A 115,343-nucleotide genomic window follows, 5' to 3' on the forward strand; every position below is an offset into this window, starting at 1 on the left:
CCAATCGGAAAGCACTGCTCAAGGTCGCACGCCTCGGCCAGCGCACCTTTGAGCAAGCTGCGGGCTTCCTCCGCATCACCGATGGCGACGAGCCGCTGGACGCCTCCGCCGTGCACCCGGAGGCCTATGGCGTCGCCCGTAAAATCGTCAAATCCTGTGGCCGCGATCTGCGCACGCTGCAAAACGATAAAACCGCGCTCGCCAACATCGACCCGCGCCAGTTCGTTGACGACCGTTTTGGTCTGCCGACGGTCAAGGACATCCTCGCCGAACTCGAAAAGCCCGGCCGCGACCCGCGCCCTGCCTTCAAAACCGCCACCTTCGCCGAAGGCATTGACGAGATCAAACATCTCGTCCCCGGCATGTTGCTCGAAGGTACCGTCACCAATGTCGCCGCCTTCGGCGCTTTCGTCGACATTGGCGTCCATCAGGACGGTCTTGTCCACGTCTCGGCCCTTGCCGACAAATTCGTCAAAGACCCGCATGAAGTGGTCAAGGCGGGTGATGTGGTAAAAGTGCGCGTGGTCGAAGTCGACGTCGCCCGTAAACGCATTGCGCTCTCTATGCGCAAGGACGACACCCCCATCCAGCGCGAGCGCGGCAATGAACGCCCGAATGAGCGTCCAAGCGGCAATGCTCGGCCGAACAATGCGCGCCCGCCCAACCAGCGCCCAGCCCAGTCCAACTCTGGTGGCGCCTTTGGCTCTCTCGGTGACCGTCTCAACGACGCCTTCAAAAAGCGCACATAACAGCAAAAAGTGGGGCGACACTGTCGCCCCACTTGTCTTTTGACACCGCCTTCAAGGCAGACGCACCGTATGGTTTGGCTCAAACTCGGCCTTGCCAAAAGTGGCGCGCAGATTGTTGTCGGTCCATTCAAACGGATAGCCCAGCTTGAGCGGCATAGCCTCGGTCAGCTGGCGCTGAATTTCATTCGGCAGGTTGAAATCGCCCGCATGGAGGTTCTCCTCCACCTGCTCCACCTTGCGCGCCCCAATGATCGCAGCGGTAACCTGATGATTACCGAGTAGCCAGCTTAAGGCCACTTGGCTTGGGGTTTTGCCGAGCTGCTTGGCCACCGCGACCAGCACATCAATGGCCTTGAGAGCATCGTCGAACCAATAGCGCGGCAGAGCAATCGACGCCTGAATGCCCATGCGCGTATCGGCGTCGGGCTTATCCTTGCCCTGGTATTTTCCCGAAAGCATCCCCGCCGCCAGCGGGCTCCAGCAGATCATCCCCACACCCGCATCCTCACATGCGGGCAGGATTTCGCGTTCCACATCGCGACGAATGAGATTGTAGAGATGCTGTGCCGATATCAGCTTCTCATAGCCCTTAGCCTCCGCCAGCGTATTCGCCTTGGAGATTTGCCAGCCGTAGAAATTGGAGCACCCAAGGTAACGCACCTTGCCTGAGCGCACCAAATCCTCCGCCGCCCGCATGCTTTCCTCAATCGGCGTATAGGGGTCTGGCCCGTGGAACTGGTAGAGATCGATATAGTCGAGCCCCATGCGTTTGAGGCTCTTCTCGCACGCCTCAATGATATGTTTTCGCGACAGCCCGCGCGAGGTCACGGCGCTATTGGTCGGAAACCAGCACTTCGTTGCCACGACCAGATCGTCGCGGACAAAATCCTTGAGCGCGACCCCGAGCATGCGCTCGCTATCTCCCCCCGAATAGCCGTCCGCCGTATCAATGAAATTGCCACCGCCCTCGACAAAGGCACGCACGATGGCCGTCGACCCCTCCTGGTCGCAGCCCCACTGTTTATTGCCAAAGGTCATAGTGCCGAGGCAGAGGCGTGAGACCAAAAGGCCCGACTGTCCCAAATAGCGATATTTCATAATCCCCTCCTCCTTGGACTAATCAAAGAAACCGGCGTCTTCCTCCGCGAGATATTTTTTGGCCCCTTCAGCATCAATGTCCAGCCCAAGGCCAGGCGCTTCGAGCAGATCGACATGGCTATTGGTGACGATCTTCTTGGGCAGGCCAATGACTATATCCGTCCACCATGGGTCAGAGGCGCTCGGATATTCAAAGGCGATGAAATTGGCGGGCAGCGTGGCGCAGACATTGATCAATGCGCCCAAGCCCAGCAGACCGTTGGCCGTGCCATGCGGGGCCATCATGATCGAGTGCATATAGGCGTGCTCCGCCACCCACTTCAGCTCGGCGATCCCGCCAATATCCGCCGGGTCCGGCCCGACGACGCGCACGGCCTGCGTTTCAATCAGCTCTTTGAAATTATGCCGGAGATAAATCTGCTCGCCCGTGTGGATCGGCGTTGAGGTAGACACGGTCAGCTCGCGATAGGCTTGCGGATTGACCCAGGGAACATAGTCCCCCGTCAGCATATCCTCGAGCCACATGAGGTCATATTTCTCTACCGCCCGCGCAAAGCGGATGGCATCGTTGAGAAACCACCCCGGCCCACAATCGAGCGCAAGGGATACCTTATCCCCCAGCACCTCCTTCATGGCCGAGACGCAATCGAGCATGTGATTGAACCCACGCTCAGAGATCTGCCCCTGATCCATCGCCCCATGATAGCCCGCCTTGGTCTGGCGCGGCCCATAGTGGAAGTCGTCTATGCTGTCCTTCATGTTGGAGTGGAAGCTGATCCCCTGCTTCACCATGAAGAAGTTCTCGTCGCGCTCCATCATCCATTTCACATCCGCCGCATAATCCTCAGGCCGATCGCCGGTGCGCTTCTGCCGGATGGAACCGTTGTAGACGCGCACACTATCGCGCACCTTCCCGCCCAGCAGCTTATAGGCGGGCACACCTGCCGCTTTACCGGCAATATCCCAGAGCGCGTGCTCAATGGCACTAACAGCCGCCCCATAAGGCTTGAACGACCCGCGCTGGCGGATTTTCATCATGCAGCGCTCGACGTCTGTCGGGTCCTCCCCAATCAGAGCCTCTTTGAAATGCAATACGAAGGGCTTGAGATAGGTCTTGGTGAATTCCACCTCACCTAAGCCATAAAGCCCTTCATCGGTCACAATGCGAACAATAGGGTGACGCCCGATAACGGCGCAGCGCAGATCAGTAATCTTCATGGGTCCCCTCCCGAAAAAAGATAAGACCTAGGCGCTTGCACTCCCTGGTGCTTTGAGACGCGCTAGGCGCATTTGCTCGATAATATGGCGCCCAGAACCCTCCACGTGCTGGGCAACAATAGCTGCGGCCTTCTCCGCGTCTTGCTTGCGGATCGCCTCAATCAGCTCTCTATGTTCCCGCACCACCGTCTGGCGACGGCTCAAGGATGTCGGGAATTTTCGCGCGATAGAGCGCAAAATCTCTCTGTGCCGCCACCAAAGGTCCGCCGCGTGGCGATTATAGTGCCGACCATAAATGACCATGTGAAATTGCGTATCGAGCTGGCCGTGCTTTTCCGGATCACCGAAGTTCAAACTCTCGATCTGATCCTGAATGCGTTCCAGTTCGGCGATATCCGGATCACTGGCAATCGTGCAAAACCACCGCGTCAGCGAGGGCTCAATGAGCATCTCGATCTCGCAAATGTCGCGCACGAAATCCTCGTCAATGCGCACCACCCGTGCCCCACGATTGGGCTCGATCGTCACCAGCCCTTCGCCACGCAAAACCTGTAACGCTTCGCGCACCGGATTGGTCGATGTGCCATAGGTCGCGGCCAGTTCGCCGATCTTCAATCGCGCCAATGGAGCCAGTCGGCCCGAGACAATATCGTCGCGGATCCTCTGGTAAATCGTGCTGTGTGAAACGTCGAAATCAGGCGCGGTCATGATGCTTTTTGCGCAACCAACATGCCCCATCTGTAGCGCCAGAACATCGACAAGCCAAGAGCGATCATCACATAATCAGATTCAGATAATGTACGATCTAATTGCCATTGACACACAGGTTAACGTCTGTAACGTTTTCGACAGCAACAAAACGTTCATCGAAAGAACGATTGCCAGCAAGCAGGCAGTACGTCCCGTCAGGCCCCGCATGGTCTGGACTGCCACCTAAGGAGGCGCAGCTGAGATTACTCGCTGCGGGGAGGACAAACCTCGGCCGAGGGGGCTGAGAGTTTCTCCCATGATGAGGAGGACTACCAATGACACATTCGCAAGGCCGCTTCACGCGGTCGGGCTGGGCTTGTGCACGGCGTGTTTCTGCTTACGCCCTAGCCACAGCCACCACCGCATCCATGCTTTCACTTCCTGCCATGGCGCAGACGGTCGACCTCAGCAAATGGTCGCCCGAATACGTCAAATCCATTGCGGGCACCCACACATTTGACACCAATGGCGATTGCGCCGCTGTCGTCCCCGCCGACTACAAGGGCAAGGTCAGCTATTGGTACACTGGCCCCTTTGAAGCCGATCCCGAAATCGCCCACAAGGTCGACAAAGACTTCTGGGAAGCCTTCAAAGCCGCCTACCCCAATATCGAAACCGACGTTCAGTCGATCACTTATAACGAGCTCCTCGACAAGTTCCGCACCTCCCTGCTCGGCAATGCCGCGCCAATGGTCGTGCGCTTGCAAATTCTCGGTGGCGTCGAGTTCTCCGCCAAGGGCTATTTGAACCCACTCAAGCCCGAAGATGTCGGCTATTCCAGCTCCGATTTCTGGCCAGGCGCGATGAAATCCGTCACCTATGACGGCGTCCCCTACGGCATTCCGACCAATAACGAGACCATGGCGCTCATATGGAACGCCAAGATCTTCAAGGACGCCGGTCTCGATCCTGAAAACCCACCGGCCACTTGGGACGATCTCGTCACTTACTCGAAAACCATCAAAGACAAGCTCGGCATCTCTGGCTATGGCCTCGTCGCTAAGCAAAACGCGGGCAACACCCCGTTCCGCTTCATGCCTCAGCTCTGGGCCTATGGTGGTGGCGCGCTCGACGAAGCCGCTGACAGCCCGTCCTACACCGATGTCTGGGTGAACAACGATGGCTCCAAGGCGGCGCTGCAAGCCGCTGTGCAGATGTATGTGACCGATAAATCGGCTCCGACATCGGCCCTGACCAATACTCAGGCCGAAAATCAGGCGCCGTTCATTGCTGGCCAACTGGCCATGATGATCGCACACCCGTCTGAATACGCCCGCATGGTCGATCTTTCGAGCAAAGCCACCGGCGCTGATAAAGCCGTGGCCGACGAAGTGATTGAGAACATGCGTTATGGCCTCATTCCAGAAGGCCCAGCCCGTCGTGCTGTGGTGTTCGGTGGCTCCAACATCCACGTGGTCAAACCCGAATATGTCAACGGCGGTGCCTATGACGAACAGGCCGTAAAGGCGCTCGTCTGCATGTGGACCAGCCCGGAATGGTCAACCAAGCTCGCTTGGACAGGCTCCAACCCGGGTCACCTTGGTGGCTTCACCACCGAATGGATGAAAGAGCGTCTCGACACCATCAAATTCCTCGACGTCACCACCTCCATGCTGCCCAACGGCATTCCCTTCCCGGTTCTGCCCGAAAGCCCGGAAATCATGAACATCGTCATTCCGGACATGATGCAGAACGCGCTGACCGGAGCCATGACGGTTGATGAGGCGGTCAATGACGCCGCGGCCAAGATCGAAGAGATCATCGGCGGCTTCTAACCCGGTTTTCGCTCCCGAAACGCTGATCGGCGGTCGCAGGCCACCCGCCACCGCCGGTCACTCTCAAGCCTATAGGGACGTCTCTAATGACCAATATTTCAGGGCAGCCCGCCATGCGTGGGCGGCAGTTAGACGAGGTTTATCGTAAACCCAATGTCGCCGAACGGGCCTGGCAGAGCCGTGCAGACTATCTCTACGTCATGCCAGCCATTGTGGTGATGTTGGTGGTGATCGCTTACCCGGTCTACTACACCATTGAACTGAGCTTTTTCAAAACGCCGCCGAGCCTCCAGCTCAAAGACAAGATTTTCATCGGCTTTGACAACTACACCACCATTCTGGGCCAGGCCTCGTTTTGGAAGGTCACCGTCAACACGCTGATCTGGACCTTCTTCTCCACGCTCTTCGCTTTTGTGCTCGGCTTGGGCGCAGCCCTCGCCCTCCACCGCGAATTCGTCGGCCGGGCATTCCTGCGCGCCATTTTGCTGATTCCGTGGGTCGTCAGCGCCGTTGCAGCCTCTTACGTCTGGAAGTGGATGTACCACTCCGACTTTGGCGCCATTGGCGCGCTCATGGTGCAACTGGGCGTCACCGATCAGCCCATAAACTTCATCGACAACACCACCACCGCGCTGCCCTCGCTCATTGTCATCAACGTCTGGAAGGAATTTTCCTTCGCCATGATCATGCTCATGGCTGGCCTGCAGACCGTGCCCGAGCAATTGCTGCGCGCCGCCAAGGTCGATGGCGCCAATGCCTGGCAGCGCTTCTGGCATGTGACCTTCCCGCATTTGGCGGGCGTCTCCACCGTCACCATTCTTCTCTTGCTGGTGACAAACTTCAATTCCTTCATCATCCCTTGGCTCACCACCGGCGGCGGACCCGCTGGCGCGACCGACATCTGGATCACCCAGATTTATCAGCTCGCCTTTGGCCGCCAACGCTGGGGCGTGGCAGCGGCCTACTCGGTCCTGCTGTTCCTCATCATGATGACGCTAGGCTATTTCTATGTCCGCGCGCTCTCTCGCGGCGATGACAAGAGGGAAGTCGCATGAGCACTCTCACCGCATCGCAAGACCGCGCCGTTGCCAGAACCAGCTTTGACGGCTGGCGCTGGGGTGGCCGCTTGTTCTTGGTCTTTCTCGTCGGCTTCACCGTCATGCCTATGGCGTGGATGCTGATCACATCGCTCAAGACCGGCTTTGCCGCCATGCAATATCCACCGCAATGGTGGCCGACCGAGCCAACCCTCGACAATTACTGGCGGCTCCTCGATCCACGCGGGCAAGTGGGGCAGGATTTCCTGCGCTACTTCGGCAATAGCGTCTGGGTTTCCGTCGCCACCACAGTTCTCGCCGTGGTCGTCGCCGTCCCCGCGGCTTATGCCTTCTCCCGCTTCCGCTTTCCGGGCCGGACATTCCTCTTTTTCGCGGTTCTGCTGCGCAACATGTTCCCGGCGGTCATCTTCCTCGTCCCACTGTTCATCCTGATGCGCTGGCTGGGGCTGGTGAACACCCACGGATCGCTGATCCTCACCTATCTCACCTTCGGCCTCCCGCTCGCCATTTGGCTGCTCAAAGGCTTTTACGACAATATCCCGATCCAGCTGGAGCAAGCCGCCCGTATCGATGGCGCCACCCGCTTCCAAGCCTTCTTCTACATTGTCATGCCCCTCTCAACGCCGGGGATCATTGCCACCTCGATCTATTCCTTCATCGGCGCATGGAACGAATACATCTACGCCTACACCTTCCTGACCCGTCACGATCAGATGACGCTTCCGGTCGGCATTCAGCGCTTCTTCTCTGAAAACGCCACCGACTGGCCCGGCCTCATGGCCGCGACCTTCCTCATGAGCGTGCCCGTCGTGGTGCTGTTCCTTGTCCTTCAACGCTATTTCGTGCGGGCCCTCGCTGAGGGCGCCGTCAAGCACTAGGGAGCACTCCCATGGCTGAAGTCGTCCTCCAAAACATCATGAAGCGCTACGGCGATCTCTATGCCGTCAATGATGTGTCCTTCACCGTCAACGATGGCGAGTTCGTCGCCCTCGTTGGCCCCTCGGGTTGCGGCAAAACCACGACCCTAAACCTCATCGCCGGGCTCCTCCCTATCACGTCAGGGAACATCTCCATCGGTGATCGTAACGTTACCCGTCTTGATCCCAAAGACCGCGACATTGCCATGGTTTTTCAAAACTATGCGCTCTACCCGCAAAAGACGGTCTTTCAAAATCTGGCCTTTCCTTTGCAGATGCGAAAGCTGCCCAAGGACCAGATTGAGACCAAGGTGAAAGAGGCCGCCCGCGTCCTCGACATCACCCACCTGTTGGAGCGTCGCCCCCGCGAACTCTCAGGCGGTCAGCAACAGCGCGTTGCCTTGGGCCGGGCTCTGGTGCGCGATCCGCTGGTCTTTCTCATGGACGAGCCGCTCTCCAATCTCGACGCCAAGCTGCGCGTGCAGATGCGCTCCGAGATCAAACGCTTCCACCACAACCTCAACGCCACCATTGTCTACGTCACCCATGACCAGCTTGAAGCTGTCACCATGTCCGACAAAATGGCGGTGATGAACGGCGGCCTGCTCCAGCAATACGACGCTCCAGAGAAAGTCTTCGCCGATCCGGTGAACATGTTTGTCGCCAGCTTCGTCGGCTCTCCGGCCATGAGCCTTATTCCGCTCGAAGCCGTCACCCAAGGCGCCGATACTGTTCTGCGCTCTCCCGAAGGCTGGGACTTTACCCTGTCTCCGGAGAACGCCCGTAAAGCGCAACGCTCGACAACCGTCAAAGTCGTCCTCGGCGCGCGCCACTCAACCCTGAAACTGCACCACAGCGCCCAACCGGGCACCGTCCCCGGCAAAGTCTATACCGTTGAACCTACAGGCGACATCACCTTCGCCCAGGTCTTCATCTCCGGCGCAGTGGTCAACATCAGCCTCGATCCATCGGTCCACATCCGGCCCGACGACTTGGTCCATATCGAGTTCGACCAATCCCGCATCCATCTCTTCGACGAAAACACCACTATGGCCCTCAAGGCCGATTGAACCGAGTTTTGCCATGAACCTGCACGACGCTGCACTCAATCACGTCAATACAAACTCCCGTCCATCGGAACTGCGCATCACCGACATGCGGGTCGCCGAAATCCAGGGTGCCCCCTTCTATTCGGCCATTCTCAAGATCTACACCAACCAAGGCATTGTCGGCCTTGGCGAGGTCCGCGACGGCGCCAGCGCCACTTTCGCGCTCATGCTCAAAAGCCGACTCTTGGGCGAAAACCCCTGCGATGTGGATCGCCTCTTCCGCCGCATCAAACAGTTCGGTGGCCATGGCCGCCAGGGCGGCGGTGTCTCCGCCATTGAAATCGCCCTGTGGGACATCGCCGGCAAAGCCTACGGCGTGCCGATCTACCAGATGCTCGGCGGCAAATTCCGCGACAAGGTCCGCATGTATTGCGATACCGACGCCACCGTCCCAAGCGGCACCGAAACTGGCAAGCGCCTCAAAGAACGCATGGATCTGGGCTTTACCTTCCTCAAGATGGATCTGGGCCTCATGCAGATCGTCGACACGCCCGGAGCCGTCGTCTCACCCTCCGGCTCGCTGGAAGGATTTAAAACCCACCCGTCGCGCGGTGCTGTTCGCTCGATGGAAGATCGGCGCGCCCGCAATGCAGTCTACGACGTCCACAATGTTCGCCACCCCTTCACCGGCCTCAACTTCACCGAACGGGGTCTCGAGCTGCTCGAGCAATATATCTACGAGGTGCGCGAGGTCATCGGCTACGAAATCCCGCTCGCCATCGACCATGTTGGTCACATCTCGCTGCAGTCGGGCATTCGCCTTGCCAAGCGCATTGAAAAATACGCCCCGGCATGGCTCGAAGACGTGATCCCTTGGCAATACGCCGACCAATATCGCACGCTGCAACAGGCGACCACGGTGCCAATCTGCACGGGCGAAGACATCTACCTCAGGGAAGGCTTTGAGCCGCTCCTCAATTCCGGCATCGCCATTATCCACCCCGATCTTCTGACTTCGGGCGGCATTCTCGAAACCAAGAAAATCGGCGATGCGGCGCAGGAAAAGGGCATCGCTATGGCCATCCATATGGCCGAAAGCCCGGTCGCGTGTATGGCCGCCGCCCACATGGCAATCGCCACCGAGAACTTCATGGCCCTCGAATACCACTCGGTCGACGTCGACTGGTGGGACGACATCGCCGTCGGCATTGATGGCCCCATTGTCAAAGACGGCTTCATCACCGTCTCCGACAAACCCGGTCTCGGCATTGATGACATCAACGACGAAGTCATCAGCCAACACATGGGCCCCGGCGTCACCGGCATCTGGCAGCCGACCGATCAGTGGGACGATGAATACAGCTGGGATCGCACTTGGAGCTAAGGCGGCCACAGGGGGAATGTACCGATGAAAATCACAGCAATCATTCCCTACCCCGCCTGGGCTGGGATCAGAAACCAACTCATCGTCAAAGTGGAAACCGATGAGGGCATCTACGGCTGGGGAGAGTCAGGTCTCTCCGGCCGCGAGAAGGCCGTCATCGGGGCCATCGAGCATTTTCGCGAGTTCCTGCTGGGCAAAAACCCAATGGCCATTGGTGCGATCTGGCAGGAAATCTATCGCTCGCAATATTTCGAGGGTGGACGCGTGCTCACAGCCGCCATGTCTGCCATCGACATCGCCCTGCATGATCTAAAAGGCAAAGCCCTCGGCGTGCCGGTCTATGAATTGCTCGGCGGCAAGCAGCGCGACTTCATCCCCACCTTCGCCACCGTTCGGGGCCCCTGTGGCGAGATCATGGTGCGGCAAGCCGAAGAACTGGTTGAGCTGGGCTGGCGCGCCATTCGCCTCTTTCCGCACGGCCATGAAAACCCTCGGATTTTCGAGCCCCGCGAAAGCCTCGCCGAGACGGCAAACTGGTGCACAAAAACGCGGGATGCCGTGGGCCATGAGATCGTTCTCGGCATCGATTATCACCATCGCCTCTCGGTCGCCGAAGCGGCCAGCTTTTGCCAGAAAATGCCCCCGGGAACCCTCGACTTCCTCGAAGAACCCATCCGCGATGAAACGCCCGAGGCCTATGAGGCCCTGCGCCGTCTCACTGACATTCCCTTTGCCATTGGCGAGGAGTTCGCCAGCAAATGGCAATTCCTGCCCTACATCGAACGGGACATTCATCAGTTCAATCGCATCGACGTCTGCAATGTCGGTGGGCTGACTGAGGCGATGAAAGTGGCCGGATGGAGCGAGGCTCACTACGTCGATGTCATGCCCCACAATCCCCTGGGGCCCATCTGCACCGCCGCCACCGTCCATTTCGGCGCGGCCGTACCCAATTTCTCGTGGCTCGAAACCCGCGCATCGCCGGGCGAGCTGTACCACGGCTTCGACAACCCTGAGTTGTTCCCAAGCCAGATCAGCCTCAACGGCACCGTCTATGACGTGCCCGATACACCCGGCCTTGGCGTCGAGGTGGATGAAGAGCGCCTCAAAGCCCAAAGCTTCAAATTCTGGGAAGCGCCTCATCTCATCCGCCGCGACGGCTCTGTCACCAATTGGTAATTTTGGATTTTTCAACGATGACCCATACGCCTGATATTACCCGCCCTTCCCAGACCCTTGTTGACGCCGTCCTACACATTGGTGCTGCCGCTGCCTCGTCAACCTTGGCCAAACTCGGCGTCCGCAATTGTCATATTCGTGGCCCGGTCGCGCAGCAGTCGGGCAAGGCCATTGCGGGTCCTGCTTTGACGCTCCAATTCATGCCCAAGCGTGAAGACATTTACGGCGAGGACGAATATTCCGACCCAGAAAAGCAGCTCCACCGCCACGTGCTCTACCATGTGCAAGCGGGCGATATTGTCGTGGTAGATGCGCGGGGCGACATGAGTTCCGGCGTGTTCGGGGATATGATGTCGACCTACTTCAAGGGCCGTGGCGGCGCGGGCATGGTCATTGACGGCGTCTTGCGCGACCGTCCCAATCTTTCCAAGCTCGACATCCCACTGTGGATCAAAGGCTGGACGCCGAACTTCCACACCCAGACCGACCTGATGCCCTTTGCCGTCAACGTTCCCATCGCCTGCGGCGGCGTCACCGTCATGCCGGGCGACATGATCGTTGCCGATGACGACGGCGCGGTCTGCGTCCCCGTCGCCTTGGCTGCGCAAGTGGTTGAATTCGCCAACAATCATCACGAGTGGGAGGACTATTCCCGCATGATGCTCAAGCGCGGCGAACCGCTTCAGCGCTATTATCCCCTGCACAACGATGCGCGTGAAGAATACGAAGCTTGGCGCAAGCTTAACCCGCTACAGCTCTAGCGTCCCTAAAGGGTCTCCCTCCCGGAGGAAGGGTGGCATGCGGATGCCACCCTTCTTTTTAGCTGATCCTTTGGGGGCCTTCGTCGGACCCGGCTTCCCAGCGCCGCAGCGCATCGCGACCGCGCGACAAGCGAGACATGACCGTCCCCGGGCGAACACCGAGCACCCTGCCCGCCTCGTCGTAACTCAGCCCTTCCATCGCCACCAGGCGCACAGCGTCCTGCTGCTCAGGCGGCAAAAGGTCAAACGCCCGCCGCAGCTGGCTCAGCCGAACGCTGTCTAATTGATTGGGCGCCAGCATATGGCTGTTCTGCTCAACGAAATCCCGCTCGCGCGCTCTGCCACTATGGCCCGAACGCAGCTGGTCGATGTGTAGATTATGGAGGATGGCGAGCAGCCACTGTTTTAGATTGCGCGAAGGGTCGTAGGTGGCGCGTCGCTCGATGGCACGGAGCAAAGTATCATGCACCAGATCGTCAGCATCAATCGGATGTCGCGTGAGCCTCAGCGCATAGCGCCTCAAAATCGGCACAGCACTTAATATCTCAAAATCGCTTGTGTCTAACCGCCCCATCAGCCCCCCAGCTTATCCAAGCGCATAGTCTAAGCTGGAGACGGACAACTAGGCAAACGCCTTTTCGCGGCACTCGCCTCCGCTAGACCTGCAGAGACTCCAGACGTAGCGGCGCATTGTCGAGAAATTCTTGGACAAGCGCTTGGCGCGGCAACACAAAATCTATGATCTTCTGTTGCCGCGCTTTTCTATATAGGTCTAGAACTTAGACAACTTTGGAGATGTCCGGCACCGCATCGAGCAGCATCTTGGTATAGTCCGCCTGCGGGCTATCAAAGATCGCGTCGGTCGGCCCCTTCTCCACCAACACACCATTGTGTAATACGCCAACGGCGGTCGACATCTGCCGCACAACAGCAAGGTTGTGGCTGATGAGCAGATAGGTCAGCCCAAATTCGGCTTGCAATTCGCTCATCAAATCCAAGACTTGCGCTTGCACAGAAACGTCCAGCGCCGAAGTCGGCTCATCGCACACGATAAATTCCGGCTGGCTGGAAAGCGCACGCGCTATGGCGATGCGCTGCCGCTGACCACCCGAAAACTCATGCGGGAATTTCCGCATAACCGACGGATCAAGACGCACCTTGGTGAGGAGATCAGCAACGCGTTGCTCGACTTCGCTGCCATTGCGCGCAATGCCCAGCGTCCGCATGGGTTCAGCGATAATGTCCTTCACCCGCCAGCGCGGATTAAGGCTCGCATAGGGGTCTTGGAAAATCATCTGAACGCGCTTGCGCCGCTCTTGATGCCCCGCGCCACCAGCCCAAATGTCGTGACCGGCCACAGTGATGTGGCCCGAAGTTGGGCGCAGCAACCCGACAATCATCTTGGCGCACGTGGATTTACCCGAACCGGATTCCCCCACAAGGCCAAAGGTCGTGCCCTTCTCGATCGAGAAGCTGACATCGTTGACCGCGCGGAATTTTTCCACTTTGCCCGGCAACAGCTTGAAGAAGCCGCCACCGCCAATTTCAAAGTCACGGTGAAGGTTTTTCACCTGCACATAGGCTTTGTCGTCAGCGACAGTGGGCGCAATCGCCGCTGCCCCGTCCTTGCGTTCAATCGTCGGAATCGAGTTGATCAGCTTGATCGTATAGGGCTCGCGCGGACGACGAATAATGTCCCCGACCGTCCCAGTCTCCACCACCGTACCCTGATGCATCACCACCATGCGGTCAGCGGTTTGCGCAATCACGCCCATGTCGTGGGTGATCAGCATCACCGCAGCACCACGGCTCGAACAGAGCTTTTTCAGCACCTTGATGATCTGGGCCTGCACGGACACGTCAAGCGCCGAAGTCGGCTCGTCCGCAATGATCAGCTCCGGCTCAGCCGCGATAGCCAGCGCGATAACCACACGCTGGCGCATCCCGCCCGAAAACTGATGCGGATAGGAGTCGATGCGTTCCGCAGCGCGCGGAATGCCCGCTTCCGTCAGCAGATCAATTGCCTTCTGCCGCGCTTCCGCTTCGGAAAGCGGCAAGTGCGTGCGGATGGTTTCGATCAGCTGCTGACCCACCGTGTAGAGCGGGTTGAGGCTCGTCAGCGGGTCTTGGAAGACCATGCCGATACGCTTGCCACGCAGCGCATCACGCTGTTCGGTCGGCAGATTGTCGATGCGCTCACCATTGAGGAGGATTTGGCCTCCCGCAATATGCCCAGGACGATCGATGAGCCCAATAACGGCGGAGCCGGTCATCGACTTGCCCGCACCGGACTCCCCGACGACGCCGACAATTTCGCCCGGCATGATATCAAACGACACGCCGTTTACGGCACGGAACACGTCGTCGCGGAATGGAAACTCAACAACGAGGTCGCGAATAGAAAGAACGGGTTCAGGCATTAGCGCAACTTCGGATTGAGAGCATCACGCAGCCAGTCACCAAGGAGGTTGACCGACAGAGCGAGAAGGATGAGCGTCAGTGCGGGGAACGCAAGAATCCACCATTCGCCAGAGAACAGGAACTGCTGGCCGATACGGATCAGCGTCCCAAGCGAAGGCTGGGTCGGAGGCACGCCCACACCGAGGTAAGACAATGTCGCCTCTTCGATGATGGCGAGTGCCAGCCCGATCGTGCCGATCACCAAAACCGGACCAACCACATTGGGCAGCACATGGCGGAAGATGATGAAAATCGGATGCACGCCAAGAATGCGCGCCGCCGAAACATAATCCTTCTGCCGCTCAACCAAGGTTGCCCCACGCACCGTGCGCGCGAACTGCGCCCAGTTGGCCAGACCAATGGCAATAATAAGCACCCAGACCGCTGCGCCTTCCTGCTGATTGGGCGGAATAACGCCGCGCGCAATGCCGAAGATCAGCAGCGCAATGAGAATGGCCGGGAAGCTGAGCTGCACGTCGCAGACACGCATGATGATCGCATCCACCACGCCGCCGACATAGCCTGACACAAGGCCGAGGCCGACACCCATCACCATAGCGAACAACGTCGCCATAATGCCCACGAACAGCGACACGCGCGATCCGTACATAATGGTCGAGAGCACATCGCGCCCCTGACTATCCGTACCCAGCGAGAAATACTTGCCGGACATCGAGGTCGAATTGGGCGGCGTAAAGCCGTCCATCAAATTCAGCGTCGCTGGATTGAACGGATTATAAGGCGCAAGCAATGGCGCAAAAACCGCCATCAGAATAAGCGCCAGCGCGATAATCGAGGCAACGATCGCCACGGGTGAATGGCGATAGGACCAAACAACGTCTGACTTGATAAAGCTCTGCCAACGCGACGGCGCGGCCGCTGGTGCGTCTGGTGTTTGAGGGAGGTCTGTCACGAGTTACTTCCCCGTTCTTGCGCCGTCGCGCAGGCGCGGATCGACGATAAAGTAAAGAATATCAACGATGAGGTTGATAATAACGAACACCAGCGCCACGAAGACGAGGTATGCAGCCATGACCGGCACGTCGACGGCGGCGACCGAATTGACGAAGAGCGAACCCACGCCCGGCCACTGGAACACCGTCTCGGTGATAATTGCGAAAGCGATCACCGAACCCAGCTGAAGCCCCGTGATGGTAATCACCGGCACCATGGTGTTTTTGAGCGCATGGCCAAAGTTGATGGCACGCTTGGAAAGGCCCCGAGCGCGCGCAAACCGGATGTAGTCCGTGCGCATCACTTCCAGCATTTCCGCGCGTACAAGGCGCATGATCAGCGTCAATTGGAACAGCGACAGCGTAATCGCCGGCAGAATAATTGAGCGCAGGCCCGATTGGGTCAGCAGCCCGGTTTTCCACCAACCGAGCTCGACAACTTCGCCACGACCGAACGAAGGCAGCCATTTGAGCTCGACCGCGAACACATAGATCAGGCCAATACCAATAAGGAAGGTCGGCAAGGATACGCCCACCAGCGACAGCGTCATGATCACGCCGGTCGAAAACGCCTTTTGGCGCAGGGCGGTGTAGATGCCGAGCACAACACCACCCACCAGAGCGATGATGGACGAGGCGAAAGCCAATTCGATGGTTGCGGGCAAGCGATCGAGGATGAGCTGGCTGACCGGCTGCTGCAGCCGATAGGAAATGCCAAACTGCCCCTGAAGTGCGTTCACCACGAAATGGAAAAACTGGACATAGAAGGGCTCGTTTAGACCAAGCCGTTCACGAGCCGCGTCATAATCCGCTTGTTTTGCGTCCTGGCTCAGCAAAGCTGCGAGCGGGTCGCCGACGTAACGGAAGACGAGGAAGGCAATAAACGCCACGACGAGCATGACGAGGACGGATTGCAGAAGTCGTCGGGCAATAAAGGCGAGCATGTGGCTCCCTCAAAATACGAACCGCCGCGGAAGAACTCTCTTCACGCGGCGGCCTTGGATTGCAGGAAGTTAGTCGAAGGTGACCGTAGTCATGTTCGGCTGGTTTTCCGGCTGAACAGCCAGGGTCACGCCATCACGCATTGCGTATGCGAGCACCTGGTTGTGGATCGGCATGAGCACGCGATCTTCCTTCACGACCTTCCAGATTTCGGCAATGGTCGCATCGCGCTGTTCGATGTTGTCCATGGTGCCGAGCGCGATGATCTTCTCATCGAGTTCTGGGTTGGTGTAGAGGCCGACGTTATAGGTGCCGTGCAGATCAGTCTTGGAGTGGACGAGGTCGTTGAAGACATAGGCCGAGTCAAATGTCGGAACGCCCCAACCGAGCAGGTAGAAGTCCGACTTGTTCGCCAAGATGATCGGGCTGTGTTCAGCCACTGGACGCGATGCCAGCGTCACCTTGATGCCGATCTGGCCGAGCATGCCTACATAAGCGGTCGAGATCGCTTCGTCGTTCACGTAACGGTTGTTTGGCGTATCGAGCGTCACGGTAAAGCCGTTCGGGTAGCCAGCTTCAGCCATAAGGGCCTTCGCCTTTTCCACGTCTGGCTTCGGATAAGCGTCGAGTTCTGGCGTCCAACCGTTCACGAACGGAGGGTTCGGGATACCGGTCGGGATCGACTGGCCGCGCATCACAACCTGCTTGATCGCATCACGATCGAGCGCAAGCTCCATCGCTTCACGAACCTTCGGATTGTTGAAGGGGTTGCTGTCCTTGATGTCGGACGAAGCCAGTGGCTCTTCACCAAAGCGATAGCCGAAATAGATGAAGCGGTTTTCTGGGCCGATTTCGACCTTAAAACCTTCGGTATTGCTCAGACGATCGATGTCTTGTGGCGGAACGTCCTGAACGATATCGACTTCACCCGAGAGCAGTGCCGAAACGCGGGTCTGCGCGTCAGCGATCACCAGATATTCGATCTTGTCGACCGCAGACTTTTCGCCCCACCAGCCGGCGTTGTAATCAAGCACGGTCTTCACGTCGACTTCGCGCGAAGCGAGCGTGTATGGACCGGTACCATTGGTGTTGAGCACCGAGTAGTTGCTCGCGCCAGCGGCAAAGTCCTGCACCACAGCCAGATCATGTTCATCGGACCAGGTCTTGTCCATGATGAAGGTGTTGGTGAGGTTGTTTGGGTAGATCAGGGCTGGGCCCTTCATCTGGAATTCGACGGTGTAATCGTCGACCGCAGCAACCGAAACCACTTCGGCATGCAGCTGCTTCATGTTCGAGAACTCGCTCTTGGCGCGTTCAATCGAGTAGATCACGTCTTCAGCGGTGAAGTCGTTGCCGTTGTGGAATTTGACGCCTTCACGCAGCTTGAACACCCAAACTGTTGGGTCGCCTTCCTTGAGGGCCCACTCTGTCGCCAAACGTGGCGTCAGAGCGCCGTCATTGGCGCGGCCGAGCAGCGTTTCATAGATGTGGTGGGAAAGAGTGTGGGTATTCCCTTGGTTCTGCGAGTGCGGATCCATAGTCAGCGAGTCCGAGGAACGCGCCCAGCGAATGGTTTCCGCGCTGGCCACACTAACGAGCATAGTGGATGCAGCGAGCACCGCAGCAATGCGGGTGAGTGAAGTGTTCATTAAGTCCTCTCCATTTCCTGAATACTTGCTCTCTCTCGAATGAACTGGAGAGCTTTGAAGACAGCAAAGCCGAAAACAAACGCCAGTGCAATTGCAGGCAATGGGCAACAATATTCAGGAATGTCGGGAAAACTAACCCACATAACCCCATTCGCCCGGATTCGGGAGGGTTATCTTTCGATAGCAGGCCCTAAGATGAAACACATACAAAGCTTGCAACGCATGCTTTGTATACGGAGCCAAGTCCGCTTTTCTTCCAATCGTCCTCAAAAAATAATCATTCGTCTGATTTCGCCGCTTTGAGACCAGTTCAACACAGCACGACCGCAGAGAATCTTTAAATTTTTCAAGTGTGACGCCAGTTCAGCCCCTCTGTCCTGCCTCTTCCATCTGCCCAAATCTCTGTCATGATCAGAAGAAGAGATTGAGGATTCCGGAGGAGACACGAATGACAGAACAAGGCCTCTACACTGTCGTAGATACGCGCTTCTCAGGGCTAATTTTGGGCAATGCCAAGCTCGAAACAATCTACACCGGCTGCCGCTGGGCCGAAGGCCCGGTCTGGTTCAAAGATGGCAATTATCTCCTGTGGAGCGACATCCCAAACCATCGGATGCTGCGCTACATCCCCGATGTCGGCACCCATGTGTTCCGCGCCGATAGCCACTACTCCAACGGCAACACCAGAGATCGCTCTGGCCGCCTGCTCTCCTGCCACCACGGTACCCGCAGCGTCACCCGTACGGAGCATGACGGCACCATCACCACGCTGGCCGACAGTTTTGAAGGCAAGCGCCTCAACTCGCCCAATGACCTTGTCGTCCATTCCAATGGCAGCGTCTGGTTCACCGACCCGACCTACGGCATTCTCTCGGACTATGAAGGTTTCATGGCCACCCCGGAGCAGGCCAAACACAATGTCTTCCGCCTTGATCCGTCAGGCGAATTACAATCTGTTTCCGGCGACTTCACCCAGCCCAATGGCCTCGCCTTCTCGCCCGACGAAAAGCTGCTTTATGTCGCCGATAGCGGCTCCAGCCACGATGAAAACGTGCCGCGCCGCATCACCATCTTTGACGTCATCGACGGCCGCCTCTTGGCCAATGGCCGCAAATTCTGTGATTTGAAATTCGGCATTCCCGACGGCCTGCGCACCGACACTTTTGGCAATGTCTGGACCAGCGGCGGCAACGCCGTGCACTGCTACTCCCCCGACGGCACGCTCCTGGGGCGCATCAACATCCCCGAGACCGTGTCCAACCTCACCTTCGGCGGCCCGCGCGGCAATCAGCTCTTCATCACGGCCACGACCTCGGTCTACGCAATCTTCGTCAACGCCAAAGGCGCACAGGTGCCTTAAGCTCCGCGCCCCACCACACCGTCAGTGCTCGTCCTGATGGGGCAATCCAGCCCAACGCCGCCACGCTCTGGATCACCCGGACAAGCCGGGTGATGACGACGGGAGAGAGTGTGCTCAGAAGAGCAACGGCCGTTGTCTGAGCAATAGCTCGCCACACCACAGGGCCAACTCCTCCCCCTTTCCAGGGGGAAGCTGGGTGGAGGTACTCCTCGCCAGCCAGCCTGTCACCCTCGCCAAAGCGAGGGCCTCTGTTTCGCTTCCGCATACACCAGCGCAACGAACGAACACCACTGCCCCGTCATTGCCCGACTTGATCGGGCAATCCAGCCCAACGCTGGCCATACTCTGGATCACCCGGACAAGCCGGGTGATGACGCTGCGAAGAGCCAACACTCAAAAGGCCCCGGCTTCCATTGCCGCACAGCCCCTTCGCCTCCCTCCCCCTTGCGGGGAGGGACTGAGGGTGGGGGTCGGCGTGCGCCACACCCCGGCACCCTCGGGCCCGACCCGAGGTCTCAACACTTTGCCCCACCACCAGCCTGTCACCCTCGCGAAAGCGAGGGCCTCTGCGTCCCCTCAGCAATCACCGGCCCAGCCCCTCCCCCCCAACAGGGGGACGTTGGGTGGGGTAACACTCCGCAAAAACAGGCCCACCGCCTGCGCCCCGTCATTGCCCGACTTGATCGGGCAATCCAGCCCAACGCCGCCACGCTCTGGATTACCCGGTCAAGCCGGGTGATCGGGCGAAGAAATTACGCCTAGAACAGCCATCTTGCGCTAGCCCCCCTTTCTCGGCCAAACCAGCGGCCTACGCTGGTACCGGGCGAACTCCTCGACACCCAATAGGGACGCCGCATCCTTGGCGTCGCGACGTGCCTTGATGGCTCGGTATTCGCCGAGGAACGCGCCCACCAAGCGAGCCATTCTGTCATCTACTCGATCAAAAAGGGCATCATCGTTACAGAAGCGATAGTGCTTGCCCCATCCGCGAATTATGCTGTCGGTTCTGCTGATAGTTGCAATTAGGGAATATTTTCGCGGAATAGCTTCGCCTTTTTTCGTCTCCCGCATCACCTTCGCGCTTTCGTTAAAGCGTTTCTGCACATTTTGCTCAAGCCTCGTGATTGCCTTCGCTGACGGGCGTATGAATCCGTTGTTGAACTCGATTCCGAGCCATTCAAACTTGTCTGAAACTCGAAGAGGCTCCTTTGAAGACTTTTCCTCAGAAAGGGTCATCCCGAAATCGTGCAAGATGCCGATGGCCAGCCGCATACGGGCATTTGCTGCGGCGGCTGAAGGCGCGAGAATAATAAAGTCGTCGATATATCGGACGCATACACAGTCACCCTCGTTCATGCGCCGATCAAAGTCATGAAGCAGGATATTGCCGAGCAAAGGTGACAAAGAATTGCCCTGAGCAACCCCGATGGACTCAATTGGGAAGGCTTGCGCTTTTTCCTTGAGATCTGCCATGTTTGAGAGTTCGAGCCTAATCGCATCCTCAAACAGAACAACGAACTCAGGATCTTCCGTGACCTTCGAAATGATGTCCGTCACGTGGGGTTTGGGTATCTTTGTGAAGAAGGCACGTATGTCAGCAAATGCCACATGGGTAGCACCATTGCCTATGGCCATTAGCACTGCCTGAACGGCGGCGGGGACTGCTGCGAGTCCATCCTTCTGCTTCTTTATTCCGCCGAAGCTGTTGGGATTTTGAAAATAACAACTGAGTCCAGGCACTGTTTCCAATGCCTCGAGTACCGCTCTCTGGACAATACGCGAACGTAGCGGCGCTAACACAAGCGGACGGAACTTGGCACTTTTACTTCCGTCTGCATTTGTGGCGCGGCGGGACCGCCCGGCCCGTGAAATAAATGGGTCCAGCCGCCAAACAGGAACCTGAAACTGAAAGGGTTACGGCTAACTTCATCTCATCGGAACGGTCGGGCCTGACCACTGCAGAGGTACGTTGCCGCCCATTCTGCGCGGATGAGACCGTGACCTGCGCCACCGCCTCGCCGCCGCACTCCAAATCGAACGCACTGGATAAACCAGCCGCAGAAATGAAGGCGAATGCTCAGAATCAAAGTATCTCACAAGTCACAGATGCTCTTCAAGTATTCTTGTGAAAACATATCATTATCTACAAACTCAAGAGAACTTAGCCTGAATTTGCTTTGGTCTATACCTACCCACCGCTAACATGACCGAAACTAGATCGTAAACCACCGCAACAAACAAAGCGCGGCAGCCCTCGAACTAATGCCTCACGCACGCGCGTTCCAGTACGCAAATGCTACGCCTCCCCCTCGTCGTTATACCCCTCACCCAATCCGCAAAATCTCCACCTCACCACCCGCCACGCTCACCACATCGCCTTCCCCCTTCCCCATCAGCGCCCGCGCGACGGGTGAGCTGAACGAGATCGTGCCCGCCTTTGGGTCCGCCTCGTCCTCGCCAACAATGCGATAGGTCTGCACGCGGCCGTCTTCGCGCTCAAAGGTCACTGTCGTACCGAAGGCCACGACAGAGCAATCTACGGAATATTCCACCACCTGCGCCGTGCGAATGCGTTCTGAATAATAGCGAATGTCCCGATAAGGCGACGCCGCTTGCCGACGACGCTCATTGATATCCTCGATCACCATCGCCGTGTCATAAGCGTGTTTGGCCGCCAGCAGCTGCGCCTCCAGCGCCTCCAGCCCCGCTGCCGTCACCAGATTGGGACCATCCGGGATCGGACGATCCGGCAGCATGGTTTCCGATGCCGTTTCAGCACTGTCTTCTTTTGTAAAAGCCACGCTCATCGCGGAAACCTCAGTGAAATATCAGGAACTTCGCACGCCCTAAGGCCCCGCCGCGCCCATACGGCGCCAAGCCAGAGGCCAAACAATGCCAGCCATATGCCCATAATTGGCCAAAAAAAAGCGGACCGAAGCCCGCCCTTTCTCTCTGCTGTATGAGCAGGTCTTAAAATTCCCAGTCTTCGTCTTCGGTGGCGACAGCCTTGCCGATGACATAGCTCGAACCCGAGCCCGAGAAGAAGTCGTGGTTCTCGTCAGCGTTCGGCGATAGCGCCGACAGGATCGCCGCGTTGACCTGGCACGCTTCGGGCGGGAACAAAGCCTCGTAGCCGAGGTTCATCAGCGCCTTGTTCGCGTTGTAGTGGAGGAACTTCTTGACGTCTTCCGAAAGGCCAACGTCGTCATAGAGTTCTTCGGTGTAGCGGATTTCGTTGTCGTAAAGCTCGAGCAGAAGATCGTAGGCGAAATCCTTGATTTCCTGCTTCTTTTCAGCCGACAGCGTTTCGATTTCGCGCTGGAATTTGTAGCCGATATAATAGCCATGCACCGCTTCGTCGCGGATGATGAGGCGGATCAAATCGGCTGTATTGGTGAGCTTGGCGCGGCTCGACCAGAACATCGGCAGATAAAAGCCCGAGTAGAACAGGAAGCTTTCGAGGAAGACCGAGGCGACCTTCTTCTTGAGGCTATCCCCGCTCTCATACTGATCAAGGATCAGCTTGGCCTTGTGCTGCAGGAACTGGTTTTCTTCCGACCAGCGATAGGCATCGTCCACGTCTGGCGTCGAGCAGAGCGTTGAAAAGATTGACGAATACGAACGTGCGTGCACCGCCTCCATGAAGGAGATGTTCGACAGAACAGCCTCTTCGTGCTGGGTCTGCGCATCGCCCATCAGGCGGATCGAGCCGACACCATTCTGGATGGTGTCGAGCAGGGTCAGGCCCGTGAACACGCGGATCGTCAGCTTCTGCTCATGTGGGGTCAGCGTCGCCCAAGACGGTATGTCATTGGAAAGCGGCACTTTTTCCGGGAGCCAGAAGTTCGACGTCAGGCGGTTCCAGACCTCAAGGTCCTTCTCGTCCTGAATACGGTTCCAGTTGATCGCACGGGCAGCAACGATGGGGCGGAATGGTACGTTCATTGTTCTAAAATCCCGGTCAGAGCGCGCAGGAGACGCAACCCTGCACCTCCGTGCCTTCTAGCGCCAGCTGACGCAGGCGGATGTAATAGATTGTTTTAATGCCCTTTTTCCACGCATAGATCTGCGCCTTGTTGATATCGCGAGTGGTCGCGGTATCGCGGAAGAAGAGTGTCAACGACAGGCCCTGATCGACGTGCTGCGTTGCGGCAGCATAGGTGTCGATGATCTTTTCAGGGCCGATTTCATAGGCGTCCTGATAGTACTCAAGGTTGTCGTTCGTCATGAACGCAGCCGGGTAGTACACGCGACCAATCTTACCTTCCTTACGGATTTCAATCTTGGACACGATCGGGTGGATCGAGGAGGTCGAGTGATTGATGTAAGAGATTGATCCCGTTGGCGGAACGGCCTGCAGGTTCTGGTTGTAAAGGCCGGTCAGACGCACCTTAGCTTCCAGATCCTTCCAGTCTTCCTGGGTCGGAATGTGAATGCCAGCGTCTTCAAAGAGCTTTGCCACACGTTCGGTCGCAGGCGTCCATTCCTGGGTCGTGTACTTGGTAAAGTACTCGCCCGAAGCATATTTCGAGTTCTCAAAACCCTTGAAGGTTTCGTTCCGCTCAGTCGCAATCTGGTTAGACGCGCGAATGGCGTGATAGGTCACGGTGTAGAAGTAGATATTGGTGAAATCCACACCCTCTTCCGAACCGTAGAAAATGCGTTCACGAGCCAGATAGCCGTGCAGGTTCATCTGGCCAAGGCCGATGGCATGGCTTTCAGCATTGCCCTTGGCAACCGATGGAACCGAGCTGATATTGCTCATGTCAGACACAGCCGAGAGGCCACGGATCGCGGTTTCAATCGTCGTGCCAAAGTCCGGAGAATCCATTGCCGCAGCAATGTTTAGCGAACCGAGGTTGCACGAAATGTCCTTGCCCATGTGCTCATAGGACAGGTCTTCGTTGAACACCGAAGCGTCGCTCACCTGCAGAATTTCCGAGCACAGGTTCGACATGGTGATGCGACCGGCAATCGGGTTCGCCTTGTTCACCGTGTCTTCGTACATGATGTACGGATAGCCGGATTCAAATTGAATTTCGGCGATCACCTGGAAGAATTCACGAGCCTTGATCTTCTTCTTGCGAATGCGCTTGTCGGCCACCATTTCGCGGTACTTTTCAGTGACCGAGATTTCGGTGAACGGCACGCCATAGACGCGTTCCACGTCATAAGGCGAGAAGAGATACATATCTTCGTTGTCGCGCGCGAGCTCGAAGGTAATATCGGGAATAACCACGCCCAGCGACAGCGTCTTGATACGGACCTTTTCGTCCGCATTTTCGCGCTTGGTGTCGAGGAAGCGCATGATGTCTGGGTGGTGGGCATGCAGATACACTGCGCCCGCGCCCTGACGCGCACCGAGCTGGTTTGCATAGGAGAAGCTGTCTTCGAGCAGCTTCATCACGGGCAGCACGCCCGAAGACTGGTTTTCGATATGCTTGATCGGCGCGCCCATCTCACGAATGTTCGTGAGGCTCAGCGCCACGCCGCCGCCGCGCTTCGAGAGCTGCAGCGCCGAATTGATCGAGCGACCGATGGATTCCATATTGTCTTCAACGCGTAGCAGGAAGCACGACACGAGTTCGCCGCGCTGCTTCTTGCCAGCATTGAGGAAAGTTGGGGTTGCTGGCTGGAAACGGCCGGAGATGATTTCATCAACCAGCGACGTCGCCAGCTTTTCATCGCCGCGCGCCAGGGCCAGCGCCACCATGCAAACGCGATCTTCGTAGCGCTCGAGATAGCGCTTACCGTCGAAGGTCTTGAGCGTATAGCTGGTGTAATATTTGAACGCGCCGAGGAAGGTCGGGAAACGGAACTTCTTGTCGAAGGCGTGGTCAAACAGATCGCGCACGAAGTTGAACGCGTACTGATCGAGCACTTCCTGCTCGTAGTAGCCCTCTTCGCACAGATAGGTCAGCTTCTCGCGCAGATTGTGGAAGAACACTGTGTTCTGGTTCACATGCTGCAAGAAGAATTGATGCGCCGCTTGACGGTCCTTATCGAACTGAATGTGGCCCTCTTCGTCATAGAGGTTCAGCATGGCGTTCAGCGCATGGTAATCCAGCGACTGATCTTGCGCCTGCGACGGACGTTCTAGTGTGAGCTGGTCCAAAACCGTTCGAGTCCCTGTATGACGTTGGCGACATCCTCATCCGTTCCGAGCAATTCGAAACGATAGAGGAGCGGTACGGAGCATTTCTGCGAGACGATATCGCCCGCCAAACAATAACCCGTACCAAAGTTCGTATTCCCCGCGCCGATCACGCCACGGATAAGGCCACGATTACTGGCCACATTGAGAAACCGGATAACCGGTTTCGGCACAGCCCCCTTCCCGTCCCCGCTGCCATATGTCGGCAGCACCAGTACGAAGGGCTCGCTCACCACGGGTGGGTCGCTCGCGGCATCCACCGGCAATCGTACGCTTGGTAAACCGAGCTTGACGACGAAGCGGTGAGTGTTTTCCGAAGTACTGGAATAGTAGACGAGAGAAGCCATGCCCGGGGCGCGGCTTAAGCGAGAGCGCCGATCATATCCGGACGGAAACCAGCCCAGTGCTGATCACCAGCCACCACCACTGGAACCTGACGGTAGCCCATCTGTTCAACGCGAGCGTAGGCATCTGCATCTTCAGAGATGTCGACGATAGTGTAATCAAGACCCTTACGGTCCAACGCACGCGTGGTCGCGGTGCACTGTACACATGCTGGCTTGCTGTAAACTGTAATGCTCATCGATAAACCTCGACAGGTTGTATGACGGGTAGTGAGCAGTTCGGCGAGATCGTCATCGCCCTATTCCGCCCCAGCCCCCGCCGGTGGACAATTGGCGCCTAAGCGATCTCAACCGGCATCCAAATTTGCGCCCGAATTTGTCCTCCCCAACCTCACGGCTCGGTGACAAACGCGACGCAAACTCAACGCTTACAGTTGCGGAATTTCGGTAGGTCTGAATAGTCAGCTTACCGTCCTTCCCTCACTCCAACTCTAGGCGAGCAGGAGTGTCTCAGACGCTATATATAGTATGCCGATACGCTGGCGCTTCAACCGTTCTTCGCACACGACAAGGGCTAATTCGGGCTTGACGGCATTTCGTGATCGGACCCGTTCGAATCGCGGTTCCGTGAAACACCCGGAAGCCCTCGGCTCTTGCCACCGTGAAGCAAAAACATCGCTCTTGATGTATACCAAAACTGTCTCGATAACCTGCCGTATAGCGATACATTTTGAGGGGATGAACTATGGGGAATACGCGCAAACTTCGCTGGGGGATTCTCTCCACAGCCAACATCGGCATGCAAAAAGTCACCCCCGCGATTATGAAATCGGCGCATTCCGAAGTCGTCGCCATTGGATCGCGAAATCTGGACCAAGCGCAGCGCGCGGCCAATAAACTGGGCATTCCTAAGGCTTTTGGGTCCTATGAAGAGCTCATAAGCTCCCCAGATATCGACGCAATTTACAATCCGCTGCCCAATCACCTGCATGTCGAGATGACGCTCGCCGCCAACGCAGCGGGCAAGCATGTGCTCTGCGAAAAGCCGGTTGCGATCACTGCTGAAGACGCAAAGCGCCTGCGTACGGCGCGTCCAGACCGACTCATCTTGGAAGCCTTCATGGTGCGCTTCCATAAGCAATGGCTCCGCGCCCGCGAAATCATGCGCTCGGGCGAATTGGGCGAAGTGCGCGCCGTTCGCTCGGTCTTCACCTATTACAATGCCGACCCAAACAACGTCCGCAACAAGGCCGACATCGGTGGCGGAGGCCTACTAGATATAGGGTGCTACCCCATCACGGGCGGTCGCTTCTTCTTCGAGAGCGAACCACTACAGGTAGTATCCCTCGTGGATCGCGACGCCAATTTCGGCACAGACCGTCAGGCGTCCGTCATTGCCGATTTCGGCAATGGTCGTCAGCTTACCTTCCTCGTTTCAACCCAGTTGGCGCCCAATCAATCGCTTGAACTTCTGGGCACTAAGGGCCGCGTCGAACTGATCATTCCGTTCAATGCGCCAGCCGATACGCCAACAGCTGTATTGGTTGATGAAGGCAAGGCTCTTGATGGATCGATGGCCCGCCGCGAGATCATGTCGGCCTGTGACCAGTATACGGAAATGGCCGAGGCCTTCGCCTTGGCGGCTTTGGGAGAAGGCACCCTGCCCTATGGCGTTGAGGACGCGATCCGCTCGATGCACATCCTCGACGCTATCTTCGAAAGTGAAAAGACCGGTGCCTGGGCACCGGTCAAGAAAGACTAATTAGCGCTTTGGTGGACGGGGTTGGCTTGGGCCGCCCCGTCGATCTGCCCCCGGACGAGCCGCTGGCTTGCCCGGGGTCGGGCGGCCAGACGTTGGGCGACCCGCAGTGGGCTTGCCCCCGACCGGCTTACCTGCTGCACCACGCCCTGCACTGGGCTTGCCCGCTGGCTTCCCTGCACCCTTAAAGCCAAGCTTGCCACCGCCCTTGCCGACTTTGCCTGCCGCAAGGCGCTCGGCGCGACGCGAGCCTTCGGCCCGGCGTTCTGCCAAACGTGTTGGCGAATTGCGCTTGTCCTGCAAAGCACGCGCACCACCAGTTGGGCGCTTCGCCTCACCATCGTCAAAACGCGCGCCGCCAGCGCGAGCCGGTTTCTTGCCTTCAAACTTACGGCCTTCCGGGCGCTTGAAGCCGCCCCCTGCCGGACGACCGGCGCCTTCCGTCCGTGGCGCACGCTCGCGCTCAACAAAACCTTCGGGCATCGGCGCATCGCGCCATTCGCCCGGCGCCAGTCCGTCCACCGTCCAATCGCCAATAGCCCAGCGCACCAAACGCAGGGTTGGGAAGCCGATAGCTGCCGTCATGCGACGGACCTGACGGTTGCGTCCCTCGGTAATGGTCAGCTTCAACCAAGTATCGGGCACACTTTTACGGAAACGAACGGGCGGATTGCGCTCCCAAAGCTCTGGCGGATCAATCCGCTCGACCTTGGCCGGACGGGTCTTGCCGTCATTGAGTTCAACCCCGCGCGCCAGCTTACGCAGCACGTCGTCACTCGGGTTGCCCTCGACCTGCACCAGATAGGTCTTTTCTTTTTTGAACTTCGGCGAGGAGATTTGGGCATGCATCGTGCCGCTGTCGGTCAAGATCAGCAGCCCTTCGCTATCCTTATCGAGGCGACCAGCCGCATAGACATCGGGCACGTCCACGAAGTCGGATAGGGTCTGCTCCCCGTCGCCATTGGTGAATTGGGTAAGCACCCCATAGGGCTTGTTGAGGAGTATAAGACGCGCCATCGACCTGACCAATAATGAATTGCCCCCTTAGTGCGGGTCCTGCGCCACAAATGGAAGCAAAATTCTTCTCATTCACACGCTAGACAGGTCCAAATAACGAGCGCTTGATCGCCACCGGCGCCAGAAAGCTTTTGGGAGGGGCAAAAATGGAACGTCATTACGGTTGGGTCATCGTTGCGGCGGGGGCCGTAATTACCTGCCTCGCAATGGGTGCCATGTTCGCCCTGCCCGTATATCTCCAACCTATGGCAGACGAAACCGGCTGGTCTCGAGCGGGGATTTCCGGCGCCATGACTGTTGGCTTTATCGTCATGGGTATCGCTGGCTTTGTCTGGGGCACCATCACCGATCGCATTGGCGCTCGACCCGTTATCGTCACCGCTGCGGTCATTCTCGGACTAGGCCTCTTCATCGCCAGCCTCACAGAAAATCTACTCGTCTTTCAATTCGCTTACGGCGGACTTGTCGGCGCCGCAGGTGGCGCTTTCTTTGCGCCCTTGATCGCCACCACATTGGGCTGGTTCGACAAAAACCGCAGCCTTGCTGTGTCGCTCGTCACCCTGGGCGCAGGGGTCGCGCCCATGACCATGACGCCGCTCGCCACCATATTGATAGAAGCAATTGGCTGGCGGCAGTCGATGGCCGTCATCGGTCTGACCGCCGTGGCCGTCATCATTCCCTTAGGATTTCTCATCCGCAGCGCACCGCACGTGCAGTTGCAACCATCGAGCAGCGACATTGCTCCGGCTGCAAAAGAACCCAGCCGTATTGGCGAAATCTTCCGCACACCGCAGTTCATCATTCTCGCAGGCGTGTTCTTTCTCTGCTGCGCCGCTCATTCTGGCCCGATCTTTCACACGGTCAGCTACGCCATATTGTGCGGGGCGACGCCTTTAGCGGCGGCAAGCATCTATAGTGTTGAGGGCCTGGCCGGGCTCGGCGGGCGCGTTCTCTTTGGCCTTATGGGAGACAAGCTCGGCGTGCGTCGCGTTATCGTCGGCGGCCTAGCGCTACAAGCGATCGGCATCTATTGCTATATTTACGTCACCGAGCTGCAGCACTTCTACATGCTGGCCGTCGTTCTCGGCCTCGTCTACGGCGGCGTGATGCCGCTCTATTCCGTTCTGGCGCGCGACTATTTCGGCCCCAAAGTTATGGGCACCGTGCTAGGCGGCATAACCATGACCTCCTCTATAGGCATGGCTTTCGGCCCGGTCGGCGGCGGGTATCTCTACGACACCTATGGCAGCTACCACTGGCTCTATATCGCCTCGGCTGCTGTTGGTGTTGGCGCAGCTCTGCTGGCTCTGGTGTTCCCGCCTAAATCAACCAATGACGATTTGGCAACGCCGCAACCGGCCTGATCACCAGCTCGGCGGCCAATAGACATTGTCGGCAAAATCACTCGGAATGGGCGACATGCGCGAAAGTGCATTCGCCGCGAGATCGATCTCCTTGCACTGCCGCTGCACCCGCATGGGCATCGGATTGCCCGAGACATATTCTTCCATCTGCCATTGCTCGATATTCAGTACCGCTTTGCGACGCCGCGCTTCGGCAAAAACCTCTTCTATGCCGATAAGCCGATTAGCAGCGACAAATTGGCCGTTCTCGGTCCACTCGCGCCTATTCACGAAGTCAGTATAACGCATAACAAACACCCCAGTACGAAGGTGATTTCACGCCGAAAGTCTTACTGAATACCAAACGATCCTTGCTTCGTGATCACAACTGCGCTTAGGCAAGGGCATGACTATTCTCTATCTCATGGCCGCGCCTGCAGAATATGGCCCACACCTGCAAAAGCGTATTTCACCTGTCATGATCGGCATTGGTCCGGTCGAGGCGGCCGTGGGCACCATGCGTGCTCTCGCCGAACGCGCGACCAATCTTCCGACGCTGGTCGTTTCTTTGGGCTCTGCCGGGTCGCAGCGCCTTAATCAATGTGAAGTGTATCAAGCGACCTCGGTCGCTTATCGCGATATGGACGCCACAGCGCTAGGCTTTGAAAAGGGCCTAACACCCCTCGCCGATATCCCGATCACCATGCCCTTGGCACCACACGTGCCGGGCCTGAAGCCCGCCACGCTTTCGACAGGGGCAAATGTTGTGTCGGGTGCCGCTTATGACCGCGTAGCTGAAGATATGGTCGATATGGAGACCTTCGCCGTCCTGCGAGCTTGCCAGAGTTTTAGCGTGCCGCTGATCGCCTTGCGCGGCATCTCAGATGGCAAGTCAGACGTCACCGAACTCGCTCACTGGACGCAATATCTCCATATCGTAGACGAGAAACTGGCCGAGGCCGTCGATATCATCCAGGCCTATTGGGCCAACCGCGCCTAGACCTCTGGATCTTGGTCTTTCTCGCGCTCCGCCTTTTTATCGCGGCGCGAGCGGCTCCAGTTGTTGTACCAGCGATTACCGCGCAAAACCGTGTAGTTCACCGGCTTCTGCAGGAAGATCAGATCAAGCGCCAGCAGCAGCAACCCGAGCGGCAACATCCACACGCCGAGCACCGGCAGGAAACTAAAAATCCCGCCGAAGACGAGGAGAATGCCCAAGGGGACGCGGATAATCCGCGCCTCTGGGCGACGCACGCGCGCCAACCATCGCGCCGCGAACGGCGGTATGCTCCGCTCCAGCCTATCAAACAGACGGTTCAGTCGCTGCGCACTCTTGTTCATTTGAGCACCTCTCATCTTCTTCTAAATGGCGCTGCACTGTGTTCGTTCAAGGGCAAGTCGGAACCTGCAGCCATTCTATCTCGTTGATTGGCAAAACGAGGATGACCATGACCATTGACGACATCTTACTCCGCCTCGGCGTTCGCCCAAAGAAGCGTGGACTTGAAGCCCAGCTCGAAAACCTGCGCCGCGACATCCGCAAACTGAGCCATAGTGCGACAAATCACGCCGGGCATTTGGCCGGTTCGGTTTCTCACAGGGCATCCCATGTCAGCGATGAATGGGGCGACAGCCTTGCCGATCTCACCAGAGAAGCCGCACGCTATGGCACCCAAATCGCTGAGACCGCAGGAGAACAATCGCGTCGCGCCGTACGCGCCGTCAAAAACGATCCGCTACCGGTTATCGCTGTCATCGGCACGATCGTATTGCTGAGCACCCTGCTTCGCAGCAAGTAATTGGATTTTAACCACATCTCTGAGGCTTTTCTTAAGCGTAACCGGGCAATTTCTGCCCAAGAGCTGCTTATGCACTAGTCTCGGAGATGGTCCATGCCCCGCCTGTCCAGCGCCCTATTGCGCCTCACCGCTGTCGCTATCACAGCGTCGACCCTTGGCGGGTGTTCTTTCCTCGGCATGAATTTCGCTTGGAACCAGATGAGCGAAAAAGAATGCATGATGCGCGCGATGTATTTCGAATCCAATCGCTCCAGCGCCGAGGGCATGCTTGCGGTCGGTACTGTTGTGGCCAATCGCGTAAACGATCCGCGCTATCCTAAATCCGTATGCGGCGTTGTCGGGCAGAAGAACCAGTTCGCTCAGGGCGTACTCACCAAGCCGATGACGGACAGCGGCGCTGTGCTCGCCTCACAGGTTGCAGACTCGGTGATGCGCGGCGATCGTCACCCCGGCGTGCAAAATGCCCAGCACTTCCACACCGCAGGGCTCAGCTTCCCGTACAACAACATGCACTACGTGCTCGAAGCGGGCGGCAACGCCTTCTATGAGAAGCGCTCGACCCGCTAAAACCCTTTGCTCTGGCGCAGCACGTAGCCAATGACCACGGCCATGGCCTCATAAAGCTCAACGGGAATTTCCTCGTCGAGGTCGACCCCGCTCAGCGCCTCTGCCAGTATCGGGTTGGTTTCCACGAGCACGCCGTGCTCTTCGGCCAGCTCGATAATCTTCTCAGCGACAAAGCCACGGCCCTTAGCAACAACGCGCGGGGCCTCGAGTGCCCCCTCCTCATATTGCAGAGCGACCGCGATCCGCGGCTTGGTGGGCATTGCGTCATCGCTCATGTCGTCGCATCCACATAGCTATGGCCGGCAGCGCGTTCCGGGCTGGCTGGAGCCCCGACACGCACAATCACCGCGCCCGGTTGTAGTCCGACGCTCTCAAGCCCCGTTTGCAGCTGTTCAATGTGCTCTTTAAGCGCCTGCCCCGTCGCTTCTTGATCGGCCCAGATCAATACGTTGGTCCGCTTGCCACGCAGAGACAACTGCGCGCCGACTTCGCCCTGCTCGGCCAAATGGATTGCGAAACGAACCTGCCATCCGCGGTCGGCGGTTGGTGTCTCCTCTTCGGGCGCTTCCCCCTGAATTTGAAGGCTCAGCACCGTGTGGTGCCCGGCGTATTGCACCGGGATATCAAGGCTCCACGATTGATCCTGCCGCCCCACAGTTTGGCTTTGGTCCGGCATGGAAGCCCCTTGATGCAAGCGCAAGCGCGCCAGACTGGCCTCAGTCCGATCGAAAAGGATCTTGCCGATCTCGGTCGGATCGCGCGGTAGGCCATTGGCATCCTCACGATGCTGCCGCACCCGTGGATTGAGCCCCTTGAGCGGCGGAGGCAATTGCGACAATTGCTGCACCATCTCCGCATTACTCCCGAGCCATGCGCCGAGGGCGCGCTGCAGGCCCAGAAGTGATCCTTTGAGGTCGCCATTTGCGCTTTGCGCCTGACCAGCCCCTAGGAGTGTCTCATGGAAAATGCCCGATTGTTTGACGGCATTTTTGAGCACGAGCGGATCGATTGCGCCACCATCCAGATTCATCTGCTGGCCGAACACGCCCTGCGCCGCTTTCAGCACATCAGGCGGCAGAGGCACGCGGCCAGCGACCGCCGAAATGACCGAATTCAACGCCGCAACACTGTTCTGCTTTGGCAACGCTTGCGACACCATTTGCGCCACTGCCGCTTGCGCATTGGCAGTGGCCTGTGCGCTCGCGCTCAGCGGCGTCGCTGCGGAGGCCGCAGGATTGGCCGGCACCCCATCAGCACGCGCTGGCGAGCCTAGATTCGCCTGCCCAAACGGCTGCCCCGACGACGACATCCCATAAGGCGGGCGGTCACCCAGTTGTGCCGCCCCACCAGCATCAACCGCTGCGATAACGGGCATCGGCGCAGGCTGGTAGGCCACCGTCCCCTTCACAAAGGGCGGAACGGCAGTGGCAATAGGCAGCTGTGGCGGCGCATCAGAGCGCGCTCCTGCCTGGGGATTGGAATATTGCTGGTGCGTCGGTGCGTAAGTCTGTGCTGGCGGCGTCGGCGGCGGCAGCGGAGCACCCGGGGGCAAGGCCTGCGGCGTCACCGGAGCGCCACCATTGCTCGGCCCTGGCGGCGGCAAGGTCACATGCTGCGCCAAGGGCGAAAGCTGCACCTGCGTCGCGGGCGGATTAACCGGCAAAATGGGGGAGCCTGCTGGCGAACTGGTCGGCGGCGCCAGCGTATTTGTCACGGCCGGGGTGACCGAGAGCAGCGAAACCCGAACCTGCCCTTCAACTTGCTGAACCGCTAAAGTGAGCGTCGTACCAACCGGCTGGGCCGCGGGCAGTTGCAGTGTCATGGTCTGCCGCCCGACCTGAACTTCCGTCGAGCCATTGGGCAGCTGGCCAACCACGCGCGCTTCCACAGTCTGCCCCTGTTGACGGGCCAGAGCCTGAACGGCTGCTACACTTGGAAGATCAGTAGTGACACTCATAGATGGACTGCCTCCAACCGCGCCTGCGGTTGCATCAGTCTAACCTATCATTATCAGATTGAGAGTCCGCGAATTTTAATCGCGGATATCTTTATATTCCTTAGTGACAGGCTTGCCGCGGAACGTCACCCAAAAGAAATTTAGCGTGTAAGTTCCAGCAGTTGCGAAGACGCCTTCCTTCTCCAGACGACGACCCGAGGTCTTCATCCGCAGCTTATAGGTCCACTTAACATTGCCAACACGCGACAGGCGCACCGCCACGTCGGTGTCTTCACCGAAGAATTCGATTTCGCGATTATAACCGCCGACATCGGCCCAAGCCTGACGCTTGAACACGAAATTGCCGCCCTGCACCACAGAACCGACGCGCAGGATGTAGCGGTTGAGGATATAAATCAGCTTGGTCAGCAGATAAAAACCGCCAATCATCGCACGGTTGTGCCACGCCATATCGTAATAGATATAGGGGCCGGAAACGCACACCAGCTTTGGATCTGCCGCGTATTCGCGCATCACCACATCCAGCCAGCCTTCGGGCACGATGGTATCGCTGTCGATATTGGCGACGAGATCATAGCCCTCGCTCGCGGCAAAGCCCGCGTCGCGCGCATTGACCAGCCCCTTCTTGGGCTCATCAACCACGGTGACACCATCGAAACTGCGCGCAATCTCGCCGGTCCGGTCGGTCGAAGCGTTATTGACCACAATCACGTCGGCAGGAATGCCAGCGCGCTTAATTTCAGCCAGCACAGATTGGAGGCACTGACCAATCAGCACTTCTTCATTGTAGGCCGGAATAACAAAAGCAAGCTTCATAAGGCACCCTTGCCGCAGACAGTGCGGCGTTTATTAGGTTAACGCACATACAGTGATGCGCCCGTATCGGCAACACCGAGCATGTCATCAAATGGCGCTTTTGGAACCGATATTGCGTTGAGGCTTTTGCAAGTGGTGGCGTGATACGCCGAGAATGCAACAAAACCCGCCGGGGACCATGGCACATAGCGACGACACTTCACCGCGGGAAAAGCGTGTCCCGGCCCACCCATTTACCCGGTTCCGATCTCTCCTGCGCATCCTCTACCACGGCCAGTCGCCTCTGGCCGTGCGGTTTCAGGCAACGATTCTGGTCGTCGACCTTGCCATCATCGGCTTCTTTATCGCCACTCCATTCCTGCGCGAATCCAGCACCTATATCTGGCTCGACTATTCCATCGCGGCGCTTTTGGGTCTCGATCTCGTCGCGCGAGGCCTCGCGTCAACGCATCCATTGCGTTGGGCGCGGCAGCTGCCGGTTGTGATCGACATCTTTATTCTGATCACCCTTTTGGCGCCAACCTGGCTCTTCAACTTCGGCTTCTTGCGCATACTGCGCCTATGGACCCTCTCGAAGTCCAACTTCTTCTGGCGTGATTTGGAAAAGCACGGGCTTTCGGACTATCGCGAGACCATTCAGGCGATCATCAACCTTCTGGTCTTCATCTTCGTGGTCACGGGGTTCGTCTATACCGCCTTCGCCAAGCGCGATTCCGACATCAATGGCTATATCGACGCGCTCTACTTCACCGTCACCACCATGACGACGACAGGATTTGGCGACATTACCTTGCCCGGCCCCTTCGGAAAGCTGGTGTCGATCGTCATTATGATCATCGGCATTTCGCTGTTCGTGCGCCTCGCGCAGCTGGTGTTCCGCCCGCACAAGGTCGCCTTCCCCTGCCCGCAATGCGGCTTGCGTCGGCACGAGCCCGACGCCATCCACTGCAAGGCCTGCGGCCACATCCTCGCCATTCCCGACGACGGCCACGACTGAGCTATTTGATCACCGGCAGGCGAATGCGGAAACTTGCGCCGGGTAACACGCCCGGCACAAGCTCCAATGTGCCGTTCATCCGCGTCACGATCTGGCGGCTAATGGCAAGCCCCAGACCCGCGCCACCTTGATCCCCGCTTCCCTCCACACCGCGCCAGAATTTCTGGAACACGAGCTTGCGGTTATGCTTGGAGATCCCCGGGCCGTTGTCAGAGATTTCGACCACATATTTGCCCGCGCGCACCGAAGAGGAAATCCGCACCAGCGGCTCCTCCGCATCGTTGTATTTCACGGCGTTGGAAATGAGATTGATGAACACCTGACACAGACGGTCAGCGTCCCCCTCGATCATGGTCACATGTGCGCGCTCACCCAGTTCGAGCCGCATCCCCCGCTGCCGCAACAGCGCATCGCAAACAGTGATGGCACGATCGAGCGCAATTTCCGCATCAACGGGCTGGTTTTGCCAACTCCGCTCCCCACGCTCCAGCGCACTCAAATCCAAGATTTCATCCAGCAATCGCGTTAAGCGCAGGCTCTCTTGATGGATGGTGGTGGTGAACTTGCGCCTTTGCCCATCGTCCAAATCGCCCGCTTCCAGCAGGATTTCAGAGAACGAACGGATGGAGGTCATCGGCGTGCGCACCTCATGGCTCACCTGGCTTAGGAACTCGTCCTTCTGACTATCCAGCTCGCGCAACTGCGCATTGGCATCCTCCAGCTTGCGCGCCGTCACCCGCAACTCCGCCGAGGTTTTCTCCAATTGCTGCGAATATTCAATGACTTGCTGCGTTTCATCAGCCATCTGCATCATCTCTTCGAGCGACACGTCACCACCGGCCACAACCTTAGACAGCATAACGTGGGCCGACGATGCGCCAATCGAACCCGCCAGTTCGCGCTCAAGTCGCCCGATAAACTCCGGCGTTGGCTCAAGCAGCGCTGGCTCCACCCCACTCTCGCGCGCCGCGCTTTCAAAAAGTGCCGCAGCCCGCCGATCCCCCAGCACCCGCTCTGCCACAAAGTAGAGATCATTTGCGGTCGCCGACCCGCGCATAAAATTATGCTGCAGGAGATTGCCGCGCTTGAACACATCGACAAACGCCGTCGCCTGAATGCGCTCCAAGGTTGAAGGGGTCGTGATCAGAGACCCAATGATCAGCACAGCGATGTTGACCGACAGGCTCCAGAAGGTGGCATGAGCAAGGGAGTCCCAGCCTTCAAGCCCAAACATGGCTTCCGGTCGCAACCAGCTTATGCCCCAAGGCCCAGCCTGCAACAGCGCCGAAACCGAAGGCGAGACGCTCTCAAAAGAGGGCAGGAAGCAGCACCATGCCCAAACAATAAAGCCAGTGAGAATGGCCGTCGTCACCGCCTTAAGCGATGCGTCCTTCCAAAAGATCGCCGCCAGAAGCGACGGGAAAAACTGCGCAATTGCGGCGAATGAAATCAGCCCAATCGGCGCCAGCGCATCGCTGTCCCGCGTGAAGAAATAATAGAAGAAACCGAGCGACAGGATCAGAACGATTGACAATCGACGGGCTGGCAGCAGCACATGGCTCACCCCTTGCCCGTCTGAGTTTTGCCCCGCCGCAGTGAAGCGGAGCACCAGCGGCATAATGATATGGTTCGAGACCATGATCGAGAGCGCGATCGACTCCAGAATGATCATCGACGTCGCCGACGAGAACCCGCCGATAAAGGCAAACAGCGCCAAACCTGTCTGCCCCGATTGCAGCGGAATAGTCAGCGCGAACATATCCGGATTTGCGCCCGGCTCCGACACCGTCAGCCCATAGATTGCGATGGGCAGAATAAAGACGCTCATCAGCATCATATAGGCCGGGAACACCCAGCCAGCGACGCGCAGATGATCCTCATTGGAGTTCTCAACCACCGTTACCTGAAACTGTCGCGGCAGGCAGACAATCGCTGCCACCGACAAGATCATGGTCGTGATCCAACGACTATCAAAGCTGTGCCGCGTATCGAGCACGATGCCACTCTCAGCAGCGCGGGTGAAAATACCCTCAAAGCCGCCCCCGATGTAGACCACAAAGAGCCCCACCGCGACCAAGGCGACGAGTTTGACAACCGCTTCAAAGGCAATAGCGGCAACAACCCCGTGGTGCTGCTCCTTGGCGTCGACATGCCGTGTGCCAAAGAGAATTGTGAACAGCGCCATCCCGGCGGCAATGCCGAAGGCGAGGCCTATGTCGTCAATCCCCTTCAAACTGCCTTGACCGAATTCAGACGCGCCAGCAACGGCCTGAATAGACGATGTCACCGCCTTCAATTGCAGCGCGATGTAAGGCGCAATCCCCACCACGGCGATGCAAGTGACCAAAACGCCCAAGCGGCTCGACTTGCCGAAGCGCGACGACAAAAGGTCGGCGACCGAGGTGATGCGATGGATATGACCAATCCGCACCAATCGCCTCAAAAGGAAATACCAGCCGACGAACACCAGCGTTGGCCCGAGGTAAATCGTCAGGAATTCCAATCCACTACGGGCCGCGTTTCCCACCGCACCATAAAAGGTCCAACTGGTGCAATAGACCGAAATGGAGAGCGTGTAGACCAGCGAGGAGTTAAGCCAGGATTTTTGCCCCTGCCGCGCGCGCCGATCCCCGACATAGGCCAAAAGGAAAAGCAGGCCGACATACGCTATAGCTGTCGCGATGACGAAATCAGCTGACAGCATTGCCCTACCCGCCTTCGCCCTTGCGCCCGCGCTTGCGGCCCACAGCTGCGTTCAAAACAGCCGTCGCAGCTATCATCAGCGCCCATACCGCAAAGAGATAGGCGACAATGTTGGGAATGCCGAAGATATGGGCTGGATGATTGAACAGATGCACAAACGGTGGCAGCACCAGCAGCGCTGAGCCAATCGTCAGCACAAAAAGACCCGCAACCAGTTTGCGGCGTCCCTCAACCATCTTCGCCCAACAATTGCCGAACCACGCCCACCACCTCAGCATTGGCATAGGGCTTGGTTACAAAGGCATCTGCGCCCAGATCTTCGGCAATGCGTCGATCCTGCTGCTGGCCTTTTGCAGTCAAAATGAGCACGGGCAGGTCCCGCGTACTCGCTTCGCTGCGCAGCTGTTTGAGCACATCAAAGCCACTGCGCTTCGGCAGCATAACGTCGAGCACCAAAATGCGAGGGCGATTGAATCGCACTCTTTCCAAGACGGCGTCGCCATCGGTCACTGATTCAATATTCCACCCCGCACGGCGCAGAATAAAGTCGAGCGAATCCAATATGCTTGGCTCATCTTCGGCAATCAAAACATCGATAGCCAATTTCCCCCCTTGCCCGCAGTCTCCCCTCCGCAGGCAGGACTAGTTACGCATAATCAAGGCGCGGAGCCAAGGGTAAATCCATCAGGCACCAGCGCGGTCCGCATGGCTGGCACACTCCCAGAGGGGCCCATCGCTTCCTCTTGGCGGCTGGTGCAATCGGCCCGCGTACACAATCGGCAGCTTGGCCCAACTGGCACGTCGGCCGCGCTATCGGCCAAATTCATACCCCTGCCATAAACGGTGCGATCCACATGCAGCACGTCACACGCCAGCATCACCGAGGCCATGACCGGCACTTCATGAAACGCCGCAGACCGCCGCTGCACAGTGCGCGCCAGAAACAAATATCGCCCTCCGTCCGAGAACTGCACCAACTGCCGCACCGGCACGTCGGGCGTACGGAAAGCCCCATAGATCGCCCAAAGCGGACACGCATGTCCCGAATATGGCAGCAGCAAGCCCGGCAATGGAAAGTGCTTGGTGAGCCGCCCTGCAGGATCGGACCGCAAAAAGCCGAAGGGTATGCCTTCCTCACCGTGCCGTCTCAACGTCACGAGGCGATGCGCCACCTGCTCATAGCTGGCGTTAAAATGCTGGCGCAGCGCGTCAATATCATAGGCCGCCGCTTCCGCCGCCGCCAGAAACTGAGAATAGGGAAACACGATCGCCCCGGCGAGATAGGACCCAAGCGCCCGACGCGCGAGACGCAACGCCTCTTCTGTCGTTAGCTTGAAACTGGCCATCTCGCGATCGATCACATCCGCGGCTGTCATTTCCCCAAAGAGCCGCGCCAGCTGAAACTGCCGCGTCGCAAGCGTGCTCGCCCCTTGCAGCCAGAGAATGTTGCTCGGCGGATCAAACCGATACTGCCCGGGGAAATCCGTCCCGCGCCCCGGCGCTTTCCCGCCCACGACAACGCGCACCCCGAATTTATCTTCCAGCAGCCGCGTCAGCGTGGTCATGCCAAAGCCCCCGCCCGCCTCGATCTGCAAGCGCAAACCCATCGCCGCGTCTTCCAGCGACTGGAAATAATTCTCTCGCTCGATAAGAAGATCGTCGATCTCGCGCGCCGGCGAAACACTGCGCCGCGCATCGCTGGCGTTTTCAAAGTGACCGATGAGATTGCGCGCCAGATCGCTTAAACTGCGGGTTTCACGCCCAATTGCATCAACAAACCGCCTGCGCTCCGCTTCTCCCAAATCTGGCACATCTTCGAGAATTTCCGCCCCAGAGCGCACAGCGGTAATGCTCGACAACACTTGGTGCAGCAATTGCGCCAGCAAGGGGTCGGATCGCAAACGGTCTGCATAGCTGTCAGCGTGCTCAAGGGCCTGCGCATAGGCTCGATGAACCCGTGCGATTGCCATAGCGCTGGCCGGATATTGCGCGACAAGATTGCGTTGCTCATCCGGCTGGAACGGCAGTGAATCAAGCAGCGGATCGGCGTAAATTTCTTCGAGGTCTGAGAGCAGTTTGCTTTCCGCCTCGCCGGTCAGATCATCAATATTGATGTTCAGCTCATGGGCAATGCGCTGCAGGAGCGCCCCCGCAACGTCGCGCTTATTGTTCTCGATCAAATTCAGATAGCTGGGTGAGATCCCAATTTTACGCGCCAGATCCGCCTGAGAAATCTTCAAAGATTTCCGCGCATTACTGACCCTAAACCCAATCGGCGCACGCATTTTCCGCCCCCATCACAACAGCGATCAGTAAATGAATTTACAAATACCAGGCACCACAAGGTCAAGTCTTTACAAAATATTCGAGCTTTTACAATGACCTATTGTCGAGATTTTCTAATCGCGTGAATACTGCGGTGTGCGGTGAGCCATTGGCAAAGTATCAATTGCCCCGCGCGCAAAGGAGGAGATCAATGACACTACTCACGCGTGGATTGAACCGACGCAGGGTTTTGCAGACTGGCATGGCGGGCATCATCGGTACCGGTGTTGCTCCTATGGTGTTCACCCAGGGGGCTTGGGCTCAAGAGTTCTGCAACAACCCGACTGGTGACACTGTTACCATCGGCCTCAACCTGCCCCTGACCGGCGCTTACGCCGAAGAAGGTGCTGACGAACAGAAAGCTTATGAGCTGGCAATTGCGCACCTGAACGGTGAAGGCGATGGCGGTCTGCTCAATGTGCTCACCCCGACTGCCCTCAAGGGCAACGGCATCCTCGGCAAGAAGGTCGGCTATGTGTCGTCCGACAGCCAGACCAAATCCGACGTGGCGCGTGCTGGTGCCACCCGCATGATCGAACGCGACGGCGCAATCATGATCACCGGCGGTTCGTCCTCTGGTGAAGCGATTGCGGTGCAGAGCCTGTGTCAGGAACTCGGCATCATCTTCATGGCCGGTCTAACGCACTCCAACGACACCACCGGCAAGGACAAGCGTCGTTATGGCTTCCGCCATTTCTTCAACGCTTACCAGTCCGGTATCGCTCTTGGTCCAGTTCTTGGCGAGCAGTATGGCAAGGCCCGTCGCGCCTACCACCTCACCGCCGACTACACTTGGGGCTGGACCCAGGAAGAATCGATCAAGGCTGCTACCGAAGCACTCGGTTGGGAAACCGTTGCCGCCGTTCGCACCCCGCTCGGCTCGTCCGACTACTCTCAGTACCTCACCCCAATTCTGAACTCGGGCGCGGACGTACTGATCCTCAACCACTACGGCCTCGACATGGTGAACTCGCTGCCACAGGCAGTTCAGTTCGGCTTGCGTGACCGTCAGGCAAACGGTCACCAGTTCGAAATCGTCACTCCGCTCATCTCCGAGTTGATGGCGAAGGGCGCTGGCGAAGCTGTTCGTGGCGTCTTCGGCACCTCGAACTGGCACTGGAACCTGCAAGACCCAGGCTCTATCGCCTTCACCAAGTCGTTCGGCGCTGCATACGGCTCGCCGCCGTCACAGGCCGCGCATACGGCCTATGTGCAGATGCTGCTTTACGCAGATGCCGTTGAACGTGCTGGCACCTTCTATCCGCCAGAAGTCATCAAGGCCCTCGAAGGCCATGAGTTCGACGGCATGGGTAACGGCAAGACGCTCTACCGCGCTGAAGACCACCAGTGCATGAAGTCCGTTCTTGTGGTGCAGGGTAACGCCGCTCCGACCAGCGAATTCGACGTTCTCAACGTCGTTCAGGAAGTCGATCGCGAAACCTCGACCTACGACGCCTCGATCTTTGGCGGCGAACTCGGCCCGGCAGAACCCGCGCCTATGTGCGCGTAAGAGGCCTCTGGCCTCTTCTGACACACCGGTCAGCACTGTGATCAGCCCTCTCCCTTCGCGGGGAGAGGGCAAGCTCTCAATGACCACACGGCGCATCGGTCAAAGCGTAGGACGCTCCTCATGTTCGAAGTTATCTTTCTGCAATTTCTCAATGGGCTTGATAAGGGCGCGGCATACGCGCTGATCGCCCTTGGGCTCACCCTGGTGTTCGGCACCCTCGGCGTGGTCAATTTCGCCCACGGCGCCCTGTTCATGCTCGGCGCATTCATCGCCGTCACCGTGCGCATGTTCCTCACCCTGGAAACAGTCACGCTTGATCCAGAAAAACTCTCCCCCTGGGGTGCGCCGCTGGAAATCCGTGAGCCGCTGGTACAGGCCTGGCTTGGCGATTTCGGTGCCGTGCTGGTGAACTATTCCGTGCCAGTTTCCATCATCGTTGCCATCCCGATCATGCTGGTCATTGGCATCGCGCTCGAACGCGGCATCATCAAGCATTTTTACAAGCGTCCTCATGCCGAACAGATCCTTGTCACCTTCGGCCTCGCCATTGTGGCGCAGGAAGTGATCAAGTCGATCTTCGGCCCCAATCCAATGCCACAGCCCATGCCTATCGAGCTGCGTGGTGCCGCCGATATCGGCGCTTGGCTTGGCATGCAGGCCAATATCATCACCTACCCCATCTGGCGTTTGGTCTACTTCCTCTTCGCCGCAGTGATCATCGGTGGCGTGTTCGCCTTCCTCCAGTTCACCACCTTCGGCATGGTCGTTCGTGCTGGCATGGCTGATCGCGAAACCGTTGGCCTTCTGGGCATCAACATCGACCGTCGCTTCACCATCATGTTCGGGCTCGCCGCCGTCGTCGCGGGCCTGGCAGGTGTCATGTATACGCCGCTGCTGCCGCCCAACTATCACATCGGCATGGACTTCCTCGTCCTCTCCTTCGTGGTCGTGGTTGTGGGTGGCATGGGGTCTCTGCCTGGCGCGGTTGCCGCTGGCTTTATGCTCGGCATCCTCCAGTCCTTCGCTTCCATGAACCAGGTGAAGGCCGTCTTCCCCGGCATCGACCAGATCATCATCTATCTGATTGCCGTTGTTATTCTACTCGTGCGTCCACGTGGTCTGATGGGCCGCCGCGGCGTCATGGAGAGCTAAGATGAACCTATCCATGTCCCGTCAGGACCTCACCCTCTTCCTCGGTTTTACCGCCGTCGTCCTGCTCATGCCGATCTGGCTGGCGCCCTTCGGCGCGTCCTACCCGGATTTGATGCAGCGCTTCATGATCTTCGGCATCATGGCCGTTGGTTTCAACATCCTCTTCGGCCTCACCGGCTACCTCAGCTTTGGCCACGCCGCCTTCTTTGGCGTGGGCTCCTACACTGCCGTCTGGTCTTTCAAATTGCTCACGCTCGACGTGATCCCGGCGATTATCTTTGCCATCATCGTCTCGGGCCTGTTTGCTCTGGTCATCGGCTTCCTCTGCCTCCGTCGTTCGGGGATCTATTTCTCGATCCTGACCCTCGCTTTTGCGCAGATGAGCTACAACCTCGCCTATTCGGTACTGACCCCGATCACCAATGGTGAAACCGGGCTGCAACTCACCCTTGGCGACACCCGTGTCGTCGACGCAATGGTTGGCCATACCTATGTCGGCCAGCCGGTTCCGACCTTCCTCGGTTCGCAAATGGGCGGCCTCGGCGGCTTTTACTTCTGCGCCGTCTTCCTGATCGTCGCTTTCTTCATCGCCCAGCGCATTGCTGGCTCGCCATTTGGCATGATGCTGAAATCGATCAAGTCCAACCAGACGCGCATGCAGTTCACCGGCTTTAACACCCGCCCCTATGCGCTATCGGCTTTCGTCATCTCGGGCATGTATGCCGGTCTCGCCGGTGCACTCCTCGCCGTAACCGACCCACTGGCAGGCGCTGAACGCATGCAGTGGACCGCATCGGGCGAAATCGTGCTCATGACCATCCTTGGTGGTGTTGGCACGCTCGTTGGCCCAGTCATCGGCGCTTGGGTGATCAAGTATTTTGAAAACATCTTGTCGGCACTCAACGACAACGTTCTCAAAGCCTTCTGGAGCTTCTTGCCCGATGGTGTGGCCGATGTGGTCGTCACCATCACCAGCAAGTTCGTTGGCGACGGTTGGCACCTCACCTTGGGCCTTGTCTTCGTGATCATCGTGATCTTCCTGCCTGGTGGCATCATGGAAGGCGCTCGCCGCGTCAACAATGCCATCACGAAACGCCGTGGCGGTCAGCGCCGCGCCGCACCACAAGCTGCTGAATAGGAGAACGTATAATGAGCACTCCAAACGTCGTTCTCCACGTTGCCGACGTCCACAAGCGCTTCGGTGGCCTGCACGCTCTGGCCGACATCGACCTTGCGGTTGAGGAAGGCAAGACCCACGCGATTATCGGCCCCAATGGGGCCGGTAAATCCACCCTGCTCAACGTCATCATCGGCAAGCTCGCCCCCACATCCGGGCAAGTGGTCTTCGATGGTGCCAATCTCACCGGCAGAAAACCCTATGAGATCAATCAGCTGGGCATCGCCCGCGTGTTTCAGACGCCCGAAATCTTCGCCGATTTGAGTGTTCTGCATAACGTCATGATCCCGGCCTTCGCCAAGCGCGATGGCCAGTTCACCCTCAACATGCTGCGTTCACTCGATAGCGAAACCATCATTCGCCAAGAGGCCGAGCACATGCTGGAGGATGTGGGCATGCTCAATCGCCAGCATATGCAGGCGGGCAGTCTCAGCCGTGGCGACAAGCGTCGTATGGAATTGGCCATGTGCCTTATCCAGCACCCACGCCTGCTGCTGCTCGATGAGCCAACCGCTGGCATGAGCCGCCACGATACCAACACCACGATCGAGCTCCTCAAGAAGATCAAAAGCCGTGGCATGACCAAGGTGATCATCGAGCACGACATGCATGTGGTGTTCTCGCTAGCCGACAAGATCTCCGTGCTCGCGCAGGGGCGTATCATCGCTGATGGCACCCCTGACGAAGTGCGCGGCAATCCCAAGGTGCAAGAAGCCTATCTCGGAGGAACCCACTGATGAGCGCGGTTGCAATGCAAATGGACACAACAACCTCACACGCCGCGGCCATGGAAACGTCCCGCCCGTTTTTCTCCGTGCGCGACATCCACGCCTACTACGGTGAAAGCTACATCGTTCAGGGCGTTAGCCTCGACATCCGCAAGGGCGAAATCCTCGCCCTGCTCGGACGCAACGGCGCTGGCAAATCTTCAACACTGCGCACCATCGCCCGCACCGCCAATCCGCACATGCGACAAGGGGAAATCTGGCTCGACGGTGAACCCGTCCATGCCATGAAAAACTTTGAGGCGGCGCGCGCGGGCATTCAGCTGGTGCAGGAAGATCGCCGCATCATCCAGGGACTCACCGTCGAAGAAAACATCAAGCTGGCTAAGGTCGCGCCCGGCAACGGCTGGAGCCTTGAACAGATCTATGAGAGTTTTCCGCGCCTTGCTGAGCGTCGCATGCAGGAAGGCGTCACGCTTTCCGGTGGCGAACAGCAGATGCTGGCCATTGCCCGCGCTCTGGCCCGCAATCTCAAGCTGCTGCTCCTTGACGAGCCCTACGAAGGCTTGGCCCCGGTGATCGTCCACGAAATCGAGCGCATTCTGCATTCGATCAAGCCTTTGGGCATCACCACCATCATCGTTGAACAAAACGCCGTTGCAGCGCTCAAGCTGGCCGACCGCGCCGTCATTCTCGACACGGGTGAAGTGGCGTTCGCCGGCACCGCCAAGGAAGTCCTCGATAACACCGAACTCCGCCACGAATATCTGGCGATCTGATCTTTCTCTCTCGGCCTTCGCGTCGAGAGAGAAGCGAGCTACCCTGGGTCTTTCGGGTTCAAAGGCATAATGCCGATATCACCCTCTCCCAACCCGTGGTCCCAGGGTAATTCCACTTCCGGCTGTGATGCCGCAATCGTAATCCCCTCACCCTCCAGCGCGTCACGAACCTCCCGTGCCAGATCAACGGCTCCGGGGGTGTCTCCGTGTAGACAAATCGAACGCGCTTTCGACTTCAGAACGCTGCCATCAATGGCGACAATCTCTCCCGCTTGCGCCAGCCGCAAACAACGGGCGATGACGGCATCAACATCATGAATAACCGCACCGTCTTGGCTGCGCGGCACCAATAGTCCCTCAGCTGTGTAAGCCCGGTCGGCATAGGCTTCTCGAATGAGCGGCAGACCCACGGCCATGGCCGCCCGCACCTGTTCGCTATTGTCGAGCGCCAACACCGCCATTTTCTTATCCATGGCCTGAATGCTGGCGAACACGCCGATAGCAAAGGTCAGCTCTTCCGCCGTTTGGTTCGCCAAAGCGCCGTGCAGTTTGACATAGGACAGTGGATAGTCGACCTCATCGGCAATATGCCGAACCAGAAACATCTGCTCGCGAATTTGCGAGAGCAATTGGTCCAGCGGCATAACCAAGCGAAAACGACCGAACCGCACCGGATCGGCGTAACCGGGATGAGCGCCCGCACGCACGCCGCGAAGCTTACAAATCTTGAGCACACGCCGGATGGTGCCCGCATCTCCCGCATGACCACCACAGGCAATGGACGCGCTCGACACAATTTCGAGCAGATCATCGTCTGTGCCCATGCCCTCACCGAGGTCGGCATTGAGGTCAATACTGGTCATTTTTGTCGGCTCCGCCACAAGGCCTGCGCATGCTCAACTGTTACGGACGTGAACGCAAGCTCGGTTCCGGGTCGCATTTGTGCCAAACGATCAAGATCGGCGCGAATGACTGTCGCGATACGAGGGTAGCCGCCCGTCGGCTGATGATCCCGCATCAACACAATCGGCGTGCCATCGCCAAGGATCTGCACATCACCGGGCAGAACCGGCTCAGACACCAGCGACAGCGAACTTTTCCCCTCAAAAACATTGCCCGCGTCTTTGAGACGAAACCCCATCCTATCCATCGCCGCAGTGACAAAAAACGATGAATTTACAAAGCGCTGCCGCACGTCCTTCGTAAATTGCTCAGCGTGAATACCCCAGATGAACCGAACCGGCGACAGATCTTGGTCGACTGCATCGACCGTCTGCCGCTCCAGCCCGGCGCCAACAATGGTCAGCTCATCCTCTTGTCTCAAAGCCCGCCCGTCGAGCCCACCGATACGCGCCCGCATACTGGTCGCGCGACTGCCCATAAGAGCCGGTACATCAATCTCGCCAGAAAAGCGCAGATAGCCAAAATTGCCCCAAGCCCCCGCCGCGATCTCCAAAACGCTCCCGGGCTGTAAATCCGCACCGGAAGACCACGGCACAGCCACACCATCGACGGCTGCGCGGAAATCGCCCCCACTCCAGCCGATGCGCACCGTGCCCTCGACACTTTTCAGCGCTATACCCCCGGTGGTGAATTCGATCCCCGTCGTCCCAGATGTGCCCGCCAAAATCCCGGCCCGTGCAAAGGCTCCGGCATCCATCGGCCCTGAAGCGCTGACGCCGTGGCGCAGGCCATTGTAGCGACCAGCGTCCTGAATGGTCGTCAGCGGCCCGCAGCGCAGCAACTTTAACCGCGCGCTCATAGGGCCGAAAACACCAGGTTATCGCCCGCGCTCAACACAGTGGGCGGATTGGCAAAAGCGTTGAAATTACAAAACTCTGTGCGCCCGATCACATGCCAACCCGTCGGTACTTCGGTAGCCGTAATGGCCGTCTGCCCCGCAGCAAACAAAACACTGCCCACCGGAACCCGTGCCCGCACGCTGGAGCGGCGCGGCACTGTCATTTCTTGGCTATGAAAGCCGCAATAGACGAACCCCGGCGCGAAGCCAGTCGTCAGAACACGCAGAGGTTGCGCGTTATGCTGGGCTATAAATTCGCTCGGTGTCAGCCCCGATTGCGCGGCGACCTCCAAGAGATCGGGGCCATCCTCCCCGCCAAAACGCACAGCAATATCGTGGATCTTTGCGGCGCTCGGTGCAGCCTCACTGCTCAGCCGAAGCCCGATCTCGCCAGAAAGGCGCACCAAATCAATGACGTCGCTGTCATATCGGACCAGTACCGATACGAGACTGGGGGCGATTTCGAGCACACCGGTAATCGGGCTTCTTTCAAGTGCATCGGCCAAAGCCAGAGCTGCGCGGTTCGCCTGATCGTCTAGCCGATCCGCAAAGCGAACCAGCGCGGCGGCGTCGCCGAGAGGCACAATACAAGCCCGCTGCACATCTGCGGCAGAAGTGCCAATCATGGACCGCTCCATGTTGTCAAAAGAGAACGCGAGAGTGCATGTCCCGCGCCCTCCAATTTTGTCAGTCTAAATTGAAAATTCTGTATGAGACGCTGGTTTCACTGTCAGTTTGGGTCGCGCCCCTCCTGTTCAATCACCGCCTCGAACAAAAGCTTGGTTTGTTCCGTCCCAATCGTCTCAACCGCTACTTCCACAATAGCTGCGAAAAGCTCAGCGATTTCTTGGGGATCGGTGATTTCGGCATCGTCGTCTTCGGCATCGGCGTTGATCAAAGAATACATGGAACGCGCCTCCTGTCGGTGAGCCTACCGTTCCAGTGTGGTTGATTCCGCCGCGCCGTGAAACTGCACTTTCGCCTCGCCTTGGGCAGAGAGAGTCTTGCCCAACTTAGCCAGCCGTCTTATTCTTCGCCCGCTTCCAGATTTTCGATATAGGCTTCAACTTCGTCGAACGTCGCCGAAAATGGCTTCGGCACGTCGCCAAAGATGATCTTGTAGCTTTCGTCTTCGCGGATCTGGTGGCCGCCGTGACCGCCCAAAATCTTCATCTTTTCAGCCGTCATAATGGTCAAACCATAGCGGGCAGCAATGCGCTTCATGCGGCGCATACGCGAAGCGTCAAATTCCTTGCGGCTCATCAAGACCACTCCAAAGTCAATTCCGCCCCTTTTGCCTACAGTCAGCGCATCTGTCCAGCCTTGTGCCCTAAAGGGGCGATCAAGCCCCCTGCCGTGCTGACGCATATGCGCCCCAGCTCAGCAGACAGTCACATTCGCCGCCAGCCCCGCAAGGCTCGTTTCCTTGTAGCGTTCGCTCATATCCAAGCCCGTCTGCCGCATGGTTTCAACGCAAGCATCGAGGGACACAACGTGCTCGCCGTCCCCCCGCAACGCCAGCGACGCGGCCGTAATCGCCTTCACCGCGCCAAACGCATTGCGCTCAATGCACGGAATCTGCACCAGACCTTTGACCGGGTCGCAGGTCATGCCGAGGTGGTGTTCGAGCGCGATCTCGGCCGCATTCTCAACCTGCCGGGGCGTGCCGCCCATTACGGCGCATATCGCCGCCGCCGCCATAGCAGAGGCCGAACCCACCTCACCTTGGCACCCGACCTCCGCGCCTGAAATCGAAGCATTGTGCTTGATCAGCCCGCCAACAGCGGCAGCGGTAAGAAGGAAGTCATGGATTTGGCTCCGCCCCATGCCGGGCAGGAACTGCTCGGTATACTTCAACACGGCCGGAACCACGCCCGCCGCGCCATTGGTCGGGGCAGTCACCACCCGCCCTTCAGCCGCATTCTCTTCATTCACCGCCATGGCATAGAGGCAAAGCCAATCATTGGCGGCCGTTGGTGAGGGCATGTTTTGGCGCTGCGACGCCTGCAATTGCTCATGGAGCTTTTTCGCCCGCCGATGGACTTTAAGTCCGCCGGGTAAGGTCCCATCCTGCTCCATCCCGCGCAGAATACAGCCGTTCATCGCCGCCCAAATCGCGTCGAGCCCTCGGTCCAATTCCAACCGGCTCATCTGCCGCTCTTCATTCGCCCGCTTCATCTGCGCGATGGATAGGCCCGATTGCTCCGCCATAGACAGCATGGTCTGCGCATTTTCGAACGGAAACGGCACATCAACCAGCCGGGGGTCGGCGCTTGGCCCAGCAGCCAGCTCATCGGCGCTCAGCACAAAGCCGCCCCCGACAGAGAAATAGCGTTGCCGATAGACCACCTGCCCGCCCTGATCGCGCGCCACAAACTCCATGCCATTGGGATGCCCGGGCAAGGGCGTTTTCATATCAAAAATCAGATCGACCGCCGGCCTAAAGCGATACGCCGGATGCCCCTCGGGCCGCACTTCGCCAGTCGCCTCGACCTCGGCAATCATGGCGTCCATCTGGTCCGGGTCGACACTCGCTGGCAACTGACCACAAAGGCCCAGAATAACCGCGCGCCCGGTGCCGTGCCCGACGCCCGTAAATGCGAGAGAGCCATGCATCGTCGCCACTATCGAAGCGGGACGCGCACCCACCGCTCGCGGACGATCGAGACGCTTGAGTTCTGCAAGGAACCGTCCAGCCGCCGACATAGGTCCCATCGTATGGGAGCTTGAGGGGCCAACACCAATTTTGAAAACGTCAAAAACCGACAGAAACATGCGCAAATCTAAGCATGTTCTGCGCCGAATTCAAAACGCAGCAGAACTGCTTCTCACGCCACGATATTCGGGCCGGACGGCCAATAAAAAAGCGGCGCGATTGTGTCGCGCCGCTCCAAATCGATCATCAGTGAAAAGCGATTACGCTTCCTGAATAGCCGACAACTGCCAGGTGCCACCGACTGGACGAACGAAGGTCCAGAGTTCGGTGCTTTCGCTTGGCTCGTTCTCGTCGCCCTCAACAACGCGACCGCTCGAACGTTCACGCACGAAGTCGATAGCCGAATAGCGCATCGCAACGGTTGCGTATTCAGTCTGGCCTTCGCGCCAGCTTTCGGCCATGTCACCCTGCAGCAGGGTCACATCGGTCACTTCGTTCTTCACGCCGTTGGTGGCGTTGGTCGCGAGTTCTTCCGAAAGATAACCCATGATTTCTGGCGTGGTGAGCGCGCGCAGAGCAGCATAGTTTTCGTTCGAGAACGCCGCCTGAACGCGGGTCAGCATGCTTTCGAAGATTTCGAGGTCTTCCATGCCAATGCCGAGCTCGTTCGGATCAGCCGGGGCCTTTGCCGAACCACCGCGACCGAAGTTGCCCAAAAGGCCTTCGAGACGGTTTTCGCCCTGACGTGCAGTGGTGTGCTGCTGCGCTTCTGGCTGTGGAACCTCATACTGTGGTGCTGCATAGCCGTTTGCCGCGGCAGCCTGTGGCTGACGACGACGACCGAAAATACGCATAGCCAGCCAGATCACGCCACCGATAACGGCGATCTGCACGATCATGGCCATGATGCCACCCATCCCGCCGAGACCGCCGCCCATGAGCAAGCCGATCAGACCGCCGAGCATGAGACCGCGCATAAGCGAGCCACCGAAACCGCTCATAAAGCCGCCCGGACGCGCTGCGCTCTGGGCCGCGCCAGCGGCAGGGTTATTCGCCTGCTGGTTCGGGGTCATCGAGCGCTGAACGGGAGCCGCAGCATTTGGCGCGGTCTGCGTTACAGCAGGCTGTTGGAAGGTGCGGCCACCACGGCTACCAAAACTGCCACCCTTACGGGCCTCAGCTTCGCCAACGGCTACCATGGAGAACGCCATAACCAATACGGCGAAGACACTAGCGAACCGGAAGCTCCGGGAAGCGAACATAGGTTTGATCCAGATTAAATATAGTTGAGTGGGAATATAGGGAACCACAACGCTGATTTGAAGGATCACACACCATAAAATCGGCAAAAATACCTAAGTGCGTGTCGCCGGACCGACAACCGACCTAAAAATCGCCCGGAGATCGGCCTTACCGATAAATCATACAAATCAACTTGCCCACCAACCATACAAGAAGTACAACCGGATTAGCTGATACAAATCAGATAACCGGTATCTTTGGGAGGAAGCGGTGAAGGCCAGTGTTGTGGCGAATAAGGATTACACGATCTCCAAAATTGATGATCGTGTCTATGGCGCATTTTTGGAGCATTTGGGCCGCGCGATCTACGAAGGCATTTACGAGCCCGATCATCCAACCGCTGACAAAGATGGCATGCGCGGCGACGTGGCCGATCTGGTCAAAAAGCTCGACGTCCCCTTCGTTCGCTACCCAGGTGGCAATTTCGTCTCTGCCTATAACTGGGAAGACGGCATTGGCCCGCGCGAAAACCGCCCTACCCGCCTCGACCTTGCTTGGCACACCTCCGAGAGCAATGCTGTCGGCATTCACGAATTCGCTGATTGGTGCGCCACGGTAAACACCGAAATGATGCTGGCGGTGAACCTGGGTTCACGCGGCGTCGATGAAGCTCGCAACTTCCTAGAATACGTCAACCATCCGGGCGGCTCCTATTGGAGCGATCTGCGTATCAAGAACGGCCGTAAAGAGCCGTGGAACGTAAAGCTCTGGTGCCTCGGCAACGAAATGGACGGCCCTTGGCAGGTCGGCCACAAGGATGCCGATGAATATGGCAAACTCGCCGCCAACACGGCCCGCGCCATGCGCATGTTCGACAAGAACCTTGAGCTGATCGTCTGCGGTTCGTCCAATGCTGATATGCCGAGCTATCCCGATTGGGAACGCATTGTGCTCGAACATACCTATGAGCATGTCGATCACATCAGCCTGCACATGTACTTCGCCAACCGCGACGACAACACGCCGAACTTCCTCGGCCTCGCGGAAAAGCTCGACACCTATATCGAGACCGTCGCGGCGACCATTCGCCAAGTCAAATCCAAGAAGCGCTCGAAGAAAGATGTCACCATCTCCTTCGACGAATGGAACGTTTGGTACCACTCCAACAAGAAGGATCGCGAGATCCTCGAGGGCAATGGCGGCTGGCCACACGCGCCGGGCCTGTTGGAGGACATGTACAATTTTGAAGACGTGCTGATGGTGGGCCTGATCCTCAACACCTTCATTCGCCGTTCCGATGTCGTCAAAATCGCCTGCATCGCGCAGCTGGTGAACGTCATTGCCCCGATCATGACCGAAAAGGGCGGCCCCGCTTGGGCCCAGACCATCTATTATCCTTATTACTTCGCCTCGGTTTACGGTCGCGGCACCGCGCTTCAGCTGGTCACCACTTCGCCGACCTACGAAACCCCACACTCGGCTGAAACCAAGTTTGTCGACGTATCGGGCGTGCACAACGAAGACGAAGGCGTTCTGACCTTCTTCCTCGTCAACCGCAATCCGAGCGAAACCGTCGATACCTCGGTTAGCCTCCAGGGCTTCAATGGGGTTGAAGTCATCGACCATCAGGTCATGACACATCAGAACCTTAAGGCGATCAACACCAGCGCCAAGCAGAACGAAGTCGCCCCCCGTAAGGGCGAAGGCGCCAAGCTTGCCAATGGCAATATCTCGGTCAGCCTGCCGCCATACTCTTATCAGATGGTGCGCGTCCGCCTCGGCTAATCACCCCCATGCGCGCCCGGGCTCTGGTTCGGACGCGCTTCTGTCATCTCTTGCATAACCCTGCACGCCGTCTACAAAAGAGCCAGCCGTTCTCTTTTCCGGTAGTGTTGTGAAACCTGTCGATCCACAAGCGCCGCCACCGAAGGGGCACAAAAAACTGTCCAGCACCGGTCGTCGGGTCACCATGACAGATATTGCGCGAGCGGCAGGCTGCTCGCAGGCCACCGTGTCCTTTGTGCTGAACAATACAGCAGGCATGAAGCTCTCCGCCGAAACGCGCCAGCGCGTATTCGAAACCGCTTCCGCACTTGGCTATGCCATTCCCGAAGCCGCCACCGCACCAATAGCCGCCGAAATGCCCAACCGCATCGGCATTATCGTCGATCAGATCGCCACCAGCCCCGAAGCCGTTCAGGCCATTGATGGGCTCAGCGCCGCCATCCAAGAGCGCGGCGGCCTCGTCTACGTTGGTCAAAGCCGTGGCGACAGCGATGTCGAAGCCCGGCTCATCGACGATTTTCTCCAGCAGGGAATTTCGGCGCTCGTCTATCTGACCATCTTCACGCGCGAAGTGACGCCGACCACCGCCCTGCGCAATGCGCCAGTGCCGGTCTACCTTCTCAATTGCTACACCGCCAATCAGGCGACGCCGTCTGCCGTTCCCAGTGAAATCGCGGGCGGTCAGCGCTCCACCCATCACCTCATCACCCAGGGCCACCGCCGTATCGCCACCATCACCGGCGAAATCTGGATGGAAGCCGCGCAAGACCGCCTAAAAGGCTACCGCCGCGCCCTTGCCACCGCCGACATCCCCTTCGAGCAATATCTGGTTTTTGAGGGCGATTGGTCGACCAGCGCTGGCTATGAAGCCACCCGCAAAATCCTCGCCCTCCCCGACCGACCCACCGCGGTCTTCTGTCAAAATGATCGCATGGCGGTCGGCTGTTATCAGGCACTCAAAGAGGCAGGCCTGTCCATTCCGCAGGATATGTCGGTGGTGGGCTATGACGACGAAGAGATCGCGCGCCATTTACACCCACAGCTCACAACTTCGGTTCTCCCCCACCGTGCAATGGGTCAGTGGGCTGCCGAGCAAATCCTCGGTGGCACTGAAGCGCGTGCCTCCGGCATGACCAAGGTCGAATGCCCGCTTATTATCCGCGCTTCCGTTGCCCCACCACGCCCTTAGAGTTTTGGCGTACCCACCGATTGCCGCTCAACAAGCTCACACTCGATCTTGAGCTTTTGCAGCCGCTCGTCGTCGTCTACGCCCTCAAAACTCTCGAGCAATTGCCCCACCGCCCAGCGCGCCATTTCATTGTGCGGCAGCACCAGCGTTGTGAGGGGCGGCAAGAGGTTTGCGGCAATGTCCTCATCATCAAACCCAATGATGGAAATGTCCTCTGGGATCGAAAGCCCCAGGATACGCGCCGCATCATAACAGCCGACCGCCATCCGATCACAGAAGCAAAATATGGCCGTGGGTCGATCCGGCCGCGACAGCAGCGCCATCGCCCGCTCCCGCCCCTCGCGCACATTCCAGCCACCCTGCGTTACGAGGCTTTCCTCAATGCCAACACCATATTTCTCCATCGCCATCCGGAACCCCTGATAGCGATCGGTCGACGCTGCGATAATGTCCTCACCGGCCAAATGCGCGATCCGGCGATGCCCCGCCTTGATCAGCGCTTCCGTCGCAACATAGCCGCCAACCACGTCGCCCGGCACAACGGAGGGGTATCGCAACTCGCCCTCGTAGCAATTGAGCAGAACCAGCGGCAGCTGCGCAAAATGCTCTGGCACCACCACCTCGCGCGTAATCAGCGTCGTATACACCGCGCCAATCGCGTTCTGCGCCACCAGCATGTCTATGGCCGTCTTCTCCAGCAGCGGATCGCCCCCGGTAAAAAACACTGCCACAGCGACGTCCTGTAAGGCCCCTTCTTCCATCGCTCCTTCGAGAAACGGTCCAAGCATGGGCGTCGTCGTCACTTCGTCGACAAACAAGCCGATGACCTTAGCGCGTCCTGCGGGCACCGGACGCTGCGGCCCCCGTCGATACCCCAGCTCATCGGCGGCATCTTGCACACGCCGCCGCGTTGCTGCGGACACGCGCGCATTCGCAACGCCATTGAGCACGAGCGACACTGTCGCCTGCGAAACGCCTGCCTTTTCAGCCACATCCTGCATGGTCGCGCGCTTATCCATACTCATTCAATCCTTTGGCGAGCGCCCTGCTCCCATGCGCGCTGAAACTGTTTTCCTATCCAGCACACTTCGCTCTTGTATGTAAGTTGGATTCGATCCTATGCTGATAAAAATATAACTAATATTGCCTACGGAGGGATTATGAACTTGGGCCGCGCTGTTGACGCCGACCACCACAACGCGACGCGACAGACTGTGTCGCTCGATGGTGTCTGGCAGTTCCGCTTTGAAGATGGGGATTGGCGCGAGGCGCACGTCCCCCAGCCTTGGCAGGCTGAGTTCGATGATCTCTTCGATAGTTTCGGCCACGCCGTTTATAAGCGCAGCTTCACTGTCCCAGCCAATTTCGCTGGCAAGGATCTCGCTCTGCGCTTTGCCGCTGTTGCCTATGCCTGCGAGGTTTACCTCAACGGCACCAAGATCGGCGATCACGAGGGGGCCTATCTCCCCTTTGAATGCGCCATTGATCCGGCTCTGCTCCGCGCGGAAAACGAAGTTGAAGTGCGCGTCACCACGCCTTCTGCCGATCAGCATGCCTTCCCCGAATACCCCTTCAGCGAAGTGCCCCATGGCAAGATGAGCTGGTATGGGCGCATGGGCGGCCTTTGGCAGTCTGTGTCGCTGGAAGCGCGCAACAAGAAGCGCCTGACCAGCCTCACCATCACCGCCAATATGCACGGCACCCTCGTCGCCAACCTTGGCTTCACCCCTGCCGCGTCTGGCCTTGAGGCCAAGATTGTCGTGCGCGATGATGCAGGCAAAGCCGTCGCCGAAAGCGCCGCCGCAGCCTCCGAGGCGGTTGATGTCGCCCTGGCTGTGGCTAATGCCAAGCTCTGGGATGTCTTCCAGCCCAATCTCTATACGCTCACCGTCACCTTGGGGAACGGCGAGGACGAAGTCACCGAGACTTTCGGCTTCCGCACCGTCACCACAGAAAACGGCTCTATCCTCCTGAACGGCAAGCCCGTTTACATGCGCGGCGCGCTCGATCAGGACTATTACCCTGAAGGCATCTACACCGCCCCTTCGTTGGAATTCCTCGAAGACCAAGCGCAAAAAGCCATTGAGCTTGGCCTCAATACCCTCCGCTGCCACATCAAAATCCCAGATCCGCGCTATTATGATGTCGCCGACCGCTTCGGCCTCCTCGTCTGGACCGAAGTCCCCAACGTTGCGATCTTCACCACGGATTCCGCGCGCCGCATGCGCGAAACCATGGAAGGCATTCTCCAGCGCGACCGCAATCACCCCTCCATTATCGCTTGGACCCTCATCAATGAAGATTGGGGCACGCGTCTGGTCGAAAACGCCGAACACCGTCAGTGGCTCAAAGACAGCTATGAATGGCTCAAGGCCGAAGACCCAACCCGTCTCGTCGTCGACAACTCGGCTTGCTTCCCGAACTGGCACGTCAAAACCGACCTCAACGATTTCCACTACTACCGCTCCGTTCCAGAACGCCGTCAGGAATGGGATGATCTCACCGCCCAGTTCGCAGCCGGTGCCGATTGGACCTATTCGCCACTCGGCGACGCCGAACGCCGTGGCGACGAACCGCTGATCGTTTCCGAGTTTGGTGTTTGGGGCCTCCCCAATCCAAAACTGCTCCGGGGCGAAAACGGCAAAGAACCAACATGGTTTGAAACCGGCTCACTCTGGGGCGATGGTGTTGGCCTGCCACACGGCATCGAGCAGCGCTTTGCCGCCCTCGACCTTTACCGCACCTTTGGTGATTTCGATCAGTTCATCGACAAGGTGCAGTGGTACCAGTTCATGAACCTGCGCTACGAAATCGAAGAAATGCGCCGCTATTCTTCGATCCAGGGCTATGTCATCACCGAGCTGACCGACGTTCACTGGGAGGCCAACGGCCTCTTGGATATTGAGCGCAATCCGCGCGTCTTCCATGATGTGTTCGGAACCATCAACGCCGACATCGTCATCGTTCCGCGCCCAGAACGCTACTCGGCCTATTCCGGCCAGCAGCTCGCACTTGAACTGCGTGTCGCCACCGGCGGCCTCTCCATCCCAGCGGGCGCAGTCCTTCACTGGAGCGGCGACATCTCCGACTCGATCAACGTACCAGCCACTGGCCCGGTCTCAGTTGCTGACCTTGGCAACACCATGCTGACCATGCCGAAGGTTTCGACCAATAAGGAGCTGACCCTCTCCTTCTCGCTGGAAGCTGGCGGCTCAGTTCTGGCCACCAACACCTGCACCATCGCGCTCTATGCCGAGCGCAAAACCGCCGATCGCCCAACCATCGCAGTCAATGACGCGGCTCTGGGTGATTATGCCCGCGGCCTAGGCTATGAGGTTGTCGACAAGAAAAAGGCCGATATCGTGCTCGTCCACGCCGTCAATGGCGAAGACGTCGACGCCATGAAGGCTGGTGCGAAATACCTGATCCTGGCCGACGGCTCGGTCAAGACCAACCACAATCTGCGCACCGACATGCCCGATGGCGAGCTGCCCCACCGTTCCATCGTCGCCGATGGCAAGCAGTTCAAGCCCGCCTATGACCACCACCTGCCCAACATCAATCTGGTTGAGCGTGACGGCACCATCTGGCGCGGCGATTGGATCGCTGGCTTCTCTTGGCTCCGCCGCGATGGTGTCTTCGCCGATATTCCGGGTGGCCCGATCTTTGATCTCAGCTTCTCCGGCGTGGTCCCGCTCAGCCTTCTGACCGGCTTCAAGCCTTGGGAATTCGGCAACAATGTCCAGTCTGGCATCGTCTGCGGATGGGTTCACAAGCCCGCTGCCATCATCGGCAAAAAGCAGATTGGCCGGGGTGGCGTCGTCGCCACGACCTTCCGCCTGACTCGTGAAGCACCCGGCGCGGACCCTGTTGCAGCAGCCCTTCTCGACCGTCTGATCTCGGCAACTGCCGGGCTCAGCCAAGACGTCTAAGGCAAACCGCTTGGGTAGTGAGAAAATCGCGCTCAAATCACGACTTAGGGATTGACGCGACAGACGTTTCGAGACTGAATAGTATGATAAATAGAGCGGCGAATGAGGAGATTTTCCGCTCTACAAAAATAGGCCGGAACGCAGTTCTGGCGCGGGAGGAAATATGGCCGATATCGTTCTCAAGGACGTCAGCAAGTCCTATGGTGTGGTGAGCGTTCTTGACCACGTGTCGATGCACATCCACTCAGGCGAGTTCATCGTCTTTCTCGGCCCGTCCGGCTGCGGAAAGTCGACCCTACTGCGCATGATCGCCGGACTTGAAGAGGTCAACGGCGGCGAGATCTATATCGGCAATGAACGCGTCGATCAGAAGCCGCCAAACCAGCGCGGCGTCGCCATGGTTTTCCAGAACTACGCGCTCTATCCGCACATGACCGTGCGGGACAACATGTCCTTCGGCCTCCAAAACATCGGCACCCCAAAGGCAGAAATCACCCGCCTCGTTGATGATGCCGCTCGCATGCTGGAAATCACCCAGCTCTTGGATCGCAAGCCCGCGCAGCTCTCTGGCGGTCAACGCCAGCGCGTCGCCATTGGCCGGGCCATTGTGCGCGACCCAAAGGCTTTCCTGCTCGACGAACCGCTGTCCAACCTCGACGCTGGCCTGCGCGTGCGCACCCGTCTCGAGCTGGCGCAGCTGCACAATCGCATCAAGGCGACGATGATTTTCGTGACCCACGATCAGACCGAAGCCATGACCTTAGCCTCGCGTATCGTCGTCATGAACAATCGCAAGATTGAGCAGATCGGCACGCCTATGGAGATCTACACCCGCCCAGCGACCCGTTTCGTTGCCGGGTTCGTCGGCTCGCCGGGCATGAACTTCCTGCCTGTCACGGGTTCAGTCGACAGCGTCGGCACAGCCAAAGTCACCATCGGCTCGGGCGACGTGATTGCCACCGCAGTACCAAGTGCAGGCCTAGCCCAAAGCGGGCTCACCCTGGGCATCCGTGCCGAAGCCGTTCGCGTCAGCAAGAGTGATGAGGGCGTAACCGGTACGGTGGATGTCGTGGAACGCCTCGGCGAACGCACCCTCGTTTACACGCGCCTCACCGATGGCTCGATTGTTGTTGCTGAAGACGCTGGCCTCAGCACGGTCAGCGCGGGCGACACGATCAAGCTCACCTTTGATGGCGCCACTGCCATCCTGTTCGACGAAGCAGGAAAAGCCTACCACGCTGTCCAATAAGGCAGCGCCATAGACGCAGGGAGCCAGCGCACAGCGCCCGTCACGAAGACACCCCTGTGAACAGAGTTCAGGATCGCGAGGAGCGTTCTGAAGTTAGGCGCGGACCGTTTCGCCAGCGGTTCGTATGCCGGAGGAAAGGCGACGGGGCTCTGCCCCATGGGAGGAATAGTCGTGAAGAAATTCATCAAGATTGCCCTGCTTACAACCACAGCAGCCATGCTGTCGTTCGGCGCACAAGCAAAAGAAACTGTCGTCTGGTGGGACTTCCTCAGCGGCGGCGACGGCGTCCGCATGAAGGCGCTGATCGAAAAGTTCAACGCTGAACACGCAGACACCATCGAAATCCAGCCAACCACTCTCGAGTGGGGCGTGCCCTTCTACTCCAAGGCGCAGACCTCTGCTGCCATTGGCGAAGGCCCAGATGTGATGACCTATCACCTCTCGCGCATGCCGCTCGGCATTTCGACCGGCACCTTGGCTGAAATCACCGCCGACGATCTGGCTGGTGTTGGCCTCTCGGGCGACAACTTCGCTGCTTCGAACTGGCAGGCTGCTCAGGCCGATGGCAAGCAGTATGCTGTTCCATTCGATATCCACTCTGTCATTCTGTACTACAACAAGGACAAGCTGGCCGAAGCTGGTCTGATCGGCGACAACGGCCTGCCAACCGGTCTCGATGGCGTCGACAACTTCAACGCTGCACTTGAAAAGCTCCAGGCTGCCGGCACTCAGTACGGCGTCTCGATCCACTCTGCAGCGGCCGATAGCCAGTGGCGTATCTTCCTCGGCCTGCTGGCTCAGCAGGGCGGCGAGTTCATGGACGCGAACGGCGAGTTCCTCTCCGGCGACAACCTCGACAAGGCCGTCAACGTAACCGAACTGGTTGCCTCTTGGGTTGCCAATGGCCAGGCTCCAGAGCAGACCGACTACGCAGCGTCCATCGCGCTCTTCACCTCGGGCGAAGCCGCAATGCACATCAACGGCGTGTGGGAAGTTCCTACCATGACCGACCTGCATGCCAAGGGCGAACTGTTCGAATGGGGCGCTATCCAGCTCCCAACCTTCTACGACAAGCCAGGCACTTGGGCTGACTCCCACTCCTTCGTCATCCCGAACAACGTTGGCAAGGAACAGACCGCTGAGAAGCGTAAGGCTGTGATGGAAGTCATCGCTTGGATGAACAAGAACTCGATCTCTTGGGCCAATGCTGGCCACATCCCAGCTTACACCGCCGTCCGTGAAAGCGAAGAATTCAAGAACATGCAGCCAAACGCTGTGTATTCGACCCTCGCTGACACTGCAGTCTTTGATCCACAGTCCAAGCTCGCTGGCGTTGCCTCCCCAGTCTATGACGCGGTTGGCAACTACATGGTCCCCGCCATCAACGGCGAAATGGAAGCCCGTCAGGCTATCGAAGAAATGCGCGACGATCTGAACGATCAGCGCGACTAATCCCAAACCTCTCGCCGGCCGGGGCAACCCGGCCGGTCCTATTGTCTAGCAAGCGCGCGCAAAGACCGCGCTCTATCGGGGAGCCTTGGGATGATTAGAAGCAGACGTTCCGAGATCACGTGGGCCTTGATACTGGTCGCGCCATTTGTCGCCGCCTACCTTGTGCTCTTCATCTGGCCAACCATCCAAATGGTGTTGCTCAGCTTCACCGACGCGCCGCTCATCGGCCCCGGAAACTGGATCGGTTTGGACAATTATTTCGAAATGTTCGAAGATCGCCGCTTCAAAACGGCAGTGGTCAATACCGGCTATTTCGTTCTGCTCACCGTCATTCCCAACACGCTCGTGGGCCTGCTCATCGCCATTGGCGTCAATCGTCTCAAAGGCTGGCAGCAGTCTCTCGTCCTCGCGCTGTTCTTCCTGCCCTATATCCTGCCCGTGTCCGTGGTCTATCTGATGTGGAATTGGATGTTCGACACCCAGTTCGGCATCATGCAGGGCCCGCTGACCATGATCTTCGGCAAGCCCACCCACGTCTTCCGTACCACTTGGCTGTTCATGCCTGCGGTGGCGCTCGTCACCATCTGGTGGACCTGCGGCTTCAATATCCTGCTGTTCTTGGCTGGCCTGCGCTCGATCTCCCCCGAGATCTATGAAGCCGCCTCCCTCGACAATGCTGGCCGCTTCAAGCAGTTCTTCCGCATCACTTGGCCGCTGATCTGGCCGGTGACGGCGCTGGTCCTCACCATCCAGCTCATCCTGCAGCTCAAAATCTTCGATCAGGTCTATCTCTTCGTCCAGGGCGGACGCGCTGACCCCTCGATGGTTCTGGTGCAGTACATCTACAATCAGGCCTTCCAGAAGAGCGAAGGCGGATACGCCGCCACGATCTCTGTCGCGCTCTTCGTCATCATCATCACCGTTTCGGTTCTGCAATACACGGCGCTGCGCGCACGAGGTGCAAAATGACCGCTATGACCTCGAGCCTTCCTGAAAAGACCGTTTCGACGCGAAAACTCAACATCATCAAGACCGTCGACAAAGTGGGTCTGGTGATTTCGCTGCTGACCATCATCTGCGCCGTGGTTTGGGCCTTCCCGCTCTATTGGGCGATCATCACCAGCCTCAAGCCCGAAAGCCAGGTGGTTGAGCCCGGCTTCGCCCCATGGCCCCGCACGTTCACGCTGGATGCCTATACGGCGGTGCTCTTCAACACCAAGATTGGCCTTTGGTATTTCAACTCCATCGCCATAGCACTGCTGACCACGGTCATCGTGGTGCTGATGTCGGCCTGCTGCGGCTATGCCATCAGCCAGCTGAACTTCCCCGGCCGTAAGGTCCTGTGGTTCGTCATTCTCGCCAGCTTCATGGTGCCTATTCAGGCCCTGATCGTGAACCACTACATTCTCGCCGCGCAGTTCAAGCTTATCAACACTTGGGCAGGCATCATCATGCCTTCGCTGATCGCGCCAATGTCCACCATGATCTACAAGCAGTTCTTCGATGGCGTTCCCAAGGAATTCCGCGAAGCCGCGATCATGGACAACACCAATGAATTCCGCATGTTGTTCCGCATCTTCCTGCCGATGAACTGGGGTGTCACCACCGCGCTCGCCATCATCACCTTCATCGGCGCATGGAACTCCTTCCTCTGGCCATTCTTGGCCGTCACCAAGGAAGAAGCCATGACCGTCGCTGTCGGGATCACGCAGGTCAACGATGCCTTCGGCGTTGCCTATGCCCGCGAGCTCGCCTCTGCGGTCATGACCGGCCTGCCCGTCGCCATCGTCTACCTCATCTTCCAGCGCCGCGTGACCCAGGCGATCATGCTCTCGGCTGGCGTGAAGGGCTAACACCCCCAAAAAACTCCGCCTCCAAAACCCCGCTCCGGCGGGGTTTTTCTTTGCCAATTCATCACGTCAAAACAAAAGACCGGCAACAGTTTCGTTGCCGGTCTTGATGTGTGAGGTGAAGAGTTTTCTTAGGCGTTGCGCATCCAGACCAACATTTCGCCCGGCGCGCGATTGTCCCATAGATGATAGGGCACGAGCCTTGCGCTGACAGCTTCGGTCGCGGCTTCAGCTTCCGCGTAAAGCGCATTCCCCCAGGCCCCAGCGCTCTCCTTGAGCACCGGCAGATCGATGGCAATGGCCCCGCGCAGATCGGGAATAACGGCAGTCTGCGCCTTGCCCAAGCCATTCCCCAACAGAACGGAATTGAGCCCCACGCCATTGTCAGCGCCTTCCATGCAATAGACCAGTGGCCCGCGCATAATCGCCACCCTGCCCGCATTCTGGCGCACATAGGGATGGGCCCGGACCGCACGCGGCTCCAGCGGCAACGTCAGCTGGATCACATCGCCCTTCGCCCATTCGCGCTCAATGCGCACATAGCCATCGGCACCCAAGTCAAACAGCACAATAGGCTGCCCGTTGACGCAGAGCTTTGCGGCCCGCGCCCACTGAGGGATACGCAGCGACACCGCGAAAGTTGCGCTTTGCTCTGGCGCAATCTCAATGGCGATATCGCCCGACCACGGATAGTCCGTCTTCTGCGTCAGCGTGAACTTTGCGCCATTGGCCAGCTCCACCCGCGCTTCGCTCTGCGCATAAAGGTGAACGGCGATTTCATCATCCGCCACCTGATAGACGTACGAGCCCAGCGACGTCACTAGCCGCGCAATGTTCGGCGGGCAGCATGGGCACGGATGCCAAATCCAGCGGTGGTGCTTGCCGGTCGACTCGAGCGGGTTGTCATAAAAGAACGTCTTGCCATCCATCGATAGGCCAGTGATCGCCCCGTTATAAAGCGCCTGCTCCATCGTATCCGCATAGAGCCGCTTCGGCCCACGCCCCAACATGCGCGACGCCCAGAACACCAGCCCAACCGATGCGCAAGTCTCCGCATAGGCCGTGTCATTGGGCAGGTCGTAATAGTCAGTAAAACCTTCATTGGAATGCGCCGGGCCGATACCGCCGGTCACATACATCTGCTTTTGCGTCAGGTCCGCCCACAGCGTTTCCAGCGTCGCTGTCAGGCTGTCATCATTATACTCGGTCGCAAGGTCCGCCATGGCCGAATAGAGATACATCGCTCGAACGGCGTGCCCCACCACCTTGCTCTGCTCCCGCACAGGAACATGCGACTGCGAATACTCCAGAATATTCTTCTGCCAGCCCTTCGGGTCGCGACCGAACGCCTTCGCTTCTTCCATAAAGAAGTTCGGCGCTTGCCCGCGCTCATCCACGAAGAATTTGGCTAGATCCATGTAGGATTGGTTACCGGTCTCGCGTGCGAGGCGCACCAGCGCCAGCTCGATCTCCTCGTGCCCACAATAGCCGCGCATCTGCCCCGGCCCATAGCCAAACTTGGCGACGCAATAATCCGCCATCCGGCTCATGACATCCATGAACTTGCGCTTGCCGGTTGCCTGATAATAGGCCACCGCCGCCTCAATCATATGCCCGGCACAATAGAGCTCATGGAAGTCGCGCAGATTGCTCCACTTCCACTCCGGCTTAATCCGCTGGAAGAAGGAGTTGAGATACCCGTCCTCGTCCTGGAGCTTGGCGTACATGTCGATAATCTCATCGGCCCGCCGTTCCAGCTCTGCATTCGGCTTGTGATAAAGCGAATAGGCAATGGTCTCGATCGACTTTGCCATGTCGCTATCCCAGAACATCTGGGTGGTCCCGCCCCAATTCATAATGGGAAGAACAACGCCCGGGCTCGGAACATCCGGGTTAATCTGCTCCAGCATCCGCGCCGAGACACAGCGATCCAAAAGCGTCTTGGCAGTCTCGTCACAAACAGCGTCCTGCCAATCCCCCCAATACCCACCAATCGAGACGGATGGCACAGGCAATGGCCTGAACTGACGGTTCTCAGACATAGTCATTTTCGTTCCCATAGATAGTCAGCGCGCCAGCCCCTCGGCCGCGCCCTCCTCTTGACTAGTCTATAGAGATTCACCCCTCTGCCATACATGATTTCCACTCATGCAGCAGCTCGTAACGCAAGGCGCGAAAACAAAAAAGGCAGGCCAAAGCCTGCCCTCTCGCACTGTGTCCGCACGCCTAGCCGCCGGCGACCATCAGCATCACCCGACGGCCATCTTCGGCCTTGAGTTCCAGCCCTTCAGGCGAGGTCTCTGCGTATGACACCTGCTCCAGCGCATTCAACAGCGCGATGGTGTTTTTATACGCCGGACAGCTGTCCTCATAAAAACCCTCTACCTCGCTGAAACTCAACTTCGGCAGTGCAATCTCAACTTTCGCAGTCCAATCGGTTTCACAACCCGTTTGCCCGCCCACATGACCGAACTCTCTATCTGAAACGACAAGAGTGGTTGGCGCCAGATCAACGCCTTCGATCTTGCCTTCATATTCGATAGCGACCCAATGGAGGTCAAAGAGCTCGTCGGTCAGCGGCACCGCCTCTTGCGCCGACACGGCGCCACAGGCGCCCACCAGGCCCAAAGCGAGTACGATATTGCGAAGCCCAGCAGCGTTAAATGACATCTATGAAAATCACCTTCTTTGAATAGCTTAGTATCTTAGTCCTGCGCACTGCATACCAAGATCAAGCAAACAATGGTGCTTTTATGGTGACGCCATCATTCAACAGGGCCAATTGCCCTGCGAATGCGCGTCCCGCTCGGAAAAGAGCACGCCACAAGGCCCCGGCAAAACCGGTTTTCTCTCAGCTACAATTTTGGAGATTTATGGCGGGCAGGGAGGGATTCGAATTCACTCAATAAACACTGTTTTTTCAGTAGGTTAGAAACACATACCGCACAGTAGGTAACACAGTTTGTTACACAGTAAGGCCGAATATGCTGGTAGGACCGCCTGACCATTTGGGGCAAGCTGTGACTGCAAAACGGACTGCAGGGCCTGTTCGACTTGTGGTTTGGGGGCCTGCAGCACTAAGTGCAAGCTGCTCACGGCCGCTACCAGAGTTTCTTCGCTTGTGGCGGTTGGCAAGTTAAGAGCCGGCACATCGTTTGCGTGGGTTTCATCGATCACCAGCCGACCAACCGCCATCGAATTGGCAATGAGTTCGGCGGCGTCATTGACCCGATAAGGTCCGCGCCCGTCATTGGTGAGAATTTCGCCGACTGGCAAAAGGTGCACCCACTCGGGCGCGCCGGGTTCGGCGGTGCTAAAATCCAGCGCCGAACATAAAGCGACCTCGCCACCTTGATCGGCGGCGTGTCGGGAAATCTGGTGAGAGTTGACGCGGTTTTTCATGCAAGGCAGTCTGCACTTGCGACCCGCGTTTAGTGCCCCCGACAGATGTCGGGGGCTGATAGATACGCTATTCGGGCAACAACGTTGTCAAACGTCCGGCAGTGTTTATAAGTGCACCATAAATGCTCGGGCTTAGCGTTTTCACGCCACTCTGCTGTTCCTTCAACGCGCACTTGCGTGACCACTCCGCGAGTTCCGTTTCCTCCCCACGTGGCTGGCCTAAATTTTCCTGCCTTATATCCAAGTGTGCCCTGAGAGTGACGAATATTTGAGAGGTACTTGCCGTCTGATCTGGAACAGTGGATCGGATGATGCTTCCGGTGTATTCGTGTCGAGATATCCCGGCAAATTTCATAATTGAAGGCATATTTCTTCGCCCACTCTCTTCAAATGACTTTGCAAAAGTGGGCGTAAACTCAACCGTTTCGCCGCGTTGATGAGCGATTATCATCGGCATTAAAACTTGTAGCAGAAGGGGGTAAGGACGATCCCACATTGTCATGATGGTTTCGAGTAGGTCGATACATTGCTCAATTGACCTTAATCCGACCTCTGCCCTTTCAAAGATGTAGGTGAGATAGCTCACTTCATCCAGGTTCGGCATCAGTCCCAAATTGCGCTGATGATTAGTATCCCAGCGATTTTGGATAAATTGGCGTATGGAAGGGGCCGGTAACCGATACGTGCGGTCGAAGAACCTATCGAGATATCGTTTTCCGTCGAACTGTGGCCCATAGACGGCTTGAACAGCTTTTGAGAGTTCGTTGGTGTTCGTTCCGAAAATGAAAACAACATTATTTACCGCGAACAAATGCTTCACGCGCTCCAAAAGTGCGATAGCATAACTCGGTCGACAGCGATCCAGCTCATCCACGATCACGAACAGCGGCGCAAACGTGTCTTTCTTCTTTACAGATTGCTCCACCAGCTTCTCGATAGACCGACCAAAGCTCTCGATTGCCGAGCGTGATGCGCGAAAATCGTTGACTTGCTGATTGACGGTTCTTGAAAAGAGCGAATGAAGTTCAGGGCTGGCGTCGGATAATGCCTCGCTCGCGATTTCTGCGATATCGTCGCCGAGTGCGTCATTTTTGGTTGCTGTATCGATCACCTCATTTAGGCCCAAACCTGTTACTTTGTTTAGGCCCTTGGTAACTGCGCCAAGGGCAACCCGGCTTACCAGTTTGCCCCCATTGCGCTTCATGTCCCCGAAAAATTCTTTGGCCTTTTGGGGCGAAAGGAATGCGCGGGTCGCGTCTTCAATTGCGGCCATAAAGGCAACTAGCGGATCGGCGGTAAAATCATCTCTCCACGCATTCACAAACGCGACTGGATGGCCTTCACTCTTGAGATAGCGTTCCATTCCCTCAAGAAAAAAAGACTTACCGCTTCCCCAGTCGCCATCGACATTCAAGACGTACGAACGCTTTTTCTTCTGCAATTCACGTTGCCACAACCTGCCTTTTATGAAGGCTAGGATGAACTCGCCATCTTCGTGTCGTTCGAAATCATCGTTCCCCCACGATGAGTTTGGTTTTTCTGCCGTATCTTGTTCGCTCAATGCAGCCCCCTAGCACCAATTCTCCCTACGCCCGGCCCATGGGCGGGCGATGCCCTCTGAAATCATGATTTCGCCGATGTCTTCACCGGCACTATTTTGGATGGTCGCCAACGTACGCCCGAAGGCTTCGCTTTTCGCTTGGCGCGTAATGTTGAATGCCCCTTGGTTGAGCAATTTCATCAGCCGTTGCGTTGCGCGAACACCGATGCCCAGTTCTGCGACACAGGTTGCGCTGGCAATTTCCGGCGTGTCGATATTGGCGATGCGGTATTTCTCGCCTTCAAACCAGAAGGTGTCGCCGTCAACGACACAAGTCGTGCGCTTTTCGCGCCCGCATAGATCGAAGCTTCCTTCTTCGGCTTGAACGCCTATGCAGCCGCTCCCAAGGGCCAAAATCACGCCCAAGGCAGCCAAAATGCGAACGGCCATCCTCCCCCCATTCTTCGAAGCCATTTCGAAGCCCCTCAAAGGGGGCTTCAGAGCCTTTTTCATGGTCAAGCCTAGAGTCGCCAATGTGCCAGAGCAAATCGCGTCACAGCGCGGCATCGCTCATGCCGCTTTTGGCGTTGGCAACTGAACCTTAATCGCTTCGACCACGGGGTGGGGTTTCGTTTCCTGCATAATTCGCAGCACCCAGTCTTTAAAGCTCGATAGGGTTGTGTCCCGCGCTAATGCTGCAACAGACAATACGCCCTTGTTGTCATACCAACGCAGCAGCGCGGCCGCGTCACCTGCGGTGACCGCGTTTGCCATTTGGGTTTCGGCTTCCGCGATCAAAGCGCGTACGTCTATTTTGGCGACTTCAGACTCAAAGGATGAGACAATCTCATCAGCAGATTTTCCAGCCGAGAGATCGACGAGTTTCAAATGCCGATCTATCCGACGACGACAGTACTCGAGTGCACAATCTCTTCGGTTAGTTTCGGTAGCATGGTCGACTAATTTGCGCGTCACCGCATGAACTTTCTTATCGAGTTCATCGCCTTTGAAATGATTATCTTCAGCCATTGCGCGCACTACCGTGGGTAATAGCAGCAGGTTTTCGATTTCTGAGACAGGCAAAACCTCAATTCCATGACCCTGCAATTCTGCAATTTGGCTCTGATTGCGCCCGTCGGCGTCAACTATTCCAGCACATGTAATGCGTGTGAACGACGAATTTGCCCGCATCGTTTTGACGGCGTGAATAACATTCTCGCAAGAACCGCGTGGGATAACGAGCCAATCTGGATAGCACGCCCTATAGAATTGGAGGTCAAAGCTCGATTGCTCGCCTTCAACAAACAAAACAGGTCGGCGACTGCCTAGGATCTGCGTTGCGAGTTCTTCGCTGAAACCGCTACCTTCGGGTACCGCCTCGATATCCCACTTATCTGGATGCTCATAACTTTTGACCACCCATTTGGGGCCGTTACGACTGGCCACAAAGTCCAAATCATGGGAGATCATAACGAATGGACAATCGGGCCTAGCCGCTTCTAGTTGGTCCCATAGTCTCGCTAGTATGGCCTTATGGATATGCAGCTCAGGCTCATCGAAAATCAGGACGGTTCCGGGCTTAGCCGCGAGAACCTGACCGATTAGATAAAAAACTGATCGCTCACCGTCGCTCATAGCGGATGCCGCGTAAGGCACCCCGGTCGAAGCAGCGACAGTTATCTTGTCAGCAGAAAAAAACAACTTTCTGTCAGGTAAGACCTTATCCCATACTCTTATGACGCCATCGATGATGGTTCCCGGCTTTTCTTTCTCTCGAAAATTCTTATCGCTGAGGAATTGCTGATTTTTGTTATTCTGTTCAGCAAACATCAATTGAACGAGGTATTGAAAATCGCTGGACATTGCCGTCGCCCAACTGATGTCATCATAACCCCAGCGACTGTGCTTACCGTGGTTCGGATTTTCCTGCCCGGATATCAGGTGTGCCCGCGCTCGGTCTTCCCCCCAAAGGTCAACAACTTCATTTAGGCCGATAGAGCGATGGGCTGATATCCGATGACAATCGAATTGCAGTTGGCGCTCGATATACACGGCTAACCGGGTTTTGCCGCCACCGTTTGCACCGACGATGTAATTGGTTACACCATCCTCAAGTACTAAATCAAAGGTGCCAGAGCCTTCAAAGCTAGCATTGCCTCGAACAACCTGTATTGTAATATTTCGTGTCATGCGGCGCTCTAGAATCTGTCATACGAAGCCAGTTCGACAGATAATCTCCAGTAACGCAAGTTAGTTAAGTTGCCTGCAACTTCGCCCAAGCCATGCCAACATTATTATCAAAACCCGCGTCGGGCGGAATGCGCAAGCGTTTGTCGTCGTCGGGGGTGATCGTCCATTTGTAGCGGGCAAGCGTTACCCGCGAAACGATCTGCGGAAGGCATCGGCAATTGAAGCCGTTCGGGGGAAAGTGCGTGAGCCAAAACGGGTGATCGACCGGCAAAATCACGCCATGCCATTGCGCATGGTTATGGCGCACCCGATCATCGCCTGCCGTCACATAGCGGAAGCAATAGCCCATCTGCGGGGCTTCCCGATGCAATTTCATGGCTTGTTCCCAACGCCCCGCAGCGCGCGCGCCGAAAACTTCCATTCGCCAGATCAGTTCGGAATGCCAACCGGCCATTTCAGGGCTGGTGCCTTTCCAGCCCGTGCGCCGGGCAATGGCTTCGTATTGGTCTTGGAAGTCGCGCAGGGTGCCGCCCGCTTCAAAGATGCCCGTTAAAGCTGACAGCAGATCGCCGCGCATCTTGTCGGCCGTGTCGTCGACAATCTCTTCGGCGCGCTGATCGGCTGCGGTCAGTATCTGCAGCCAATCGGTTTGCGAAAGGGTCAGACGGCCGCGCAAATATTCGATGGCTTCGACAAAGGCGTCCCCGAGCAGATCAGACATTGAGGCGACCTGTTAGTTGCGCGACCACCAGTGCCCGCGCGATCAGCGCTTTAAGCGGTCCGGTCGGTAGGTTTGGCCATGCCTCTTCGATGGCTGCCAGCCGCGCTTCGTCGCTGTCGTGCGCCGCGATGATTTCGGCAAGTCTATCGATCAGCGCCGCTTCTGCAGCCGCTGCCACGGCTGCGCGTTCGTCGATCAACTGGTTAAAGTCGGGCGCAGCCTGCGCTTGATGGCGGCTTGGTTGGCGCACAGGTTCGACTTGGGCCGGCTCAATTGGCGCATTTGGGCCGGGTCACCGTCTGCGGTCGTCTTGGGGGCAACCAAGATTGCGTGGCCTTCGGCCGGATCGGCAGCGCCGATCAGATCGCGCATTTCAGATGCCGAAACACGCAGTCAGCTCGCATCCTTCGTGTCGTACTCATTGTACTGAGCACTTAGTGAATTCATCCTCGCACCCCATTGACCATTAATCGGCGATCAGACATGAGAAATTATGTCCAAACCAATTAAAGCCTCGGCACTGCGTCTGAGTAGCCCTCTGCTCGCTGCGACGGCAGGCGTTCTAATTGGCGTCTCGATCGCGGTATTTACCCTGCTGCCATACCTGACAGCACTTAACCAAGGCCTGTCCTGCACTACGACAGATTGCGATCCAGATCTACTTGCCCAGCGCAGCATGGCGTTGGCTGCTTGGGCGATGTTTGCGGCAACACTCGCCTCGATCGCTATCGGGGGAATTAGCGTCTATCTCATTTGGCGTACGCTGCATTCCACCAACAAAACCGTCGAGCTTGCACAGGAAAGCACCGACCAAGCCCGGGCCGCTGCGCGTACGGCCGAACAGGCCCTTGCCCATCAGCAAGAATTGGGGCGCAGCCAGGTCAAATGTTACCCTATTGTGACAAATATCGATTTTGACTATAGAAAAGAACACCCCTTTCTTAAAGTAAGTGTGACGAACTCTGGTCAAACTCCTGCCCGAACGCCTTACATCTCGGTAAATGTAAACTTTTTCTTCTTGCGCGGCGATGGGTACCCACAGGGGCGAGCGAGTGCCATTACTCCAGCGCCAGACTTGGCAGCAGGTGGCACTGCTACTGTATTGGTGCCGCTTAACTATGAGTTCGATAGAGTTGTAAGAGCCTACATCACCACGAACCACTTGGCAGTTGATGTTTACGGCGAGCTAATGCACACTAGCATCTTCGGCACGGAAACGCCGTACAAGTTTCGGTATGAATGCGTCCCAATTGACACACACCACCGTGTGCCAATGACCCGTGAACTGGGCCATATCGTTTAGGGGGAAAATATTAGGTCCCCAACAAGTGATGAACTGCACCGTGCGCATGTTTGTAGCGCACGAGCACTAGCCCCCCAGCACCAAGCCACCACTACTAGAACGCACCATCATCCCTTCATGGTAGCGGTAACCTTTCCCAGGCGCATGCGGCATTGGATTGACAGCGATTTGCCGAAGACAGGCCAGCTTTTGATCTAACGCCGCGCCTAGCCCGTATTTTGGTCCTTTTCCAGAATGTCCCATGAGCGCGTCGATTAGCGCTGCATTCGCGCCAGTGTACTGAAGCCGATCTTTGAAGGTATGCCTCAAACCATAGACGGAATGCCGGTCACTCTCCATCAGCCCATTGTCGCGTAGATATTTATTGATCGTCGCAGAAAGAGTATCGGCTTTATGGCGATAGCGAGGGAAGCCCCTAGGAAACCGCATGCATGCCTCAAGAGCAATTCCCACAAGCGGTATCTCTCGCTGCGTAGTTCGAACCTTGAGCTGCCGATCTTCCGCGATGACTTTGACATGCGGGATAGGGTGATCGAGCACAATTGAGTTTTCTGTCAGATTTGTAGCCTCGCTAAGGCGCAGACCTGTTTCGCTAATGATGTGAAGTAATGCTCGTTGTTCCCCATTCATATTATCCAGCGCCCCTGGCGCCAGGATTACTCTTTCGAGGTGCATGGGTGAAAACGCTGGTCGCTGCCTCTTCTCCTCGCCCTTCAACTTCAAGTGCGCAACTAGGTGCTCGAGATCGAGCTGCTGCTCCCTGCAATAGGTCGCAAACATCACCATTATATGGCTGATATTCTTGTTTGCAGTGCCGATCTCCAACTCCTCTTCGATCACACGGTCAATCCACCAGTTACGGAAGGACAGCAGGTCCTCTCGACTTGTTTCGGTAAGCTGCTTGTCTCCAATCAGATCCACGAAATTGGAAATCGCCAACCTGCGGGGATTGAGCCACTTACGAACCTGATCCGGAGCCTTCGTCGAAAGATGAATTTTGTTCACCCTTTCGATCTCCGGAAGCAAATTACTCCAAGTTACGCTCGCCCGGGGTACGACACCAAGGACGGCCGCAACTTCGTCCATGTCGCGGACCGTTTTTCTCTGCTCGAGGACGTTAAAGCGCTCAATCATAGCAGCCAAACCCTGCGCCATCAGCTCGTCAGAGGTGTGGTACGCAAGGCCGAGCTTCCGCACCCTCTCTCGCGCCTGCGCGTACTTCTCTGCAGCCGTTAGATCTCCTTTGGCTAGCATTTCCCAGTACCCGTGCAGCTCCTTATCGAGCGCAACGACCCGCTGGGTCGCCAGGACTGCGCGAGGGTCAGAGGCCACCGCGATATTGGTACTAATGCGAACCAATCCACGCGCGTCGAGCAGCCTGAATCGCTTCGGCACTCTCCGCACGAGGTACCAAACACCGTCTCTATTTAGAGGTTTTGCAGGTTGTGATCGGCGCATTATCCAGCCCTCAAATACCTTGAGAAATCAGGTTGGTTACACAGTAAGTTACACAGTAAGTTACACAAGTAATCTCCCGATGTCCAAAAGAACGCAGGAAGCCTAGAAAATACAGTATGTTATGATTTTGACTTTGGCGGGCAGGGAGGGATTCGAACCCCCGGAAGGCTTGCACCTTCGCCGGTTTTCAAGACCGGAGCAATCAACCACTCTACCACCTGCCCGACGACAATGCGTTTAACGAGGGGGAGCGCACCTGTCCAGTAGCCCCCCTCGTTTTTTCGCTATGGCTTGAGGATAACTGATCCCGTCGTGCCCCGAGACTCAAGGGCGGAATGGGCTTTCGCAGCCTCCTCCAGCGCAAAGCGCTGGCTGATCTCGACTTTGATCGCCCCGCTAGCTATCGCGCCAAACAACGCCTCCGCCCCTTCGAGCAGTGCTGAGCGTTCCGCGAAATAATGCGCCCCCGTTGGCCGGGTCACATACAACGATCCCTTGCGCGCCAAAACGCCAAGGTCCGGGATAGCAACAACGCCCGAGGCATTGCCAAAGCTCACCATCAGTCCACGCGGACGCAGACAATCGAGCGAGGCGTCAAACGTCGCTTTGCCGACGCCGTCATAAACGACATCAACGCCCCTGCCCCCGGTCAACGCCTTCACGCGTGGCGCGAAGTCCTCCGCCTTATAGTCGATAACATGGTCACAAAACCGCTGCGCGCTCGCGACCTTTTCTGCTCCCCCGGCCGTGGCGATGACCGTTGCGCCTAGGGCCTTGGCCCATTGCGTCCCGATCATCCCCGTACCGCCCGCCGCCGCATGCCAGAGGATGGTCTCCCCCTCTGCCACCGGCCAGGTCTTGAACAGAAGATAGTAGGCCGTCAGCCCCTTGAGCAAAGCTGCCGCCGCCGTCTCATCATCGACCCCATCGGGGATCGGCACCACCCGATTGGCGGCGATAATCCGCTCCTCGGCATAGGCACCGACCGTACCCTGATAGGCGACGCGATCCCCTTCACGGAGTTCGCTGACGCCCTCGCCCACCGCTGTCACCACGCCGGCAGCTTCATTGCCCGCCACAAAGGGCCGCGGCACCGGGTACAACCCCGAGCGTTGATAGGTGTCGATGAAGTTGAGCCCGATGGCCGTCTGCCGGATTTTGACCTCTCCGGCTTTGGGCGCGCCGATGTCCCAATCTTCGACCTTCAGGACTTCAGTACCACCAGTTTCATGGACGACGACGACTTTACTCATTTAGGAGCCTTTGGCTTGCGGGGCGCTGATTTCGGGCGCGATTGTGCCCGCGAAATCGGCGTCGAACGCGGTAGAGATTTATCACTCACTGGCGCTGGGCGCGCCGGCATCACGCTGTGGGACTGTCCCATAGATGACAGAGCGTCATCGGTAGAAACACCGCCCACATTGCCGGTAAAGGGCGAAAACTTATGCCCGCCACTGCGCTTGGTTTTGCGCTGCTTGGCGAACACATTGAACGCCTCGACCAGCACCGAGAAGGCCATGGCCGAATAGATGTAACCCTTTGGAATATGGAAGCCCAAGCCGTCAGCCACCAGCGTCACACCGATCAACAGCAGGAAGGCCAGCGCCAGCATTTTCGTCGTCGGGTGATCGGCCACAAACTTGGCGATCGGGCCGGAGGCAAAAAACATGACCGCGACGGCCACCAGAACTGCCGCCACCATAACCGCCACCTGATCTGCCGGAACCATGCCGACCGCGGTGATGATCGAGTCGATCGAGAACACCATGTCGATGATCACGATCTGAACCAGAATGGCCTGCAGCGTAGCCGTTCCCGCACTCGCAGCGCTCACCTCATGGTCGCCCTCGATGGCGGCATGCATTTCGTGCGTCGCCTTGTAGATCAGGAACGCACCACCGGCGAGCAGGATGATATCCTTCCAGCTGAACGGCTGCCCGAAGGCTTCAAACACCGGATCTTTGAGCTGCACGATCCAAGAAATCAGGAACAGCAGGATGATGCGAAACACCAGGGCCAGCCCGATCCCGAGCTTTCGCGCAAATTCCGCCTGTTCGCGCGGTAGGCGCGAAACCAGCACAGAGATGAAAACGATATTGTCGATACCAAGCACGATCTCCATGACCGTGAGCGTACCAAATGCGATCCACACATTGGGATCGGAGAGGAGTTCCATCATGGCAGTGTCTCCCAAAGCCGACTCGGGCTCAATTGTCAGTGTATGGTGTGGGCAGCGAGTGGTGAAGCACCCGCCTCCGAACCGCGAAAATGGCCACGCTTGGGCTACCGCTCAGCCCCAAGCACTGCTATGGCCGGAACAGCAAACGCCCTGCGGCGGTTCCACCGTCGCAAAAGGCTTTTCGACCGACACCCAAGAGGATGCGCCATGAATAAGGATGCTGATGTCATCGTGGTGGGAGGCGGGCTTGCGGGCTCCGCCGCTGCTGTCGCCGTGGCGCGGCTCGGGTTTGACGTCATCCATCTGGCCCCTGCTGCCCCGCCAGACCGGCGCACCTCGGCCCTGATGATGCCAAGCGTCGAATTCCTCGTTGAAAGCGGCCTCGTCTCCGAACCAGCGACCCTAGGCCATCCGCTCACCGCCATTCGCATCATCGATGCCACGCCCCGCCTCTTCCGCGCGCCAGAAACCCTCTTTGAAGCGGTCGAAATCGGTCTTCCCGCTTTCGGGTGGAACTTTGGCAATGCGCGACTTCTTGAGCACTTTCAAAGCACTGCCCCAAAAACCGGATTCACTATCCGAACCGAAAGCGTGTCGGCCTATCGCCATGATGGCAAGCTGGGCACAGTCACACTGGCCGATGGTTCGACCCTCTGTGCGCCCCTCGTAGTCGGTGCCGATGGCAAAAAGTCTCTGCTGCGCAACGCCGTTGGCATTACCACGCGCGAGCATCAGTTCACCGAGGGTGCCCTCGTCTGTGATCTAGACTTGACCCGTAGCGTTGGTGGCACTTCCATCGAGTTCCACTACCCGCGTGGGCCCTTCACGCTGGTGCCGGCCGGTGAGAACCGCGCCAATCTCGTTTGGATCGATGATGAGGCCAAGTTGCGTGCTCTTCAGGCTGCCGGGCCAGAGGCCCTCCGAAACGCCATCCTAGAGACCTCACAGCGCCTGTTCGGCGATCTCAAGATTGTCTCCCCCAGCTTCGTCTTCCCACTCTCGACACTAACCGTTGATAAGGCCGGAGCATCTGGGGTGGCCTTGGTCGGCGAGTCTGCTCACGCCTTCCCACCCATTGGCGCACAGGGCCTCAATCTGGGTCTGCGGGATGTCGCCGATCTTATCGCCGCCCTGAAAGCCGCTGACACGACCCTGCCCGATTGGGGCGCCAAGGCCGCTGATGATTATGCGCGCCGCCGCGCAGCCGATCTGGCGCAAACCAGCACTATTGTCGACACGCTGTTCAAATCGCTTCTCGCCGACATGCTCCCCAGCCAAACCCTGCGGGCTGGCGGCTTGTGGGCACTCAAGCTGTCCCCGTTCTTGCGCAAGCAGGCTTTTGCCGTGGGCATGGGCCAACGCTAATCCCTGTCTTGCCTCTCACCTGCACAACAAAAAAGGCCCGGTTTCCCGGGCCTTTTTCAAATTCGTCTGCGTAGAGCTTACTGTGCAGCAGGTGCTGCTGGCGCTTCGCCTTCAGCTGGCGTTTCGCTCAGCTGCTTGCGGAGCTGCTCGGCACGATCCTGAAGAACCTGCTCAAGCGCGTTTTCGCCCGATTCCTGGCTCTGCAGCTGTTCGAACGTCAGGGCCGTATCGCTATCATAAGTCGCGGTGAAACCAGCGAGGTTGATATCGATGGTCAGGTCCTGGTTCTGACGGTTCTTAGCGGTCAGCTTCAGGGTCGAACCCTTCTTGAGCGAAGCGACATACTGCTCGTTGATCACGAGCTGAGTCGAGCACGACTGCTGATCACACAGCATGTACGGCACGCGAACTGGCTTTGCGTTGTCGATCTGCCAGGTCAGGCCGAACGGCAGCAGCACGCCAAGCGGGACGGCAGCAACAGCCAACAGGCGGCTTTCCTGGCCTGGATCGTCACGCAGCAGGAAGGAGCCGAGGAACTGGCCGTTTGCGAGCACCACTTGGCGCATCACGCAAGCCTTCTGGCCGTCGTCCAGCGGGTCACAAACCTTCAGCCAGTTCTGCGATGGCATATTGTCGACGGCAGCGCCGACTTCAGCGACAGCACCGCCCTCGGCCGCAGCTGGCGCTTCAGCAGCCGGTGCTGCAGGAGCCGCGTCCTGCGCGAAAGATACAGCCGGGGTCAGCAAAAACGCTGCCGCTGCGATTCCGGCCACGAGGGGTTTCTTGAACGTCATAAAATGTCCTTGTCTTCCTTGGCGGTCCGGGCAGCCCAAAGCTACCGAAATACCTGAACTGCCCTTCAAGGGCTCAAATCGGGCAATAACATGACCGATGAGAGTTGCCAAAAGATTATAGCGCCTCGTGTCCGAGACTTCAGTTAACTCTTATTCTCAGCCAAACGCGCCAGTTTACTCATAATTGCGGCTGCACCCTTGAGCCTTTGCTCCGGTGTTGGCCAATTGCGCACGAACACGAGCTTCTGATCAGGCTTGATCTTCACTTGGTTCGACAGGTCCGAAACCATGCGCACCAGACCAATCGGATTGGGGAACTCGTTGTTTCGCAACGTCACCACCGCGCCCTTCGGACCAGCATCGACCTTTTCGACATTGGCCTGACGGCAGAGTGCCTTCACCAGAATGACCTTGAGCAGCGATTCCACTTCTTCCGGCAGCGGCCCGAACCGATCGATCAGCTCCGCACCCGCAGCATCAATATCGCGAATATCGCTGAGATCACCCAAGCGACGATAGAGCTGCATGCGCAACTGCAGATCAGGCACATAGCTTTCCGGGATCATCACCGGCATGCCAAGCGAAATCTGCGGGCTCCACTCGTTCTTGTCGTCGTATTCCTCGTCGCCACCAGCGCGCAAGTTCGCCACGGCCTCTTCCAGCATCGACTGGTAAAGCTCGAAACCAACCTCGCGGATATGGCCCGACTGCTCGTCGCCGAGCAGATTCCCTGCCCCGCGAATATCCAAATCGTGGCTCGCCAGTTGGAAGCCAGCGCCAAGGCTTTCGAGCGACTGCAGCACGCCCAAACGACGCTCTGCGGTGTCGGTGAGCTTCTTGTCGGCAGGCACGGTGAACAGCGCATAGGCGCGCTGCTTGGCCCGGCCGATACGCCCACGGATCTGATAAAGCTGCGCCAGACCAAACTGGTCGGCACGATGTACGATCAGCGTATTGGCGTTCGGAATATCGAGCCCCGATTCCACAATGGTCGTCGCCAACAAAACGTCGAACTTGCCGTCGTAGAAATTGTTCATGATGTCGTCGAGTTCGCCCGGCGGCATCTGCCCATTGGCGATGACATAGGAAACTTCCGGCACCTGCACGCGCAAGAACTCGGCAATATCGGCCTGATCCTTGATGCGCGGCACCACATAGAAGCTCTGCCCGCCGCGATATTTTTCGCGCAGCAAAGCTTCGCGGATCGAGAGCGGATCGAAAGGCGAAATAAAGGTACGGATCGCCAAGCGGTCGACTGGCGGCGTCGCCAACAGCGACAGATCGCGAACGCCAGTCAGCGCCAGTTGCAGCGTGCGCGGGATCGGCGTTGCCGTCAGCGTCAGCACGTGAACATTGGCCTTGAGCTCCTTGAGACGCTCCTTGTGGCTCACGCCGAAGTGCTGTTCCTCGTCGATAATCAGCAGGCCCAAGTCCTTGAAACTGATCGACTTCGACAAGAGCGCGTGGGTGCCGATAACGATATCGACATGCCCATTGGCCAAGCCTTCCTTGGTCGCTTTCAATTCGGCCGCTGGCACCATGCGCGAGGCATGGCGCACATTGACCGGCAAGCCATGGAAACGTTCAGAGAAGTTCTTGAAATGCTGGCGCGCCAAGAGCGTTGTCGGTACAACCACCGCCACCTGCTTGCCCGAAAGCGCCACGGCGAAGGCCGCGCGGATCGCAACTTCGGTCTTCCCAAAGCCCACGTCACCGCAGACAAGGCGATCCATCACCTTGCCCGAGGTCAGATCGTCAAACACCGCCCCAATGGCGTTGAGCTGATCTTCCGTTTCCTCATAAGGGAAGCGCGCCACGAACTCATCGTAAGCGCCAGAATTGAGGTCCACCGCATCGGCGCGGACCAGCAAGCGCTGCGCCGCCAACTTGATAAGCTGTTCCGCCATTTCGCGGATGCGCTTCTTGAGCTTGCCCTTCTTAGCCTGCCAGGCCACGCCACCGAGTTTATCGAGCGTCACCGACGCATCGTCCGCCCCATAGCGGGTCAGCAGCTCGATGTTTTCGACCGGCAGGTAAAGCTTAGTCTCGCCGCCATATTCAAGCTCAACGCACTCATGCGGCGCGCCACCGGCCTGAATGACCTTCAGCCCCAAGAAGCGACCGATACCGTGGTCGACGTGCACCACGAGATCGCCTGCACTCAAGCTGGCCGCTTCCGTCAGCGCATCCGAAGCCTTCTTCTTGCGCTGCGGCCGCAAAATGCGCTCGCCCAAAATATCCTGCTCGGTCAGAACCAGCAGGTCTTTGGTTTCAAAGCCAGATTCGAGGGGTAACACGATCAACGAAGTGGTCGCCGCGCTCGTGGTTTCCGCGTCTTTCCAATTCTCGCCGAGGCGCGGATTGGTCAGCCCGTGATCCTTGAGCACCTGCGCCATGCGATCGCGCGTCCCCGCGCTCCAGCAGGCCACAATTGCGCGGCGACCATTGCGGCGCTCCGTAAGCAGCCGCTCCACCACCTTCTCAAAAAGGTTGACGTCATTCGCCAAACGGTCGGCTGCAAAGCTTGGCGCAATATGCCCACCGGCATCGTCACCCGATTTCGTCTGCGGCGACAGAAACGCCGAAAGCTGAATGACCGACGCCCCCGCCAACTGCGCTGGCGTCACATCAACATTATAAAGCAGTTCTGGCTTAATCGGCTTATAGGGCGCCCCTGCCCCCGCCACCTGCGGCGCCAAACGCGCCGTCTCGCGCGCGTCGTAATAATCGGCAATCTGCTCGACACGCTCGCCATAGGCTTCGTTCACCTGATCGTCGAAGACGAACGGGGCATCGCCCACATAATCCGCCAGACTATCGAGCTTTTCATAAAAGAACGGCAGCCAGTGCTCCGTGCCCGAATAGCGCGACCCGCCACTTACCGATGAATAGAGCGGGTCATCATGGGTGTTGCCACCAAAAGTCGCCGTATAGTTCTGACGGAAACGGCGAATGGTGTCTTCATTGAGCACCAGCTCGCTCATCGGCGTCAGATCAATCCGCTTGAGATTACCCGTCGTCCGCTGTGTATCGGGATCAAACGTCCGGATCGTTTCCAACTGGCTCCCAAAGAAGTCAAAGCGCAGCGGCGCGTCCGCATTGGCCGGGAACAGGTCAATCAACCCACCCCGGACTGCAAATTCGCCGCTTTCGCGCACCGTCGGCACGCGCAAATAGCCATTGTTCGCCGCCCAACCGATCAGCTTATCGCCATCGACCACCCGACCAACGGCCGCCGAAAACGACATGGTTTCGACCACAGCGCGCGGCGGCAGCTTTTGCACCAGCGCATTAACCGCCGTCAGCACAATCGCGCCCTTGGTGCCGCTGGTCAGCGCCGCCAGCGTTTTCATACGCGCCGCGATGGTCACATTGTTTGGCGACACACGGTCATATGGCAGGCTGTCCCAGGCAGGCAGTTGCAATATCGTGTGTCCGGGCAACATCGCCCCCAACACTTCCGCCATGCGCTGCAAGCGCCGTCCATCACGCGCCACGAACACCACAGCCGCCGCATCATCCGGCGCGTTTTTGAGGCGTTGTTCAACCAGCCGTGCCAACACCAATGGCTGCATGCCATCAGGTACGTTGGAGATGGTACGAACGGTGGGCGTGATGTCAGAAGAAGTCATCGGGCGACGCGGGCCTCGTGGTCGGCAATAAGAAGGTCGAGGAAAGAACGATCCACATGCGCTGGCGGCTCCTCCTGCCGGAGCACCCATTTCAGCAATGGCGGGTCTTCTTCGTTCATCAGCGCTTCGAGCTTGTCGAGCTGCGCCTCATCGTAGTTTTCCAGATGCGCATCCGCGAATGGACCGAGCACCAAGTCCATTTCCTTGGTCCCACGATGCCACGCGCGATAGCGGAGCCGTTTACGTCGAATAGCGATCTCTTCACCGGCCGTCATTTGCGACACCCATGATTGAATTTTGTTCTCGATTTGGACTTGTTCTTTACGCGTGTTAGCCAACAATGTCAGCCCTATTCCGTCATGCCCCTGAATGTCAGCAATTTGCCCCTTCAGAGGCCCAAAAGTGCCGGCCAAAGGCCACAGAAGTGCCAATAGATGCCCCTCGGTAAGGAGAATCATTCTTGTCCCGTCCCGATGAATTGCAGCCCCTGTTCCGCTCGCTCCACTCCATCAAAGGCGTGGGCGATAAGCTCGCAGCACTGCTGACCAAATTCTTCGGCGCCCCTGACGGACAAGAGGCCATCGTCCTCGACATTCTGATGCATATGCCCTCCGGCGTCGTCGATCGCCGCCGACAGGTCGGCATTGCAGACGCCTATTTAAATCAAATCGTTACGCTGAAACTCCACATCGACCGGCACCAACCGCCACCACGCGGAAAGCTACATGTGCCACATCGCGTTTTCACGCATGACGAGACCGGCGAACTGTCCTTGGTGTTCTTCCGCGCCCAAGGCGGCTGGGTCGAAAAAGCTCTCCCAGTCGGCGAAGAGCGCTATGTCTCTGGCAAGGTCGATTTCTTCAACGGCCAAAAGCAGATAACGCACCCGGACTATATCGTCGAAGCCGAAAAATTCGCAGAACTCCCCCTCGTCGAGCCGGTCTATCCCCTCACAAGTGGATTGAGTTCCAAAGCCTTAGCGAAACTCGTGCGCCAGTCCGTTGATATCATTCCCGAATTACCGGAATGGATCGACGCCGAAACCATGCGCCAACGCAAATGGCCAAACTTCGCCCAAGCCATGCGCGAAGTCCATTTGCCAGAGAATCCTGACCAGGGCCAACTCTGGTCCCCGGCCCGCCAACGCCTTGCTTATGATGAGTATTTAGCGGGCCAAATCACCCTACAATTGGTGCGTTCGACCATGGTCGCCCAAAAGGGAAAGTCCCGTACTTTCAACGGGAGTATCACCTCCCGCGTCGCCGCCGCGCTACCCTTCTCCCTGACCGATGGCCAAAACCAGGCCCTCGAAGAAATCCGCGCCGACCTCGCCAGCCCGGACCGCATGTCCCGCCTCCTGCAAGGCGACGTGGGCTCCGGCAAGACCGTTGTAGCTCTTATGTCCATGGCGGCAATGGCAGAAAGCGGCGCGCAATCGGCGTTGATGGCTCCGACCGAATTGCTGGCTTCACAGCATTTTAAAACCATTCAGCCTCTCGCTGAAGCGGCAGGCCTAGGCTGCGCATTGCTCACCGGAAAAATGCCCGCAGCCGAAAAACGCAAGATTCTAGCAGGACTTGCCGATGGCTCGATCCACATCGCCCTCGGCACCCACGCCCTCTTCCAATCCGGCGTCGCCTTCCACAATCTGGCCCTCACCGTCGTCGACGAACAACACCGTTTCGGCGTCCACCAGCGCCTCGCCCTCTCTGACAAAGGCCGCGACACTGACCTTCTCGTCATGACCGCCACGCCGATCCCGCGCACTTTAGTACTCACCCACTTCGGCGACATGGCCGTCTCTGTTCTCAAAGAAAAGCCGCGCGGCCGCCAACCCATTGATACGGCAGTGCTCTCGATCAATGACTACGGCCGCGTCATCAACCGTCTCATCGCCCGGTTAGGCGAAGGTGCGCAGGCCTATTGGGTCTGCCCGCTGGTTGAAGAAAGCGAATTTATCCAAGTCGTCAGCGCTGAAGATCGCTTCGCCGAACTGCAGAAAGTCTTCGGCGATCAGGTGGCCCTCGTCCACGGCCGCATGTCAGCCGCCGCCAAGCAAGAGGTTATGGCGCGCTTTAAAGCCAATGAAATCAAACTTCTCGTCGCCACAACGGTCATCGAAGTGGGCGTCGACGTCCCCAACGCCACGATCATGATCATCGAACACGCTGAACGTTTTGGCCTCGCTCAGCTCCATCAGCTGCGCGGTCGCGTCGGCCGTGGTTCGCAACGCTCTGCCTGCCTGCTTCTCTTCAAAGAACCGCTCAGCGAAACCGCTCAAGCGCGCCTCGAAACCATCAAATCCACCGAAGACGGTTTTGAGATTGCCGAACGCGACCTCGACCTACGCGGCCAAGGTGACGTCTTGGGCACGCGCCAATCCGGCATGCCCGGCTACCGCGTCGCCGTCCCAGACGTGCATCGGCACTTGCTTGAGTTCGCCCATGACGACGCCAAAGCCCTGATGCAACGCAACCCCGGCCTCACCGGCCCCGACGGCGAAGCCGCTCGTACGCTGTTGTATTTATTCCGAAAAGATCTGGCGATTCCACTGATCAGGGCGGGCTAATCAGGCCGGCACTGGCGCGTCCCCTCCCCCTACCAGGGGGAGGTTGGGGGGGGGTACTGCGCACCCCACGGCCCCTCGGCGCAAACACCAGGGGACAAAAATTACTCCACCGTCACCGACTTGGCCAAATTCCGCGGCTGGTCCACGTCCGTGCCCATAAATACCGCCGTGTGATAGGCCAACAACTGCACTGGGATCAGTGCCAAAATCGGCGCCACAAACGGATGCACGTGCGGAATTTCGATAATATCCGCAACGCCATGCCCGACGTGCTGTGCCCCTTCAGCATCGGTAATAAGAATAATCTTACCCCCGCGTGCCGCGACCTCCTGCATATTGGACAGCGTTTTATCGACCAATTCATCAGAAGGAGCGACGACAATCACCGGCATGGCTTCATCCACCAGCGCAATCGGCCCATGCTTCAGTTCACCTGCTGCATAACCTTCGGCGTGGATATAGCTGATCTCTTTGAGCTTCAGCGCACCTTCCATGGCGACCGGGAACATCGGGCCACGGCCGAGATAGAGCACGTCCTTAGCCTTGGAGAGGCGTTTGGCGATGTCCATGATCACAGCCTCGGTGCCCAAGGCCGCCGAAACAGCACTCGGCAGCGCCGTCAACGCCCGAACCATCTCCGCCTCTTGCTCGGCGCTCAATGCGCCGCGAGCACGGCCAGCGGCGATGGCAAGGCTTGCCAAAGCGGTCAACTGCGCCGTCAGCGCCTTCGTGGAGGCAACGCCGATTTCCGGCCCGCAAAGGATCGGGAAAACCACACCCGATTCACGTGCGATGGTCGATTCCAGCGTATTGACCAGCGACGCCACATGTTGCCCCTGCCCGGCGCAATAGCGCAGAGCGGCCAAAGTATCAGCCGTCTCGCCGGACTGCGAAATGAAGAACGACAGCCCGTTCTTTTCCAGCGGCGGCTCGCGATAGCGGAATTCTGACGCGACATCGATATCAACCGGCAAGCGCGCATAGCGCTCAAACCAATATTTCGCGATGGCACCGGCATAATAAGCCGTACCACACGCAGACATCGCCAAACGAGAAAGCTCAGCAAAATCAAATGGTAAGCTCTCGCGGATAGAAGCCTTTTCAGCCCCCATATCCACATAGTGGCTCAGCGTGTGCGATATGGTTTCAGGCTGCTCGTAGATTTCCTTAGCCATAAAATGACGATGATTGCCCTTGTCGACCAAGAGAGCCGACGCCTGCGACACCATCTTAGCACGCTCAACGAGAGCATCCTTGCCATCGCGGATGGTGACGCCCTTCGGCGTCATCACCGCCCAGTCGCCATCTTCGAGATAGGTCAAGCGCGAGGTAAAGGGAGCGAGCGCCATTGCGTCTGAGCCAAGATACATCTCCGTCTCGCCATAGCCCACAGCCAGTGGCGCGCCGTGACGCGCGGCAATCAGCAAATCGCCCTGCCCCTTGAACATAAAGGCGAGTGCAAACGCGCCCTTAAGCGCTTTCAACGTACGCGCGACGGCCAGTTCAGGGTCGGCGCCATGATCCAGCTCGCGCGTCATCCACAGGGCAACACTTTCGGTATCGGTCTGGCTTGTTGGCACATAGCCATCTTTAGCGAGATCTGCGAGCAACTCGCGAAAATTCTCGATAATGCCGTTGTGCACCACAGCAACGCGCTTGGTGGCATGCGGGTGGGCATTGGCCTCTGTAGGCGCACCATGGGTCGCCCAGCGGGTGTGGCCAATGCCAATCGTGCCCCCCAGCGGCTCCATGCCAAGCTTGGTCGCCAGATTGCCCAGCTTCCCCTCAGCGCGGCGGCGAGCAATCTCGCCGCCTTCCAGCGTCGCTACGCCAGCACTGTCATATCCGCGGTATTCTAGGCGCTTGAGAGCATCCACCAATCGTCCGGCGACAGGCGCGTCACCGACAATACCGACAATACCGCACATCGTTACTTCCCTTTCGCGGCCTTCTTCGCGAGGGCCCGCTCGCGCAGCTTTGGCGCGTAATCAGCCTTGTTTTCCTGACGCGCGCGCCCGAAAGCTACAGCATCAGCCGGAACATCTTCGGTTATGACGCTTCCCGAAGCAGTATAGGCACCATCACCAATCACAACAGGCGCGACGAGCGACGCATTTGAGCCAATAAAGGCATTTGCACCAATAACGGTTTTATCCTTGTTAACGCCATCGTAATTACACGTAATCGTGCCTGCGCCAATATTTGTTTTGGCGCCAATCTCCGCGTCACCCAAATAGCTGAGATGTCCCGCTTTTACGCCATCGGCGAGCTTTGACTTCTTCACCTCAACAAAATTTCCGACGTGAACATCTTTGCCCAACTCCGCGCCGCCACGAACACGCGCAAAGGGACCAATACTGGCGCCATCACCGATCACGACATCTTCGAGATCACAGAACGCACGAATTTCGACATTGTCGGCAATCTTAACGCCGGGGCCGAAAACCACATTGGGGAAGATGGTCACGTCACGCCCGCATTCCGTATCCCAGGAGAAGAACACGCTCTGCGGATCACGCAGCGTTACCCCGTTTTCCATCATCTCAGCGCGCTTGAACTGCTGGAAAGTCGCCTCGGCCTCAGCCAGCTTGGTGCGATTATCCACGCCAACCAATTCGCTGGCATCGGCTTCGATATAGTCGATCTGGCGCTTATCTGCGACCGCGAGCTCTACCGCGTCAGTCAGATAGTATTCGCCCTTGGCGTTCTTGTTATCAATGCGATCAATAACTGCGCGAAGCGTATCGGCATTAAACGCGATAATGCCGGAATTACAAAGGCCTACGCGGCGCTCCTCATCGCTCGCATCCTTATGCTCGCGAATAGCCAAGAGCCGATTGCCGTCCGTGAGAAGGCGACCATATCCGGTGGGATTGTGTGGCCTGAAACCAACCACAACCATATCTGCGCCCGCATCAAGTCTTCCGACGATCTGGCCGATTGTTTTCTCGGTCACGAGCGGGGTGTCGGCGTATAGTACGAGAACGTTGCCAGTTTCGTTTTGAAACGCTTCGCGTGCTTGCTGAACAGCATGGCCTGTCCCAAGACGTTCTAGCTGGCGCGCAATAAAAGCATTGCTCTCGAACCGCGTTACTGCCTGCTCAACTGCCTCATGACCAGGCCCCACAACAACAGCAATGCGCGACCCAAAAGATTTTGCTGTCCGCAAAACATGGCTTACCACGGGCAATCCACCCACGGGGTGTAATACCTTAGGCAAAGCGGATTTCATTCGCGTCCCTTCGCCAGCCGCGAGGATAATCGAAAGCAAATCAGCCATAACGCTCACTCCAATACCGAAAATCACTCGGCTTATGGTAAATAAATAGCCAACAACTATTGGCGAAGCCACAACAACAGGCCAATCCTCATTTCAAACATAAGGCTCGATTCGGGCCGAACATTTGAGGTCAGCGATTGGCTAGAGCATCGGACCATTTTCGGCAATCCGACGTGACATTTTGGGGCCTAATTGCCCTCGCCGCGGCGGCACTTGCAGTCATCAGCTCCAATGTTTCCGCAATCTTACCATACGATTTTATCAAAGCGTTACATACGCCCCGCATCAACTCTACTTCTGTAGAAGGTCTGCGCGAACAGGTCAGCGGCCTGCAAGGTGATCTGCAAAAACTCAATCAGGACTATCAGTCCCTACAGTCGCAGACCCAGCTCCAAGACCAATCGGGCAAAGACGTGTTGCGCCGGGTAAGTGCCTTAGAAGTTACCATACCCAATATTGTCGAAGCGATCCCGCGACCAACCGTCGACGTCACCAGTTTGACCGCGACTGTCGACCAGACCTCCAAACCGATTGAAATGGCTGCACTTGGTGGGAGCGTTGCTATCCGCCAATCCCCCTTGCCCGGCGCCCAATCCGTTCCGGTCACATTACCACAAGCCATGCCTGCGCCGCTCAGTGACGCGCCCAATTCGGTGCCACCGAACCCGATCCCCTATGGTGTTGCCATTGGCGGATTCGTTGCGCCACAAAATGCCGAAGCCACTTGGCGAGACCTTCAAATGAAGCTGGGACCACTCCTTCTGGAGTTTTCCCCAGTCCTGAGTGCGCAGACTGACCAGGGTAGCCGCATCCTTGTTGGGCCCATGGAAACCCTAGCAGAAGCTAGGCAAATGTGCGAACGACTTGAACGAATTGCCTTTTCCTGCCTGCCAGTGAGCTATGAAGGCCGCCAATTGTTTGCACAGGAACCGCATGAGGGCGGTTGACTTGGCGCGAACTCTAGCTATGTTCCGCCCCAACGCCGCAGGGCGTACATAGCGGGCGCCGGTAGCTCAGTGGTAGAGCATTCGACTTTTAATCGAATGGTCGCGGGTTCGACCCCCGCCCGGCGTACCACTTCCTTTTTATTCCCAATCAGATTTCAATGCCTTGGGCGAATGGTGTACCTGAGCGGTTCAGCTTTATGACCCAGACAGATCTCGATCCTGATCCCTATGCAGAGTTGGAATATCGCGCAGACGCTTTCGAGCTCGCCGAGGACTTCCGCAAGCCTATTCGCGTGCAGCGTGGCGCCCGCAAAGGCCCGCCAAACTCTCTGAGTGGTGCACTGCGCCGTCGCTCGCTTTAGAATCAGCCCTGCCCCATGCTATGGGCAGACAAGCGACTTCTAAGGGGCACAAATGTCGAACGATCTGGCAGATCTCATCAAGGTCATGGCTGTAACCCTGCTGGTGACTGCGGTCTCCACCTTGGTCATGCTCTATACGATCTGGCTGGTTCGTCGCTACGTTGGCGACATCCCCGTCATCGGCCTCGTTGGTCAGGTCGGCGTGCCCGGCGTGGCCGCCATGCTAGCGGACAACCGCATCTTCAGCACCTTGATCACGCTCCACGTCATTGCAACGGGCGTTGCCCTGCTCTTAGCAAGCAATACCATAGACATGGCCCTCCTGATCACGGCAAAGGCCGCCACGGTCATCCTCTCGGCCCTTCTAGGCTATGCTGTGGGCTTTATGGGCTATTTGCAGATCAACAATGCCGGCGCATTCAATCTGAATGCCCTGCTCCCAGCCATTATCGCTCTGCTGATCTATTTGGTGCTGAGCACTTGGGCCAGCATGCCCAGCCTGCGCAGGCTCAATCACCTGCGCTTCCCTTTGGGCATTCTCGCGATCCTGTTCGGACCGCTTCTTCTTACCGTACTTTAAGCTGCGACGGTGACGACAAGCGGACCGTTCTTGGTCGCAACAATCGTGTGCTCATACTGAACGGTCGGAGCCATTGGCTCCGCGATGAGCGTCCACTCATCGTCTTCAGATTTTTGTTCAGCCCATTCGCCGCCGAGCGATAGGAATGGCTCAACCGTGAACACCAAACCCTCTTGGATAATGCGGCGCTCCGACTTATCCGGCCAGGTGGAAATCTGCCCCGGCTCATCGTGCAAGCTATCGCCAACACCGTGGCTGGCGAGGTTGCGGATCAGCGTATAGCCGCCCTTCTTGGCAAACTTGCCGATGGCGTCACCAATATCGGCAAGGCGCGCACCGGGCTTCACAACCCGGATACCAGCCCACATCGCCTTTTTGCCATCGCGACAGAGGTTTTGCAGGCGCGGGCTCCCGCCGCCTAATACCAGCGACATGCCGCAGTCGGCATAGACGCCGTCCTTTACGGCAGAGACGTCAATGTTGACGAGATCGCCTTCCAGCAAAATCCGATTACCGGGAATGCCGTGGGCGATCTCTTCATTGACCGAAATGCAGGTCTGACCTGGGAATTGATAAGTCACTACCGGGGCAGAAAGAGCGCCATGTTCCGCAAGGACTTTGGCGCCAATCTCATCCAGCTCGAGTGTCGTCATACCGGCTTGCAGTCCTTCCGCCATGGCGTCTCTCGCCAGTGCGCAAATTCGGCCGATAGCTTTCAGTTTAACGAGCTGGTCCTCGGTAGTGATAATCAATTCTTATGCCTTGTTGGCGAGGTAGTATTTGACGAGCCCCTGCGTGGAGCTGTCATGGTTTTCTGCTGCCTGTTCGCCCTGCACCTTTGTCAACAGAGCCTTAGCCAGCTGCTTGCCGAGCTCAACGCCCCACTGGTCGTAGGAATTCACATTCCAAATAACGCCCTGTACGAACACCTTGTGTTCGTAGAGCGCAACCAGCGCACCGAGCAATTCCGGCGTCAACTGCTTGTAGAACAGCGTGTTGGACGGACGATTGCCGGGGAACACCTTATGCGGGGTCAGTTCCTTGATCTCGTCCTTCGACAGGCCCTGAGCCTTAAGCTCTTCGACGACCTCAACTTCGGTCTTGCCAAGCATCAGCGCTTCAGACTGTGCCAACACATTGGCGACCAGCTTATCGTGATGCGGCGGCAGCTGTTCATGTGGCTGCGCAGCGATCAGGAAATCACACGGAATAACGTCCGTCCCCTGATGGATCAGCTGGTAGAATGCGTGCTGACCATTGGTGCCGGGTTCGCCCCAGACGATTGGCCCAGTCGACCAGCCAACGTTCTTGCCCGAAAGCGTCACGGACTTGCCGTTGCTTTCCATGTCCTGCTGCTGGAGATAGGCCGGGAAGCGGCTCAGGCGCTGGTCATAAGGCAGCACAGCATGGGTCGAGAAGTCCCAAGCGTTGCGGTACCACACGCCCAACATGCCCATGATCACCGGCAGGTTGTTTTCCAGTGGCGTTTCAAGGAAGTGGCGGTCCATAGCGTCGGCGCCAGCCAGGAACTTCTTGAAATTGTCAAAGCCGACGGCCAGTGCCACTGGCAGGCCGATCGCCGACCATACCGAATAACGGCCGCCGACCCAGTCCCAGAAACCGAAGATACGGTCTTCGCGGATACCAAACTTAGCGCAGGCAGCGATATTGGTCGAAACGGCGGCAAAGTGGTTCGGAACAGCGTCTTCGCCGAGCGCCGAAGCCAACCAATTGCGCGCCGTATGCGCATTGGTCATGGTTTCGTCGGTGGTGAAGGTCTTGGACGCGACGATGAACAGCGTCTTGGCCGGATCAAGCCCCTTGAGCGTGTCATGCATATGCGCGCCATCGACGTTCGACACATAATGCGCGCGCAGGTCGGCACGGGTGTATGGCGCAAGGCCCAGTGTGACCATTACCGGACCAAGGTCCGAGCCACCGATACCGATGTTGACGATGTCGGTGAACTGCTCGCCGCCATGGCCGCGAATGTCGCCCGAACGCACAGCGTTGGTATAGGCCTCAATGGCTGAAAGGACCTCACGAACGTCTGGCATGACGTCCTTGCCATCAACTTCCACCGGCTTGTCGCCCTGATAGCGCAGCGCCATGTGCATGACGGCGCGATCTTCGGTGATGTTGATGTGTTCGCCTTCGCACATCTGCGCACGGCGTTCTTCGACGCCCGCTGCACGTGCCATCTCAAACAGAGCGGCCATGACCTCTTCATCGATGCGGTTCTTCGAATAATCGAGAAGAATACCAGCACCTTCCGCCGAGAAGCGCTTGAAACGGTTTGGGTCTTCAGCGAACAGCAGACGCATTGGGCGCTCTGCCATCACATCGACCATCTCGCTCAGCGCTTCGAAACCTGCCTTACGACCAGACTTACCCATGTGTTCCAACCCTTCTTCGACCATTAGAGTGGCGCAATATCACCAGCGGCCCACTGGGCGCGAGTTTCTGCAGCGAAATCGTTCATGCGCCCGGCCGAAATAGCCGCGCGAGCAGCTGCCGTAAGCTCTTGATAGTAAGCCAGATTGATCTGCGACAAGATCATCGCACCCAGGATTTCCTCGGTACGGATGAGGTGGTGCAGATAGGCTCGGCTCCAACGACGGCAATTTGGATTTGGCGAAGCCTCATCGAGCGGGCGATGATCTTCCTTATGGCGTGCATTCTTCAAATTAATGACGCCAAAACGCGTATAGGCGTGACCGTGTCGGCCAGCACGGGTCGGATGAACGCAATCGAACATGTCGATACCGCGCTCAATACCGCCCAAAATATCATCCGGCTTACCAACGCCCATCAAATAGCGAGGACGCTCGGTCGGCAGTTCTGGGGTAATGTCAGAAAGCACGCGGAACATGACTTCCTGCGGCTCACCCACAGCCAGACCACCCACAGCATAGCCATCAAAGCCAATCGACTTCAGGCCCGCAGCTGAACGGGCACGCAGCTCTGGGTCATCCCCGCCCTGCACGATGCCGAACAGCGCACGGTTCTGCTGGTTGTTGAACGCAACCTTAGAGCGGTCAGCCCAACGGAGCGACAGCTCCATTGCGCGCTCGATTTCCTTACGCGGCGCTGGCAGCGAAATACATTCGTCCAGCTGCATAATGATATCGCTATCGAGCAGCGTCTGAATTTCGATCGACCGCTCTGGGGTCAATTCGTGGCTCGAACCGTCGATATGCGACTTGAAGGTCACACCCTTCTCGGTGAGCTTGCGGAGCTTCGCCAGCGACATAACCTGGAACCCGCCACTGTCGGTCAGGATCGGGCGCTGCCAGTCCATAAAGTCATGCAGGCCACCCAGTTTGGCGACGCGTTCCGCACCCGGACGCAGCATGAGGTGATAGGTATTCCCAAGCAGAATATCCGCACCGGTCTCGCGGACCTGTTCAGGATACATAGCCTTGACCGTACCAACGGTACCAACAGGCATAAATGCGGGCGTATTAATCTCACCGCGCGGCGTGTCGATACGACCGCGACGGGCCATGCCGTCCGTGGCGAGAAGCGAGAAGTTGACTTGTTTCATGGCCTGCGTTCTAGCCGTTTGTTTGCCGTCGGACAATGGAGCTTATCCCGTAGCGGTTACCCATATTCAGCGCATTACCCATGCGTTCTACGAAGACCGGGAAAACAAACATATCAAAACAGAAAACACAGAACTTGTTTGCGCCTCAATTATTCCGCCAAAATATCAGAACCATATGGAGGATTCTTGCATGCGCCTTGCCCCTTTAGCGCTTTCGATTGTGGTCGGTATGGCCGCGCCAGCCTACGCAGATATTGCAGGGAAGTGGAGCGGCGAAGGTGAAGGCGACCTGTCTGCCGAAATCACCCATATCGAGGCCGACCGCTATGGCGTTTCGCTCTCAACAATTGTTCCGATTGGCGACACTGGTGGCTGTGCGGGTGGCATTGATGGTGAAGCGCTGTTCACCGCAGAGGGCGGCAACTTCTTCGTAGAAAACGAAGACTACAATCCGTCCGAGCCACAATCTTACTACAACATCCGCATGTGCGAGATTTCCTTCAAGCTCACACCCGATGGCAAACTCATCACCGAAGAAGTCGAAGGCTGTGGTTACTATCACGGCGCCGCATGCGGGTTCTCGGGCGAACTGACCAGGATCGACTAATCCGCCTTAAGCCAGCGCCCCAACGGCCGCGGCTCCCAGCTGGAAAACACCATAAACAAGCGCCAAAGCCACAGCGAGCCCAATTGCTGTGGCAATCAATCCGATGATCAACGCAACGCCATCGCGGTTCAGCATGGCGAAAGCCACGATACACAACCCAACATTGGGAATGGCGTTGATCAGCGGGATGGGAACAACCATCACCAGCCCCACTACCACGACCAATACCGCATAAGGAATGGTCATCACCGCGCCGGTCATCCAGCGCAGGCGCGGCCGCGAAAACCGCGCCACGATGGCCGAGACCCGCGCCACGATTTCGCTCCCCTTCAGCAGAGGAGCAACCGGAAGCCGCCGATCCCCGATAATTCCCGGCAATCGGATTGTCCGACCCAAAAGCATGGCAACCGCGACAGCGATCATCGTCCAGGCGATAACACCGCCAAACCCTGGCGGACCGGGCACCATATTGAGCAGGCTCAGCAGCAAAAGGATAAGGCGATGGGACTTTTGCCCCATCGCCTCAATCAGTTCAGCAAACGTCAGCTTCGGCGAACCGCTCTCCGCCAGACGGCGCAAGACGGAAACGATGCGGTTTGAATAACCGACGATCGGCGCCGAAATATCACTCACGCAGCATCCTCAGCATGTGGCGCGCGATGCAGCAGCGAAGAGTCGCCGTAGGAATAGAACCGATAGCCATTAGCGATGGCGTGGGCATAAGCCTCGTGCATTTTCTCAAAGCCTGCAAAGGCCGACACCAGCATGAACAGCGTCGACTTGGGCAGGTGGAAGTTCGTCATCAGCACATCAACCGTGTTGAAGCGATAACCCGGCGTAATGAAAATATCGGTGTCGCCGACGAAGGCCTCTAGCTTGCCCGTCGGACGCGACGCAGACTCGAGCAAGCGCAAGCTCGTCGTTCCCACGGCAACCACACGACCACCAGCGGCGCGACGCGCATTGATGCGATCGACCGTTGCCTGCTCCAACTCACCCCACTCGGCATGCATCTTGTGGTCGTCGGTGTCTTCCGCCTTCATCGGCAGGAAGGTCCCCGCGCCCACATGCAGCGTCACGCGCTCGATTGTGACACCCATAGCTTCAATCTTGGCCAGCAGCGCATCGGTAAAGTGCAGGCCAGCGGTCGGCGCAGCCACCGCACCATCTTCAGCCGCATAGACAGTCTGATAGTCGGTCTTGTCACGTTCCTCGATGCCACGCTTCGCGCCGATATAGGGCGGCAAAGGCATCGCGCCATTGGCCTTAATAGCCTCGTCGAGCTGCGCGCCCGAGAGTTCAAACTTGATCGTCACCTCGCCAGCGTCACCTTTTTCGGTGATTTGAGCCCGCAATGCCTCGCCCTCATGCCCGAGTTCGAGCATATCGCCTTCAGCAAGCTTCTTGGCGCCCCGCGCAAAAGCGCGCCACGTATTGGCGTCATCGCGCTTATGCAGGTTGAAAGACACCCCTGCCCGGTTCTCACCCCGAATACGCTGCCCCTTGAGCTCCGCAGGCAAAACGCGGGTGTCATTGACCACCAACACGTCGCCCGCACGCAGCAGATTAAGCAAATCAGGAATATGGCTATCCACGAGCGCCTCGCCCGGACGCACAACCAACAAGCGCGCACTATCGCGCGGCTCAGCCGGATGCAGGGCAATCAGGTCTTCGGGAAGTTCAAAGTCGAAATCGGAAACACGCATGACGGCTCGTTACCATGTTCACGCCGCAACACAAACACGGCTCTAGCAAACACTGTCTAAAGCACCCGGATCATCACCGCGCCAATGATCAAAAGCGCCGCACCAGTGATGCGCCCGACACTAAGTTCACGCACCGCCATGCCCATAAACCCGATTTTATCGAGCCACAGCCCAGCCATAAGCTGTCCGGTCACGGCCAGCGCCATCACTGCCCCTGCCCCAATCATCGGCGTCAAAGTGATATTGGAGAACACATAGACCGCGCCCAGCAGCCCGCCGGCGATCAGCGTCCACCAGGCCGGTGCTGCAAAATTGATCGGGGTGGCGGTGACATTGCTAAACAAAAACGCCAACGCCCAGAGCACAATCCCGCCCGCCAGAAACGACACAGCCGCCGCCGCGATTGGGACTTCGAGGGCTTTACCCAGATTGGCATTGATTGGCGCTTGAACAGCGATACACGCGCCAGCGACGACGCCCACGAGCGCCCAAAGAATTGCATCCATTTTCAAAGCAGCGACCCTAGAAGACCCGACGGGGATGAACCATCAACCCATCGGCAATTACGCTCTTCCATTCCAGAGTCGGTCAACACGGTTTGAACTGTGTCGCCAAAAACAAACTGGCGACCCGAAGGCCGCCAGTCTGAAGAGGATTATTCGGTGATGTCTGCAGCGACCTTGACCGAAACCATGTGATCCGGGTTGATCACTGGCTCGCCGCGCTTGATCTGATCGACGAATTCCATGCCTTCGATCACATTGCCCCAAACGGTGTACTGCTTGTCGAGGAAGCGAGCATCGCCGAAGCAGATGAAGAACTGCGAATTAGCCGAGTTCGGGTCCTGAGCGCGGGCCATCGACGCAGTGCCACGAACGTGTGGCTCAGCGTTGAATTCAGCCTTGATGTTCGGGTACTTCGAACCACCGGTACCAGCGCGAGCTGGGTTGAATTCTGGCAAATTGGTGTTGCCGAACTTCACGTCGCCGGTCTGCGCCATGAAGCCTTCGATCACACGGTGGAACACTACGCCATCATACGCGCCTTCACGAGCAAGCGTCTTGATGTGCGCAACGTGGCCAGGAGCCACTTCTGGCTTCATGGCGATAACCACTTTGCCCTTGGTGGTTTCGATGACGAGGGTGTTTTCCGGATCGGCGTAGGCCATGTGACTGCCTCTTGATTTAAAATTTGTTGGGCGGGTTTAGGCGGTATGGGCAGCAAGCGCAAGCGCTTCGGCACTTCCCACAGTCATGACAAAGCCCCCAGACGCTCCGGGGGCTTTGACTGAGCTCTTACTTATATTCGATTTCAGCGTCGATGATCTTGTCGGGGTTAGCGACCGAACCATTGTTGGACTGGTTGCCCTTTTCGAGCGCATCGACAAGTTCCATGCCCGACGCAACCTTACCGAAAACGGTGTACTGGTTGTCGAGGAAGCTCGCGTCAGCGTAAGTGATAAAGAACTGCGAGTTAAACGAATTCGGGTCAGACGAGCGCGCTGCGCCGACGATACCGCGCTGGAAGCTTTCCTTGTTGAATTCAGCTTCTACGTCTGGGAGATCCGAACCACCCATGCCCGCACGGCCGAGGTTAAACTCAGCGCCCTCAGTCTTGCCGAACTGCACGTCGCCGGTCTGGGCCATAAAGCCATCAATCACACGGTGGAAAACAACACCGTCATAATCACCACGCTTGGTCAGCTCGACAATGCGCTCGACATGCTTTGGTGCCAATTCAGGCAGCAGTTCAATATCGACCACGCCGTCTTCCAGCGTCAGGATGAGGTGCGGCTTACCTTCTTGGGCGAATGCGGGAGCGGCAACCAGCGAAACACTCAGCGCAAGCGCAGCGAAAGTACGGCGAGTAATCATGGTCATTTCTTTTGAAGAGCCTTGAGAACGATTGAAGGTACAAAAGCGGAAATATCGCCGCCCATTTCAGCGATCTGACGCACTAATGTGGCCGAGATGTGCCGAACAGGCGGGCTTGATGGCAGAAACACAGTTTGTAGGTCCGGCGCCATTTGCGCATTCATACCCACCATCTGCATTTCATAATTATAGTCGGTCGTATCCCGCAGCCCGCGAATGATCAGCTTGGCGCCATGTTCGCGCGCCACATTGACCATGAGCCCCGAGAAATCGACGAATTTGAATTCGGTCTGCGTGCGCACGCCGATTGGGCCGAGCACCTGTCGCAGAATTTCTGTGCGATCTTCGTGTGTGAACAGAGGGTTCTTTTTGGTGGCACTCACGCCAACACCGACAACAAGCATATCCACGAGCTTGCAGGCCCGCTCAATAACATCGAGATGACCATTGGTCAGCGGATCGAACGAGCCAGGATAGAACCCAACAAGATTAGCCACAAAAACCTCCCTGTACGTTAGCTCGTTTTGTCATGTGAACTGGACAGAGGCAAGTCTCTGGAAAAGATGATCAAAAGCTCGAGTCCAACGTTCTGCTCAATAATCTGCCAGCCAAGTCTCTCGTAAAAAGCCTGCAACGGCGGTTTCGCGGAGAGATAGACTGTGTGATGTTCGAGCTGTCGCAGGCGCATGGTCACCTCAGCAACCAGCGCTCGGGCCACGCCCTTACCTCTCGCCCAGTCCTCGACCCATAATGCCGCCAGACATGGGGATAGTTCCGGGCGCTCGAAAATATCGCTGTCGATTGCCGTAACAGTCCCTGCGAACTGACCTTCGAGAAGTGCGACGAGCGTAAAAGGAAACTCCTTCGCGTCCAAAACCGCAGAGAGCGCCGATTGCACGCTCTCTAACGTCTCTCCATATGGCTGCCACCAAGTGCGCCACAGCCGGTCAGTAACAACATCCAAATGTGTCCGTGCGTTCTGCAACCTACAAATGGTGAGCGTGGAAATCTGCAGCCCCCTCAAGCCTTCTGCATGAAAGCGAGCCACACGGCTCCGAGCATCAAGATCACCCCGGAAACTCGGGACACCAACTGCACGCGTTGTGCGCTGATCAACTCGCGAGCTCGCCCGGCGACTAACGCATACAGCGCGTCCGTAGAACCCGCGACCAGCATGAAAAATATCCCCAAGGCCATAACTTGCGGAAACGCCGGCTGATTGAGGTCAACAAACTGCGGCAGGAAAGCGCCAAGGAAAATCAGCACCTTAGGATTACTCAGAATGACGAGAAACCCTTCCACCGCGATGCGAAAAGTTGAGCGCTCAGTCTTCACCGCGCCCTGCCCCAGCTCGCCTTTGGAGCGCAACATGTTCCAGCCCAGATATACCAAGTAGCCAGCGCCAATCAGCTTGATGATGTCGAAGGCCCAGCCCATAAACGCAACGAGCGCCTCCATGCCGAGGGCGACGACAAATGTCATTGCCAGAAACCCGGCCTGCGTACCGGCGACAATGGCCAGACCGGCCTTAGTGCCGCGTGCCAGCGAATTGGCAATGATCACCGTCACCGTCGGACCAGGGACGATGGCCAACAGGAAGCAAGCGACCAGATAAGGCAGAAGCGTAGACATGGAGACCATCCGTCATCCCCCAGCGCGTGTTCTCAAAGCCCCTATCGGGGGCGAGCCTAAAGCCTCACACGTGAACCTTGAACCCAAGTTCGATTTCGCTGGCCGGAAGGCCACCCAGCCCCCAGTTTTCTCGCGGAACCTCGTGCAAGATCACCTTGACGTCATGGGCTGCAACACCGAACGGCGCGAGCTCTGCCACCAGCGCAGCATAAAGACGACGCTTGGCCTCAATGCTCCGCCCGGTGAAGAGGCTGATCTCAATCACCACATAACCCGGGCCCTTCTCCTTGCCCGTGATGAAGGCTTCATCATCAATCTCGACAAGCCTGACGCAGCGATCATTTTCGGGGATCAGAATGCCCGTGATCAGCGCCCGTTGAACGGCTTCCAGAAACTCCCGTCGCCTCTCTCCCAACCAGCCACGTCGTGTTTCAATTCGCGTTGAAGGCATAGCTCTCTCAACTCATATTTCAGCACAAACAAAAGGGCCGTCCCAATGGAACGGCCCTTTCAATTATTTACTCTTGGTCGCCCTCTGGAGGCGTCTCGCCTGCATCAGGTTCGCTCGGCGGCGCTTCTGGCGCAGTCGGATCGGCCGGAGCCTCACCGTCAGCTGCAGTCACGACCACGCCTTCATCATCTTCCGGCTCGGAGATGTGCTCGACCGAAACGACCTTCTCGCCGTCAGCTGTGTTGAACACAATCACACCCTGCGAGCCACGGCTCACGATGCGGATTGGCTTATCACCGCCCACTGGCAGACGAATGGTCTGGCCGCCATCCGAGATCAGCATGATCTGGTCAGCGTCTTCGACCGGGAAGGACGCAACGAGATTGCCGTTACGCTTGTTCACCGCCATGGCCACGATGCCCTTACCACCGCGACCGGTGATACGATATTCGTGGCTCGAGGTGCGCTTGCCATAGCCGTTTTCGGAAATGGTCAAGATGAACTGCTCGACAGCACTCATCTCAGCGTAGCGTTCCTGGCTCAACTCGCCAGCAGCGACTTCACCTTCGTCCGAACCGCCCTCTTCGCTTTCACCTTCGCCACGAACGGCTCGGCTCATCTTGAGGTAGGCAGCCCGTTCTTCCGCACTCGCGTCCGAGTGGTTGATGATCGTCATTGATATGACCGTGTCGCCTTCGGCAAGCGCGATACCACGCACGCCCATAGAGTCACGGCCCTTGAACAGACGGACGTCATCAACGCGGAAGCGGATCGCCTGACCCAGTGCCGTCGTCATCAGCACGTCGTTGTTCACGGTGCAGGTATCGACGCCGACGATGGAATCGCCCTCATCGAGCTTCATCGCGATCTTGCCGTTCTGACGCACTTCGACAAAGTCGGACAGCGAGTTACGGCGAACCGTACCGCGCGTTGTCGCGAACATGATGTCGAGGTTGCTCCAGGTGGTTTCATCCTCTGGCAGCGGCATGATCGAGGTGATGCGCTCACCCTGCTCAAGTGGCAGGATGTTGATCAGCGCCTTGCCCTTGCCGTTAACCGCAGCGAGCGGCAGGCGCCAGACCTTGAGCTTGTAGGCGATACCACGGTTGGTGAAGAACAGAACCGGCGTATGCGTATTGGCTACAAACAGACGCGAAACGAAATCTTCCTCACGCGTCGCCATCCCGGAGCGGCCCTTGCCGCCACGGTTCTGCGCTCGATAGGTCGAGAGCGGAACGCGCTTGATGTAGCCCGCATGCGACACGGTCACGACCATGTCTTCGCGCGCCATCAGGTCTTCGTCATCGAAGTCTGCAGCGTGGTCGGTGATCTCAGTGCGACGCGGCTTGCCGAACTCTTCGCGGATCGCTTCAAGTTCTTCGCGAATGATCGCACGAATACGAGTGATCGAACGCAGAATGTCGAGATAGTCCTCGATTTCCGTGCCAAGACCATTCAGTTCTTCGCCGATTTCGTCACGACCGAGAGCGGTCAAACGAGCCAGACGCAGTTCGAGAATAGCGCGAGCCTGTTCTTCCGAAAGATTGAACGTCTCGTCGTCATTCATACGGTGACGCGGATCGTCGATCAGCTTGATCAGCGGCGCAACATCAGCCGCAGGCCAGCGACGTGTCATCAACTGCTCACGCGCTGTCGCCGGATCGGGCGCGGTACGAATGAGCGCAATAACTTCGTCGATATTCGCCACCGCAACAGCCAAGCCGACCAAGATATGCGCGCGGTCACGCGCCTTGTTCAGCAGGAAGCGTGCGCGACGCGTTACGACTTCTTCGCGGAACTGCACGAAAGCCGACAAAATCTGCTTGAGATTCATCAGCTCTGGCTTACCGCCGTTCAGCGCAACAAAGTTGCAGCCAAACGAGCTTTGCAGCTGGGTGTAGCGATAGAGCTGGTTGAGCACGACCTCAGGAAGCGCATCGCGCTTCACTTCGATTACAATGCGCATGCCTTCGCGGCTGGATTCGTCGCGCAGGTCGGAAATGCCCTCGACGCGCTTTTCGCGCACGAGTTCAGCAATCTTTTCAACGAGATGCGCCTTGTTCACCGAATATGGGATTTCGGTGATGACGATGGCTTCACGGTCCTTGCGAACCTCTTCCACCGTCGAGCGACCACGCACCATGATCGAGCCACGGCCGGTCTCATAAGCCTGACGGATGCCCGCACGACCCAGAATAATGCCGCCTGTCGGGAAGTCAGGACCGGGTAGATGCTCGATCAGCTCTTCGACGGTGATGTCTGGATTGTCCAGCACAGCCAAAGCGGCATTGATCGTTTCGCTCAGATTGTGAGTCGGGATATTGGTGGCCATGCCCACCGCGATCCCCGTCCCGCCGTTGACCAGCATGTTCGGGAAGCGTGCAGGCAACACAGTCGGCTCACGTTCAGAGCCGTCATAGTTGTCGCGGAAGTCGACCGTGTCCTTGTCGAGGTCGTCGAGCAAGGAGTTGGTGATCTTCTGCATGCGCACTTCGGTGTAACGCATAGCGGCCGGCATATCGCCGTCCACAGAGCCGAAGTTCCCTTGGCCCTGAGCCAGCATCTCGCCCATGGCGAAATCCTGAGCCATACGGACCAAGGCCATATAGATCGAGGAGTCACCGTGAGGGTGATACTTACCGATAACGTCACCGACCACACGCGCCGATTTACGGAACGGCTTGTTGTACTCGTAACCGTTCTCGCTCATCGAGAATAGGATACGACGGTGAACAGGTTTTAGGCCGTCACGGACGTCTGGCAGAGCACGGCTCACAATCACGCTCATCGCGTAATCGAGGTAGCTCGTGCGCATTTCGTCGGTGATGTAGATCGGTTCGATGTCTGAGGTTGGCGAAGCGCCGGCCCCATCTTCTGGCGTGTCTGTCACTGTGTGATTCTACATTGATGCAGTTAGCCTAATTGATAGGCGATTCCACCGGAAATTACCAATTTTGCACCTCCCCACCCTGTGGACGGGGCTTTTCACAGGATTTCACGGCTTCAAGGCTCTGGAACGAGAAGCAGAAGTTTGAAACGGCGCTCTGTCGCTAGACGGGCCTAGGGTGGTTTCATACAAATCCGGCAATCTATTTCCGACACCGGGGAGTCCGTCGCAAGTGTCTCAGCCGTCCATATTCAAACGCGCGCTCGACCGCGTCACGCACAAGCGCTCTATCGGCTTTGGGCTGGAACACATCGGGCTGACGACCCTACGCCACCCCAAAATCGTGGCGCTCCTCGTCGTACTTTTGTCGATTGCCACCTTCAGCCAGCTCCCCAAAGCCAATGTCGACGGCGATCTTCTTCGCGTCTTCGCCCATTCTGGCGATCACTATGACGCCTATGAAGACCTCTCTCGCACCTTCGGAACCTTCGAAAATGACATCTATGTCATGGTCACAGCCGATCGGCTGGTCGAGCCCGAGGTCCTTGAAGAAATCCGCAGTCTCGCCTTTGAGCTAGAACTCAACGAGTTCGTCACCGGCACCATGTCCCCCTTCACCATGCGCACGCCGACTTGGGACGGCTCTTCCGTTCCCGCTGTGCCAGAGGACATGCTGACGCCCGACGAAGTGGCGATGACGCTCATGGATCTGCAGCAATTTGATCCCATGATGCGCAATCTGATCACGCCGGACCTAGATGGCGTTGTCCTCATCGTCTTCACCGATAAGGATATGGTGTCAGAGCATGGCGCCCCCGCCATGATTGCCTCCTTGCGCGAGAGCCTCGCGCTCTACGAAAGCGCCGACATTCAGACAGAGGTTACAGGCCCGCCGATTTGGACCGGCGAAATGGTCAATGCCTCAGTGTCGGACCAGATCAAGTTCACCATCTGGGGCTTTGCCCTTGGTGCCGTCATTGCCTTTGCCACGCTGCGTAGTTTCTGGGGCGCACTGCTCGTCGCCGCCACCCCATTCGTGGCTGTCTCGTGGACCATGGGCGCGGCGCTGTATTTCTTCGGCTCCTTCACCTTCCTGACCATTATCGTGACGACACTGGTGCTGGTGATCTCCTTTGCCGAAGCCATGTTCTTCATCTTCAACTGGCTTGGCTATTGGCGCGACGGCATGGAGCCCAACGAGGCCGTAGACGCCACTGTCAAACTGGTCGGTCCGGCCGCAGCGCTGACCATGCTCACAACCTTTGTCAGCTTCGCCTCGCTCTCCCTCACGCCGGGTCAGGGCATTCGCGAATTCTCTATCGCCGGCGCCATGGGCACTTTCCTGCTCTTTGTGTGCCTGATGACCTTCCTGCCGCTGCTGCTGAAGCTGGCGATCAAGCTCGGCTTTACTCCGCCCAAGCGCTATTCCCGCGCCCTCACCGCCCCACTGCCCTTGAGCTGGAAACTCGCCAACAAATTCGGTCGGCCAATTTCTGTGGCAGCGATTGTCGTCACCCTCCTGCTGCTCATTCCTTATGCGCTGATCAAGCCGCACTTCTCCTTTGAAGATTTCATGGCCAAAGACTCGATGGCCCTGGCCACCGCCGAAAGCATCGACGAAGGTGTTGGTGGCGTTGCCCCGCTCTATGTCCGCATCGGCCTAGCGGATCCCGGAGACGGCCTGAGTGATCGCGACTTTACGAAAATCCAAACAGTCCACGCGATTACCGAAAAACACGTCGGTGAAAACAAGGTCATCTCTGCCGCGAGCGTCACCGAATATGCTGCCGCCGGGCTAACCCATGACGAGCTCTTTGAATCCGTCGGGCCCTTCATGCAGCGCCGTTTCATCAATGAAGAAGGCTCGCAGGCACTCGTGACGGGTTTTATCCCCACGATCATTCAATCCGACGCTTTGCAGGACATGGTCGACGCCATGCAGGCAGACCTTCGTGCAGCCGGTATTGACGATGCCACTGTTGGCGGCTTCCGCGTCTTAGCCACTCTGGCCACCGATGACATCGTCCGCGGGCTCCAGCTTGATCTCACCCTATCGGTCCTTATCAACCTAGCGCTCATTGGCTTTGCCTTCCAAAGCTTCCGCGTCGCGCTGGCCTCGGCGATCCCCAATCTCTTCCCAATTTTAGCAACCGAAGCCTGGCTCTATTTCAGCGGCGCAGGCCTTCAACTGACCACCGTCATCGCCCTCACCATCGCCTTCGGCATCGCCGTCGACGACACCGTCCACTTCCTCTCACACTATCTCCATGCTCGCCGAGCCCAGGGCCTAGAGCATAAGGAAGCGGTCAAGCACACCATCGACCGCATTGGCGGCGCCATCATCGCCACCACCATCATCCTGTGCGCGGGCGTGTTCATCGTCGTGTTCTCGGACCTGCCACAGGTTGCCCTGTTCGGCACTCTGTTCGTCGGCACACTCGCTTTTGCGCTCATAGGGGATCTTTTCATTCTCCCGGCCCTGCTGGTTGCTGGCGGAAAGTTCTTCCAGCCCTTGGGAAAAATCAGTGTTCAACTCGGTGAAGAAGCTGGGAGCAACATGGACGCCCACGCGCCGGATCTAAAATCGGCAACAAATCCGAAACCGTGATAGCGGATTATGCTGAGCGAGCTTGCCGCTCAGTTTGAGCTCCGCCTAGAGTCGCATGACGATTCTCAGTAGGCATGACGCCGACAAAGTAAAAGTTTTTGCGTCCTAAAGAGAGACGCAACGCATACACCGGGGGGCTTCGGCCGTGACATTCTTTAAGACTTTCGTGCGCTTGGCTGCACTGGCCGCAGTTTTTGTCGGCGCACCGACGAGCCTTTCGCCGGTCATTGCGGCGCCAGCGGATGTCGCCCTGATCAAGTCCTACATTGGGGAATGGCGCGGTCGTGGAACGCTTTATGGCGCAACCACAGAAAGTGTGGTCTGCCGCCTCACCATGTCCCAGGGGAATGGCGACAAGGTGAACTACAATGGCCGATGCACTCTGGCAGGCACCACCATGTCGCTCGCCGGCACCGTTGCATTCAACGAGCAAACGCGCCGCTACGAAGCCGCCCTCACCACGAACGCCACCTTCCACGCCACGGCCATTGGTCAGAAGCGCGGTCGAAATCTGATCTTCAACCTGCGCGAACGCGAGCAGGACGAGAAGGGTAAAGACCTCAACATCTCGGCTCAGATCCAGCTCACAGGCGAGAGCATCGGCATCGTTTTTGAAGCCATTTACATCGAGTCCGGCGATAGCCTGCGCGCTGAAGTTCCGCTGACGCGAAACTAAACCATCGCGCTAACGCGCCGCACAATGAACACGCCGTCAATTTAAGGAATATGATCGTGTCTCAGTCCCAGCCGCTCATCTCGGCACTGCATCGCTTGCAGTCCGACGAAGAATGGCTGGACACTGTTCGCATGGCCATTGGCTGGGAAGGCGCGGGCTTACAGTCGGCCGACGGCGCATGGCATATGCAGCTCGGTCTTGCCCTAGCCAATTTCAATTATTCCCCGATCCGGTCCGACGAGGGCACGGTACACACTTTACCAAATGGCATGAGCCTGATTGGCGTGCCATTCCTGTCGGCCTACGCCACTGAAGCCAGCTGGTGCTTGTTCTGGACCTATGAGCGGCGCTCCCCCGCAGACCTCTATCGGGCCCTCGCCAAGGCGACAGCGCTTCTAGCCAAAAGCGCACTTGGCCAACATCGCAAAGCCGCCGATCATCACGCCGAGCTCGTCGAGCGCGCCGCAGCCACAGCGCGAATAGGCGTCTGGGGCTGTACTTTGCCCGACGAAACTCTGTCTTGGAGCGATGGCGTCTACGATCTTTTCGAATTGCCACGTCGCACGATCGTTTCGCGCGATGAAGTGTTGCGCCTGTACAGAGCTGAGTCAGCCGCCGAGCTTGAACAGCGCCGGGCCCGTGCCATCGAAACCTTGACCGGGTTTTCTATGGACGCTGACATCACTACGGCGAAGGGCAATAAGCGCATTCTGCGCATTACCGCCGCCATTGATCACATCAATGGCGTCCCGACGCAGATTTATGGCGTCAAGCAGGACATCACGGCAGAACACGCACTCGTCGAACAAACCCGCCTACTGGCCGAAACCGACCCACTGACAGGCATCGCCAACCGCATCCGCTTCCAATCCTGCCTCGATGATCTGCATGGCCGTACCAAGCCTCAGGTTGTCGGCGCCCTCCTGCTCGTCGACCTCGACAATTTCAAGACCATCAACGACACATTCGGCCACCTTGCAGGAGACGCCTGCCTCATTGAGACGGCGCGCCGCCTTAAAGCTGTCGTCCCTCCCTCGGCACTCGTGGCCCGTTTGGGTGGCGACGAGTTCGCTATTGTGACGGATGCTTCCGAGCCCTTTGATCACGCTCTACCAAGCACCATTTTGGAGGCCTTCGCCGCCCCCATGATGTTCGGCGACAAATCGTGTCGGATTGGGATTTCGATTGGCGTCGCCGTGCGTCAGGCCGACGATGTGGCAGACACACTTTATCACAGCGCCGATCTGGCCCTCTATCAGGCCAAGGAAAGCGGCCGCGGAACGTGGCGCCTGTTCCGCGACAGCTAATTCACGCGTACCAGTTGCGCATGCGCAGCTCGATCCCTTCACCCAACCCTGTTTCCAGTGGACTGAGGTCACTTTTCCCAAAGTGATAGGGATAAACAATCTTGGGCTTGAATGTATTGATCGCTTCAAGCGCTTGGTCAGGCGTCATCGTATACGGCAGGTTCATTGGCACGAAGGCCACGGTGATATTCGTTAGCGCCAGCATGTCGTCAGTGGGCTCTGTATCGCCGGCCACATAGACAGTCACATCGCCAAAGCTCAATACGTAGCCATTGCCAACGCCCACCGGATGGTAATTCATCCTGTCTGCCGTGATGTTGTGCGCCGCAATAGCACGCACCGGAATATCGAGCAGGCTCCCCTCTGCTCCATTGGCCAGAGCAGTTGCATTGGCTTTCAGTGCTGGAGGCAAAAGGTCGAACACTTCCTGATTGGTAATCAGCTTGGCATCCCCAGCGATGGCCATGAGCGTTTGCAGATGGAAGTGGTCCTGGTGACCATGTGTGATCACGATAGCATCGGCTGGCGGCAAGTCTGCATAGAGCTCAGCCCCGCCAACAGGGTCGACATAGATCGCTTTGCCACCCCACTCCAACACGAGGCTGGCGTGGTTTACTGGGTGAATGAGCAGATCGCCCCCGCTGGTTGGAATTGTGTCTGCGCTTGCCTCCTGCGCCATAACCAACCCTCCACTCGTGGCCGCACCCAAAGGCAGCAGTGCCATGCCAAACAAAACTGAACGTCGTTGTACCATTTCTTCCTCCAAGAAAATTCCCACGTTTGCCGAGTGTAAAGCGCTCTACCAAACCTATGCTTTGCATCAATATTGCAAAACTCTAACGCGCATCCCCCCTCGCACCAACCCAAATCTCATCTTCTGGCCAGTCGCAAACGCAAAAGGGCCGCTCTCGCGAGCAGCCCTTCAAAAATTCTATGCCTGCTAAAGCGACATCAGAACGGGATATCATCATCCATGCCGCCTGGCTCAAACACTGGCGCATTGGAAGAAGGACGACGCGATGCGCCACCTTGGTTGCCGTAGCCACCGCCGCCGCCACCGCCCTGGTTGCTGACGCCACGGAAACCACCGTCGTCCTGCTGACCACGGAAACCGCCGCCGCCACCGCCGCCTTCACCCTCGCCACGGCCATCTAGCAGCACCATGGACGAGTTGAAGTTCTGCAGCACGATCTCAGTAGAATACTTGTCCTGACCGGACTGGTCCTGCCACTTGCGGGTCTGCAACTGACCTTCGATGTAAACCTTCGAACCCTTGCGCAGATACTGCTCAGCAACACGAGCCAGACCTTCCGAGAAGATCACCACGCGATGCCATTCAGTCTTCTCGCGCTGTTCACCGCTGTTGCGGTCCTTCCAGCGTTCAGAAGTCGCGATAGAAAGGTTCACAACTTTACCGCCATTCGGCAGGTTGCGGACTTCGGGCTCATTGCCCAGATTGCCCACGAGAATAACCTTGTTCACACTGCCAGCCATGGCAAATCCTTCCGAATTCAGTCCCGGTCTGCACCGTTACGGGACGCTCCAAGGAGGTGAGGCCATCCCCGGTGCGGGACACTCACCTAAGTCAGCCACCTTAAACCAGTCCGCCTCGCGGTGCAGGCGCGCATTTCAGGTTCTTAACAACTGACTAATGTTCTCAAAATGTTCCACACCAAAGCCCGCCGGTCAAGCCCCTGCTGACACGGTCTGTCAGCAGGCTTGATGCAAGCAGACTTCCGAAGTCGCGCAGTATTCGGGGCTTGCTCAAATAAAATGTTCCCTTTACGTTCACAAAACATTTGAACCGGACTCGAAAACCTTTGCGTTGACGATCGCGTTAGCATTTCTTGCGCGCAACCCAACGCGAGCCTATGTGATGGCTTTCGCCAAATCCGTATAACTCCCATGGTGCAGCAGCCGCTGCGCCATTTGAAGCATGGACGACCAGATGAAGAACCCGCCGAGCCAAAACCGCGAAATCATCGTCCGCGGGGCGCGCGAACACAATCTCAAGGGCATTGACGTCAAGCTCCCGCGCGACAGCCTCATTGTGATGACCGGCCTTTCCGGCTCGGGAAAATCCTCTCTCGCCTTCGATACCATCTATGCTGAGGGCCAGCGCCGCTATGTGGAGTCCCTCTCCGCTTACGCCCGCCAGTTCCTCGAGATGATGCAGAAACCCGATGTGGAACACATCGAAGGCCTGTCTCCCGCGATTTCGATTGAGCAAAAGACCACCTCGCGCAATCCGCGCTCGACGGTGGGTACTGTCACCGAAATCTACGACTATCTGCGCCTTCTCTACGCCCGCGTTGGCATTCCCTATTCACCAGCGACCGGCCTGCCGATTGAAAGCCAAACCGTCACCCAGATGGTGGATCGCCTGCTTGAGCTCCCGGAAGGTACACGCCTTTATCTGCTCGCGCCGATCGCTCGTGGCCGCAAGGGGGAGTTCAAGAAGGAACTCGCCGAGCTGATGCGCCGCGGCTTCCAGCGCGTCAAAATCGATGGCGAATACCACGAGATCGAAGACGCTCCGGCCCTCGATAAAAAGTTCAAGCATGACATTGAAGTCGTGGTTGATCGGCTTGTTGTTTCACCCGATATCTCCGGCCGCCTCGCCGAAAGTTTTGAAACGGCGCTTGGTCTTGCAGAAGGCATTGCCTTTGCCGAATTCGCCGATGAGAAGGACGACAAGGGCAATCCGCGTCGCCTGACCTTCTCCGAGAAATTCGCCTGCCCTGTTTCCGGCTTCACCATCGCCGAGATCGAGCCGCGCCTGTTCTCCTTCAACAATCCCTTCGGCGCTTGCCCAGTTTGTGACGGCATCGGCACCGAGCAAGGCATCGATGGCGATCAGATCGTCCCCGATACCGAGCTTTCGCTTAAGGACGGGGCCATTCTACCTTGGGCCAAGACCAGCGCGCCCTATTACCAGCAGACCCTCGCGGCCGTTGCGTCCCACTACGGCGCGGCCATGACCACGCCGTGGAAAGACCTGCCGTTCGAAGTTCAGCACGCCGTTCTCTTCGGCACCGGCCGCACTGCTATCGACTTCGTCTATGACGATGGCCTGCGCCAATACAAAACGTCAAAAGCGTTTGAGGGCGTCATCGGCAATTTGCAGCGTCGCTACAAGGAAACCGAAAGCGCTGGCACGCGCGAGGAAATCGAAAAATACATGTCGGCCAAGCCATGCCTGTCCTGCGGCGGTTATCGCCTCAAGCCAGAATCCTTGGCAGTCAAGATCGATGGTCTACACATTGGTCAGGTGACGGAGAAGTCGATCCGCAATGCCGCTGAGTGGTTCAATGACCTCACCGACAAGCTGAGCCCGACCCAAAAGCAGATTGGCGAGCGCATCCTCAAGGAAATCCGCGAACGCATCAATTTCCTGATCGATGTGGGCCTCGACTATCTCTCCATGTCCCGCAATTCCGGCACATTGTCGGGCGGCGAAAGCCAGCGTATTCGTCTTGCCAGCCAGATTGGCTCGGGCCTGACCGGCGTGCTCTATGTTCTGGACGAGCCATCTATCGGCTTGCACCAGCGCGACAACGCCCGCCTTCTCGAAACCCTGCAACGCCTCCGCGATCTCGGCAATACCGTCATCGTCGTTGAACACGACGAGGACGCGATCCTGACCGCCGATTATGTTCTCGACATTGGCCCCGGCGCTGGCGTCAACGGCGGCAATATTGTTGCCGAAGGCACGCCGCAGGACATTCTAGACCACCCGGATTCTCTAACCGGCAAATACCTCTCCGGCCGCATGGGGATCGCTATCCCTGCCGAACGCCGCGAAGGTAAAACGGGCAAATCGCTCTCGCTTAGGGGTGCCACAGGCAACAATCTCAAGAATGTCGATGTCGACATTCCTTTGGGAATGTTCGTCGCCATCACCGGGGTTTCCGGTGGCGGCAAGTCGACGCTGATGATCGACACCATGTACAGTGCGATTGCGCGTCGCCTGAATGGTGCACGCGTGGTCCCCGCCCCGCACCAAAGCCTCACTGGTCTCGAGTATCTCGACAAGGTCATCGACATCGACCAATCCCCGATTGGCCGCACGCCGCGCTCCAACCCCGCCACTTACACCGGCGCGTTCACGCCGCTGCGCGAGTGGTTCGCGGGCCTACCCGAAGCCAAGGCACGTGGCTACGGCCCGGGCCGCTTCAGCTTCAACGTTAAGGGCGGCCGTTGCGAGAAATGCGAAGGCGACGGCGTTCTCAAGATCGAGATGCACTTCCTGCCCGACGTTTACGTCACCTGCGACGTTTGCAAGGGCAAGCGCTACAATCGCGAAACGCTGGAAGTCCAGTTCAAGGGCAAGTCGATCTCCGACGTTCTCGACATGACCATCGAAGAAGCCGTCGAGTTTTTCGCGGCCGTCCCCGTCATTCGCGACAAGTTCGCCACCCTCCAGCGCGTCGGCCTCGGCTACGTCAAGGTTGGCCAACCGGCAACGACCCTCTCGGGCGGCGAAGCGCAACGCGTGAAACTGTCGAAGGAACTGTCGAAACGCGCCACTGGCCGCACGCTCTACATGCTCGACGAGCCAACCACGGGCCTTCACTTCCACGACGTCGCCAAGCTCTTAGAAGTGCTTCAGGAACTGGTCGATGGCGGCAATACCGTTGTCGTCATTGAACACAATTTGGAAGTCATCAAGACCGCCGATTGGGTGATCGATCTAGGCCCTGAGGGCGGCGATGGTGGTGGTGAAGTCGTCGCCGCAGGCACGCCAGAAACCGTTGCGGCGAATAAGCGATCCTATACGGGCAAGTACCTCAAGGAGGTCATCGAACGACGTCCTCAATATGCGACCCGCGCAGCCGAATAGATTCAAACTCTCAACAGGGGCCACTAGGCCCCTGTTTTATATACACTTCCCCATCACAAACTGAGCACAGCCAGCCCCGCAAAGCGAAAGCCTGCGCTCACCCTGTGGTGCAGACCCATCGCCCCTGCGCCCCCGGGGGACGGATCGAGGGTGGGGTTCAGCGCCCCGTCAGATCAGCCCCATCCGTGCCAATTCAGCGGCGATCTCCATCGAGTTATCGCTATCGTCATTCGCCCCGACGCCCAGATCAGGCGGAGCATCCTCTGGCCGAAGATAGCGCCAGCCTTGGAAAGGACGCTTGGGATAGGGCACGGTCCGGACAATCTCTGGATCAAGGATCAAATCGCAATAGTTGATCCCCTCTTCACTGGTGTGCGAGCCAAACCGCAGGATCTTCTGACGGCAACCGATAGACCCTGCGATGACCCAATAGATCGACGCCTTGCCTTCCATCTCGTCGCCGCGTTTGGGCGTCATACGCGTCCGGTGAACGTGCACGTCCTCGCCATAATCAGCGCCCCACCAATGAGCGCGCTCATAGCGGTAGCTTTCGAGTTCCTCCACGCTGGAAATCCCAACGCAGAGTTTAACCATATGAATCATGCCAAATTTCCCGGAGCGACACGCCCCTGAATAACGTCGATCTCATCGTCGTCAACGATCCAGGGTTCCTGTAACGCCAAATTGCGCCAAGCCTGAAAGGCGGGCAGCGCATAAATCGCCTCGACATAGCGACCAGCCAAATCCGACACTGGCAATTCATAGGTGCGAATGCGCGTCGCGACAGGGGCAAACATCGCATCAGCCGCCGAGAATGCGCCAAAGAGATAGGGCCCGCCCGATTTCTGCAGAAAATTCCCCCACAGCGCTTCGAGGCGCGACAAATCGGTACGCACCACATCCGCATCCACCCTACCTGGGTGCGAAGCCCTTAGGTTCATCGGGGCGTGATTGCGCAATGCCGAGAACCCACCATGCATTTCGGCTGCTGCGGCACGGGCCAATGCGCGCTCCGCCCGATCACGCGGCCAGATTGCATGCTCCGGAAATGTCTCGGCAAGATACTCGATGATGGCGATTGATTCCGGGATCAGCAGCTCCCCATCGATCAGCAGCGGCACACGCCCGGTGGGCGAATGTTGCGCTAGGACATCACGGAAATTCGGGCCAGAAAGTTGTAGAACTTCATCCTCGAAAGCGATGTCAAAATGCTTGAGTACGAGCCAAGGACGCAAAGACCACGTCGAATAATTGCGATTCCCGATCAATAGCTTCACCGCAGTCTCCTCAACCAAAAAAGCAGGGCGCCCGGTGGCCAGGCGCCCTTCCTGAACTCTTGGGAGAGACTAGTCCCGGCGTTTAAGCAACGCCAGCTACAATCGAAAAAACCAGTGCCATGGACACAAGGCACACCAGTGCCCAACTCATGGTCATCCACAGATTAGGCTTCGGTTGACTGCGCATGAGATCGCTCCTTGTCAGTCGTCCACACCAAGCCGCCACCGCGCGGCAGATGGTAAATGAAACGCTAATGACAATAGAGACGGGATGCAAGCGACCATTCTGCAACAGTCACGCGGATGCGTTCGCATGACTGTTTGTTAGAATAGTCCGAACCACAGCCCGGCAATTCCCAAAAATGCAAAGAAGCCAACCACATCGGTAATCGTCGTCACGAAAACTGCCGATGCAATCGCCGGATCCGCTTTCAAACGATCCAGCGTTAATGGAATGAGCACACCGAATGTACCGGCAACGATCATGTTGATCACCATGGCCAAGGCGATCACCACACCCAGTTCTGGATTGCTATAGCGGAACCAGGTCACAAGCCCGATTAGAATGGCGAAGAGCACCCCATTGGCGACGCCCACCACCATTTCGCGGCGAATAAGCCGGCGCAATCGTCCACCATCCAGCTCACGCATGGCCAGCGCACGCACCGTAACAGTCATCGTCTGCGCCCCGGCGTTCCCGCCCATAGAAGCAACAATCGGCATCAACGCGGCGAGCGCCACCATTTGCTCGATGGTGGCGTCGAAGAGCCCAATGACCAACGATACGAACAGCGCCGTGAACAGGTTCACCACCAGCCATGGCGTACGGCTCTTCACCGTGTCGACCGTGGTGTCAGAAACGTCTTCGTCGCCCACGCCTGCCATCAGGCGAATGTCTTCTTCGGCTTCTTCCTGAATAACGTCGACAATGTCGTCGATGGTCAACACGCCCACAAGACGGTCGCCATTATCGACCACGCCAACCTCGACATAGTCATAGCGTTCGAAAATGCGCGCGGCTTCTTCTTGGTCGTCTTCCGCTTTTATGAGCGTCAGCTGCGTGTTCATGATCGTATCGACCTTGGCCGCACGCTGCGTCCGCAAGAACCGATCGAGCGGCAAAACGCCAAGCACCTTATAGCCCGCATCAACTACGTAGAGCTGATAGAACTCTTCCGGCAATTCGGGCTCGGCGCGCAGGTAGTCGATCGCCTGCCCCACCGTCCAAAATGGCGGAATGGCGATGAATTCCGTCTGCATCCGGCGTCCGGCCGAATCTTCAGGGAAATCAAGGCTTCGCTTCAACGCCAGCCGTTCGAACGTGGGCATAGCCCGCAGAATTTCGTCTTGGTCTTTTTGCTCCAGATCTTCGAGCAAATACACCGCGTCGTCATGATCGAGTTCGGCCACGGCGCGGGCGATTTCCGTATTCGGAATCGCGTCCATGATCTCGACACGGATGCTTTCGTCGACCTCGGTCAGGGCCGAGAAGTCGAACAAATCACCGAGTAGTCGAACCAGATGGATACGCTCTTCAGCTTCCAGCTGTTCGAGCAGGTCGCCAACGTCCCCCGCATGCAGCGGCTCTAAGAGCGCGACTAGCGCCTCAAGCTGCTCGCGTTCGAGCAGCGCCCGAACCTCGCCTACCCAAGCAAGGCTGATCCGCCCCTCCGCATCGCGGAAGGTGCTGTCGACACGGCCCAGGTCTTCACCGGACATGATTGTGGATTCGTCGCTCATAGGGAGCCCTTTTCGTGTCCTGGGGGTTTCAGGGGCGTGGCAAGCTGTACCTGTTCAATCTGCGCCGCGCCAGTGACCTGCAAAAGCTTTTCTCTTCTCTAATGTCGAGGCTATGAAAATGTCTGAGCCAATCGCCGCCCGCACCGACTTTTCTCGGGTTTACACCCTAGCTCAAGCTGCTCTGAGTGATGAGATTATGGTCAAAGAGGGCATAGCGGGGCCCTGCATCGCTTACCACGACCAGATCATCGCCGAGCTGCGTGAAACCGGCCTACTGTGGCTAA

The 115,343-nt window shown here is 57.8% G+C and carries 104 protein-coding genes, 2 tRNA genes and 1 pseudogene (2 of these 107 only partly in view); 40 read left to right on the forward strand and 67 right to left on the reverse strand.

All coding sequences use genetic code 11. The features are described 5' to 3' along the window. Positions 1 to 749 carry the 3' portion of a Tex family protein gene (locus H4N61_RS09510; RefSeq protein WP_169196388.1) on the forward strand. 1,588 nt of this gene lie to the left of the window's left edge, so 749 of the gene's 2,337 nt are visible here — the last part of the coding sequence; the start codon falls outside the window, past its left edge; its stop codon occupies positions 747 to 749. Positions 750 to 800: 51 nt separating this feature from the next. Here H4N61_RS09510 and H4N61_RS09515 read toward each other — a convergent pair whose 3' ends face one another. The 3 genes from H4N61_RS09515 to H4N61_RS09525 are packed head-to-tail and all read right to left on the reverse strand — an operon-like array spanning position 801 to position 3,773. Continuing rightward, on the reverse strand, positions 801 to 1,847 hold the full coding sequence (locus H4N61_RS09515) for an aldo/keto reductase (RefSeq protein WP_169196387.1): 1,047 nt from the start codon (positions 1,845 to 1,847) through the stop codon (positions 801 to 803). Between the two features lie 18 nt (positions 1,848 to 1,865). Then, entirely contained in the window at positions 1,866 to 3,065 is a 1,200-nt protein-coding gene (locus H4N61_RS09520; protein WP_182393873.1) for a mandelate racemase/muconate lactonizing enzyme family protein, read from the reverse strand. 27 nt (positions 3,066 to 3,092) lie between these two features. Then, on the reverse strand, positions 3,093 to 3,773 hold the full coding sequence (locus tag H4N61_RS09525) for a GntR family transcriptional regulator (protein WP_248306074.1): 681 nt from the start codon (positions 3,771 to 3,773) through the stop codon (positions 3,093 to 3,095). Between the two features lie 317 nt (positions 3,774 to 4,090). Between H4N61_RS09525 and H4N61_RS09530 the strand changes: the two genes are divergently transcribed. The 7 genes from H4N61_RS09530 to H4N61_RS09560 all read left to right on the forward strand — a co-directional run bounded on the left by H4N61_RS09530 (position 4,091) and on the right by H4N61_RS09560 (position 11,938). After that, positions 4,091 to 5,590, forward strand: coding sequence for an extracellular solute-binding protein (locus H4N61_RS09530; protein WP_182393874.1), 1,500 nt, complete (start codon positions 4,091 to 4,093; stop codon positions 5,588 to 5,590). 113 nt (positions 5,591 to 5,703) lie between these two features. Further along, positions 5,704 to 6,645: a sugar ABC transporter permease gene (locus tag H4N61_RS09535; RefSeq protein ID WP_248306080.1), complete on the forward strand. Its 942-nt coding sequence runs from the start codon at positions 5,704 to 5,706 to the stop codon at positions 6,643 to 6,645. After that, entirely contained in the window at positions 6,642 to 7,526 is an 885-nt protein-coding gene (locus H4N61_RS09540; protein WP_169196382.1) for a carbohydrate ABC transporter permease, read from the forward strand. Before H4N61_RS09535 ends, H4N61_RS09540 begins: the two co-directional genes overlap by 4 nt. An 11-nt stretch (positions 7,527 to 7,537) precedes the next feature. Further along, on the forward strand, positions 7,538 to 8,635 hold the full coding sequence (locus H4N61_RS09545; RefSeq protein WP_169196381.1) for an ABC transporter ATP-binding protein: 1,098 nt from the start codon (positions 7,538 to 7,540) through the stop codon (positions 8,633 to 8,635). A 13-nt stretch (positions 8,636 to 8,648) separates the two neighbouring features. Next, positions 8,649 to 9,998 (forward strand): mandelate racemase/muconate lactonizing enzyme family protein, encoded by a 1,350-nt coding sequence (locus H4N61_RS09550; protein WP_169196380.1) that lies wholly within the window; start codon positions 8,649 to 8,651, stop codon positions 9,996 to 9,998. Between the two features lie 24 nt (positions 9,999 to 10,022). After that, positions 10,023 to 11,177 (forward strand): mandelate racemase/muconate lactonizing enzyme family protein, encoded by a 1,155-nt coding sequence (locus H4N61_RS09555; protein ID WP_182393875.1) that lies wholly within the window; start codon positions 10,023 to 10,025, stop codon positions 11,175 to 11,177. A 17-nt stretch (positions 11,178 to 11,194) separates the two neighbouring features. After that, a complete protein-coding gene (locus H4N61_RS09560; protein WP_182393876.1) occupies positions 11,195 to 11,938 on the forward strand; it encodes a ribonuclease activity regulator RraA in 744 nt (247 codons plus the stop codon). Positions 11,939 to 11,996: 58 nt separating this feature from the next. Here H4N61_RS09560 and H4N61_RS09565 read toward each other — a convergent pair whose 3' ends face one another. The 5 genes from H4N61_RS09565 to H4N61_RS09585 all read right to left on the reverse strand — a co-directional run bounded on the left by H4N61_RS09565 (position 11,997) and on the right by H4N61_RS09585 (position 17,942). Beyond that, positions 11,997 to 12,512 (reverse strand): sigma-70 family RNA polymerase sigma factor, encoded by a 516-nt coding sequence (locus tag H4N61_RS09565; protein ID WP_169196377.1) that lies wholly within the window; start codon positions 12,510 to 12,512, stop codon positions 11,997 to 11,999. 205 nt (positions 12,513 to 12,717) lie between these two features. Then, positions 12,718 to 14,358 carry an ABC transporter ATP-binding protein gene (locus H4N61_RS09570; protein WP_182393877.1) on the reverse strand — a complete coding sequence of 547 codons (1,641 nt, stop codon included), beginning with the start codon at positions 14,356 to 14,358 and terminating at the stop codon, positions 12,718 to 12,720. Further along, the gene (locus H4N61_RS09575; RefSeq protein WP_349236481.1) at positions 14,358 to 15,248 is read right to left on the reverse strand and encodes an ABC transporter permease; all 891 of its coding nucleotides are present in this window, start codon (positions 15,246 to 15,248) and stop codon (positions 14,358 to 14,360) included. The genes H4N61_RS09570 and H4N61_RS09575 overlap by 1 nt, the downstream gene beginning before the upstream one ends. A gap of 66 nt (positions 15,249 to 15,314) precedes the next feature. Further along, a complete protein-coding gene (locus tag H4N61_RS09580) occupies positions 15,315 to 16,295 on the reverse strand; it encodes an ABC transporter permease (RefSeq protein WP_169196374.1) in 981 nt (326 codons plus the stop codon). Between the two features lie 69 nt (positions 16,296 to 16,364). Further along, the gene (locus H4N61_RS09585) at positions 16,365 to 17,942 is read right to left on the reverse strand and encodes an ABC transporter substrate-binding protein (RefSeq protein ID WP_182393878.1); all 1,578 of its coding nucleotides are present in this window, start codon (positions 17,940 to 17,942) and stop codon (positions 16,365 to 16,367) included. Positions 17,943 to 18,390: 448 nt separating this feature from the next. Here H4N61_RS09585 and H4N61_RS09590 point away from each other — a divergent pair, with 448 nt between their 5' ends. After that, complete coding sequence (locus H4N61_RS09590) at positions 18,391 to 19,302, forward strand: SMP-30/gluconolactonase/LRE family protein (RefSeq protein ID WP_169196373.1); 912 nt, start codon at positions 18,391 to 18,393, stop codon at positions 19,300 to 19,302. A 777-nt stretch (positions 19,303 to 20,079) separates the two neighbouring features. Here H4N61_RS09590 and H4N61_RS09595 read toward each other — a convergent pair. The 6 genes from H4N61_RS09595 to nrdH all read right to left on the reverse strand — a co-directional run bounded on the left by H4N61_RS09595 (position 20,080) and on the right by nrdH (position 26,039). Continuing rightward, positions 20,080 to 21,186, reverse strand: coding sequence for a reverse transcriptase domain-containing protein (locus H4N61_RS09595; protein WP_248310142.1), 1,107 nt, complete (start codon positions 21,184 to 21,186; stop codon positions 20,080 to 20,082). A 440-nt stretch (positions 21,187 to 21,626) separates the two neighbouring features. Then, positions 21,627 to 22,109, reverse strand: coding sequence for a transcription elongation factor GreA (gene greA, locus H4N61_RS09600; RefSeq protein WP_169196371.1), 483 nt, complete (start codon positions 22,107 to 22,109; stop codon positions 21,627 to 21,629). Between the two features lie 163 nt (positions 22,110 to 22,272). Then, entirely contained in the window at positions 22,273 to 23,247 is a 975-nt protein-coding gene (gene nrdF / locus H4N61_RS09605; protein ID WP_169196370.1) for a class 1b ribonucleoside-diphosphate reductase subunit beta, read from the reverse strand. Positions 23,248 to 23,263: 16 nt separating this feature from the next. Beyond that, on the reverse strand, positions 23,264 to 25,417 hold the full coding sequence (gene nrdE, locus H4N61_RS09610) for a class 1b ribonucleoside-diphosphate reductase subunit alpha (RefSeq protein WP_169196369.1): 2,154 nt from the start codon (positions 25,415 to 25,417) through the stop codon (positions 23,264 to 23,266). After that, positions 25,399 to 25,803 carry a class Ib ribonucleoside-diphosphate reductase assembly flavoprotein NrdI gene (gene nrdI, locus H4N61_RS09615; RefSeq protein WP_169196368.1) on the reverse strand — a complete coding sequence of 135 codons (405 nt, stop codon included), beginning with the start codon at positions 25,801 to 25,803 and terminating at the stop codon, positions 25,399 to 25,401. The genes nrdE and nrdI overlap by 19 nt, the downstream gene beginning before the upstream one ends. 14 nt (positions 25,804 to 25,817) lie before the next feature. Continuing rightward, on the reverse strand, positions 25,818 to 26,039 hold the full coding sequence (nrdH, locus tag H4N61_RS09620; protein WP_169196367.1) for a glutaredoxin-like protein NrdH: 222 nt from the start codon (positions 26,037 to 26,039) through the stop codon (positions 25,818 to 25,820). A gap of 506 nt (positions 26,040 to 26,545) precedes the next feature. Here nrdH and H4N61_RS09625 point away from each other — a divergent pair. Beyond that, positions 26,546 to 27,562, forward strand: coding sequence for a Gfo/Idh/MocA family oxidoreductase (locus H4N61_RS09625; RefSeq protein WP_182393880.1), 1,017 nt, complete (start codon positions 26,546 to 26,548; stop codon positions 27,560 to 27,562). Here H4N61_RS09625 and H4N61_RS09630 read toward each other — a convergent pair whose 3' ends face one another. Continuing rightward, complete coding sequence (locus tag H4N61_RS09630; RefSeq protein ID WP_169196365.1) at positions 27,563 to 28,576, reverse strand: pseudouridine synthase; 1,014 nt, start codon at positions 28,574 to 28,576, stop codon at positions 27,563 to 27,565. It abuts the gene before it with no gap. A 146-nt stretch (positions 28,577 to 28,722) separates the two neighbouring features. Between H4N61_RS09630 and H4N61_RS09635 the strand changes: the two genes are divergently transcribed. Next, the gene (locus tag H4N61_RS09635; RefSeq protein ID WP_169196364.1) at positions 28,723 to 29,940 is read left to right on the forward strand and encodes an MFS transporter; all 1,218 of its coding nucleotides are present in this window, start codon (positions 28,723 to 28,725) and stop codon (positions 29,938 to 29,940) included. Here H4N61_RS09635 and H4N61_RS09640 read toward each other — a convergent pair whose 3' ends face one another. Then, positions 29,941 to 30,228, reverse strand: coding sequence for a hypothetical protein (locus H4N61_RS09640; RefSeq protein ID WP_169196363.1), 288 nt, complete (start codon positions 30,226 to 30,228; stop codon positions 29,941 to 29,943). 97 nt (positions 30,229 to 30,325) lie between these two features. On the opposite strand from H4N61_RS09640, the gene H4N61_RS09645 reads away from it, so the two are divergent. Continuing rightward, positions 30,326 to 30,919: a 5'-methylthioadenosine/S-adenosylhomocysteine nucleosidase gene (locus H4N61_RS09645; protein WP_182393881.1), complete on the forward strand. Its 594-nt coding sequence runs from the start codon at positions 30,326 to 30,328 to the stop codon at positions 30,917 to 30,919. On the opposite strand, the gene H4N61_RS09650 is transcribed toward H4N61_RS09645, so the two are convergent. Continuing rightward, complete coding sequence (locus tag H4N61_RS09650; RefSeq protein ID WP_199368465.1) at positions 30,916 to 31,260, reverse strand: hypothetical protein; 345 nt, start codon at positions 31,258 to 31,260, stop codon at positions 30,916 to 30,918. The two genes, H4N61_RS09645 and H4N61_RS09650, sit on opposite strands and share 4 nt — an antisense overlap. Positions 31,261 to 31,367: 107 nt before the next feature. Here H4N61_RS09650 and H4N61_RS09655 point away from each other — a divergent pair, with 107 nt between their 5' ends. Both H4N61_RS09655 and H4N61_RS09660 read left to right on the forward strand, forming a co-directional pair. Further along, on the forward strand, positions 31,368 to 31,718 hold the full coding sequence (locus H4N61_RS09655) for a hypothetical protein (protein ID WP_169196360.1): 351 nt from the start codon (positions 31,368 to 31,370) through the stop codon (positions 31,716 to 31,718). A 93-nt stretch (positions 31,719 to 31,811) separates the two neighbouring features. Then, positions 31,812 to 32,276: pseudogene (locus H4N61_RS09660) on the forward strand (cell wall hydrolase); the annotation flags it as partial. Positions 32,277 to 32,281: 5 nt separating this feature from the next. Here the strand turns inward: H4N61_RS09660 and H4N61_RS09665 are convergent. The 3 genes from H4N61_RS09665 to H4N61_RS09675 form a co-directional block, all read right to left on the reverse strand. Next, positions 32,282 to 32,560, reverse strand: a complete 279-nt coding sequence (locus tag H4N61_RS09665; RefSeq protein ID WP_169196358.1) for an EscU/YscU/HrcU family type III secretion system export apparatus switch protein — start codon at positions 32,558 to 32,560, stop codon at positions 32,282 to 32,284. Further along, a complete protein-coding gene (locus tag H4N61_RS09670) occupies positions 32,557 to 34,242 on the reverse strand; it encodes a flagellar hook-length control protein FliK (RefSeq protein WP_169196357.1) in 1,686 nt (561 codons plus the stop codon). The genes H4N61_RS09665 and H4N61_RS09670 overlap by 4 nt, the downstream gene beginning before the upstream one ends. A 75-nt stretch (positions 34,243 to 34,317) precedes the next feature. Beyond that, on the reverse strand, positions 34,318 to 35,058 hold the full coding sequence (locus H4N61_RS09675; protein WP_169196356.1) for a glycosyltransferase family 2 protein: 741 nt from the start codon (positions 35,056 to 35,058) through the stop codon (positions 34,318 to 34,320). Positions 35,059 to 35,236: 178 nt separating this feature from the next. Between H4N61_RS09675 and H4N61_RS09680 the strand changes: the two genes are divergently transcribed. Beyond that, positions 35,237 to 36,055, forward strand: a complete 819-nt coding sequence (locus H4N61_RS09680; RefSeq protein WP_169196355.1) for a potassium channel family protein — start codon at positions 35,237 to 35,239, stop codon at positions 36,053 to 36,055. Position 36,056: 1 nt separating this feature from the next. On the opposite strand, the gene H4N61_RS09685 is transcribed toward H4N61_RS09680, so the two are convergent. From H4N61_RS09685 to H4N61_RS09700, 4 genes are read right to left on the reverse strand one after another with little or no spacing between them, the layout of a single operon-like run. After that, entirely contained in the window at positions 36,057 to 38,759 is a 2,703-nt protein-coding gene (locus H4N61_RS09685) for a sensor histidine kinase (RefSeq protein WP_169196354.1), read from the reverse strand. A gap of 4 nt (positions 38,760 to 38,763) precedes the next feature. Further along, positions 38,764 to 38,994 carry a hypothetical protein gene (locus H4N61_RS09690; RefSeq protein ID WP_169196353.1) on the reverse strand — a complete coding sequence of 77 codons (231 nt, stop codon included), beginning with the start codon at positions 38,992 to 38,994 and terminating at the stop codon, positions 38,764 to 38,766. Continuing rightward, positions 38,987 to 39,361, reverse strand: a complete 375-nt coding sequence (locus H4N61_RS09695; RefSeq protein ID WP_182393882.1) for a response regulator — start codon at positions 39,359 to 39,361, stop codon at positions 38,987 to 38,989. The genes H4N61_RS09690 and H4N61_RS09695 overlap by 8 nt, the downstream gene beginning before the upstream one ends. Positions 39,362 to 39,414: 53 nt before the next feature. Then, complete coding sequence (locus H4N61_RS09700) at positions 39,415 to 41,043, reverse strand: short-chain fatty acyl-CoA regulator family protein (RefSeq protein WP_282567592.1); 1,629 nt, start codon at positions 41,041 to 41,043, stop codon at positions 39,415 to 39,417. A gap of 191 nt (positions 41,044 to 41,234) precedes the next feature. Between H4N61_RS09700 and H4N61_RS09705 the strand changes: the two genes are divergently transcribed. The 5 genes from H4N61_RS09705 to H4N61_RS09725 all read left to right on the forward strand — a co-directional run bounded on the left by H4N61_RS09705 (position 41,235) and on the right by H4N61_RS09725 (position 46,426). Beyond that, positions 41,235 to 42,593 (forward strand): substrate-binding protein, encoded by a 1,359-nt coding sequence (locus H4N61_RS09705; protein ID WP_169196350.1) that lies wholly within the window; start codon positions 41,235 to 41,237, stop codon positions 42,591 to 42,593. 120 nt (positions 42,594 to 42,713) lie between these two features. Further along, positions 42,714 to 43,745 carry a branched-chain amino acid ABC transporter permease gene (locus tag H4N61_RS09710; protein ID WP_169196349.1) on the forward strand — a complete coding sequence of 344 codons (1,032 nt, stop codon included), beginning with the start codon at positions 42,714 to 42,716 and terminating at the stop codon, positions 43,743 to 43,745. 1 nt (position 43,746) lies between these two features. Continuing rightward, a complete protein-coding gene (locus H4N61_RS09715; RefSeq protein WP_169196348.1) occupies positions 43,747 to 44,883 on the forward strand; it encodes a branched-chain amino acid ABC transporter permease in 1,137 nt (378 codons plus the stop codon). Between the two features lie 11 nt (positions 44,884 to 44,894). Then, positions 44,895 to 45,659, forward strand: coding sequence for an ABC transporter ATP-binding protein (locus H4N61_RS09720; protein ID WP_182393884.1), 765 nt, complete (start codon positions 44,895 to 44,897; stop codon positions 45,657 to 45,659). Positions 45,660 to 45,709: 50 nt separating this feature from the next. Then, positions 45,710 to 46,426, forward strand: coding sequence for an ABC transporter ATP-binding protein (locus H4N61_RS09725; RefSeq protein WP_248306078.1), 717 nt, complete (start codon positions 45,710 to 45,712; stop codon positions 46,424 to 46,426). 38 nt (positions 46,427 to 46,464) lie between these two features. On the opposite strand, the gene pxpA is transcribed toward H4N61_RS09725, so the two are convergent. The 7 genes from pxpA to H4N61_RS09760 form a co-directional block, all read right to left on the reverse strand. Continuing rightward, on the reverse strand, positions 46,465 to 47,289 hold the full coding sequence (gene pxpA / locus H4N61_RS09730; protein ID WP_169196345.1) for a 5-oxoprolinase subunit PxpA: 825 nt from the start codon (positions 47,287 to 47,289) through the stop codon (positions 46,465 to 46,467). Next, a complete protein-coding gene (locus tag H4N61_RS09735) occupies positions 47,286 to 48,188 on the reverse strand; it encodes a biotin-dependent carboxyltransferase family protein (protein WP_182393885.1) in 903 nt (300 codons plus the stop codon). The genes pxpA and H4N61_RS09735 overlap by 4 nt, the downstream gene beginning before the upstream one ends. Further along, positions 48,185 to 48,853, reverse strand: coding sequence for an allophanate hydrolase subunit 1 (locus tag H4N61_RS09740; RefSeq protein WP_169196343.1), 669 nt, complete (start codon positions 48,851 to 48,853; stop codon positions 48,185 to 48,187). Before H4N61_RS09740 ends, H4N61_RS09735 begins: the two co-directional genes overlap by 4 nt. Before the next feature lie 104 nt (positions 48,854 to 48,957). Further along, positions 48,958 to 49,134 carry a hypothetical protein gene (locus H4N61_RS09745; RefSeq protein ID WP_169196342.1) on the reverse strand — a complete coding sequence of 59 codons (177 nt, stop codon included), beginning with the start codon at positions 49,132 to 49,134 and terminating at the stop codon, positions 48,958 to 48,960. A gap of 119 nt (positions 49,135 to 49,253) precedes the next feature. Continuing rightward, the gene (locus tag H4N61_RS09750) at positions 49,254 to 49,490 is read right to left on the reverse strand and encodes a hypothetical protein (RefSeq protein ID WP_169196341.1); all 237 of its coding nucleotides are present in this window, start codon (positions 49,488 to 49,490) and stop codon (positions 49,254 to 49,256) included. A 117-nt stretch (positions 49,491 to 49,607) separates the two neighbouring features. Next, positions 49,608 to 51,002 carry an L-serine ammonia-lyase gene (locus tag H4N61_RS09755; protein WP_182393886.1) on the reverse strand — a complete coding sequence of 465 codons (1,395 nt, stop codon included), beginning with the start codon at positions 51,000 to 51,002 and terminating at the stop codon, positions 49,608 to 49,610. 141 nt (positions 51,003 to 51,143) lie between these two features. Beyond that, on the reverse strand, positions 51,144 to 52,145 hold the full coding sequence (locus H4N61_RS09760; protein WP_169196339.1) for a Tim44 domain-containing protein: 1,002 nt from the start codon (positions 52,143 to 52,145) through the stop codon (positions 51,144 to 51,146). A gap of 250 nt (positions 52,146 to 52,395) precedes the next feature. Here H4N61_RS09760 and H4N61_RS09765 point away from each other — a divergent pair, with 250 nt between their 5' ends. Continuing rightward, positions 52,396 to 53,910, forward strand: coding sequence for an alpha-N-arabinofuranosidase (locus tag H4N61_RS09765; protein ID WP_169196338.1), 1,515 nt, complete (start codon positions 52,396 to 52,398; stop codon positions 53,908 to 53,910). Between the two features lie 184 nt (positions 53,911 to 54,094). Further along, positions 54,095 to 55,099, forward strand: a complete 1,005-nt coding sequence (locus H4N61_RS09770) for a LacI family DNA-binding transcriptional regulator (protein ID WP_169196337.1) — start codon at positions 54,095 to 54,097, stop codon at positions 55,097 to 55,099. Here H4N61_RS09770 and H4N61_RS09775 read toward each other — a convergent pair. Further along, positions 55,096 to 56,118, reverse strand: a complete 1,023-nt coding sequence (locus H4N61_RS09775) for a LacI family DNA-binding transcriptional regulator (RefSeq protein ID WP_169196336.1) — start codon at positions 56,116 to 56,118, stop codon at positions 55,096 to 55,098. The two genes, H4N61_RS09770 and H4N61_RS09775, sit on opposite strands and share 4 nt — an antisense overlap. A 141-nt stretch (positions 56,119 to 56,259) precedes the next feature. On the opposite strand from H4N61_RS09775, the gene H4N61_RS09780 reads away from it, so the two are divergent. The 5 genes from H4N61_RS09780 to H4N61_RS09800 all read left to right on the forward strand — a co-directional run bounded on the left by H4N61_RS09780 (position 56,260) and on the right by H4N61_RS09800 (position 63,585). Further along, entirely contained in the window at positions 56,260 to 59,031 is a 2,772-nt protein-coding gene (locus H4N61_RS09780; RefSeq protein WP_182393887.1) for a glycoside hydrolase family 2 TIM barrel-domain containing protein, read from the forward strand. A gap of 163 nt (positions 59,032 to 59,194) precedes the next feature. Continuing rightward, on the forward strand, positions 59,195 to 60,280 hold the full coding sequence (gene ugpC / locus H4N61_RS09785) for a sn-glycerol-3-phosphate ABC transporter ATP-binding protein UgpC (RefSeq protein WP_169196334.1): 1,086 nt from the start codon (positions 59,195 to 59,197) through the stop codon (positions 60,278 to 60,280). A gap of 171 nt (positions 60,281 to 60,451) precedes the next feature. After that, complete coding sequence (locus H4N61_RS09790; RefSeq protein ID WP_169196333.1) at positions 60,452 to 61,732, forward strand: extracellular solute-binding protein; 1,281 nt, start codon at positions 60,452 to 60,454, stop codon at positions 61,730 to 61,732. Positions 61,733 to 61,822: 90 nt separating this feature from the next. Next, on the forward strand, positions 61,823 to 62,701 hold the full coding sequence (locus tag H4N61_RS09795) for a sugar ABC transporter permease (RefSeq protein ID WP_169196332.1): 879 nt from the start codon (positions 61,823 to 61,825) through the stop codon (positions 62,699 to 62,701). 5 nt (positions 62,702 to 62,706) lie between these two features. Further along, the gene (locus H4N61_RS09800) at positions 62,707 to 63,585 is read left to right on the forward strand and encodes a carbohydrate ABC transporter permease (RefSeq protein ID WP_199368475.1); all 879 of its coding nucleotides are present in this window, start codon (positions 62,707 to 62,709) and stop codon (positions 63,583 to 63,585) included. Positions 63,586 to 63,713: 128 nt separating this feature from the next. Here H4N61_RS09800 and H4N61_RS09805 read toward each other — a convergent pair whose 3' ends face one another. The 8 genes from H4N61_RS09805 to H4N61_RS09840 all read right to left on the reverse strand — a co-directional run bounded on the left by H4N61_RS09805 (position 63,714) and on the right by H4N61_RS09840 (position 71,685). Then, a complete protein-coding gene (locus tag H4N61_RS09805) occupies positions 63,714 to 65,630 on the reverse strand; it encodes a beta-L-arabinofuranosidase domain-containing protein (RefSeq protein ID WP_169196330.1) in 1,917 nt (638 codons plus the stop codon). A 178-nt stretch (positions 65,631 to 65,808) separates the two neighbouring features. Continuing rightward, positions 65,809 to 66,252: a hypothetical protein gene (locus tag H4N61_RS09810; protein ID WP_169196329.1), complete on the reverse strand. Its 444-nt coding sequence runs from the start codon at positions 66,250 to 66,252 to the stop codon at positions 65,809 to 65,811. 258 nt (positions 66,253 to 66,510) lie between these two features. Then, entirely contained in the window at positions 66,511 to 66,984 is a 474-nt protein-coding gene (locus tag H4N61_RS09815; protein WP_182393888.1) for a hypothetical protein, read from the reverse strand. Positions 66,985 to 67,051: 67 nt separating this feature from the next. Further along, complete coding sequence (locus H4N61_RS09820; protein WP_182393889.1) at positions 67,052 to 68,545, reverse strand: P-loop NTPase fold protein; 1,494 nt, start codon at positions 68,543 to 68,545, stop codon at positions 67,052 to 67,054. Between the two features lie 9 nt (positions 68,546 to 68,554). After that, positions 68,555 to 68,998: a thermonuclease family protein gene (locus H4N61_RS09825; protein WP_182393890.1), complete on the reverse strand. Its 444-nt coding sequence runs from the start codon at positions 68,996 to 68,998 to the stop codon at positions 68,555 to 68,557. Between the two features lie 96 nt (positions 68,999 to 69,094). Next, entirely contained in the window at positions 69,095 to 70,714 is a 1,620-nt protein-coding gene (locus tag H4N61_RS09830) for an AAA family ATPase (RefSeq protein WP_182393891.1), read from the reverse strand. A 64-nt stretch (positions 70,715 to 70,778) separates the two neighbouring features. Next, complete coding sequence (locus H4N61_RS09835) at positions 70,779 to 71,435, reverse strand: phage minor head protein (RefSeq protein ID WP_182393892.1); 657 nt, start codon at positions 71,433 to 71,435, stop codon at positions 70,779 to 70,781. Next, on the reverse strand, positions 71,428 to 71,685 hold the full coding sequence (locus tag H4N61_RS09840; protein WP_182393893.1) for a hypothetical protein: 258 nt from the start codon (positions 71,683 to 71,685) through the stop codon (positions 71,428 to 71,430). Before H4N61_RS09840 ends, H4N61_RS09835 begins: the two co-directional genes overlap by 8 nt. A 243-nt stretch (positions 71,686 to 71,928) precedes the next feature. On the opposite strand from H4N61_RS09840, the gene H4N61_RS09845 reads away from it, so the two are divergent. After that, positions 71,929 to 72,738: a hypothetical protein gene (locus H4N61_RS09845; protein WP_182393894.1), complete on the forward strand. Its 810-nt coding sequence runs from the start codon at positions 71,929 to 71,931 to the stop codon at positions 72,736 to 72,738. A 66-nt stretch (positions 72,739 to 72,804) separates the two neighbouring features. On the opposite strand, the gene H4N61_RS09850 is transcribed toward H4N61_RS09845, so the two are convergent. The 4 genes from H4N61_RS09850 to H4N61_RS09865 all read right to left on the reverse strand — a co-directional run bounded on the left by H4N61_RS09850 (position 72,805) and on the right by H4N61_RS09865 (position 76,375). Further along, positions 72,805 to 74,133, reverse strand: a complete 1,329-nt coding sequence (locus tag H4N61_RS09850; protein WP_182393895.1) for a tyrosine-type recombinase/integrase — start codon at positions 74,131 to 74,133, stop codon at positions 72,805 to 72,807. Between the two features lie 197 nt (positions 74,134 to 74,330). After that, positions 74,331 to 74,420, reverse strand: a tRNA-Ser gene (locus H4N61_RS09855). 60 nt (positions 74,421 to 74,480) lie between these two features. Next, positions 74,481 to 75,449 carry a quinone oxidoreductase gene (locus tag H4N61_RS09860; RefSeq protein ID WP_182393896.1) on the reverse strand — a complete coding sequence of 323 codons (969 nt, stop codon included), beginning with the start codon at positions 75,447 to 75,449 and terminating at the stop codon, positions 74,481 to 74,483. After that, a complete protein-coding gene (locus tag H4N61_RS09865) occupies positions 75,446 to 76,375 on the reverse strand; it encodes a TerC family protein (protein WP_169196327.1) in 930 nt (309 codons plus the stop codon). Before H4N61_RS09865 ends, H4N61_RS09860 begins: the two co-directional genes overlap by 4 nt. A gap of 207 nt (positions 76,376 to 76,582) precedes the next feature. On the opposite strand from H4N61_RS09865, the gene H4N61_RS09870 reads away from it, so the two are divergent. Further along, positions 76,583 to 77,740 carry an FAD-dependent monooxygenase gene (locus tag H4N61_RS09870; RefSeq protein WP_169196326.1) on the forward strand — a complete coding sequence of 386 codons (1,158 nt, stop codon included), beginning with the start codon at positions 76,583 to 76,585 and terminating at the stop codon, positions 77,738 to 77,740. A 77-nt stretch (positions 77,741 to 77,817) separates the two neighbouring features. Here H4N61_RS09870 and H4N61_RS09875 read toward each other — a convergent pair whose 3' ends face one another. The 3 genes from H4N61_RS09875 to H4N61_RS09885 form a co-directional block, all read right to left on the reverse strand. Next, the gene (locus tag H4N61_RS09875) at positions 77,818 to 78,534 is read right to left on the reverse strand and encodes an invasion associated locus B family protein (protein ID WP_169196325.1); all 717 of its coding nucleotides are present in this window, start codon (positions 78,532 to 78,534) and stop codon (positions 77,818 to 77,820) included. A gap of 143 nt (positions 78,535 to 78,677) precedes the next feature. After that, a complete protein-coding gene (gene mfd / locus H4N61_RS09880) occupies positions 78,678 to 82,109 on the reverse strand; it encodes a transcription-repair coupling factor (protein WP_248306075.1) in 3,432 nt (1,143 codons plus the stop codon). A 53-nt stretch (positions 82,110 to 82,162) separates the two neighbouring features. Beyond that, the gene (locus tag H4N61_RS09885) at positions 82,163 to 82,441 is read right to left on the reverse strand and encodes a succinate dehydrogenase assembly factor 2 (protein ID WP_169196413.1); all 279 of its coding nucleotides are present in this window, start codon (positions 82,439 to 82,441) and stop codon (positions 82,163 to 82,165) included. Positions 82,442 to 82,626: 185 nt separating this feature from the next. Here H4N61_RS09885 and recG point away from each other — a divergent pair, with 185 nt between their 5' ends. Then, on the forward strand, positions 82,627 to 84,735 hold the full coding sequence (gene recG / locus H4N61_RS09890; RefSeq protein ID WP_169196323.1) for an ATP-dependent DNA helicase RecG: 2,109 nt from the start codon (positions 82,627 to 82,629) through the stop codon (positions 84,733 to 84,735). A 101-nt stretch (positions 84,736 to 84,836) separates the two neighbouring features. Here the strand turns inward: recG and glmS are convergent, their stop codons facing one another. Continuing rightward, positions 84,837 to 86,663 carry a glutamine--fructose-6-phosphate transaminase (isomerizing) gene (gene glmS, locus H4N61_RS09895; RefSeq protein ID WP_182393897.1) on the reverse strand — a complete coding sequence of 609 codons (1,827 nt, stop codon included), beginning with the start codon at positions 86,661 to 86,663 and terminating at the stop codon, positions 84,837 to 84,839. 2 nt (positions 86,664 to 86,665) lie between these two features. Beyond that, a complete protein-coding gene (gene glmU, locus H4N61_RS09900; RefSeq protein ID WP_182393898.1) occupies positions 86,666 to 88,015 on the reverse strand; it encodes a bifunctional UDP-N-acetylglucosamine diphosphorylase/glucosamine-1-phosphate N-acetyltransferase GlmU in 1,350 nt (449 codons plus the stop codon). A 137-nt stretch (positions 88,016 to 88,152) separates the two neighbouring features. Between glmU and H4N61_RS09905 the strand changes: the two genes are divergently transcribed. The 4 genes from H4N61_RS09905 to H4N61_RS09920 all read left to right on the forward strand — a co-directional run bounded on the left by H4N61_RS09905 (position 88,153) and on the right by H4N61_RS09920 (position 89,904). Then, complete coding sequence (locus H4N61_RS09905; RefSeq protein ID WP_182393899.1) at positions 88,153 to 88,962, forward strand: SPOR domain-containing protein; 810 nt, start codon at positions 88,153 to 88,155, stop codon at positions 88,960 to 88,962. A 55-nt stretch (positions 88,963 to 89,017) separates the two neighbouring features. Beyond that, positions 89,018 to 89,092: transfer RNA gene (locus H4N61_RS09910), tRNA-Lys, on the forward strand. A gap of 67 nt (positions 89,093 to 89,159) precedes the next feature. Continuing rightward, positions 89,160 to 89,324, forward strand: a complete 165-nt coding sequence (locus H4N61_RS09915; protein ID WP_169194835.1) for a hypothetical protein — start codon at positions 89,160 to 89,162, stop codon at positions 89,322 to 89,324. A 52-nt stretch (positions 89,325 to 89,376) separates the two neighbouring features. After that, the gene (locus tag H4N61_RS09920; RefSeq protein WP_169194836.1) at positions 89,377 to 89,904 is read left to right on the forward strand and encodes a hypothetical protein; all 528 of its coding nucleotides are present in this window, start codon (positions 89,377 to 89,379) and stop codon (positions 89,902 to 89,904) included. Here the strand turns inward: H4N61_RS09920 and map are convergent. The 3 genes from map to tgt are packed head-to-tail and all read right to left on the reverse strand — an operon-like array spanning position 89,901 to position 93,451. Further along, positions 89,901 to 90,656 carry a type I methionyl aminopeptidase gene (gene map / locus H4N61_RS09925; RefSeq protein WP_169194837.1) on the reverse strand — a complete coding sequence of 252 codons (756 nt, stop codon included), beginning with the start codon at positions 90,654 to 90,656 and terminating at the stop codon, positions 89,901 to 89,903. The genes H4N61_RS09920 and map overlap by 4 nt on opposite strands. A 3-nt stretch (positions 90,657 to 90,659) precedes the next feature. Continuing rightward, positions 90,660 to 92,300, reverse strand: coding sequence for a glucose-6-phosphate isomerase (pgi, locus tag H4N61_RS09930; protein ID WP_182393900.1), 1,641 nt, complete (start codon positions 92,298 to 92,300; stop codon positions 90,660 to 90,662). Between the two features lie 23 nt (positions 92,301 to 92,323). After that, a complete protein-coding gene (gene tgt / locus H4N61_RS09935; protein WP_169194839.1) occupies positions 92,324 to 93,451 on the reverse strand; it encodes a tRNA guanosine(34) transglycosylase Tgt in 1,128 nt (375 codons plus the stop codon). 190 nt (positions 93,452 to 93,641) lie between these two features. On the opposite strand from tgt, the gene H4N61_RS09940 reads away from it, so the two are divergent. Continuing rightward, positions 93,642 to 94,058, forward strand: a complete 417-nt coding sequence (locus H4N61_RS09940) for a hypothetical protein (protein WP_169194840.1) — start codon at positions 93,642 to 93,644, stop codon at positions 94,056 to 94,058. 6 nt (positions 94,059 to 94,064) lie between these two features. Here H4N61_RS09940 and H4N61_RS09945 read toward each other — a convergent pair whose 3' ends face one another. From H4N61_RS09945 to gyrA, 10 genes are all read right to left on the reverse strand, one after another. Beyond that, a complete protein-coding gene (locus tag H4N61_RS09945; RefSeq protein WP_169194841.1) occupies positions 94,065 to 94,691 on the reverse strand; it encodes an exopolysaccharide biosynthesis protein in 627 nt (208 codons plus the stop codon). Further along, positions 94,688 to 95,764 (reverse strand): tRNA preQ1(34) S-adenosylmethionine ribosyltransferase-isomerase QueA, encoded by a 1,077-nt coding sequence (gene queA, locus H4N61_RS09950; protein ID WP_169194842.1) that lies wholly within the window; start codon positions 95,762 to 95,764, stop codon positions 94,688 to 94,690. The genes H4N61_RS09945 and queA overlap by 4 nt, the downstream gene beginning before the upstream one ends. Before the next feature lie 56 nt (positions 95,765 to 95,820). After that, a complete protein-coding gene (locus H4N61_RS09955; protein ID WP_210257045.1) occupies positions 95,821 to 96,270 on the reverse strand; it encodes a DMT family transporter in 450 nt (149 codons plus the stop codon). Positions 96,271 to 96,419: 149 nt separating this feature from the next. Beyond that, on the reverse strand, positions 96,420 to 96,932 hold the full coding sequence (locus tag H4N61_RS09960) for a peptidylprolyl isomerase (RefSeq protein WP_169194843.1): 513 nt from the start codon (positions 96,930 to 96,932) through the stop codon (positions 96,420 to 96,422). Between the two features lie 127 nt (positions 96,933 to 97,059). Continuing rightward, a complete protein-coding gene (locus H4N61_RS09965; RefSeq protein ID WP_169194844.1) occupies positions 97,060 to 97,638 on the reverse strand; it encodes a peptidylprolyl isomerase in 579 nt (192 codons plus the stop codon). A gap of 2 nt (positions 97,639 to 97,640) precedes the next feature. Continuing rightward, entirely contained in the window at positions 97,641 to 98,135 is a 495-nt protein-coding gene (coaD, locus tag H4N61_RS09970; protein WP_169194845.1) for a pantetheine-phosphate adenylyltransferase, read from the reverse strand. Positions 98,136 to 98,152: 17 nt separating this feature from the next. Continuing rightward, complete coding sequence (locus H4N61_RS09975) at positions 98,153 to 98,686, reverse strand: GNAT family N-acetyltransferase (RefSeq protein ID WP_199368466.1); 534 nt, start codon at positions 98,684 to 98,686, stop codon at positions 98,153 to 98,155. Next, positions 98,659 to 99,270 (reverse strand): LysE family translocator, encoded by a 612-nt coding sequence (locus H4N61_RS09980; protein ID WP_248305941.1) that lies wholly within the window; start codon positions 99,268 to 99,270, stop codon positions 98,659 to 98,661. The genes H4N61_RS09975 and H4N61_RS09980 overlap by 28 nt, the downstream gene beginning before the upstream one ends. Positions 99,271 to 99,334: 64 nt before the next feature. Continuing rightward, positions 99,335 to 99,721: a tautomerase family protein gene (locus tag H4N61_RS09985; RefSeq protein WP_182393903.1), complete on the reverse strand. Its 387-nt coding sequence runs from the start codon at positions 99,719 to 99,721 to the stop codon at positions 99,335 to 99,337. A 67-nt stretch (positions 99,722 to 99,788) separates the two neighbouring features. Continuing rightward, the gene (gene gyrA, locus H4N61_RS09990; protein ID WP_282567593.1) at positions 99,789 to 102,611 is read right to left on the reverse strand and encodes a DNA gyrase subunit A; all 2,823 of its coding nucleotides are present in this window, start codon (positions 102,609 to 102,611) and stop codon (positions 99,789 to 99,791) included. A 229-nt stretch (positions 102,612 to 102,840) separates the two neighbouring features. Between gyrA and H4N61_RS09995 the strand changes: the two genes are divergently transcribed. The 3 genes from H4N61_RS09995 (at position 102,841) to H4N61_RS10005 (ending at position 107,199) form a co-directional block, all read left to right on the forward strand. Beyond that, the gene (locus H4N61_RS09995) at positions 102,841 to 105,216 is read left to right on the forward strand and encodes an efflux RND transporter permease subunit (RefSeq protein WP_182393904.1); all 2,376 of its coding nucleotides are present in this window, start codon (positions 102,841 to 102,843) and stop codon (positions 105,214 to 105,216) included. 145 nt (positions 105,217 to 105,361) lie between these two features. Then, positions 105,362 to 105,892, forward strand: a complete 531-nt coding sequence (locus tag H4N61_RS10000) for a hypothetical protein (protein ID WP_169194849.1) — start codon at positions 105,362 to 105,364, stop codon at positions 105,890 to 105,892. Between the two features lie 56 nt (positions 105,893 to 105,948). Next, positions 105,949 to 107,199, forward strand: a complete 1,251-nt coding sequence (locus tag H4N61_RS10005; RefSeq protein WP_169194850.1) for a GGDEF domain-containing protein — start codon at positions 105,949 to 105,951, stop codon at positions 107,197 to 107,199. A 1-nt stretch (position 107,200) separates the two neighbouring features. On the opposite strand, the gene H4N61_RS10010 is transcribed toward H4N61_RS10005, so the two are convergent. Continuing rightward, on the reverse strand, positions 107,201 to 107,953 hold the full coding sequence (locus tag H4N61_RS10010) for an MBL fold metallo-hydrolase (protein WP_169194851.1): 753 nt from the start codon (positions 107,951 to 107,953) through the stop codon (positions 107,201 to 107,203). Positions 107,954 to 108,150: 197 nt separating this feature from the next. Continuing rightward, positions 108,151 to 108,693 carry a single-stranded DNA-binding protein gene (gene ssb / locus H4N61_RS10015; protein WP_182393905.1) on the reverse strand — a complete coding sequence of 181 codons (543 nt, stop codon included), beginning with the start codon at positions 108,691 to 108,693 and terminating at the stop codon, positions 108,151 to 108,153. Positions 108,694 to 109,147: 454 nt separating this feature from the next. Between ssb and uvrA the strand changes: the two genes are divergently transcribed. Further along, a complete protein-coding gene (gene uvrA, locus H4N61_RS10020; RefSeq protein ID WP_199368467.1) occupies positions 109,148 to 112,042 on the forward strand; it encodes an excinuclease ABC subunit UvrA in 2,895 nt (964 codons plus the stop codon). A 168-nt stretch (positions 112,043 to 112,210) separates the two neighbouring features. Here the strand turns inward: uvrA and H4N61_RS10025 are convergent, their stop codons facing one another. The 3 genes from H4N61_RS10025 to mgtE form a co-directional block, all read right to left on the reverse strand. Continuing rightward, on the reverse strand, positions 112,211 to 112,645 hold the full coding sequence (locus tag H4N61_RS10025) for a DUF1489 domain-containing protein (protein WP_169194854.1): 435 nt from the start codon (positions 112,643 to 112,645) through the stop codon (positions 112,211 to 112,213). After that, positions 112,642 to 113,319: a glutathione S-transferase family protein gene (locus H4N61_RS10030; RefSeq protein WP_182393906.1), complete on the reverse strand. Its 678-nt coding sequence runs from the start codon at positions 113,317 to 113,319 to the stop codon at positions 112,642 to 112,644. The genes H4N61_RS10025 and H4N61_RS10030 overlap by 4 nt, the downstream gene beginning before the upstream one ends. Positions 113,320 to 113,643: 324 nt before the next feature. After that, entirely contained in the window at positions 113,644 to 115,059 is a 1,416-nt protein-coding gene (gene mgtE, locus H4N61_RS10035) for a magnesium transporter (protein WP_248305943.1), read from the reverse strand. Between the two features lie 118 nt (positions 115,060 to 115,177). Here mgtE and H4N61_RS10040 point away from each other — a divergent pair, with 118 nt between their 5' ends. Further along, positions 115,178 to 115,343, forward strand: the start of a protein-coding gene (locus H4N61_RS10040; protein WP_182393907.1) for a hypothetical protein. It continues 182 nt past the right edge of the window; 166 of the gene's 348 nt are visible here — the first part of the coding sequence; it begins with the start codon at positions 115,178 to 115,180; its stop codon lies beyond the right edge, outside the window.

Source organism: Devosia sp. MC521 (assembly GCF_014127105.1).
Taxonomy (GTDB): Bacteria; Pseudomonadota; Alphaproteobacteria; order Rhizobiales; family Devosiaceae; genus Devosia.

Bases quoted from the DNA above. Each gene is read 5' to 3' on its own strand.
- H4N61_RS09870 (WP_169196326.1), top strand. From the start codon at position 76,583: ATGAATAAGGATGCTGATGTCATCGTGGTGGGAGGCGGGCTTGCGGGC.
- glmS (WP_182393897.1), bottom strand. From the start codon at position 86,663: ATGTGCGGTATTGTCGGTATTGTCGGTGACGCGCCTGTCGCCGGACGA.
- H4N61_RS09770 (WP_169196337.1), top strand. From the start codon at position 54,095: ATGACAGATATTGCGCGAGCGGCAGGCTGCTCGCAGGCCACCGTGTCC.
- H4N61_RS09570 (WP_182393877.1), bottom strand. From the start codon at position 14,358: ATGCCTGAACCCGTTCTTTCTATTCGCGACCTCGTTGTTGAGTTTCCA.
- H4N61_RS09800 (WP_199368475.1), top strand. From the start codon at position 62,707: ATGACCTCGAGCCTTCCTGAAAAGACCGTTTCGACGCGAAAACTCAAC.
- H4N61_RS09760 (WP_169196339.1), bottom strand. From the start codon at position 52,145: ATGTTCGCTTCCCGGAGCTTCCGGTTCGCTAGTGTCTTCGCCGTATTG.
- H4N61_RS09985 (WP_182393903.1), bottom strand. From the start codon at position 99,721: ATGCCTTCAACGCGAATTGAAACACGACGTGGCTGGTTGGGAGAGAGG.
- greA (WP_169196371.1), bottom strand. From the start codon at position 22,109: ATGAGCGTGGCTTTTACAAAAGAAGACAGTGCTGAAACGGCATCGGAA.
- H4N61_RS09805 (WP_169196330.1), bottom strand. From the start codon at position 65,630: ATGACTATGTCTGAGAACCGTCAGTTCAGGCCATTGCCTGTGCCATCC.
- glmU (WP_182393898.1), bottom strand. From the start codon at position 88,015: ATGGCTGATTTGCTTTCGATTATCCTCGCGGCTGGCGAAGGGACGCGA.
- H4N61_RS09885 (WP_169196413.1), bottom strand. From the start codon at position 82,441: ATGACGGCCGGTGAAGAGATCGCTATTCGACGTAAACGGCTCCGCTAT.
- H4N61_RS09725 (WP_248306078.1), top strand. From the start codon at position 45,710: ATGGAAACGTCCCGCCCGTTTTTCTCCGTGCGCGACATCCACGCCTAC.
- H4N61_RS09710 (WP_169196349.1), top strand. From the start codon at position 42,714: ATGTTCGAAGTTATCTTTCTGCAATTTCTCAATGGGCTTGATAAGGGC.
- H4N61_RS09685 (WP_169196354.1), bottom strand. From the start codon at position 38,759: ATGCTGTCAGCTGATTTCGTCATCGCGACAGCTATAGCGTATGTCGGC.
- H4N61_RS09745 (WP_169196342.1), bottom strand. From the start codon at position 49,134: ATGTATTCTTTGATCAACGCCGATGCCGAAGACGACGATGCCGAAATC.
- H4N61_RS09580 (WP_169196374.1), bottom strand. From the start codon at position 16,295: ATGCTCGCCTTTATTGCCCGACGACTTCTGCAATCCGTCCTCGTCATG.
- H4N61_RS09835 (WP_182393892.1), bottom strand. From the start codon at position 71,435: ATGTCTGATCTGCTCGGGGACGCCTTTGTCGAAGCCATCGAATATTTG.
- nrdH (WP_169196367.1), bottom strand. From the start codon at position 26,039: ATGAGCATTACAGTTTACAGCAAGCCAGCATGTGTACAGTGCACCGCG.
- ssb (WP_182393905.1), bottom strand. From the start codon at position 108,693: ATGGCTGGCAGTGTGAACAAGGTTATTCTCGTGGGCAATCTGGGCAAT.
- H4N61_RS09750 (WP_169196341.1), bottom strand. From the start codon at position 49,490: ATGAGCCGCAAGGAATTTGACGCTTCGCGTATGCGCCGCATGAAGCGC.
- H4N61_RS09670 (WP_169196357.1), bottom strand. From the start codon at position 34,242: ATGAGTGTCACTACTGATCTTCCAAGTGTAGCAGCCGTTCAGGCTCTG.
- H4N61_RS09590 (WP_169196373.1), top strand. From the start codon at position 18,391: ATGACAGAACAAGGCCTCTACACTGTCGTAGATACGCGCTTCTCAGGG.
- H4N61_RS09915 (WP_169194835.1), top strand. From the start codon at position 89,160: ATGACCCAGACAGATCTCGATCCTGATCCCTATGCAGAGTTGGAATAT.
- queA (WP_169194842.1), bottom strand. From the start codon at position 95,764: ATGCGTGTTTCCGATTTCGACTTTGAACTTCCCGAAGACCTGATTGCC.
- H4N61_RS09715 (WP_169196348.1), top strand. From the start codon at position 43,747: ATGAACCTATCCATGTCCCGTCAGGACCTCACCCTCTTCCTCGGTTTT.
- ugpC (WP_169196334.1), top strand. From the start codon at position 59,195: ATGGCCGATATCGTTCTCAAGGACGTCAGCAAGTCCTATGGTGTGGTG.
- H4N61_RS09780 (WP_182393887.1), top strand. From the start codon at position 56,260: ATGAACTTGGGCCGCGCTGTTGACGCCGACCACCACAACGCGACGCGA.
- H4N61_RS09525 (WP_248306074.1), bottom strand. From the start codon at position 3,773: ATGACCGCGCCTGATTTCGACGTTTCACACAGCACGATTTACCAGAGG.
- H4N61_RS09755 (WP_182393886.1), bottom strand. From the start codon at position 51,002: ATGTTTCTGTCGGTTTTTGACGTTTTCAAAATTGGTGTTGGCCCCTCA.
- H4N61_RS09565 (WP_169196377.1), bottom strand. From the start codon at position 12,512: ATGGGGCGGTTAGACACAAGCGATTTTGAGATATTAAGTGCTGTGCCG.
- H4N61_RS09845 (WP_182393894.1), top strand. From the start codon at position 71,929: ATGTCCAAACCAATTAAAGCCTCGGCACTGCGTCTGAGTAGCCCTCTG.
- H4N61_RS09740 (WP_169196343.1), bottom strand. From the start codon at position 48,853: ATGATTGGCACTTCTGCCGCAGATGTGCAGCGGGCTTGTATTGTGCCT.
- H4N61_RS09540 (WP_169196382.1), top strand. From the start codon at position 6,642: ATGAGCACTCTCACCGCATCGCAAGACCGCGCCGTTGCCAGAACCAGC.
- H4N61_RS09735 (WP_182393885.1), bottom strand. From the start codon at position 48,188: ATGAGCGCGCGGTTAAAGTTGCTGCGCTGCGGGCCGCTGACGACCATT.
- H4N61_RS10010 (WP_169194851.1), bottom strand. From the start codon at position 107,953: ATGGTACAACGACGTTCAGTTTTGTTTGGCATGGCACTGCTGCCTTTG.
- tgt (WP_169194839.1), bottom strand. From the start codon at position 93,451: ATGAAACAAGTCAACTTCTCGCTTCTCGCCACGGACGGCATGGCCCGT.
- pgi (WP_182393900.1), bottom strand. From the start codon at position 92,300: ATGGGTAAGTCTGGTCGTAAGGCAGGTTTCGAAGCGCTGAGCGAGATG.
- pxpA (WP_169196345.1), bottom strand. From the start codon at position 47,289: ATGACCAGTATTGACCTCAATGCCGACCTCGGTGAGGGCATGGGCACA.
- H4N61_RS09705 (WP_169196350.1), top strand. From the start codon at position 41,235: ATGACACTACTCACGCGTGGATTGAACCGACGCAGGGTTTTGCAGACT.
- H4N61_RS09555 (WP_182393875.1), top strand. From the start codon at position 10,023: ATGAAAATCACAGCAATCATTCCCTACCCCGCCTGGGCTGGGATCAGA.
- H4N61_RS09690 (WP_169196353.1), bottom strand. From the start codon at position 38,994: ATGGTTGAGGGACGCCGCAAACTGGTTGCGGGTCTTTTTGTGCTGACG.
- H4N61_RS09830 (WP_182393891.1), bottom strand. From the start codon at position 70,714: ATGACACGAAATATTACAATACAGGTTGTTCGAGGCAATGCTAGCTTT.
- H4N61_RS09585 (WP_182393878.1), bottom strand. From the start codon at position 17,942: ATGAACACTTCACTCACCCGCATTGCTGCGGTGCTCGCTGCATCCACT.
- H4N61_RS09675 (WP_169196356.1), bottom strand. From the start codon at position 35,058: ATGAAGCTTGCTTTTGTTATTCCGGCCTACAATGAAGAAGTGCTGATT.
- H4N61_RS09825 (WP_182393890.1), bottom strand. From the start codon at position 68,998: ATGGCTTCGAAGAATGGGGGGAGGATGGCCGTTCGCATTTTGGCTGCC.
- H4N61_RS09550 (WP_169196380.1), top strand. From the start codon at position 8,649: ATGAACCTGCACGACGCTGCACTCAATCACGTCAATACAAACTCCCGT.
- H4N61_RS09535 (WP_248306080.1), top strand. From the start codon at position 5,704: ATGCGTGGGCGGCAGTTAGACGAGGTTTATCGTAAACCCAATGTCGCC.
- H4N61_RS09815 (WP_182393888.1), bottom strand. From the start codon at position 66,984: ATGAAAAACCGCGTCAACTCTCACCAGATTTCCCGACACGCCGCCGAT.
- H4N61_RS09530 (WP_182393874.1), top strand. From the start codon at position 4,091: ATGACACATTCGCAAGGCCGCTTCACGCGGTCGGGCTGGGCTTGTGCA.
- H4N61_RS10025 (WP_169194854.1), bottom strand. From the start codon at position 112,645: ATGATTCATATGGTTAAACTCTGCGTTGGGATTTCCAGCGTGGAGGAA.
- H4N61_RS09635 (WP_169196364.1), top strand. From the start codon at position 28,723: ATGGAACGTCATTACGGTTGGGTCATCGTTGCGGCGGGGGCCGTAATT.
- H4N61_RS09650 (WP_199368465.1), bottom strand. From the start codon at position 31,260: ATGAACAAGAGTGCGCAGCGACTGAACCGTCTGTTTGATAGGCTGGAG.
- H4N61_RS09625 (WP_182393880.1), top strand. From the start codon at position 26,546: ATGGGGAATACGCGCAAACTTCGCTGGGGGATTCTCTCCACAGCCAAC.
- H4N61_RS09875 (WP_169196325.1), bottom strand. From the start codon at position 78,534: ATGACGTTCAAGAAACCCCTCGTGGCCGGAATCGCAGCGGCAGCGTTT.
- H4N61_RS09940 (WP_169194840.1), top strand. From the start codon at position 93,642: ATGCGCCTTGCCCCTTTAGCGCTTTCGATTGTGGTCGGTATGGCCGCG.
- mgtE (WP_248305943.1), bottom strand. From the start codon at position 115,059: ATGAGCGACGAATCCACAATCATGTCCGGTGAAGACCTGGGCCGTGTC.
- H4N61_RS09545 (WP_169196381.1), top strand. From the start codon at position 7,538: ATGGCTGAAGTCGTCCTCCAAAACATCATGAAGCGCTACGGCGATCTC.
- H4N61_RS09655 (WP_169196360.1), top strand. From the start codon at position 31,368: ATGACCATTGACGACATCTTACTCCGCCTCGGCGTTCGCCCAAAGAAG.
- nrdI (WP_169196368.1), bottom strand. From the start codon at position 25,803: ATGGCTTCTCTCGTCTACTATTCCAGTACTTCGGAAAACACTCACCGC.
- H4N61_RS09680 (WP_169196355.1), top strand. From the start codon at position 35,237: ATGGCACATAGCGACGACACTTCACCGCGGGAAAAGCGTGTCCCGGCC.
- H4N61_RS09775 (WP_169196336.1), bottom strand. From the start codon at position 56,118: ATGGATAAGCGCGCGACCATGCAGGATGTGGCTGAAAAGGCAGGCGTT.
- H4N61_RS09645 (WP_182393881.1), top strand. From the start codon at position 30,326: ATGACTATTCTCTATCTCATGGCCGCGCCTGCAGAATATGGCCCACAC.
- H4N61_RS09795 (WP_169196332.1), top strand. From the start codon at position 61,823: ATGATTAGAAGCAGACGTTCCGAGATCACGTGGGCCTTGATACTGGTC.
- H4N61_RS09630 (WP_169196365.1), bottom strand. From the start codon at position 28,576: ATGGCGCGTCTTATACTCCTCAACAAGCCCTATGGGGTGCTTACCCAA.
- H4N61_RS09640 (WP_169196363.1), bottom strand. From the start codon at position 30,228: ATGCGTTATACTGACTTCGTGAATAGGCGCGAGTGGACCGAGAACGGC.
- H4N61_RS09920 (WP_169194836.1), top strand. From the start codon at position 89,377: ATGTCGAACGATCTGGCAGATCTCATCAAGGTCATGGCTGTAACCCTG.
- H4N61_RS09560 (WP_182393876.1), top strand. From the start codon at position 11,195: ATGACCCATACGCCTGATATTACCCGCCCTTCCCAGACCCTTGTTGAC.
- H4N61_RS09980 (WP_248305941.1), bottom strand. From the start codon at position 99,270: ATGTCTACGCTTCTGCCTTATCTGGTCGCTTGCTTCCTGTTGGCCATC.
- H4N61_RS09860 (WP_182393896.1), bottom strand. From the start codon at position 75,449: ATGAGTAAAGTCGTCGTCGTCCATGAAACTGGTGGTACTGAAGTCCTG.
- H4N61_RS09665 (WP_169196358.1), bottom strand. From the start codon at position 32,560: ATGAGCGATGACGCAATGCCCACCAAGCCGCGGATCGCGGTCGCTCTG.
- H4N61_RS09700 (WP_282567592.1), bottom strand. From the start codon at position 41,043: ATGCGTGCGCCGATTGGGTTTAGGGTCAGTAATGCGCGGAAATCTTTG.
- H4N61_RS09865 (WP_169196327.1), bottom strand. From the start codon at position 76,375: ATGATGGAACTCCTCTCCGATCCCAATGTGTGGATCGCATTTGGTACG.
- H4N61_RS09960 (WP_169194843.1), bottom strand. From the start codon at position 96,932: ATGGCCTACGCCGATCCGGAAAACACCCTCGTCATCGAAACCACCAAG.
- H4N61_RS09515 (WP_169196387.1), bottom strand. From the start codon at position 1,847: ATGAAATATCGCTATTTGGGACAGTCGGGCCTTTTGGTCTCACGCCTC.
- H4N61_RS09810 (WP_169196329.1), bottom strand. From the start codon at position 66,252: ATGTCATTTAACGCTGCTGGGCTTCGCAATATCGTACTCGCTTTGGGC.
- nrdF (WP_169196370.1), bottom strand. From the start codon at position 23,247: ATGAACGTACCATTCCGCCCCATCGTTGCTGCCCGTGCGATCAACTGG.
- mfd (WP_248306075.1), bottom strand. From the start codon at position 82,109: ATGCAGCCATTGGTGTTGGCACGGCTGGTTGAACAACGCCTCAAAAAC.
- H4N61_RS09965 (WP_169194844.1), bottom strand. From the start codon at position 97,638: ATGATTACTCGCCGTACTTTCGCTGCGCTTGCGCTGAGTGTTTCGCTG.
- H4N61_RS09520 (WP_182393873.1), bottom strand. From the start codon at position 3,065: ATGAAGATTACTGATCTGCGCTGCGCCGTTATCGGGCGTCACCCTATT.
- H4N61_RS09720 (WP_182393884.1), top strand. From the start codon at position 44,895: ATGAGCACTCCAAACGTCGTTCTCCACGTTGCCGACGTCCACAAGCGC.
- uvrA (WP_199368467.1), top strand. From the start codon at position 109,148: ATGAAGAACCCGCCGAGCCAAAACCGCGAAATCATCGTCCGCGGGGCG.
- H4N61_RS09955 (WP_210257045.1), bottom strand. From the start codon at position 96,270: ATGGATGCAATTCTTTGGGCGCTCGTGGGCGTCGTCGCTGGCGCGTGT.